General features: G+C 73.2%; 102 protein-coding genes, 1 tRNA gene and 2 pseudogenes (2 of these 105 cut by a window edge). 51 read left to right on the forward strand and 54 right to left on the reverse strand.

The features are described from left to right. Positions 1–281, forward strand: the 3' portion of a protein-coding gene (locus AC07DA_RS12130; protein ID WP_479127089.1) for a pyridoxamine 5'-phosphate oxidase family protein. The gene continues 145 nt to the left of window position 1, outside the view; only the last 281 of its 426 coding nucleotides appear in the window; its start codon lies off the left edge, out of view; it ends in the stop codon at positions 279–281. A 158-nt stretch (positions 282–439) separates the two neighbouring features. Here the strand turns inward: AC07DA_RS12130 and AC07DA_RS12135 are convergent, their stop codons facing one another. Next, the gene (locus tag AC07DA_RS12135; RefSeq protein ID WP_094054633.1) at positions 440–775 is read right to left on the reverse strand and encodes a Rieske (2Fe-2S) protein; all 336 of its coding nucleotides are present in this window, start codon (positions 773–775) and stop codon (positions 440–442) included. 301 nt (positions 776–1,076) lie between these two features. Between AC07DA_RS12135 and AC07DA_RS12140 the strand changes: the two genes are divergently transcribed. Beyond that, a complete protein-coding gene (locus AC07DA_RS12140) occupies positions 1,077–2,096 on the forward strand; it encodes a helix-turn-helix transcriptional regulator (RefSeq protein WP_479127091.1) in 1,020 nt (339 codons plus the stop codon). Beyond that, on the forward strand, positions 2,093–3,079 hold the full coding sequence (locus AC07DA_RS12145) for a helix-turn-helix transcriptional regulator (RefSeq protein ID WP_479127093.1): 987 nt from the start codon (positions 2,093–2,095) through the stop codon (positions 3,077–3,079). The genes AC07DA_RS12140 and AC07DA_RS12145 overlap by 4 nt, the downstream gene beginning before the upstream one ends. On the opposite strand, the gene AC07DA_RS12150 is transcribed toward AC07DA_RS12145, so the two are convergent. Further along, positions 3,042–4,088 (reverse strand): helix-turn-helix transcriptional regulator, encoded by a 1,047-nt coding sequence (locus tag AC07DA_RS12150; RefSeq protein WP_479127320.1) that lies wholly within the window; start codon positions 4,086–4,088, stop codon positions 3,042–3,044. The two genes, AC07DA_RS12145 and AC07DA_RS12150, sit on opposite strands and share 38 nt — an antisense overlap. A 224-nt stretch (positions 4,089–4,312) precedes the next feature. Between AC07DA_RS12150 and AC07DA_RS12155 the strand changes: the two genes are divergently transcribed. Then, positions 4,313–5,518 carry a DUF418 domain-containing protein gene (locus AC07DA_RS12155; protein ID WP_479127095.1) on the forward strand — a complete coding sequence of 402 codons (1,206 nt, stop codon included), beginning with the start codon at positions 4,313–4,315 and terminating at the stop codon, positions 5,516–5,518. A 30-nt stretch (positions 5,519–5,548) separates the two neighbouring features. On the opposite strand, the gene AC07DA_RS12160 is transcribed toward AC07DA_RS12155, so the two are convergent. The 6 genes from AC07DA_RS12160 to AC07DA_RS12185 all read right to left on the reverse strand — a co-directional run bounded on the left by AC07DA_RS12160 (position 5,549) and on the right by AC07DA_RS12185 (position 12,232). After that, positions 5,549–6,658, reverse strand: coding sequence for a sugar ABC transporter substrate-binding protein (locus AC07DA_RS12160; protein ID WP_479127098.1), 1,110 nt, complete (start codon positions 6,656–6,658; stop codon positions 5,549–5,551). A gap of 295 nt (positions 6,659–6,953) precedes the next feature. After that, the gene (locus tag AC07DA_RS12165) at positions 6,954–7,406 is read right to left on the reverse strand and encodes a heat shock protein transcriptional repressor HspR (protein WP_479127100.1); all 453 of its coding nucleotides are present in this window, start codon (positions 7,404–7,406) and stop codon (positions 6,954–6,956) included. Between the two features lie 5 nt (positions 7,407–7,411). Continuing rightward, the gene (dnaJ, locus tag AC07DA_RS12170; protein ID WP_479127102.1) at positions 7,412–8,590 is read right to left on the reverse strand and encodes a molecular chaperone DnaJ; all 1,179 of its coding nucleotides are present in this window, start codon (positions 8,588–8,590) and stop codon (positions 7,412–7,414) included. A 30-nt stretch (positions 8,591–8,620) separates the two neighbouring features. Beyond that, a complete protein-coding gene (gene grpE / locus AC07DA_RS12175; RefSeq protein ID WP_479127104.1) occupies positions 8,621–9,274 on the reverse strand; it encodes a nucleotide exchange factor GrpE in 654 nt (217 codons plus the stop codon). Next, positions 9,271–11,127, reverse strand: coding sequence for a molecular chaperone DnaK (gene dnaK, locus AC07DA_RS12180; RefSeq protein ID WP_479127106.1), 1,857 nt, complete (start codon positions 11,125–11,127; stop codon positions 9,271–9,273). Before dnaK ends, grpE begins: the two co-directional genes overlap by 4 nt. A gap of 94 nt (positions 11,128–11,221) precedes the next feature. Further along, positions 11,222–12,232, reverse strand: a complete 1,011-nt coding sequence (locus AC07DA_RS12185) for an MraY family glycosyltransferase (protein WP_479127108.1) — start codon at positions 12,230–12,232, stop codon at positions 11,222–11,224. A gap of 243 nt (positions 12,233–12,475) precedes the next feature. On the opposite strand from AC07DA_RS12185, the gene AC07DA_RS12190 reads away from it, so the two are divergent. Beyond that, positions 12,476–14,794 carry a (Fe-S)-binding protein gene (locus AC07DA_RS12190; protein WP_479127110.1) on the forward strand — a complete coding sequence of 773 codons (2,319 nt, stop codon included), beginning with the start codon at positions 12,476–12,478 and terminating at the stop codon, positions 14,792–14,794. Between the two features lie 168 nt (positions 14,795–14,962). Further along, complete coding sequence (locus AC07DA_RS12195) at positions 14,963–15,298, forward strand: DUF6233 domain-containing protein (RefSeq protein WP_479127112.1); 336 nt, start codon at positions 14,963–14,965, stop codon at positions 15,296–15,298. Between the two features lie 115 nt (positions 15,299–15,413). Here the strand turns inward: AC07DA_RS12195 and AC07DA_RS12200 are convergent, their stop codons facing one another. Then, positions 15,414–15,623 carry a hypothetical protein gene (locus tag AC07DA_RS12200; protein WP_479127114.1) on the reverse strand — a complete coding sequence of 70 codons (210 nt, stop codon included), beginning with the start codon at positions 15,621–15,623 and terminating at the stop codon, positions 15,414–15,416. 293 nt (positions 15,624–15,916) lie between these two features. On the opposite strand from AC07DA_RS12200, the gene AC07DA_RS12205 reads away from it, so the two are divergent. After that, on the forward strand, positions 15,917–16,951 hold the full coding sequence (locus AC07DA_RS12205) for a Yip1 family protein (protein ID WP_479127116.1): 1,035 nt from the start codon (positions 15,917–15,919) through the stop codon (positions 16,949–16,951). A 69-nt stretch (positions 16,952–17,020) separates the two neighbouring features. On the opposite strand, the gene AC07DA_RS12210 is transcribed toward AC07DA_RS12205, so the two are convergent. Both AC07DA_RS12210 and dcd read right to left on the reverse strand, forming a co-directional pair. Then, positions 17,021–17,518 (reverse strand): phosphoribosyltransferase, encoded by a 498-nt coding sequence (locus AC07DA_RS12210; RefSeq protein WP_479127118.1) that lies wholly within the window; start codon positions 17,516–17,518, stop codon positions 17,021–17,023. Positions 17,519–17,529: 11 nt separating this feature from the next. After that, complete coding sequence (gene dcd / locus AC07DA_RS12215; protein ID WP_309097764.1) at positions 17,530–18,105, reverse strand: dCTP deaminase; 576 nt, start codon at positions 18,103–18,105, stop codon at positions 17,530–17,532. Positions 18,106–18,622: 517 nt separating this feature from the next. On the opposite strand from dcd, the gene AC07DA_RS12220 reads away from it, so the two are divergent. Further along, positions 18,623–18,696 (forward strand) — tRNA-Gly (locus tag AC07DA_RS12220). A 252-nt stretch (positions 18,697–18,948) separates the two neighbouring features. Here AC07DA_RS12220 and AC07DA_RS12225 read toward each other — a convergent pair. Further along, positions 18,949–20,436 carry an esterase/lipase family protein gene (locus AC07DA_RS12225; protein ID WP_479127121.1) on the reverse strand — a complete coding sequence of 496 codons (1,488 nt, stop codon included), beginning with the start codon at positions 20,434–20,436 and terminating at the stop codon, positions 18,949–18,951. 18 nt (positions 20,437–20,454) lie between these two features. Between AC07DA_RS12225 and AC07DA_RS12230 the strand changes: the two genes are divergently transcribed. The 4 genes from AC07DA_RS12230 (at position 20,455) to AC07DA_RS12245 (ending at position 26,697) form a co-directional block, all read left to right on the forward strand. Continuing rightward, positions 20,455–22,566, forward strand: coding sequence for an AAA family ATPase (locus tag AC07DA_RS12230; RefSeq protein ID WP_479127123.1), 2,112 nt, complete (start codon positions 20,455–20,457; stop codon positions 22,564–22,566). Beyond that, positions 22,559–24,850, forward strand: a complete 2,292-nt coding sequence (locus tag AC07DA_RS12235; RefSeq protein ID WP_479127125.1) for a WD40 repeat domain-containing protein — start codon at positions 22,559–22,561, stop codon at positions 24,848–24,850. Before AC07DA_RS12230 ends, AC07DA_RS12235 begins: the two co-directional genes overlap by 8 nt. Positions 24,851–25,134: 284 nt before the next feature. Further along, positions 25,135–25,818, forward strand: a complete 684-nt coding sequence (locus AC07DA_RS12240; protein ID WP_479127127.1) for an RES domain-containing protein — start codon at positions 25,135–25,137, stop codon at positions 25,816–25,818. 489 nt (positions 25,819–26,307) lie between these two features. Further along, the gene (locus AC07DA_RS12245) at positions 26,308–26,697 is read left to right on the forward strand and encodes an XRE family transcriptional regulator (protein ID WP_391204175.1); all 390 of its coding nucleotides are present in this window, start codon (positions 26,308–26,310) and stop codon (positions 26,695–26,697) included. Positions 26,698–27,409: 712 nt separating this feature from the next. Here the strand turns inward: AC07DA_RS12245 and AC07DA_RS12250 are convergent. Next, positions 27,410–27,568: pseudogene (locus tag AC07DA_RS12250) on the reverse strand (tyrosine-type recombinase/integrase); the annotation flags it as partial. Positions 27,569–27,791: 223 nt separating this feature from the next. Here AC07DA_RS12250 and AC07DA_RS12255 point away from each other — a divergent pair. After that, positions 27,792–27,959: a hypothetical protein gene (locus AC07DA_RS12255; protein ID WP_479127332.1), complete on the forward strand. Its 168-nt coding sequence runs from the start codon at positions 27,792–27,794 to the stop codon at positions 27,957–27,959. Between the two features lie 315 nt (positions 27,960–28,274). Here AC07DA_RS12255 and AC07DA_RS12260 read toward each other — a convergent pair whose 3' ends face one another. Then, complete coding sequence (locus tag AC07DA_RS12260) at positions 28,275–28,994, reverse strand: hypothetical protein (RefSeq protein ID WP_479127130.1); 720 nt, start codon at positions 28,992–28,994, stop codon at positions 28,275–28,277. A gap of 192 nt (positions 28,995–29,186) precedes the next feature. Here AC07DA_RS12260 and AC07DA_RS12265 point away from each other — a divergent pair, with 192 nt between their 5' ends. Continuing rightward, a complete protein-coding gene (locus tag AC07DA_RS12265) occupies positions 29,187–30,233 on the forward strand; it encodes a fatty acid desaturase family protein (RefSeq protein ID WP_479127132.1) in 1,047 nt (348 codons plus the stop codon). Between the two features lie 58 nt (positions 30,234–30,291). Here AC07DA_RS12265 and AC07DA_RS12270 read toward each other — a convergent pair whose 3' ends face one another. The 3 genes from AC07DA_RS12270 to AC07DA_RS12280 form a co-directional block, all read right to left on the reverse strand. Beyond that, positions 30,292–30,657 carry an STAS domain-containing protein gene (locus tag AC07DA_RS12270; RefSeq protein ID WP_479127134.1) on the reverse strand — a complete coding sequence of 122 codons (366 nt, stop codon included), beginning with the start codon at positions 30,655–30,657 and terminating at the stop codon, positions 30,292–30,294. Between the two features lie 183 nt (positions 30,658–30,840). After that, complete coding sequence (locus AC07DA_RS12275; RefSeq protein ID WP_479127136.1) at positions 30,841–31,098, reverse strand: hypothetical protein; 258 nt, start codon at positions 31,096–31,098, stop codon at positions 30,841–30,843. Positions 31,099–31,103: 5 nt separating this feature from the next. Next, on the reverse strand, positions 31,104–31,736 hold the full coding sequence (locus AC07DA_RS12280; protein WP_479127138.1) for a DUF5994 family protein: 633 nt from the start codon (positions 31,734–31,736) through the stop codon (positions 31,104–31,106). 742 nt (positions 31,737–32,478) lie between these two features. Between AC07DA_RS12280 and AC07DA_RS12285 the strand changes: the two genes are divergently transcribed. Then, positions 32,479–34,221 (forward strand): SpoIIE family protein phosphatase, encoded by a 1,743-nt coding sequence (locus AC07DA_RS12285; RefSeq protein WP_479127140.1) that lies wholly within the window; start codon positions 32,479–32,481, stop codon positions 34,219–34,221. A gap of 44 nt (positions 34,222–34,265) precedes the next feature. On the opposite strand, the gene AC07DA_RS12290 is transcribed toward AC07DA_RS12285, so the two are convergent. Continuing rightward, positions 34,266–34,778 (reverse strand): hypothetical protein, encoded by a 513-nt coding sequence (locus tag AC07DA_RS12290; protein WP_479127142.1) that lies wholly within the window; start codon positions 34,776–34,778, stop codon positions 34,266–34,268. 913 nt (positions 34,779–35,691) lie between these two features. On the opposite strand from AC07DA_RS12290, the gene AC07DA_RS12295 reads away from it, so the two are divergent. Then, positions 35,692–36,123 carry a DUF5994 family protein gene (locus tag AC07DA_RS12295; protein WP_479127144.1) on the forward strand — a complete coding sequence of 144 codons (432 nt, stop codon included), beginning with the start codon at positions 35,692–35,694 and terminating at the stop codon, positions 36,121–36,123. A gap of 9 nt (positions 36,124–36,132) precedes the next feature. Here AC07DA_RS12295 and AC07DA_RS12300 read toward each other — a convergent pair whose 3' ends face one another. After that, positions 36,133–36,612 (reverse strand): DUF5994 family protein, encoded by a 480-nt coding sequence (locus tag AC07DA_RS12300; protein WP_479127322.1) that lies wholly within the window; start codon positions 36,610–36,612, stop codon positions 36,133–36,135. A gap of 308 nt (positions 36,613–36,920) precedes the next feature. On the opposite strand from AC07DA_RS12300, the gene AC07DA_RS12305 reads away from it, so the two are divergent. Both AC07DA_RS12305 and AC07DA_RS12310 read left to right on the forward strand, forming a co-directional pair. Further along, on the forward strand, positions 36,921–37,265 hold the full coding sequence (locus AC07DA_RS12305) for a hypothetical protein (protein ID WP_479127146.1): 345 nt from the start codon (positions 36,921–36,923) through the stop codon (positions 37,263–37,265). Positions 37,266–37,812: 547 nt separating this feature from the next. Then, complete coding sequence (locus AC07DA_RS12310) at positions 37,813–38,229, forward strand: ATP-binding protein (RefSeq protein ID WP_479127148.1); 417 nt, start codon at positions 37,813–37,815, stop codon at positions 38,227–38,229. A 33-nt stretch (positions 38,230–38,262) separates the two neighbouring features. Here the strand turns inward: AC07DA_RS12310 and AC07DA_RS12315 are convergent, their stop codons facing one another. Then, a complete protein-coding gene (locus AC07DA_RS12315) occupies positions 38,263–39,603 on the reverse strand; it encodes a phosphatase PAP2 family protein (RefSeq protein WP_479127150.1) in 1,341 nt (446 codons plus the stop codon). Between the two features lie 274 nt (positions 39,604–39,877). Between AC07DA_RS12315 and AC07DA_RS12320 the strand changes: the two genes are divergently transcribed. The 5 genes from AC07DA_RS12320 to AC07DA_RS12340 all read left to right on the forward strand — a co-directional run bounded on the left by AC07DA_RS12320 (position 39,878) and on the right by AC07DA_RS12340 (position 45,315). Continuing rightward, positions 39,878–42,940 carry an FG-GAP-like repeat-containing protein gene (locus AC07DA_RS12320; protein WP_479127152.1) on the forward strand — a complete coding sequence of 1,021 codons (3,063 nt, stop codon included), beginning with the start codon at positions 39,878–39,880 and terminating at the stop codon, positions 42,938–42,940. 132 nt (positions 42,941–43,072) lie between these two features. Next, positions 43,073–43,357: a DUF4190 domain-containing protein gene (locus tag AC07DA_RS12325; RefSeq protein ID WP_479127154.1), complete on the forward strand. Its 285-nt coding sequence runs from the start codon at positions 43,073–43,075 to the stop codon at positions 43,355–43,357. A gap of 156 nt (positions 43,358–43,513) precedes the next feature. Continuing rightward, complete coding sequence (locus AC07DA_RS12330; protein ID WP_479127156.1) at positions 43,514–44,005, forward strand: DUF4396 domain-containing protein; 492 nt, start codon at positions 43,514–43,516, stop codon at positions 44,003–44,005. A gap of 85 nt (positions 44,006–44,090) precedes the next feature. After that, positions 44,091–44,543, forward strand: a complete 453-nt coding sequence (locus AC07DA_RS12335; RefSeq protein WP_479127158.1) for a DUF6153 family protein — start codon at positions 44,091–44,093, stop codon at positions 44,541–44,543. A 97-nt stretch (positions 44,544–44,640) separates the two neighbouring features. Next, the gene (locus AC07DA_RS12340; protein WP_479127160.1) at positions 44,641–45,315 is read left to right on the forward strand and encodes a DUF305 domain-containing protein; all 675 of its coding nucleotides are present in this window, start codon (positions 44,641–44,643) and stop codon (positions 45,313–45,315) included. A gap of 60 nt (positions 45,316–45,375) precedes the next feature. On the opposite strand, the gene AC07DA_RS12345 is transcribed toward AC07DA_RS12340, so the two are convergent. The 7 genes and pseudogenes from AC07DA_RS12345 to AC07DA_RS12375 form a co-directional block, all read right to left on the reverse strand. Beyond that, positions 45,376–46,599 (reverse strand): NAD(P)/FAD-dependent oxidoreductase, encoded by a 1,224-nt coding sequence (locus tag AC07DA_RS12345; protein ID WP_479127162.1) that lies wholly within the window; start codon positions 46,597–46,599, stop codon positions 45,376–45,378. Positions 46,600–46,701: 102 nt separating this feature from the next. Next, positions 46,702–47,646, reverse strand: a complete 945-nt coding sequence (locus AC07DA_RS12350; RefSeq protein ID WP_479127164.1) for an RNA polymerase sigma-70 factor — start codon at positions 47,644–47,646, stop codon at positions 46,702–46,704. Between the two features lie 124 nt (positions 47,647–47,770). Next, positions 47,771–48,178, reverse strand: a pseudogene (locus AC07DA_RS12355) (hypothetical protein); the annotation flags it as partial. 132 nt (positions 48,179–48,310) lie between these two features. Further along, positions 48,311–49,519 (reverse strand): cation:proton antiporter, encoded by a 1,209-nt coding sequence (locus AC07DA_RS12360; protein ID WP_479127166.1) that lies wholly within the window; start codon positions 49,517–49,519, stop codon positions 48,311–48,313. Between the two features lie 850 nt (positions 49,520–50,369). Next, complete coding sequence (locus tag AC07DA_RS12365; RefSeq protein WP_479127168.1) at positions 50,370–51,047, reverse strand: response regulator transcription factor; 678 nt, start codon at positions 51,045–51,047, stop codon at positions 50,370–50,372. Then, entirely contained in the window at positions 51,044–52,279 is a 1,236-nt protein-coding gene (locus AC07DA_RS12370; RefSeq protein ID WP_479127170.1) for a sensor histidine kinase, read from the reverse strand. Before AC07DA_RS12370 ends, AC07DA_RS12365 begins: the two co-directional genes overlap by 4 nt. A 105-nt stretch (positions 52,280–52,384) precedes the next feature. Beyond that, entirely contained in the window at positions 52,385–54,592 is a 2,208-nt protein-coding gene (locus AC07DA_RS12375; protein ID WP_479127172.1) for an MMPL family transporter, read from the reverse strand. Positions 54,593–54,945: 353 nt separating this feature from the next. Between AC07DA_RS12375 and AC07DA_RS12380 the strand changes: the two genes are divergently transcribed. After that, a complete protein-coding gene (locus AC07DA_RS12380) occupies positions 54,946–55,149 on the forward strand; it encodes a cold-shock protein (RefSeq protein WP_003991681.1) in 204 nt (67 codons plus the stop codon). Positions 55,150–55,301: 152 nt separating this feature from the next. Further along, entirely contained in the window at positions 55,302–56,753 is a 1,452-nt protein-coding gene (locus tag AC07DA_RS12385; protein ID WP_479127174.1) for a DEAD/DEAH box helicase, read from the forward strand. 246 nt (positions 56,754–56,999) lie between these two features. Here AC07DA_RS12385 and AC07DA_RS12390 read toward each other — a convergent pair whose 3' ends face one another. Continuing rightward, positions 57,000–58,073 (reverse strand): LacI family DNA-binding transcriptional regulator, encoded by a 1,074-nt coding sequence (locus AC07DA_RS12390; protein WP_479127176.1) that lies wholly within the window; start codon positions 58,071–58,073, stop codon positions 57,000–57,002. 312 nt (positions 58,074–58,385) lie between these two features. On the opposite strand from AC07DA_RS12390, the gene AC07DA_RS12395 reads away from it, so the two are divergent. Then, positions 58,386–60,440 (forward strand): RICIN domain-containing protein, encoded by a 2,055-nt coding sequence (locus AC07DA_RS12395; RefSeq protein ID WP_479127178.1) that lies wholly within the window; start codon positions 58,386–58,388, stop codon positions 60,438–60,440. A gap of 128 nt (positions 60,441–60,568) precedes the next feature. Here the strand turns inward: AC07DA_RS12395 and AC07DA_RS12400 are convergent, their stop codons facing one another. Further along, on the reverse strand, positions 60,569–60,913 hold the full coding sequence (locus tag AC07DA_RS12400; RefSeq protein WP_479127324.1) for a YybH family protein: 345 nt from the start codon (positions 60,911–60,913) through the stop codon (positions 60,569–60,571). A gap of 113 nt (positions 60,914–61,026) precedes the next feature. Here AC07DA_RS12400 and AC07DA_RS12405 point away from each other — a divergent pair, with 113 nt between their 5' ends. Then, positions 61,027–61,902: a LysR family transcriptional regulator gene (locus AC07DA_RS12405; protein WP_479127180.1), complete on the forward strand. Its 876-nt coding sequence runs from the start codon at positions 61,027–61,029 to the stop codon at positions 61,900–61,902. 67 nt (positions 61,903–61,969) lie between these two features. Here the strand turns inward: AC07DA_RS12405 and pip are convergent, their stop codons facing one another. Together pip and AC07DA_RS12415 are read right to left on the reverse strand one after the other, a co-directional pair. Then, the gene (gene pip, locus AC07DA_RS12410) at positions 61,970–62,941 is read right to left on the reverse strand and encodes a prolyl aminopeptidase (protein ID WP_479127183.1); all 972 of its coding nucleotides are present in this window, start codon (positions 62,939–62,941) and stop codon (positions 61,970–61,972) included. Between the two features lie 67 nt (positions 62,942–63,008). Continuing rightward, positions 63,009–63,578, reverse strand: coding sequence for a DUF6415 family natural product biosynthesis protein (locus AC07DA_RS12415; RefSeq protein WP_479127185.1), 570 nt, complete (start codon positions 63,576–63,578; stop codon positions 63,009–63,011). Between the two features lie 279 nt (positions 63,579–63,857). Here AC07DA_RS12415 and AC07DA_RS12420 point away from each other — a divergent pair, with 279 nt between their 5' ends. The 8 genes from AC07DA_RS12420 (at position 63,858) to AC07DA_RS12455 (ending at position 70,070) form a co-directional block, all read left to right on the forward strand. Further along, on the forward strand, positions 63,858–64,316 hold the full coding sequence (locus AC07DA_RS12420; protein WP_479127187.1) for a DUF6879 family protein: 459 nt from the start codon (positions 63,858–63,860) through the stop codon (positions 64,314–64,316). A gap of 28 nt (positions 64,317–64,344) precedes the next feature. After that, on the forward strand, positions 64,345–65,199 hold the full coding sequence (locus AC07DA_RS12425) for a helix-turn-helix domain-containing protein (RefSeq protein WP_479127189.1): 855 nt from the start codon (positions 64,345–64,347) through the stop codon (positions 65,197–65,199). A gap of 374 nt (positions 65,200–65,573) precedes the next feature. Beyond that, positions 65,574–67,112, forward strand: a complete 1,539-nt coding sequence (locus AC07DA_RS12430) for an alpha/beta hydrolase (RefSeq protein ID WP_479127326.1) — start codon at positions 65,574–65,576, stop codon at positions 67,110–67,112. 200 nt (positions 67,113–67,312) lie between these two features. Further along, positions 67,313–67,699, forward strand: a complete 387-nt coding sequence (locus AC07DA_RS12435; RefSeq protein ID WP_479127191.1) for a sortase-dependent protein — start codon at positions 67,313–67,315, stop codon at positions 67,697–67,699. Continuing rightward, entirely contained in the window at positions 67,696–68,313 is a 618-nt protein-coding gene (locus AC07DA_RS12440; RefSeq protein WP_479127193.1) for a class F sortase, read from the forward strand. The genes AC07DA_RS12435 and AC07DA_RS12440 overlap by 4 nt, the downstream gene beginning before the upstream one ends. Next, positions 68,310–68,801, forward strand: coding sequence for an RNA polymerase sigma factor (locus AC07DA_RS12445; protein WP_479127195.1), 492 nt, complete (start codon positions 68,310–68,312; stop codon positions 68,799–68,801). Before AC07DA_RS12440 ends, AC07DA_RS12445 begins: the two co-directional genes overlap by 4 nt. Next, positions 68,785–69,357, forward strand: a complete 573-nt coding sequence (locus AC07DA_RS12450) for a hypothetical protein (RefSeq protein WP_479127198.1) — start codon at positions 68,785–68,787, stop codon at positions 69,355–69,357. The genes AC07DA_RS12445 and AC07DA_RS12450 overlap by 17 nt, the downstream gene beginning before the upstream one ends. Before the next feature lie 122 nt (positions 69,358–69,479). Beyond that, positions 69,480–70,070 (forward strand): tellurite resistance TerB family protein, encoded by a 591-nt coding sequence (locus tag AC07DA_RS12455; RefSeq protein ID WP_479127200.1) that lies wholly within the window; start codon positions 69,480–69,482, stop codon positions 70,068–70,070. A 63-nt stretch (positions 70,071–70,133) separates the two neighbouring features. On the opposite strand, the gene AC07DA_RS12460 is transcribed toward AC07DA_RS12455, so the two are convergent. Next, positions 70,134–71,006 carry a serine hydrolase gene (locus AC07DA_RS12460; RefSeq protein WP_479127202.1) on the reverse strand — a complete coding sequence of 291 codons (873 nt, stop codon included), beginning with the start codon at positions 71,004–71,006 and terminating at the stop codon, positions 70,134–70,136. After that, entirely contained in the window at positions 71,003–71,953 is a 951-nt protein-coding gene (locus tag AC07DA_RS12465; RefSeq protein WP_479127205.1) for a LysR family transcriptional regulator, read from the reverse strand. Before AC07DA_RS12465 ends, AC07DA_RS12460 begins: the two co-directional genes overlap by 4 nt. 114 nt (positions 71,954–72,067) lie before the next feature. Here AC07DA_RS12465 and AC07DA_RS12470 point away from each other — a divergent pair, with 114 nt between their 5' ends. From AC07DA_RS12470 to AC07DA_RS12480, 3 genes are read left to right on the forward strand one after another with little or no spacing between them, the layout of a single operon-like run. After that, on the forward strand, positions 72,068–73,711 hold the full coding sequence (locus AC07DA_RS12470; protein WP_479127207.1) for a penicillin-binding transpeptidase domain-containing protein: 1,644 nt from the start codon (positions 72,068–72,070) through the stop codon (positions 73,709–73,711). Positions 73,712–73,754: 43 nt separating this feature from the next. Further along, a complete protein-coding gene (bla, locus tag AC07DA_RS12475) occupies positions 73,755–74,702 on the forward strand; it encodes a class A beta-lactamase (protein ID WP_479127209.1) in 948 nt (315 codons plus the stop codon). Positions 74,703–74,746: 44 nt separating this feature from the next. Beyond that, entirely contained in the window at positions 74,747–75,109 is a 363-nt protein-coding gene (locus AC07DA_RS12480) for a DUF952 domain-containing protein (protein ID WP_479127211.1), read from the forward strand. Positions 75,110–75,145: 36 nt separating this feature from the next. On the opposite strand, the gene AC07DA_RS12485 is transcribed toward AC07DA_RS12480, so the two are convergent. Both AC07DA_RS12485 and AC07DA_RS12490 read right to left on the reverse strand, forming a co-directional pair. Beyond that, on the reverse strand, positions 75,146–76,018 hold the full coding sequence (locus AC07DA_RS12485) for a putative RNA methyltransferase (RefSeq protein ID WP_479127213.1): 873 nt from the start codon (positions 76,016–76,018) through the stop codon (positions 75,146–75,148). Between the two features lie 804 nt (positions 76,019–76,822). Continuing rightward, positions 76,823–77,236 carry a DUF5994 family protein gene (locus AC07DA_RS12490; RefSeq protein WP_479127215.1) on the reverse strand — a complete coding sequence of 138 codons (414 nt, stop codon included), beginning with the start codon at positions 77,234–77,236 and terminating at the stop codon, positions 76,823–76,825. 227 nt (positions 77,237–77,463) lie between these two features. On the opposite strand from AC07DA_RS12490, the gene AC07DA_RS12495 reads away from it, so the two are divergent. Both AC07DA_RS12495 and AC07DA_RS12500 read left to right on the forward strand, forming a co-directional pair. Continuing rightward, positions 77,464–77,838, forward strand: a complete 375-nt coding sequence (locus AC07DA_RS12495; protein WP_479127217.1) for a DUF6479 family protein — start codon at positions 77,464–77,466, stop codon at positions 77,836–77,838. Positions 77,839–77,888: 50 nt separating this feature from the next. Then, positions 77,889–78,374: a hypothetical protein gene (locus AC07DA_RS12500; protein ID WP_479127219.1), complete on the forward strand. Its 486-nt coding sequence runs from the start codon at positions 77,889–77,891 to the stop codon at positions 78,372–78,374. Here AC07DA_RS12500 and AC07DA_RS12505 read toward each other — a convergent pair. Both AC07DA_RS12505 and AC07DA_RS12510 read right to left on the reverse strand, forming a co-directional pair. Beyond that, the gene (locus tag AC07DA_RS12505; protein WP_479127221.1) at positions 78,368–79,111 is read right to left on the reverse strand and encodes an Ig-like domain-containing protein; all 744 of its coding nucleotides are present in this window, start codon (positions 79,109–79,111) and stop codon (positions 78,368–78,370) included. The two genes, AC07DA_RS12500 and AC07DA_RS12505, sit on opposite strands and share 7 nt — an antisense overlap. A gap of 154 nt (positions 79,112–79,265) precedes the next feature. Further along, a complete protein-coding gene (locus AC07DA_RS12510; RefSeq protein ID WP_479127223.1) occupies positions 79,266–80,927 on the reverse strand; it encodes a glycoside hydrolase family 13 protein in 1,662 nt (553 codons plus the stop codon). A gap of 319 nt (positions 80,928–81,246) precedes the next feature. Here AC07DA_RS12510 and AC07DA_RS12515 point away from each other — a divergent pair, with 319 nt between their 5' ends. Further along, positions 81,247–82,188 (forward strand): LAETG motif-containing sortase-dependent surface protein, encoded by a 942-nt coding sequence (locus tag AC07DA_RS12515; RefSeq protein ID WP_479127225.1) that lies wholly within the window; start codon positions 81,247–81,249, stop codon positions 82,186–82,188. 70 nt (positions 82,189–82,258) lie between these two features. Here AC07DA_RS12515 and AC07DA_RS12520 read toward each other — a convergent pair whose 3' ends face one another. Beyond that, on the reverse strand, positions 82,259–83,239 hold the full coding sequence (locus AC07DA_RS12520; RefSeq protein ID WP_479127227.1) for a nucleoside hydrolase: 981 nt from the start codon (positions 83,237–83,239) through the stop codon (positions 82,259–82,261). 80 nt (positions 83,240–83,319) lie between these two features. Beyond that, complete coding sequence (gene thrS, locus AC07DA_RS12525) at positions 83,320–84,540, reverse strand: threonine--tRNA ligase (RefSeq protein WP_479127229.1); 1,221 nt, start codon at positions 84,538–84,540, stop codon at positions 83,320–83,322. 491 nt (positions 84,541–85,031) lie between these two features. Between thrS and AC07DA_RS12530 the strand changes: the two genes are divergently transcribed. Beyond that, entirely contained in the window at positions 85,032–85,820 is a 789-nt protein-coding gene (locus AC07DA_RS12530; RefSeq protein WP_479127231.1) for a hypothetical protein, read from the forward strand. Between the two features lie 44 nt (positions 85,821–85,864). Here AC07DA_RS12530 and AC07DA_RS12535 read toward each other — a convergent pair whose 3' ends face one another. The 4 genes from AC07DA_RS12535 to AC07DA_RS12550 form a co-directional block, all read right to left on the reverse strand. Next, complete coding sequence (locus tag AC07DA_RS12535; protein ID WP_479127233.1) at positions 85,865–86,656, reverse strand: GAF and ANTAR domain-containing protein; 792 nt, start codon at positions 86,654–86,656, stop codon at positions 85,865–85,867. 181 nt (positions 86,657–86,837) lie between these two features. Next, entirely contained in the window at positions 86,838–87,710 is an 873-nt protein-coding gene (locus AC07DA_RS12540; protein ID WP_479127235.1) for a TIGR03943 family putative permease subunit, read from the reverse strand. Beyond that, positions 87,707–88,711, reverse strand: coding sequence for a permease (locus AC07DA_RS12545; RefSeq protein WP_479127237.1), 1,005 nt, complete (start codon positions 88,709–88,711; stop codon positions 87,707–87,709). Before AC07DA_RS12545 ends, AC07DA_RS12540 begins: the two co-directional genes overlap by 4 nt. A gap of 71 nt (positions 88,712–88,782) precedes the next feature. After that, the gene (locus AC07DA_RS12550) at positions 88,783–90,126 is read right to left on the reverse strand and encodes a helix-turn-helix domain-containing protein (RefSeq protein WP_479127239.1); all 1,344 of its coding nucleotides are present in this window, start codon (positions 90,124–90,126) and stop codon (positions 88,783–88,785) included. Between the two features lie 128 nt (positions 90,127–90,254). Here AC07DA_RS12550 and AC07DA_RS12555 point away from each other — a divergent pair, with 128 nt between their 5' ends. Continuing rightward, entirely contained in the window at positions 90,255–90,407 is a 153-nt protein-coding gene (locus tag AC07DA_RS12555) for a hypothetical protein (protein ID WP_479127241.1), read from the forward strand. A gap of 28 nt (positions 90,408–90,435) precedes the next feature. Here the strand turns inward: AC07DA_RS12555 and AC07DA_RS12560 are convergent, their stop codons facing one another. The 8 genes from AC07DA_RS12560 to AC07DA_RS12595 all read right to left on the reverse strand — a co-directional run bounded on the left by AC07DA_RS12560 (position 90,436) and on the right by AC07DA_RS12595 (position 99,090). Continuing rightward, the gene (locus AC07DA_RS12560; RefSeq protein ID WP_479127243.1) at positions 90,436–90,957 is read right to left on the reverse strand and encodes an ATP-binding protein; all 522 of its coding nucleotides are present in this window, start codon (positions 90,955–90,957) and stop codon (positions 90,436–90,438) included. 111 nt (positions 90,958–91,068) lie between these two features. Next, positions 91,069–91,734 carry a GAF and ANTAR domain-containing protein gene (locus tag AC07DA_RS12565; protein ID WP_479127328.1) on the reverse strand — a complete coding sequence of 222 codons (666 nt, stop codon included), beginning with the start codon at positions 91,732–91,734 and terminating at the stop codon, positions 91,069–91,071. 113 nt (positions 91,735–91,847) lie between these two features. After that, entirely contained in the window at positions 91,848–92,033 is a 186-nt protein-coding gene (locus tag AC07DA_RS12570) for a hypothetical protein (protein ID WP_479127245.1), read from the reverse strand. 91 nt (positions 92,034–92,124) lie between these two features. Continuing rightward, a complete protein-coding gene (locus AC07DA_RS12575; RefSeq protein ID WP_479127247.1) occupies positions 92,125–93,594 on the reverse strand; it encodes an extracellular solute-binding protein in 1,470 nt (489 codons plus the stop codon). Then, positions 93,591–96,158: a substrate-binding domain-containing protein gene (locus tag AC07DA_RS12580; RefSeq protein WP_479127249.1), complete on the reverse strand. Its 2,568-nt coding sequence runs from the start codon at positions 96,156–96,158 to the stop codon at positions 93,591–93,593. Before AC07DA_RS12580 ends, AC07DA_RS12575 begins: the two co-directional genes overlap by 4 nt. A gap of 4 nt (positions 96,159–96,162) precedes the next feature. Beyond that, positions 96,163–96,498, reverse strand: coding sequence for a hypothetical protein (locus AC07DA_RS12585; RefSeq protein ID WP_479127251.1), 336 nt, complete (start codon positions 96,496–96,498; stop codon positions 96,163–96,165). Positions 96,499–96,623: 125 nt separating this feature from the next. Further along, positions 96,624–97,685 (reverse strand): serine/threonine-protein kinase, encoded by a 1,062-nt coding sequence (locus AC07DA_RS12590; protein ID WP_479127253.1) that lies wholly within the window; start codon positions 97,683–97,685, stop codon positions 96,624–96,626. Between the two features lie 64 nt (positions 97,686–97,749). Beyond that, a complete protein-coding gene (locus AC07DA_RS12595) occupies positions 97,750–99,090 on the reverse strand; it encodes a PP2C family protein-serine/threonine phosphatase (RefSeq protein WP_479127255.1) in 1,341 nt (446 codons plus the stop codon). Positions 99,091–99,212: 122 nt separating this feature from the next. Here AC07DA_RS12595 and AC07DA_RS12600 point away from each other — a divergent pair, with 122 nt between their 5' ends. Together AC07DA_RS12600 and AC07DA_RS12605 are read left to right on the forward strand one after the other, a co-directional pair. Then, positions 99,213–99,653: a hypothetical protein gene (locus tag AC07DA_RS12600; RefSeq protein WP_479127257.1), complete on the forward strand. Its 441-nt coding sequence runs from the start codon at positions 99,213–99,215 to the stop codon at positions 99,651–99,653. A gap of 289 nt (positions 99,654–99,942) precedes the next feature. Continuing rightward, the gene (locus tag AC07DA_RS12605; RefSeq protein WP_479127259.1) at positions 99,943–100,899 is read left to right on the forward strand and encodes a hypothetical protein; all 957 of its coding nucleotides are present in this window, start codon (positions 99,943–99,945) and stop codon (positions 100,897–100,899) included. Here AC07DA_RS12605 and AC07DA_RS12610 read toward each other — a convergent pair. Then, entirely contained in the window at positions 100,796–102,142 is a 1,347-nt protein-coding gene (locus AC07DA_RS12610; protein ID WP_479127261.1) for an aminotransferase-like domain-containing protein, read from the reverse strand. The two genes, AC07DA_RS12605 and AC07DA_RS12610, sit on opposite strands and share 104 nt — an antisense overlap. A gap of 85 nt (positions 102,143–102,227) precedes the next feature. Here AC07DA_RS12610 and AC07DA_RS12615 point away from each other — a divergent pair, with 85 nt between their 5' ends. Both AC07DA_RS12615 and AC07DA_RS12620 read left to right on the forward strand, forming a co-directional pair. Further along, positions 102,228–103,055 carry an alpha/beta fold hydrolase gene (locus AC07DA_RS12615; RefSeq protein ID WP_479127263.1) on the forward strand — a complete coding sequence of 276 codons (828 nt, stop codon included), beginning with the start codon at positions 102,228–102,230 and terminating at the stop codon, positions 103,053–103,055. 43 nt (positions 103,056–103,098) lie between these two features. Next, positions 103,099–104,100 (forward strand): endonuclease/exonuclease/phosphatase family protein, encoded by a 1,002-nt coding sequence (locus AC07DA_RS12620; protein ID WP_479127265.1) that lies wholly within the window; start codon positions 103,099–103,101, stop codon positions 104,098–104,100. A gap of 74 nt (positions 104,101–104,174) precedes the next feature. On the opposite strand, the gene AC07DA_RS12625 is transcribed toward AC07DA_RS12620, so the two are convergent. After that, entirely contained in the window at positions 104,175–106,253 is a 2,079-nt protein-coding gene (locus tag AC07DA_RS12625) for a PhoX family protein (RefSeq protein ID WP_479127267.1), read from the reverse strand. A 279-nt stretch (positions 106,254–106,532) separates the two neighbouring features. Here AC07DA_RS12625 and AC07DA_RS12630 point away from each other — a divergent pair, with 279 nt between their 5' ends. The 3 genes from AC07DA_RS12630 (at position 106,533) to AC07DA_RS12640 (ending at position 110,711) form a co-directional block, all read left to right on the forward strand. Then, positions 106,533–108,467 (forward strand): VWA domain-containing protein, encoded by a 1,935-nt coding sequence (locus AC07DA_RS12630; protein ID WP_479127269.1) that lies wholly within the window; start codon positions 106,533–106,535, stop codon positions 108,465–108,467. Positions 108,468–108,601: 134 nt separating this feature from the next. After that, positions 108,602–110,218 (forward strand): methionine--tRNA ligase, encoded by a 1,617-nt coding sequence (gene metG / locus AC07DA_RS12635; RefSeq protein ID WP_479127271.1) that lies wholly within the window; start codon positions 108,602–108,604, stop codon positions 110,216–110,218. A 127-nt stretch (positions 110,219–110,345) separates the two neighbouring features. Next, a complete protein-coding gene (locus tag AC07DA_RS12640) occupies positions 110,346–110,711 on the forward strand; it encodes a PH domain-containing protein (protein WP_094058064.1) in 366 nt (121 codons plus the stop codon). Between the two features lie 190 nt (positions 110,712–110,901). Here AC07DA_RS12640 and aspS read toward each other — a convergent pair whose 3' ends face one another. Then, positions 110,902–112,665, reverse strand: coding sequence for an aspartate--tRNA ligase (gene aspS, locus AC07DA_RS12645; RefSeq protein WP_479127274.1), 1,764 nt, complete (start codon positions 112,663–112,665; stop codon positions 110,902–110,904). A gap of 167 nt (positions 112,666–112,832) precedes the next feature. On the opposite strand from aspS, the gene AC07DA_RS12650 reads away from it, so the two are divergent. Next, positions 112,833–113,220: the beginning of a SpoIIE family protein phosphatase gene (locus AC07DA_RS12650; protein ID WP_479127276.1), read on the forward strand. The gene runs 1,751 nt beyond the window's last position; 388 of the gene's 2,139 nt are visible here — the first part of the coding sequence; it begins with the start codon at positions 112,833–112,835; the stop codon falls past the right edge of the window.

Below are 113,220 nucleotides of genomic sequence, written 5' to 3' on the forward strand. Positions count from 1 at the left end.
GCGCCCGGCTCGCCCGGGTGATCACGAACAGGACGAGCGCGAAGGTGCGGCACGTGCTGGCCGCCGGGGAGGACGGGGCCGCGGTCGCCGTCTGCCAGCTGGAGGGGCGGCGCTGGGCGACGCTGGAGGGGCGGGCGTTCGTCCGCACGGAACCGGAACGGGTGGCCGAGGCGGAACGCCGCTACGCGGAGCGCTACGGGCGGACGCCCTCGCCGAACCCGTCGCGCGTGGTCATCGAGATCGAGCTGACGCGCGCGATGGGGCGCGGTTCGGCGAAGTGAAAATCCACACCCGTGATCGACTGGTTCCAGCCACCGGGGACGCGGGCCGATACCGGGAAATGTCCCCAGAAACTGCAGCGGCGTCACCGTGTTCAGGTCACGGTGACGCCGCTGCGGGGGGAAGCACCTGAGCGATCTGTTACGACGGGGGAATCGCGTCAGGCACTGCGGGGGGTGGCAGAGATGGTCCTCGGGACAGGGGAGTCGGCCTCCACCTGCTGGTGGTCCCGTTGGTCCAGGTTCACAAAGATCATTCCGTACCGCACGGCACATCGCACTGGCTGCGGCGCCCCCCGAGGCCGCCGCAGACACCGGTACGCCCGCACGTCTCCGTCCTCGTCCCGCGTGACGACGACCGGCTCACCGAACACGGTCACCATCAGCGAGTCACCGCTGTGGGGGATGGCGGTGACCAGGTCGATGAAGTGCCAGCCGGAGCGGTAGGCGGTGGCCATTTCACGGCGGAAGGAGCGGTCGTCGGGTGGAGTGGTCACGGTCAGCTCCCGGCTTCGTCAGCACCGGGAACCGCGGAGTCTCCCCTGCTGCCGGCGTCAGAATTCACCGCCACCGAAGGCCAGACGCTGTTCGCCCGTACGTCGTCCTTCACATCGGAGAAGCCCCCGAGCACACCCAGGGCCGCGGCGACGGAGAAGGCGGCGACAAGCACCGAGCGAAGCATTCTGCTGCACATAGTCGGCTTCGTCCTCACTTGAAGGTCCCCTTTTCCCCCGTCGAGTACGACGATGGCTCATTCGGGCACGTCATGGCCACACAATCGATGCATCATGTTCCTGCATGTTCAGGACCCTGGGGGGTGGAGATTTGGGATCAAATCAGACTAACGAGACACATCCCCATCCGATTACGGAGTTGTGCGAGGAAGGTGGCCGCCTTTACACCATCGCACTGCGCGCGGGACGTCTGGCGCGCAAGGACGCGGACCCCGCACCCTGCCTGATCGAGCTGGCCCTGCTCCACCCCGATCCCGACGACCCGACCTGGCTCCGTCCGGTCCCTCCCGTGGTAGCCCTCTCGCGGCAGCTCAACCCCCTGGAACAGGAGATCGCGGACCGCAGGCGCCGCGCGATCGACCTCGCGGAGACCTTCCAGCCGTTCATGACGCTCGGCGCCCAGATGGCCACGACCAGCGACTCCATCACCGTCCTGGAGGGCGGCGAGCGCATCAACGCCGCGCTGAACCTGGCCACCTCCCAGTGCCAGAAGGAGATGCTCACCCTGCAGCCCAGCGACCGGGTGTCCGAACGCAGCCTCCTGCAGGGCATGAAGCGCGACAGGCCGCTGATAGAACGCGGTGTGCGGATCCGCACCGTGTACCAGCACACGGCCCGGTACAACCCGGAGCAACTGGCGTACTCCGCCCGCCTCGCCGACGGCAAGGCGGAATACCGCACGATCGACGAACTCGTCGAGCGCCTGATCATCTGCGACGAGACCGTCGCCTTCATCCCCACCCGCGACGACCAGCAGGTCGCCCTGGAACTGCGGCACCCGGGGATCATCCGGTACCTCATCAAGGTCTTCGAGTTCATCTGGAACCGGGCGGTGCCGCTGAGCGAGACCACCCCCTACGAGATCGCGCCGGACGGCATCACGGAGATCCAGTACTCGATAGCCAAGCTCCTGGTCGAAGGCCATGTCGACGAGGCCATCGCCCGCCGCCTGGGCATGAACGTGCGCACCTGCCGGGCCCACATCGCCAAGCTGGCCTCGCTGCTGGGCAGCGGCAGCCGCGCCCAACTGGGCTACCTCATCGCCCAGTCGGGGATCCTGGAGCGGGAGGGAGCGCCCGAGTGAGCGCGCGGCACCGCGAGCACGGCGTCGAGGACCTGTGCACCGCCGGCAGGGAACTGTACGAACAGGCCCTGCGGCACGGGGGGTTGACGGCCGAGGACGGGCGGGCCGCTCCCTGCCTGGTGGACCTCGGCCTGCTCCATCCCGCCGTCGACGACCCGGCCCGGCTGGAACCCCTCGCCCCGGTCGTCGCGCTGCACCGGCTGCTGCGGAGCTCCGGGGAGCGGATCGCGCGGGAGCGGCAGCGCGAGGCGCGGCTGGCCGAGACGTTCGGTTCCCTGATGCGGATCGCCGGACCCCGCTCGGCGGCCGGCGACCCGCCCACGATCCGGCTGCTCACCGGCACGGAGCGGATCAACCAGGCCATCACCGACGCCATGGCCGACGCCCGCGAGGAAGTGATCACCGTCCAGCCCCGCACCGGACTGACCGGCGAACGCGGCCAGGCCGCCGACGCCGCCTCGCTCGGCCGCGACCAGGCCGCGCTGGACCGCGGCTGCCGCATCCGGACCCTGTACCCGCACACGCTGCGCCACTTCCCGACCATCATCGCCCGGTGCGAGCGGCTGGCGGGCGACGTCGAGCTGCGCTCCCTGGACGAGGTCCCCGACCGGCTCATCCTCATCGACCGCGCGGTGGCCTTCGTCCCGGCCGACAAGGACGGCGGACTCGCGCTGGAGATCCGCCACCCGGCCATCGTGGGATACCTGGCCACGGCCTTCGACCGCCTCTGGCGGCTGGCCACGCCCATGTACCCCGAAGCCGCCCCCCAGCCCTCCCGCGACGGCATCACCGCCCGCCAGCACGCCATAGCCACCCTCCTCGTGGAGGGTCACACCGACGCCGTCATCGCCGACCGGCTCGGGATGAACGTCCGCACCGCCCGGGTCCACATCGCCAAACTCGCCGCGACGCTGGGCAGCCGGAGCAGGGCTCAGCTCGGCTACCTCATCGGGCAGTCCGGGATCCTCGACCGGGAGCACTGACCTGCTGCCGTGCGGCCACCGCCCGCGGGGGGCCGTCCAGTCCCGCCTGGGCGATGCGCACGCCCAGCTGCGTACGGCTCGCCGCCCCCAGCGTCTCCGACAGCCGCGCGATGTGCGCCCGGCACGTCCGCACGCTGATCCCCAGCCGTTCCGCGATCACCGCGTCCTGGTGCCCCTCCGCGAGCAGGGCGGCGATCGACTGCTCCCGGTGGGAGATGCCCTCGATGCCGGTGTCGGGCAGCGGGGCCGTCAGCGGGATCGCCAGGCGCCACAGCCGTTCGAAGACCGTGACCAGGTACTCGATCAGCGCCGGGTGCCGCAGCTCCAGCGCCATCGTCCGGTCGGTGTTGGCGGGGATGAACGCCACCGTCCGGTCGAACAGGATCAGCCGGTCGATGACCTCGTCCAGCGTGCGCGCCTCGACCGCGTCGCCCATCAGCTCCAGGTACGTGAGCAACCCCTGCCCGTGCCGGGCGACATGGGTGTACAGGTCCCGCATCCGCACCCCGCGGCCCCGCAGTGCCAGCGCCCGGTGCAGCCCTTCGGAGAGCTCCGCCTCGCGGCGGATGCCGCCCGGCTGCACCGTCAGCACCTCGGTCGTGCACGCCTGCGTCGCCTCGTCCATCGCCGCCTGGATCCGGGCGAGTCCGTCGAGGACGCGGATCGCCGGGCCCTCCGCGGCCGCCGCGGCCGGCTGCACCTGGCGGCCCAGCCCGGCGTACCACTCGACCGCGGCGACCGCCGACCCCACCCGCCGCTGGCTCGCGCTGACCTCGTCGTACATCCCGCGCAGCAGCCGGGTCATGACCTCCTGCGGCGAGGTCGGCACCAGCCAGTCCATGTCGTCCGGGTCCGGGTGCAGCAGGGCGAGCTCCAGCAGGCAGGGCACCGGCTCCGCGTCCCGGCGCGTGACCCGGCCCCGCCGTACGGCCCGGGAATACACGCGATCCCCGGCCTCGCACAGCCGGTCGGCACCGTGAGGATGCTCCTCCGTCCCGTGCCCGGCCATCGCCCGTTCCACCCCCGGTTCCGCCGCCTTCCGCAGCGCCACTATGCGCGGCCCGGACCTGCTCCGCAACACGGCTCCCCCGGCCGGGAGTTCCTTTTTGCGCCGTTCGGTCCGTGAATCCGCGCGCTCCGCCGGCCCGTTGCCCCACGGGAGGTGCCGGGTCCGCGGCCGATGTGCCACCGTGTGATCACGGGCCGGGCCCGCCTGCCCGGCGAGGGGGAGAGATGAACGATGCGGGGGAACCGGCCGGCCCGCGCCGCCTGCCCGCCGTCGACGCGCTGCGGGGCTTCGCCCTGCTGGGCATCCTGGTGGTCAACAGCGCGCAGATGATGAGCCCTTACGAGGCGGAGGGGTTCCGCGACCCGGGCGCGGCGCCCGTGGACCACGTCGCCGTGTGGCTGGTGACGGCGCTGGCGTCGAGCAAGTTCTACCTGCTGTTCTCGTTCCTGTTCGGCTACAGCTTCACCCTGCAGACGGCCTCCGCCGAGCGGAACGGCGGGAACCCCACCGCGCGGTTCCTGCGCCGGTCCCTGGGCCTGGTGCTGCTCGGCCTGGCGCACGCGGTCCTGTTGTACACCGGCGACATCCTCATGGCCTACGGCCTGCTGGGTCTGGTCCTGTGGGGGGCGCGGCGGGCCGCGCCGGCCACGGCCGTGAAGGCCGCCGCCTGGATCCACGGCGTGTTCGGCGCCGTCCTCGTCGGGCTGGGGGCGCTCACCACGGCGGTGGACGAGGTGGAACCGGTGCCGCACGGGGCGATCGCCGAGGCCGTGGCCGCCTACCGCGGCACCGCCGGCACGGTGGTACGGGAGAACCTGGACCGGCTGCCGCTCACCTTCGCCGCCATGCTCCTGATGGCGCCGGGCGTGCTCGCGGCCTTCCTCCTCGGTCTGGCCGCGGGCCGGCGGCGCCTGCTCGCTCCCGGCGGGGTGGGCCGCGCCCGGCTGCGGCGGACCGCGGCCGCCGGACTGGCCGTGGGAGTCCCGGGAGCTGTCTTCTTCGCCTCCGCCGCCCAGGGGCCGCTGGACGACCGCTGGCACCTCCTGGGCGTCGGCGTGGGGACCCTGACGGCCCCGGCCCTGTCGGCCGCGTACGCGTGCCTGCTGCTGCTCCTGCTGGACTCGCCCCGGGCGGACCGCGTGCGGCGGCTCTTCGTCCCGGCGGGCCGCCTCGCGCTGACGAACTACCTCGGGCAGTCCCTGGTCGTGATGTGCCTGGCGACGGCGTACGGCCTGTCCCTGTACGGGCGTCTGGGAGCGGCCGCCGTGCTGCTGCTCGCCCTCGCCGTGTACGCCCTCCAGCTGGCTCTGAGCACGGCGTGGCTGCGGCGTTTCCGGTACGGGCCCGCCGAGTGGCTGCTCCGGGCGCTCACGCTGGCGGAACGCCCGGGGCGGGCCCGCGTCCCGCGAGCGCCCGAACCGGCCGGCTGAGACCGGCGGCCCGGCCGGGACCGGGCCGCGCTAGTCGAGACCCGCCGCCTCGCACGCCGCCTTGTACCTGGCCGTGCAGATGTCCGACAGCTTGTAGATGTCGTCGGCCACGACGGTGTCCTTGATGTTCTCCTTGGTCAGCGCCACCACCGGCACGAGCTGCGCCGGGATGCCCTTGTGGGTGGGGCTGTCGACCTTGTCCCGGGCGAGGGCGGCGAACTGGATGTCCCGGCCCTGCACCTTGGCGACGGCCATCTCCGCGGCGTTCTCCGCCTCCTGCGGGTACGACTTGTAGACGCTCATGTACTGCTCGCCCGCGAGGATCCGCTGCACGGCCGCCAGTTCCGCGTCCTGGCCGGTGATCGGCGGCAGGTCGGTCACGCCCGCGGCCTTGAGGGCCTTGACGATGCCGCCGGCCATGCCGTCGTTGGCCGAGTAGACGGCCTTGATGTCGTCCTTGCCGATCTTCGCGATCGCCTCGGCCATGTTGGCCTCGGCGTTCTCCGGCTTCCAGTCCTTGGTGTCGAAGGACTGCGCGATCGTCACCTTGCCGTTCAGCTCGGACAGCGCCCCGGCCTTGAACTGCTTGGCGTTGGGGTCCGTGGACGAGCCGTTCATCATGACGATCTTGTCGGACAGGCTCGCCTTCTCGCCGATGGCCTCCAGCAGGGAGCGCCCCTGGACCTCGCCGACCAGTTCGTTGTCGAAGGAGATGTACGCGTCGATGGGGCCCTCGGCCAGCCGGTCGTAGGCGATGACCGGGATCCCGGCCTCCTTCGCCTTCTTCACGCCGTCGGCGATGGCGTGCGAGTCGACCGCGTCCAGCAGGATCACGTCGACCCGGTCGTCGATCATCCGCTGCATCTGGTCGGCCTGCTTGTCGGCGCTCGCCTCGGCGTTGGCGTACTCGACGCGGCCCTTGTCGTTGGTGAGGGACTCGACCTTCCGCTTGATGATCGGGTAGTCGAAGTTCTCGTAGCGCGTGTTGGCCTTCTCCGGCAGCAGCAGGCCCACCGTGATGTCGTTGCCCTTGGTCGGGCTCGCGTCGTCACTGCTCCCGGTCGCGTTGAGCACGCCGCAGCCGGCGAGCGAGACGGAGATCGTGGCGGCGGCCACGGATATGGCGATACGACGACGCATGCGGGGGCTCACTTCGCGTGTGATTCGGACGTGGGCACAGCATTGCGGCCCATGTGTCTGAAAAGACAACGCGGACGCGCCCCCCAGCGTCAAGCGGAACCACTTAACGAGATGACAACACCACGCTCCGCAGCAGTTGTGAAGACTCTGCGGAACCGCCTTCAAGTGCCGCACACCACCCGGTCATCGGCGGGGCGGCCGGAAAAACCGCCGCAAGGGACCCAAGGCGCACGAAAAGGGCCGGGAGTCAACTCCCGGCCCTCTCCTGGTGCCTGCCGGCCACACACCGCGCCGGTCAGTCCGACGTCTGCTGCCGCTTCGGCCGCCACACCACCAGCGCGCTGGTCTGCTGCACCTCCTGGTACGGCACCAGGTCCCGGCGGTACGACGCGTGCACCGCCGCCTCGCGCTGGCGCATGGCCGCCGCGGCGCCGTCGAGCGCGTCCTCCAGCTCGGCCACCCGGGCCTGGAGGGCCGCGACCTGGTTCTCCAGTTCGATGATGCGCTTGATTCCGGCCAGGTTGATGCCCTCGTCCTGCGACAACTGCTGCACCTGGCGGAGCAGTTCGATGTCGCGGGCCGAGTAGCGCCGGCCCCGGCCGGCCGTGCGGTCCGGGGACACCAGGCCCAGACGGTCGTACTGGCGCAGGGTCTGCGGGTGCAGGCCGGACAGCTGGGCCGCCACCGAGATGACGTAGACCGGGGTCTCCTCGGTCAGTTCATACGGGTTGCGTCGACGACCGTCCATCTGACTCATGCTCCCTTCGCGGCCTGGAACAGCTCCGCCCGCGGATCCTCACCCGCGGTCGCCTCGCGATACGCCTCGAGTGCGTCACGAGCCTTCCCCGTCAGGTCCTTCGGGACACTCACCTCGACGGTGACCAGGAGGTCCCCGCGGGTGCCGTCCTTGCGGACCGCGCCCTTGCCCCGGGCGCGCATCGTACGGCCGTTCGGCGTGCCCGGGGGCAGCTTCAGCGTGACGGGCGGGCCGCCCAGCGTCGGCACCCGGACCTCGCCGCCGAGGGCCGCCTCGGCGAACGTGACCGGGACGGTGACGGTGAGGTTGTCGTCCTTGCGGCCGAACACCGGGTGGGAGTCGACGTGCACGACGACGTACAGGTCGCCCGCCGGACCGCCGCGCTCGCCCGGCGCGCCCTTGCCGCGCAGCCGGATCCGCTGGCCGTCGCTGACGCCCGCGGGGATGCGCACCTGCATGGTCCGCGAGGACTTGGCCCGGCCGCTGCCCTTGCAGACGTCGCAGGGGGTCTCGGCGATCAGGCCGCGGCCCTTGCAGTCCGGGCAGGGGTCGGTGAGCGAGAAGCCGCCACCGCTGCCCCGGGCGACCTGCCCGGTGCCGACGCAGGTCGGGCACACGCGCGGTGTGCCGTTCTTGTCGCCGGTGCCCGAACAGGCCTTGCAGGGCGACTGCGAGGACATCCGCAGCGGCACGGTCGCGCCCTCGATCGCCTCCGTGAAGCTGAGCGTGACCTCGGACTCGATGTCCTGGCCGCGCCGGGGCTGGGTACGCGTGCCCGGGCCGGCGCCGCCGCGGTTGAACAGGCCCCCGAAGACGTCACCGAGGCCGCCGCCGAAGCCGCCGGCGCCCTGGCCCCCCTGGCCGCCCCCGAAGAGGTCGCCCAGGTCGAAGTTGAAGGAGCCGCCCGCGCCGCCGGGCCCGGGGCGGAAGCCGCCGTTGCCGAAGAGGGCGCGTGCCTCGTCGTACTCCTTGCGCTTCTTGGGGTCACCGAGGATGTCGTTGGCCTCGGAGATCTCCTTGAAGCGCTCCTCGGCCTTGACGTTTCCCTTGTTGGCGTCCGGGTGGTACTCGCGGGCGAGCTTCCGGTACGCCTTCTTGATCTCGGCCTCGGTGGCGTCCTTGGGGACGCCGAGGACCTTGTAGTAGTCCTTCTCGATGAAGTCCTTGGTGCTCATCCTCGACGCCCCTCCTTCCCTTCGTCCACGTCAGCCCTCGTCCGGGCCACCGCTCTCCTTGTCGTCGGCGTCGGCGGACTCCTCCGCCTTGACCGTCTGTGCCCCCGGCTGGGGTTCGGCCACCGCCACCCGCGCGGGGCGGATGGTGCGCTCGCCGATCCGGTACCCGGGCTGCAGAATCGCCACGCAGGTCGTCTCGGTGACGTCCGGCGCGTAGCTGTGCATCAGGGCTTCGTGGATCGTCGGGTCGAAGGGCTCGCCCTCCTTGCCGAACTGCTGCAGGCCCATCTTCGCCGCGGTGCTCTCCAGCGACTCGGCGACGGACTTGAAGCCGCCGACCAGTTCGCCGTGTTCGCGGGCGCGGCCGATGTCGTCGAGCACGGGCAGGAGCTCGGTCAGGAGGTTCGCGATGGCGATCTCCTTGACCGCGATCCGGTCGCGCTCGACCCGGCGGCGGTAATTCTGGTACTCGGCCTGGAGGCGCTGGAGGTCCGCGGTGCGCTCACTGAGCGCGGTGCGCACCTGGTCCAGCTGGGCCACCAGACCGGCGTCCTGGCCCGTGTCCCCGGCCGGGGCCGCCTTCTCCTCGGAGGAGGAGGCGGCCTTCGGCTCGGCGTCGTCGGAGGTGGCGCCGGAAGGGACGTCGGGCTGCTGCTCGTCGAAGCCCGGGGTCTCCTCCGTCACGCGGCACCGTCCTTCCGGTCCTCGTCGACGATCTCGGCGTCGACGACGTCGTCGTCGGCCTTGGCGTCACCGGCACCCGCGCCGGCTCCGGCGGAGGCACCGCCGGCGGCCTGGGCGCCCTGCGCGTCGGCGTACATGGCCTGGCCCAGCTTCTGGGAGACGGCCGCGACCTTCTCCGTGGCGGTGCGGATCTCGGCCGTGTCCTCGCCCTTGAGCTTCTCCTTCAGCTCGCCGACGGCCTGCTCGACCTCGGTCCTGATCTCGCCCGGGACCTTGTCCTCGTTGTCCTTGAGGAACTTCTCGGTCTGGTAGACGAGCTGCTCGCCCTGGTTGCGGGTCTCGGCGGCCTCGCGGCGCTTGTGGTCCTCCTCCGCGTAGCGCTCGGCCTCCTCGCGCATGCGGTCGACCTCGTCCTTCGGCAGCGAGGAGCCGCCGGTGACGGTCATCTTCTGCTCCTTGCCCGTGCCCAGGTCCTTGGCGGTCACGTGCATGATGCCGTTGGCGTCGATGTCGAAGGACACCTCGATCTGCGGGACGCCGCGGGGCGCCGGGGGCAGACCGGTCAGCTCGAACATCCCGAGCTTCTTGTTGTACGCCGCGATCTCGCGCTCGCCCTGGTAGACCTGGATCTGCACGGACGGCTGGTTGTCCTCGGCGGTGGTGAAGATCTCGGACCGCTTGGTCGGGATCGTCGTGTTCCGCTCGATGAGCTTGGTCATGATGCCGCCCTTGGTCTCGATGCCGAGGGACAGCGGGGTGACGTCGAGGAGCAGGACGTCCTTGACCTCGCCCTTGAGGACACCGGCCTGCAGGGCGGCGCCGATGGCGACGACCTCGTCCGGGTTGACGCCCTTGTTGGCGTCCTTGCCGCCGGTCAGCTCCTTGACGAGCTCGGCGACGGCGGGCATGCGGGTCGAGCCGCCGACCAGGACCACGTGGTCGATCTCGCTGATGGAGATGCCGGCGTCCTTGATGACGTTGTGGAACGGCGTCTTGCAGCGCTCCAGCAGGTCCGCGGTCAGCTGCTGGAACTGGGCGCGGGTGAGCTTCTCGTCGAGGTGCAGGGGGCCCTCGGCGGAGGCGGTGATGTAGGGCAGGTTGATCGAGGTCTCGGTGGACGAGGACAGCTCGATCTTCGCCTTCTCGGCGGCCTCGCGCAGACGCTGCAGGGCCATCTTGTCCTTGCCCAGGTCCACGCCGTGGCCGGACTGGAACTGCTGGACCAGGTAGTCGACGATGCGCTGGTCCCAGTCGTCGCCACCGAGGTGGTTGTCACCGTTGGTGGCCTTCACCTCGACGACGCCGTCGCCGATCTCCAGCAGCGAGACGTCGAACGTACCGCCACCGAGGTCGAAGACCAGGATGGTCTGGTCGTCCTTGTCGAGGCCGTACGCCAGGGCGGCCGCGGTCGGCTCGTTGACGATGCGCAGCACGTTCAGGCCGGCGATCTCGCCGGCCTCCTTCGTGGCCTGGCGCTCGGAGTCGTTGAAGTACGCCGGGACGGTGATGACCGCGTCGGTCACCTTCTCGCCCAGGTAGGCCTCGGCGTCCCGCTTCAGCTTCTGCAGCACGAAGGCGCTGATCTGCTGCGGGTTGAAGGGCTTGCCGTCGAGCTCGATCTTCCAGTCCGTGCCCATGTGGCGCTTGACGGACCGGATGGTCCGGTCCACGTTCGTGACCGCCTGGCGCTTGGCGACCTCGCCGACGAGCACCTCACCGTTCTTCGCGAAGGCGACGACGGACGGCGTGGTCCTGGCGCCCTCGGCGTTGGTGATGACGGTGGGCTCGCCGCCCTCCAGAACGCTGACGACGGAGTTAGTCGTGCCCAGGTCGATGCCGACCGCACGTGCCATGGTTGATTCCTCCAGCTGACTTGAGTGGAACGGACTCAAGTGTGCACGACGGCCGTCGGCCGGTCAACAGAGCTGAGTCCGATGGACTCAAGTCTTATCCGCTCCTTACACGCACATGCCCTCTGATCTGCGGTGATACGGAGCGTGGATCGGCGTACACGGGAACACGGACGAGGACGAACACCACCACGAGCGCCCCACCCGCCACCCACCACAGGGCGTTGCCCCCGACCCGTTCGGCGTGCGCGAGTACCCCGACGAGCACGCCCGAGACCGCCGCGAGGCCCAGCAGCAGGGTGACGCCCGGCACGGTCAGCCCCAGCCGTCTGAGCCGGTGCGCGAGGTGGTCGGGCCCGCCGCGGACCACGGGGCGCCCGCCCAGCCGCCGCGCCAGCACCACCAGGACGGCGTCGGCGCTCGCCAGGGCCGTCAGCGCGAACAGCACCCCCGCGCTCTCGCCGAGCCCGAACCCGGCCCGGACGTGCACCAGGCCGAGCGCGATGACGAACCCGGCGGCCATGGAGCCGCAGCTGCCCAGGCCCACGCGCGCGGGGTGCCAGTTGTGCAGCAGGAACCCGGTCAGCGCCGCGGCCAGCACGCTCATCAGCCCGGCGATCCCGTCCATGACGTCGACCGCCGCGCACGCCGCCACGCCGAAGGCGGTCACCACCCCGGCCGTCCCCGCGAGCCCGTCGGCGTGGTCGAGCCCCCGGAAGGCGAGGGTCACCCCCACGGCCCAGACGACGGCGAGCAGCCCGGGCCCCACGCCCGCCTCCCCGTACGGCACGACGCACGCCGCCGCCACGGCCGTACCGGCGGCCAGCACGCGCCGCCGCAGCCGCCACACGTCGTCGGCGAGCCCGAGCAGGGCGACGGCGCCGCCGGCGGCGAGCAGCCCGCCCGTCCCGCTCCCGCCCGCACCCCCCTGCCCGACCCCCACGACCACCCCGGTGACGGCCACGACGGCCACACCGCCGGACAGCGGCACCTCCCGCTGCCGCCGCCGCTCGACCAGGCGCAGCCTGCGGGCGGGGATCCGCAGGACGGCCGCGAGCAGGGCGGTGAGCACGAGGGCGGTGGCGGCGGCAGCGATCCCGTAGAGCACGGATATAAGTTAGGCGTCACTATGACAATTCGGTACGAATAACACGACAGGATCGCGGCCGGATTCCGCACCGCTTCTGAGGCGACCCTCAGCGATTCAGATCACTGCCCACCCGGCTACAGTGCGGCGGAAGATAGGGGTAGTCTCAGACGGACTGCATAAGTTACCGCTTAGTAATTTCGGGGAACCCTCCATCGCGACAGGTCCACCCCGACGAAACCCTCGCAGGCCCGAGGAGCCCCCATGCAACTCGCCGCGATCATCGTGTCGCTGGTACTGACCGTGGTCGGCGTCGCGCTGCTCGCACGCGCGATCGGCCAGTTCGTCCGGTACTTCAAGCTGGGCCAGCCCGTGCCCGCCGGTACCCGGACCGACAACCCCTACCAGCGCAGCGTGACCCTGGTGAAGGAGTTCCTCGGCCACACGCGCATGAACCGGTGGGGCATCGTCGGCATCGCCCACTGGTTCGTCGCGGTCGGCTTCCTGACGCTGCCGCCGACCCTCGCCCAGGCCTTCGGCCAGCTGTTCCAGGCCGACTGGGTGCTGCCGGTCATCGGCACGTTCCTGCCGTTCGAGCTGTACATCGAGTTCATCGGCGTGATGACGGTCCTCGGCATCGCGGTCCTCATCGCGATCCGCCTGCTGAACCTGCCCAACCGGCCCGGCCGCAAGTCCCGCTTCGCGGGCTCCAAGGCCGGCCAGGCCTACTTCGTCGAGTACGTCATCCTCACCATCGGCCTGGCGATCTACGTGCTCCGCGGCCTGGAGGGCGCGCTCCACCACGTCGACCACTACGAGGCCTCCTACTTCGCCTCGTACCCGCTGGTCCTCGCCTTCGACGGCCTGTCGGTCACGACGCTGCAGAACCTGGTCTACCTGGTCGCGATGATCAAGATCGGCACCTCGTTCATCTGGATGATCGTGGTGTCGCTCAACACCAACATGGGCATCGCCTGGCACCGCTTCCTGGCGTTCCCGAACATCTGGTTCAAGCGCGAGTCCAGCGGCGGCACGGCTCTGGGAGCCCTGCAGCCGATGACGTCCGGCGGCAAGCCGATCGACTTCACCGACCCGGGCGACGACGACGTCTTCGGCGTCTCCCAGGTCGAGCAGTTCTCCTGGAAGGGCCTGCTGGACTTCTCCACCTGCACCGAGTGCGGCCGCTGCCAGTCGCAGTGCCCCGCCTGGAACACGGGCAAGCCCCTCTCCCCCAAGCTGCTGATCATGTCGCTGCGCGACCACGCGCACGCCAAGGCGCCGTACCTGCTGGCCGGCGGCGGCAAGACGATGGAGGGCGAGGAGAAGGCGTCCGAGGAGCAGCTGAAGGACGTCCCGGCGTCGGCCCTGGCCGAGGCCGAGCGCCCCCTGGTCGGCACGCTGGAGGACAACGGCGTCATCGACCCGGACGTCCTGTGGTCCTGCACCACCTGCGGCGCGTGCGTCGAGCAGTGCCCGGTGGACATCGAGCACGTCGACCACATCGTCGACATGCGCCGCTACCAGGTCATGATCGAGTCCGCGTTCCCGTCCGAGGCGGGCACGATGCTCAAGAACCTGGAGAAGAAGGGCAACCCCTGGGGCCTGGCGAAGAAGCAGCGCCTGGAGTGGCTCAAGGAGGTCGACTTCGAGGTCCCGGTCGTCGGCAAGGACATCGAGGACCTGTCCGAGGTCGAGTACCTGTACTGGGTCGGCTGCGCGGGCGCCCTGGAGGACCGGGCCAAGAAGACCACGAAGGCCTTCGCGGAACTCCTCCACATCGCGGGCGTCAAGTTCGCGATCATGGGTGGCGACGAGAAGTGCACCGGTGACTCCGCCCGCCGCCTGGGCAACGAGCCCCTCTTCCAGGAGCTCGGCATGGAGAACGTCATGGCGCTGAACATGGCGTTCGGCGAGGAGATGGACGACGACGGCAAGGTGACGCCCGAGTCGGCGAAGCCGAAGTCCGCGAAGAAGATCGTCGCCACCTGCCCGCACTGCCTCAACACGCTCGGCAACGAGTACCCGCAGCTCGGCGGCGACTACGAGGTCATCCACCACACGCAGCTGCTGCAGCACCTGGTGGACGAGGGCAGGCTCATCCCGGTCACGCCGGTCGAGGGCATCATCACGTACCACGACCCGTGCTACCTGGGCCGCCACAACAAGATCTACACGCCCCCGCGCGAGATCATCGCGGCCGTCCCCGGCGTCCGCAACGAGGAGATGCACCGCCACAAGGAGCGGGGCTTCTGCTGCGGCGCGGGCGGCGCCCGGATGTGGATGGAAGAGCGCATCGGCAAGCGCATCAACAACGAGCGCGTCGACGAGGCCCTGTCGGTCAACCCCGACATCGTCTCGACGGCCTGCCCGTTCTGCCTGGTCATGCTCACGGACTCGGTGAACGGCAAGAAGAACGAGGGCAAGGCCAAGGAGTCCATCACGGTCGTCGACGTCGCCCAGCTCCTGCTGGACTCGGTGAAGACGCCGGTCCCGGCGGAGCCCGAGGACACCGACGGCGACGACGAGCCCCCGGCGGGCACGGCGGACTCGGAGAACGCGCCGGAGCCCGAGCCGGTGAAGTAGCCGGCACCCGCGAGCACTCCAGCCGGGTCCGACGCCCCCTGTCCGAGTCATCGGGCGGGGGGTGTCGGCGTTCCTGCCCGTGGGAGCGCAGAGAACGGGGGGCCGGGGACGGCCGTTCTCCCCGCCCGTGCGGTGTGCCGCCGTCGCCCTGAATCTAGAATCGAACGCATGAACGATCCAGAGTCGCGGCTCGCGCTGCTCCGTTTCCTGGAGCGCGTGCAGGAACGCGACCTGGCACGCACCCGTCGGTGGATCGCGGACGAGGAGCGCCGCCAGGCGGAACGGCGGCGCGGGGCCCTGGCCCGGCCGCCCGCGCCCGACTGGCTGATCGAGCGCGGGCTGTCCGGCCAGGAGGCCGTGTACGTGCACGTCGGCGGCTGCTGGAACGCCGGGCAGCGCAGCAGGGGCGTCGACCGGGACCACGCCCGGCGCGCCCTGGCCGACGGCGTCAAGGCCTGCCCGCAGTGCCGGCCCGACACGGCCCTGGGCTTCGTGGACGGGTAGGAGGGTGGGCCGCCCATCCGTCACGCGCCTGCTCGGCGCTCACCCGCACGGGTCTTCCTCGGCGCCCCACGGCACGTCCTGTCAGCGCCTCAGCGCCCCACCCGCACGAACCTGCTCAGCACCCCAGTGCCTCACAGTGCCCCACCCGCACCACCGCGGACGTGGCGCCGCGGAACGACTCCGTCTCCTGAAAGTGCGCCCGGGAGAAGCCGCGCCGCGCGTCCGGCAGGTCCGACGAGAAGGCATGGCCCTCGCCCGACCAGTCGGCCTCCACGGTGCGGAGGTCCCTCCAGCGCTTGCCGTCCCGCGAGTACTGGAGGCGCACCGGTGGCCGGCGTCCAGCCGACCGGGAGGCGCCACCGACCCGGAGGGCGCCCTCGGCGGCCAGGGCCCCGTCCTCGACGGCGGCCCCGCACGGACGTGGGCACCTTGCCCGTCCCGGCACCGGCCCCACCACGACGGCCCCGTACACCCGGAACACGGCCGGTGCCGCGGCGCCCAGGCAGGACGTGCCGTGGCCGCCACCCCGCGAGCCGGGGGGCCACGACGAGGCCCGGCGAAGCCCTACGGCCTGACCCTGACGGCTCACGGACGCCCAAGGACCGCGCCCCTTAAGGGATGTCACAGCTCGGCCGCAAAGCCGGGCCCGGAAGCCCGGGCCCGGCACGCCACCGCCCGGGACCAGGTACGTTCGAAGACGTGGCTGGATTCAGGATCGGACGCGGCCGGAACAACGGCGCTCCTCAGACGCGACCGCACAACCCTCCGTACGGGCAGCAGACGCCGCAGGGGCCGTCGTACGGCTACCCGCCGGCGCCGCAGCCGTACCCGCAGCAGCCGCCGTACGGCAGCGGCGGCGGCCCCACCTGGCCGCAGTCGAACGCCGGCCCCGGCGGCGGCCACGGTGGCGGCCCCGGCGGCGGCTACGGCGGCCAGGGCGAGCCGGAGTACTTCGGCGACGGCGCGTACCCGCCCGGCCCCCAGGGCCCGCACGACCCGTACGCGGCGAACAACCCGGGCCACACCCAGGCCTTCTCGGTCGGCGAGGACCCCTACACCCAGGGCGACACCTACCGCGCCGGCTCGGCCGCCCCGCCCCCCGGCCCGGTCGGCCCGCGCCTGCACTGGAAGGCCCTGCTGAGGGGGATCGTCCTCGCCCCGAACCAGACGTTCCTCCAGATGCGGGACTACACGATGTGGGGCCCGGCCCTGATCGTCACGTTCCTCTACGGCCTGCTCGCGGTCTTCGGCTTCGACGGCGCCCGCGCGGATGCGATAAACGCCACACTGTCGAACGCGGTGCCGATCGTCCTGATCACGGCCGTCGCGATGGTGCTGAGCTCGTTCGTCCTGGGCGTGGTCACCCACACCCTGGCCCGCCAGCTCGGCGGCGACGGCGCCTGGCAGCCCACGGTCGGCCTGTCCATGCTGATCATGTCCCTCACGGACGCGCCCCGGCTGATCTTCGCGATGTTCGCCGGCGGCGACGCGACGTTCGTGCAGATGCTGGGCTGGGCGACCTGGATCGCGGGCGGCGCACTGCTGACCCTGATGGTCAGCCGCTCCCACGACCTGCCCTGGCCGAAGGCGCTCGGCGCCTCGGCGATCCAGCTGATCGCGCTGCTGTCGATCGTGAAGCTGGGCACGGTCTGACACTCCGCCGCACGCAAGGAAGGGGCTCCCCGAGAGGAGCCCCTTTTGCGTAGGCCGTACTCGTACTGCTCAGGCGTCGAGAACCTGCCCGGACCGCCGCACCACGGGCGGTTCGACACTCCACGGGAAGTTGATCCACTCGTCGGTCCGCTTCCACACGTACTCGCACTTCACGAGCGAGTGGGACTTCTCGTAGACGACGGCGCTGCGCACCTCGGCGACGGTGTCGAGGCAGAAGTCGCGCACCAGCTTGAGCGTCTTTCCGGTGTCGGCGACGTCGTCCGTGATCAGCACCTTCTTCTGGGAGAAGTCGATCACGTTCGGGACCGGCGCGAGCATGACGGGCATCTCCAGCGTGGTCCCCACGCCGGTGTAGAACTCCACGTTCACGAGGTGGATGTTCTTGCAGTCGAGGGCGTAGGCGAGGCCGCCGGCCACGAAGACGCCGCCGCGGGCGATGCTGAGCACGATGTCGGGCTCGTAGCCGTCGTCGGCGATCGTCTGCGCGAGCTCGCGCACGGCGACGCCGAACTGCTCGTAGGAAAGGTTCTCGCGCACAGGGCTCATGCTGCTGTCGCTCACACCTGGGTCCGATGGAAGTTGAGGAAGGACCGGGAGGCGGTCGGCCCCCGCTGCCCCTGGTACCGCGATCCGTACCGCTCACTGCCGTACGGGAAGTCGGCCGGCGAGCTGAGCCGGAACATGCACAGCTGCCCGATCTTCATCCCCGGCCACAGCTTGATCGGCAGCGTGGCGAGGTTCGACAGCTCCAGCGTGACGTGCCCGCTGAACCCGGGGTCGATGAACCCGGCGGTGGAATGCGTCACCAGCCCCAGGCGCCCCAGCGAGCTCTTCCCCTCCAGCCGGGAGGCGAGATCGTCGGGCAGCGTGATGACCTCGTACGTGCTCGCCAGCACGAACTCACCGGGGTGCAGGATGAACGGCTCGTCCCCCTCCGGCTCCACGAGCCGGGTCAGATCGGCCTGCTCGATGGCCGGGTCGATGTGGGGGTACCGGTGATTCTCGAACACCCGGAAGTAGCGGTCGAGGCGTACGTCGATGCTCGACGGCTGCACCATCGCGTCGTCATACGGGTCGATGCGTACCCGTCCGGCGTCGATCTCGGCCCGGATGTCCTTGTCTGAGAGAAGCACGCCCCGAGGATACGCAAGGCGCGCGGAGCGACCACAACCGGACGCCACCGCGCGCCTGCGCTGCCTGCCGCTTTCGCTGGGCCGGCTACCGCTTCTGGTAGCTGACGGGCACCACGCTGCGCAGCCGCGCACATCGCGGGCACCGAAGCAGCCGCCCGGGGCCGAGCCGTTCGGCCTGCTGCATCGGGAACGAAGCGGTGCTGAACACGTGCCCATCGGCACAACGGACGACGGTGCGCTCCATCAAGTCCAAGAGTCCCTTCCCCAAGAGCCGCGTCCGGCTGCTGCTTGCCTGACGACAAAAGCCACAGTACGGGATCAAAGGGACGGCTCTCCAGGCGGCACTCCGGTCCCGCCCGGACCCTCCTCGACGCCCACACGGTACGCCCCAACTCCGTTCCCCCGCAGCCGCATCCCATCCCTGAAAACCGCTCAGGCCCCGCGGCGCGAACACCGGGGGCCTGGCATGAGGTAGAGTGGGCGAGCATTCGGACACCGACTCCGGTCGGCGTCTTACGCGGGTGTAGTTTAATGGTAGAACATCAGCTTCCCAAGCTGAGAGCGCGAGTTCGATTCTCGTCACCCGCTCCATGATGAAACCCCAGGTCAGTGGCCTGGGGTTTGTTGGTTGTCTAGTCCAATTTGGGGCGGCGTGCCCTCCGCGTGCCCTTAAGTCGAAGCGAAGCAGCCGCATCTGGGGTCATGCGCCGCGCGCCGTCACTCACTCGTCAGGCGAGCCTGCCCTGGAAGAAGCGGAGAAGGTAACGGACCTGAACGGCCCGGCGGCCCGCAACTGCGGCTGGCTGCCCTTCGGCTAGAGATGGCGCCGCTTGGCTGAGGTCGTCATTCGTCGAGTGCGTCCTCGCCATCGGGTCCTGAGAAGACGAGCTGCGTCACGATGGGCCCGTAGTCGGCTTTGGCAGTTACGCGGTAGAGGCCGGGGCTCGGCAACGTGACTTTGGCACCGAGCTTGTCGTCGTCGGTGGCTTCGAACCGCACAGATGTCTCCCAGTCGGTGTCCGTGGCAGCGACGGTGCATTCGACATGGGCGGGGTCGTCTGTGCCGGTGACGACGCAGTCCCATGGGATACCTGCGGTGGCGTAGTCGGGCAGGTTGAGCCCGATGCCGTCCTCGGCCTGGTCGGGGCCGAGGTGGTCGTCCTCGAGAAGGAAGTCGGCAATGATGCGGCGTGCTTCGCGTCCGTTGGCTACGGCGCCGTGCTGGGCGAAGACGGGGATGGTGCGGCGGGTGAGGGAGGCTGATTCGCGGTGGACGGTGCCGTCTCCCCAGACCTGGTAGCGGAGTGGTGCTCCCTGGGCGTCGCGTCTGACGGTGCCGTCGGTGTCGGTTCGAAAGCAGTATTCGGAGGCGGTGACGAGGCCGTTGATGAGCTTCATCGACTGGACGGTGTTCTGGCGGGTGCCGACGACGGGGCGGTGGTGGGGCAGGGGCTGGCTGTAGAGAGTGGTGAAGAAGTCCTCAGCGGCCTTGGCCAGGACCTTGTCGCCTCCGAGGTCGGCGACATCTGACGGCGTGAGGCGGCGGACGTCGAGAGCGTCTTCCAGGCAGAGGAAGCGGGGCAGAAGCTCGTGGACGGCGGGCATGGTGGCGGCTGCGGCGGCGAGACGGGCATGAGGCAGCGGCAGGGGCCCGCCCTGGCGGGCGTTGAGGATGTTCGCGGCGACTACCGAGCCGAGAAAGGGGGTGCCGAGTGTCATGACTCCGCGGGTGTCGGCGGGCAGGTCGCTGTCGCCGCCGATGGTGAGGGCGGCGTAGGTGACCAGGCCGCCCATGGAGTGGGCGATGAAGACCAGGCGGGCTGGGCGTTCGTCGACGGCTTGTCGGCGGGCGGCGGTGTGGGCGCGGTGGTCGAGCCACCGCTGGAGGTGGTCGCGGGCCTCTTGGGCAAGTCTGCGGGCGTTGACGGCGACGGGCAGACGCCAGTCGTAAGGGAACGTCATGATCGCGTCGCGGTGAGCGACCGTGTTCTCGATGGTGCGCAGAAGTTTGTGGTACGGCTCGATACCGCGAAGGAACGGGCTCCAGGCCGGGGTCTGCAGCAGGCGGGGTGCTTGGACGCGGCTGTAGTCGCCGGCCAGTTCGGCGGGGGTGAGCTGCAGAGGGGTGAGGCCTTTGCGGGTGAGCCAGGCTTTGGTGAGCCAGGCGGGATTGGCTAAGCCCCAGATCACGTTGTCCGTGGTGGTGTCATAGAGCTCGCTGCCCATGATGCCGGGAACGACGACGACTGCATCGTGTGTGACTGCGGGGCTCAGGCCGGGCTCGGTGTGCGGTCCTGGATTTGGCAAGGTTCCCCCCAAGGGCGAGTTCATGGCTGCCACACTAATGACATGCAACACACGGGGGATGAAGTTCTGCGGGACCCTGCTTTAGCAGGCGGAGGCCTGCCGGTACAGCGTGTCCTGCTCACGTTGGCAGTGCGCGACTACGGCGATGATGACGATGCCGAGGCGTTTGCCGAGGGCATCGACCAGCAGCTGGCAGCGGTGCGCGAGTGGTGGCAGACGCCGGGCCCGCCGCCAGCGTTTCGGCAGGTTCCGCCCCCGGAGCTGAAGACTCGGGACGACGTCGAGGACTTCTTACGGGAACAGGACGTCAGGGAGCTGCGCGGTCGCGCGTTGGTGCTGTTCGTCACGGGGCACGGGATCCCTGGCAAGTCGGATACCCACTTTCTGCAGCTACCCGCCTCGGTGGAGCAGCGGCCACTTGCCACGGCGGTGCGGACCTCGGACATCATTGCTGCGGCCCTGGACTCGCATGTCGACAACGTCCTGGTCATCGTCAACACCTGCTTTGCGGGCAGCATGCATGCCGAACTCGCGGCGCTGCAGAAGGACATCCGACGCAGTCGTAGGCACCGTTGCAACCTCGATGTCCTGGTCACATGCGGGCACGACAGCAAGATCCAGGTTCTGCGTTTTCCGACACTGTTACGGGGTGCGCTGCTGCGCTTGCGCCGCAACGCCGGTATCACCACTCCGTATCTGAGCGTCCCGGACTTCATGGCCGAGTACGCCCGCGGAGTGCGAGAGGACGAGGAGCGGACGTTCAAGCTGCAGCGCGTCTTCGACGGCGGCAACTACCAGCCTTCTCCGTGCCTGCCCAATCCCGGCTACGTGCACCTGCCAGAGGTACTCGGTGCGACGCAGCGGCATGAACCGCTGGCGGCGGAGTACTGGCTGGACCGGGCGACGGGACGGACTCAGGAGACCGATCAGGGCTGGTACTTCCGGGGCCGTGAGCCGTTGAACCGGGCGGTTGCCTCGTTCCTCGGCTCGCACTCTCGGCGGGGAGTGTTACTGATCACCGGGTGCGCGGGCAGCGGGAAGTCGGCGGTGCTCGCCAGGGCGGTGACCCTGAGCGATCCGGTGTTCCGGAAAGAGCCCCTGTACAAGACGGCCCAGGACTCGGCTCCGCGCGACACGCTTCCGCCGGAGGGGTCGGTGACTGCCGCGGTGCTCGCCCGCCATCTGGATGCCGCGCAGGTCGCTGCCGACCTGCTGCGTGCTCTGGGAGAGAGACCCGCCGCGGTGTCGGCGACCGGCGACCCGGTGGACGTGTGGTCGCGGCAGATCCAGGACTATGTGCGCTCCTGCAGACAGACCGTGACGATCGTGCTCGACGGCTTGGACGAGGCGGCGGAGCAGGCCCGGATCGTCGGGGACGTACTCGCCCCGCTGGCGCCGTTCTGCCGTCCGTTGGTGCCGGGTCAGCGCCAGGACGAAGACACCTCAGCAGCGCCCGCGGTGCGGTTGCTGATCGGCGTGCGCTCCAGTCGGCCGGACGGAAACAGTCCGGGCGGCGCGGCCGTTGATGAACTGGGCCTGCTGAGGACATTGAGAGACACGTTTCCCGCCGCTTGCGTAGAGCGGACGGACGGCGACAGCAGCAAGGACGACATCGCCGAGTACGTCACAGCGCTGATCGGTGACGCCATGGACGCCGACACCCGCCGGCAGGTGGTGCCCGCGGTCGTCGAAGCCGTCTGGCCCTCGTTCATCGACGCACGGCTTGCTGGAGACCAACTGCGCAGCACCAAAGACCCGATGGAGCTGGCGCTCAGCGAGGGCTGGCACACGAAACTCGAGCGCGGTATCAGGGGCCTGCTGCAGCACGACCTCCAGCAGGTCCAGCAGGTCCAAGGCCTGCCCCCGGAAGTCGCGCTGGCGTTGCTGCAGGCCGCGGCGTACGCCAAGGGGCAGGGAGTGCCCTGGGGGGAAGTCTGGCCGACCATCGCCGGCGTCTTCCTCATGCCGAAGCGGCTGTCGGCCGACGAATGGGACCCGATGATAGAGAAACTTCTCAGCGGGCGGCTCAGCGGCTATCTCGCGCATGCCGTGGAGGACGACCGGCGCGTCTACCGGCCCGCGCACGAGGAGCTGGTCGACGTGCTGCTCGATCCGGATGCAGGTCTGCTGGACTTCGGAGGTCGGGATGCGTGACAGCGCCGACAGCCGACACGCAGCCATCCACCGCGAGATCGCTGCCGCGCTTGCCGGTTTGGTCCCCGCAGATCCGACCATTCCGCCCCATCCTTATCTGCGCCGCCATCTCGCCGAGCACGCCGCAGAAGGAAACGTGCTGGACGACGAACACGTCCCGCCGGCGCTGCTCGCCTGGGAGACCAGCTCCGGGGTACGTCGGCTACTGGCAACGGATGACAACAGGTCGGACAGGCGGCAGTGGCTGCACGCCTGGGCCATGCTGGAGCCGTTCGCACGCCATGCGGATCCGGTGTCCCGTCTGACCAGTCTGCGGCTGTCCCACTACGCTGCGGCCTCGCTGCCGCAAGCCCGAGCACAACTGACGGCGCCGCCGCAGACGTTCAACGCATCGCCGGTGACCCCGTTGTGGAGCCACTACGCCAGCCCGGTGCCGGCCTGGACCGCCATGCCCAGCAACGTGACGTCACTTGCCGCAGTCGAAAGCGCAAACGGCAGGGCCACCGCCATCGCTGCCGGCGACAAGGCCGGAACCCTCCGCATCCTGCGCCTCGACGGCAGCCTGGCCCACGCCCCCATCAAGGTGCACCGGGGGACCGTCAGTCAGCTGATGCCGCTCAGAGGCGGCCTGATCATCACCGCGGGCACGGACGGCTGCGTCGCCGCCGTGGACGCGGTCCACGGCCAGCTCATCCGCAAGGTCATCGTGTGCCGGGAGCACACCTGGGTCAGCTCCCTCACCGCCTACCAGCCCACCGGACAACTGCCGCTCCTGCTTGCCGCGTTCAGCGACGGCCATCTCGTGGCCTTCGACCCGGGGCGCTTCCAGACCCACGACCTCGCGCTGCCCGAGCTCCAGGACTCCTCAGCAGTCATGTGCAGCGTCCAGATGCCTGACGGGCACGCATGTCTGCTCTTCACCCGGCGCGATACCGTGAACTGCTTCGACGGCCACACCGTCTCCCTGCACTCCCGCCACCCGGCCCGCGTCCGTGCCCTGTTGCCCATGCCCCGAGCAGGCCAGTACGCCGTGGCCGACGAAGACGGCCAAGTGTCCCTGTACGACCTGACGGCCACCGCAGTCGACGCGGCACCCATCGCCACCGCGCGCCACGCCGCCCCCGTGACGAACCTGCTCGTCACCTCTCTCGACCAGGAGCCGGCCCTTGTCTCGGCAGCAGGCGACGGCACACTGCGCCTCTGGCAGATCCCGAGTCTGAAACCCATCGAGGGATCCTTGCCCGCGCACACGGCGCCGGTCACCGCGATGACCCACTTGGACGGCGCCGGCCAGAATCGTCTCTTCACAGCGGGCGCAGACCGCATCGTGCGCAGTTGGCCGGTCGACCGCCAGACCTTCGCACTGGCGCCGAAAGCTTGGAATCACATCACCGCGAGCGCCTTGTCGCCTGCTCCGACACGTCTTCTTGCCGCAGCCCGGGCGTCCCGGATCGTAGTCTGGGATCTTGCGACCAACAGGCATCGAACCCTTCTGAAGGGCCGCAAGGCGACTGCCCTGGCCTGGCCCCGCCAGCACGGTCGTCTGCTGCTGGCTGCCGCTCTGAGGGACAACAGCATCGTCTGTGCTGACCTCGTCACCAAGCGGCAGACCGGGCCGGTGCTGCGCGGCCATTTCCTGCCGATCAATGCGCTGGTGGCACTGTCGGCTGCCCGGGGCGAACTGCTGGCCAGTGGGAGCGCTGACGGCCGTGTCTGCGTGTGGGACCTGCAGACAGGAGACATGCTCGAAGACTTCGGCCACCACAAGCTCAGCGTGCGCTGTCTGGCCACCCACCAATCCGGGGGCAGGGCCCTTCTCGCATCCGGCGGCAGCGACGGCGCCGTCCGCGTGTGGGATGTGGACGGCCTCAGACAGGTCGGGCGAACGATCAGGTGCGATCAGGACATCATCAATGATCTCGCGTTCGTCTCCTGGCACGACGGGGGACTGCTCATCGCCAGTGCCGGTCAGGACGGCACCTTGAAACTGTGGGACGTCGAAACAGGCCGGCCCGCCGACGAGCTCACCCTCAACGACGGCGAGCTCGGAGCTGTCACAGCTCTTCGCCTGCCGCAGGAGAGAACTGCCCTCGCGGTGGCGGGCAAGACGAGCATCCACCTCTGGGACGCAACAGCCGATCGGCACCTGCTCCGCATCGTGACGGGTGCGCCCCTGCGCACCTTGAAGACGGTGCCGGATCCCGATGGTGCGGCGTCCTCGATACTGCTCGCTTCCGGCGAAGCGGGGACCATGGCCTTCCGCCTCCACCATGATCAGCTGTGAGGTCGTGCGCCGCCCATTGCACCAACGCACCGCCTGTGCGCCGCCCACCATCCTGGCCGGCAGCGGACACGCGGCTCGCACAACGAGAGAATCTTCAGCCACGTCGGTCAGGCACCCATCCCCTGATCACCCCTGTCAGAGCGGCACGAGTGAGGATCCATGACAGTTGCGTTATCTGGCCCGCCCCCGGCACCCGATGCTGCAGTGCGCCCTTCGGCGGACGCAGTGCAGCAGAAAGGGAGACAAGCCGGCAGCCAAGCCGGCGAGCAGGAGGGGCACCAGAAATGACCATCCCGCCCGTAACTCTGACCGCCGCCCCGCCCGAGGGAGTATGGCGTCTTGGCTGGGCCCACAATCCCGTCGAATACAACCGCGTGGAACCGGACACTTTCGACGGCTCAGCAGCCGGCCGGTACAGCCTGTACTCCTACAGCACGCTCTACTGTGCCTCCACCCCGGCAGGATGCTACGCAGAAGCCCTGGCCCCCTATCGCATCGGCCCCAAGATCCGCGAGCTGATGGGCAACGCCGGAGACAACAAACCGCACCTGATGGCCATGGGGCACATCCCCTCCAGCTGGCGGGAGGAGCGCATCCTGGTGCGCCTCATCCCCACCGACCGGACGCAGTTCCTCGACATCGAGACGGATGAAACCCGGGCGGTCCTCGCATCGGACCTCAAGGAAGAGCTCAGCGCCGTCGGTGTCACCGGACAACTGACCGACGACGACCTGCACGGCCCGAACCGGCGGATCACACGCCAGATCGCCGCGTGGGCCGTCGCCCAGCGCAACGCAGACGGCCACCACCTCGTCCAGGGGATCACCTTCCGCTCCGGCTACGGCGGACGGCGCTGCTGGGCCATACTCCGCGACACCGAACTCACCGAGGTGGAACGCTGCGCCATCCGGGTGGAGGACGTCGCCCTGCAAGAGGTGGCCGGCGAGTACGGACTCACCGTCAGGTGAGCAGACTGCGTCGCTTGGCCGTACGTACCGTCGCCCGATCAGGTCGTCACGTGCGTCCGGCGTCACACTTCTGCAACTTGATGCACCGTCACAAAGGCCCAGCTCACGGCATCCCACAGGCGGCAACTGGTGGAATTTAAGAGTGTTTTTAGGGCGGAAAACCGTAGAGTAAGCCCACCCTAAACGGGTACGCTTTCGTCAACGCCACTGAGGAGTAAGCATGTTGACCGACATCACCTTCATAGCGCGCCACTTACCCAGCAGCACACGGCGGTGCGGACAAGGCACCACGAGCGAGTCCCTCATCGTCAGCGTCTCCTCCAGGCCGAGGTGGTGTGCTGCCTCCAGCAGCCAACCGGATACCGGCGACCGCGGCACTGCTCATCACAGCCGCTGCGGCTTCCAGTCGAGCCCCACCACCCCCGCAGCCTTCGCGCACTGAGCGCCGATCCTTTGCCGCCTCACCGCCGGCGAGGAAACGAGGAGATCATGCAGACTCAGCAAGAGACCACCGCAGAAGCCGAGGCCCGCGCACACCGCGACACAGCCGGACAGCCCATCGCCGAGATCGCCCGCTTCCTGCAGGAGACTTTCAGTCAGCGAGTTGCCGCACTCATCGCAGGCGTAGACGACGCGCGGCAGGTCGGCCGGTGGGCAAGGGGACAGAACGCCCCGCGCTTCGACTCCGAGTTCCGCCTCCGCACCGCCTACCAGGTCTTCACCTACATCGCCAGCTGCGAAAACCAGCACACCGCCCGAGCATGGATGATGGGGATGAACCCTCAACTCGAGGACGACTCACCCATCGAAGCCATCGCCGACGAACGCTTCAAGGACGTGATGGCCGCCGCCCGCTCCTTCCGCCGCGGCGACCTGTAGGAGCACATAGAACCCCTCGTGCTCGTCCTGCAGCTCAGACTTTGAGGCCTCATAAGGCGCGAGTCTGGTGTCCACGCGTCGTGCGCCCTGGCAGGATGCGCGGAGGCAGGCTGCCGGGGCGCGGCCCGGCGGCTTCGTCGCGTTTCTGCGTCTCCTGTCCGGCGATGGTGCGCGCTCATGGGCATGGTTGTCGTCCATCTGCACGAGCGAGGCTGGCGCCGGCGGTTCAGCGACCAGTGCCGATGCTTGGACCCCGAACATCCCGGGATGTTCGACCGCAGCTGAACCATCCTCTGTGTGCTCCTGCAACGACGCCATCCCGACGAGGGCCGGTGCCAGAAGCCAATTCCCCATCAGCCACCGAGGAAGATGCTCCCCGTACCCCCGTTCCCCCGTGCCCCCGAGTCGACGGCGTGCCCATAGCGTGCCCTTAAGACCGGACAACCACGGTCAACAACGGTCCGATCTTGCACTCTCGCAGGCCAGCAAAAAGCACATAAGCCCAGGTCAGAAGGCATCCGGCTACTCAAGCGCCGTCGCTTCCCAAGCTGAGAGCGCGAGTTCGATTCTCGTCACCCGCTCCATACGAAACCCCCAGGTCAGAGACCCGGGGGTTCTTTGTTGTCCAGACCGGTGAGCCGGTAGCGCTCCACAACCGCACCATTGGCTCTCAGCAGCCTCCTCGCTGTGGTGAGGAGTCGTCCGTGTGGCACTTCGCACGCTCGGCGCGCCCCAGATCGTCGAGCCCGGTAGCCACCTCCCGCTGCCGCTCCTCGTCGGAGTGCTGACAGATCAGCGCGGCCCTCTCGGAGGAGTGCCCGGCACGGACCATCGTGTCCTTGAGGGTGGCGGCGGAGCGGGTCGGCAGGGTGTCCAGCGAGCAGCTGCGGGTGGCGACCCAGCGGCTTGAGTGAGACGTGCCGACGCTGGGCCGTCTCTGGGCCGTCCGAGGGCCGCTCAGTGGTAATCAGGTACGACTACTGACGACACTCGTAGCGGGCGTCTTCGGAACGAAGAGGTCGTGGCGCCATGTTCGGCCGCTGCGCTTCCGCGCCTACGACCTACGATCCAACGCCCAGGAGGCACTGTTCCGGGTGCAGACGCTCACCGATGACGAGACGCTGAGCCGGGCCGCGGAGGACATGCTGGCAGACGTCACGGCGTTGGCCAAGACAGCCAGCAGAACCGAACTCGACGATGCCAGGGTGCGGACACGTGACGGCATCAGCCGACTGGTCAGAGCGACCAAGCTACACCTCTGAGGGGCGGTGGACGCGCCGGTTCGCGGAGCCTCACGCCGACACTGACCGCACCACAAGCGCACCAGGACGAGCGGGGAACAGCGGGGAATCACGGTGGAAGCGGCTGAGCCCGCAGAGGCTGCGGACCGGCCGCTGGTGCCACCAGTTCACCCGCCGCGAGAAGCTCCGGCAGGAACGGCTCGATGCCTGCTCCGCCTACGCCGGCGCGTTGGTCAACTACCGCCGCTGCCTCGTCACATCAGCCGACTTCTCGGAGCAGCCAAGTGCCAGCTCTGTGGCCCAGAGGGCCTCGGTGTCCGCAGCTCGCCGAGTTCCTCAGCCCGTCCGGTGATCTCGCGCTGTTCCGCCGTCGAGTGCGTCACTGATCTCCCGCAGACGGCCCTCCGGCAGGGCGAAGGCGTTGCCGGGGTTTCGGTAAGAGTGGCCACCGTCGTTGATGCGGACGCCGTCTGCCGTGGTCCAGTGGGCGGGAGCCCACTGGCCCTGGTTCGCAAGGAGCAGGCGCGCCACTTCGACGGGATCTTCGATCGAGGTGAGCGCGGTGAGCGCGGTCGTGAGGGAAGCCGTCGCGTCGTCGGGAAGGTGCGCGTCGCCGAGTGTCGGGAAGAGCAGCAGGAGACGGGAGTCGGGGTCGTCGACGCCCTCCCTCGCCGGCTGTCGGGCAACGGACAGCAGCTCCGGCCAGGCCATGCCGGGCCCCATGAAGTGACCGTCGTCCACGGCGAGCGTCTCCGCTGCGGTCCACGCCGGGTGATGTATCAGGTAGTCCACTCCGTGCTCGTCCACGATGTTGCGGTAGACGACATGGATGGTGTGCCCGGAGGACATGGGCACGCTGAACACCGGCCAGTGGCTCTCGGCGGACAACACGCGGAAGAGCTCCATGGCCGCGTCCCAGTCCGCACCGAACGCGGCTCGCTGCGCTTGCTCACCGCGCAGGCAGCTGCCGAGGTGGACAGGCCAGAACAACGGATCGTCCAGGTAAGCCGTGCCCGGGACCAGAGGTCCGTCTTCGTATCCGGGGATCTTCAGCATCGGAGGATGATGACAGGCCCGCGCCTGGGGGCTCCCCTGCGGTGTGAGACCCGGCCCGCAGGGAACCCCCATGGAGAGGAGGGCCTGCGCGGCCGTCGGCCGGCGAAGCAGTCAGCGCAACCCCGTCCGCGGTCCGTCTCAACGGTGCCCCGGGGCGGCGCCATCTTCCCTCCCGGAGAGAGTGTCACCATCATGACCAGCAACACCACGGTCCGCCCCCCGCCCGCACAGGCGTCCGGCAGTGACTTCGCCCGACTGTCCAGAAAGATCGCCGAAGCCGGGCTGATGGAGCGCCGTCCCGGCTACTACGCCCTGCGGATCACGGTCGTGACCGGGTTGTACGCCGGCGGCTGGGCGGCCGTCGCGCTTCTCGGCGACAGTTGGTGGACCCTGGTGGTCGCCGCTTTCCTGGCCGTCGTGTTCGGCCAGGTCGCCCTGCTCGCGCACGACGCGGCCCACCGCCAGGTGTTCCGCCGGCGCCGGGCCAGCGAGGCGTCCGGACGGATGGCCGGTGCCGGTGTCGGCATGAGCTATGGCTGGTGGCAGGACAAGCACACTCGCCACCACGCCAACCCCAACCACGAGGAACTCGACCCCGATCTCGATCCCGACCTGCTGGTCTGGTCGCAGGACCAGGCCCGGGCCGCCAAGGGGCTGCCCCGCCTGATCGGCCGCTGGCAGGCGTTCCTGTTCTTCCCGCTCCTCACGCTGGAGGGCTTCAACCTCCACGTGTCGAGCGTGAAGGCGCTGGCCAATCGCTCACTCAAGCACCGGGGGCTCGACGGGGCGCTGCTGTTCGGGCACTTCGCCGTCTACCTGACCGTCCTGTTCTGGCTGCTGCCGCCCGGTATGGCGTTCGCCTTCCTCGCCGTCCACCAGTGCCTGTTCGGCGTCTACCTCGGTTCCCTCTTCGCGCCCAACCACAAGGGCATGCCGATCCTGAAGGGCGAGGACCGCCCGGACTTCCTGCGCCGCCAGGTGCTCACCTCGCGCAACGTCAGCGGCGGGCTGCTCACCGACATCGCCCTGGGCGGGCTGAACCACCAGATCGAGCACCACCTGTTCCCCAGCATGCCCAGCCCCAACCTGCGCAAGGCCCGGGCCATCGTGCGGCGCTACTGCGAGGAGCTGGGGGTGGACTACGTGGAGACCGGGCTGATCACCTCCTACCGGCTGGCCCTCACCAGTCTCCATCAGGCGGGAGCACCGCTCCGTAACGGCGTCCGGGTCTCCTCGTAGGGGCTCCGCCGCGCGGTGTCCGGGGCGGCTTCGCGGCTCCGCCCCGGCCCTGGCGTGCTCACCCGCCCGCGGGGGTGGTGACCCGAGGTGGCCGGGGGCGGTCCGCGTGCATCTCGTGGAGCACGGAGCCCGAGCCGGTGATCTCGATGATGCGGGTGAGGATCGGCGGCGAGTGGTGCAGTCGCAGGGTCGCTCCGTCCTCGGTGGCCAGCCATGACGCCGTGAGGAGGACGTTGAGTCCGCTGACGTCGCAGAAGGTGACGGCCGTGAGGTCGACGTCGGCGGTGCGGATGCCGTCGCGCAGGCATGCGGCGAGTGCGGTGAGCACGAGGGGGGCGGTGGTCCGGTCGATCTCGCCGGCGAGGGTGACCCGCGCGCGGGTGGCCTGGTCGTGCCGGTGGACGTTCAGTCGCGGAAGGGGCATGGCTCCTCGGTTCGACGTGCGCAGGGGACGTCGGGGAGTGCGGCGTGGTGAGTGCCGGGTGAGCCGTGCGGTCCGGGTCCGGCCCTCGGGCCATGCCGCTGGTCCGCCGGTCCGCCGGCCGCCTGCCGCCGGTCCGCGTCGTGCGGTGGCGGTGGCGGTGAAGCGGCCGGCCGGGAGTGAGTGTCAGCGGGGGCTCTGCCGTCGGCCGGGGCTACGGGGTCCGTCGTCGTGACGGTCACGGCCGCCTGCGGTGTCGCTCGCCGCGTCCAGGCCGTGGGACTTTCGCGGAGCCGACGGGGCCGGGCCCGGGGCAGGCAACCCGGAGCGGCCGTAGTGGAAGGCGGCGGCGCGATCACCGTGCTGGGCGTTGAGCAGGCGGATGAGGACTGTCCCGAAGGCGATCAGCGCCAGGATCACCAGCACGGTCACGAGGGTCTGCACGGTCCTCACCTCCCCGTCGGAGGAGGCGCCGGGAGAGCGGTGACGTCCGCGATCCCGGGACGTGCGGCCGGAGCGCGGGCCTCGTGGCCGCCTTCGGAGTCCCAGACCGCTGCCACGGCCCGGTCCGTCTCGGACGCTCTCCGTTCCCCGCCCCGGCCGGTCACGGGCACCGTCCCCAGGCGGGCTGCCTCCGCCATCAGCCGGCTCGCGGTCGACGTGCCGAGGGGGTCGCTCGCGGCGGCCATCAGCCAGGCGGCCTCGGCGGGAGGTGTCTGCGGCGGGATGACCAGGAGGTTCCAGCGGCCCGCCCGGTACGAGAGCAACAGCAGCTCGTGCGGGTCCTGTTGGTCGAGGAACCAGCCCACCTTCACCGTGTGCCCGGCGACGGGCGCCTTGCGCGGCACCACGGGCCAGTGGGTGGGATTCACCGTGACGCGGGTGATCCGGCCCCACAGCGGGTCCAGTACGGCTGCCAGGGCGGGGAGTTCGGCTGCGAGATCGCGGGAGTGGGGCCACCACGCGCCGTCCAGCAGGGCCGGTGCGGGACCGACGGGAGCCAGGGCCAGGCGGGGAGGGGACGAGGGGAACGAGCGGTCATCGGCTTCGGCTGCCGGCGGAGGGGAAACGGTCGCAGTCATGACGCAGACCCTGCCCCGGACCGGCCGAGACCGGCCCGGTGTATTCGATCGCCGAAAACGACACGAGCCTGGAAGCCGGTGCGCGGAATGCCCTCGGTGCTTCGAGCCTACTCCTCGGAAGGGCCGGGCGGGCCGGACGGACCCGGCGAACCTGTGCAGTCGGCGCAGCAGCGGCCCCGTGCGTCCCGGCCCGATCCCTCGCCCCAGAGGCGACAGCGGGCGAGGAGCCGTGCGGCCGACGGTACGGTCCGCTCATGTCCCCCGGGGAGCAGGGCCCCGTTCGCGTGACCTGCCCCGTGCGTTCTCCGCCCCGGCGGACGTGCTCGATCCGCTGTGGGAGCGGCTCGTCCGGGGTGCGGTCGAACCCCTGCCACTGGCAGAGCATCCCGTCCGCGGTCGTCGTCAACGGCTGTGCGGTGCGGGCCGGTTGGTTCGCTTCCGGGCCGGGCACGCGCGGGATCACGGTGCTTTCCCGCTCCGCGGGCCGCTGAACCTCCTCGTGATTCCTCCGGATACCAATTCCCCTCGACCGCCCGGCTGACGGCCACCGTGAGCGCGGACACCGCCCCGTCCACGGCCGCGCGTTGGTGACCTGGCCCTTGCGAAGCCGCGCCCGCGGTGCTCGTGTCGCCCGTGCGGGCGGGCGTCTCGCGGGGGACCATCGGGGTGTCGAAGTGTCGGCTCACTCACAGCCGACGCGTCCGCGGTCTCCGAGGGGAGGCCGCCACGACGGGAGGGCGGCGTGGTGGAGGATGCGGTGCCCGGTTCGGGAGGGCAGGGGCGGTCGTGGCCTGCTGCCGGGCCGGAGTTCTGGCGGCAGGTCGTCGAGCAGCTGAGCACGGCCCTGATGGTGGTGGACCCGGCCGGACGGATCCTCGACGTCAACCCGGCCGCCGAACGGCTGCTGGGCCGGGACGCCGCCACGGTGCGCGGGCAGGACGCGCACGAGTTGCTGCACCGGGAGACGGACGGCGGCACGCTTCTGCGCGAGCAGTGTCCGCTGCTCCGGGCGCTGGTCGAGGGAACCGCCTCCCGCGGGGAGGGCGACAGGTACCGGCGCGGTGACGGCCGTCTGGTCACGATCTCCTGGTCCGCTTCCCCCCTGACGGACGGTGGCTCCATCCAGGGCATGGCCGTGCTGTTCAGCGACGTCACCGGCGACCGCAGCGCGCGCCGGGAACGTGCGGCCTACACGAGTGCTCTGGAGGACCTCAACGAGCGGCTGACGCTGGTCGCGGAGATCACCGACGTACTGGGCCAGACCCTGGAGACCGACGAGGCCCTGGCCCGGCTGGGCCGCCTGCTGGTGCCCCGCCTCGCCGACTGGGCGGCGGTGGACCTCCGGACCGGTGGCGGGGAGGTCCACCGGGTGGCCGTGACCGGGCCCGTGGGCCGGGACACCGGGCTGGAGGGCGGGCGCGAACGCCTTCCGGAGAGCGGGGAGGCCGACCGCTCCCCTCTCGTCCAGGTACTGCGCGGAGGTGATCCCGTGCTCCAGAACGAGCGGGACGGGGCACAGACGGCAGCGCCGCCCCGTTCCCCCCTGGCCGCCCTTCACCGCGACTTCCTGCGGACGGTGCACGCGACGTCCACCCTCACGGTGCCGCTGGGTGCCAGGCAGCGGATCACCGGCGCCCTGACGCTGGTGCGCACGGACCCGGCCCACCCGTTCGACGCCGAGAACCTGGAAGTGGTGAGCGACATCGGCCGCCGGGTCGGCCTGGTGATCGACAACGCCCGCCGCTTCGGACGCCAGCGGGCCGTCGCCGAGGCGATGCAGCGCAACCTGCTGGCCCCGCTCCCCCAGCCCGGCCGTCTGCGGCTGGCCGCGCGCTACCAGCCCGCCCCGGCGGGGTCCCAGGTGGGCGGCGACTGGTACGACGCCTTCGAACGGAAGGACGGCACGCTCGCCCTGGTCATCGGCGACGTCGTGGGCCACGACCTGATCGCGGCGGCCGGGATGGCCCAACTGCACGGCATCCTGCGCTCTTTGGCCTGGGACCACAGCGGCCCGCCCGGCGCCGTCGTCGACCGCCTCGACGATGCCATGCCGGCCATCACCACCGTCCCGATGGCCACCCTCGTCCTCGCCCTGCTGGAGGGCGGCCCGCACACGGGTCCGTGGACGCTGCGGTGGACCAGCGCGGGGCATCCGCCGCCCCTGCTGCTGACCCGGGACGGCCAGGCGCGCTACCTCGAAGCCGGGCAGGGACTGCTCCTCGGCACTCCTCCGGGCACCGGCGGCGGCAGCCGGCCGAACGCCACGCAGAGCCTGCCGCCGGGGTCCACCCTGCTCCTCTACACCGACGGTCTGATCGAGATCCCCGGCAGCGATCTGGACACGGGCCTGGCCCTCCTGCGCCGTCACGCCCTGGCCCTCGCCGACGCTCCGCTGGACTCCCTGTGCGACGGCCTGCTGGCCCGGATGCCGCCCGGCAGCACCGACGATGTGGCCCTGCTCGCCCTGCGTCTGCCGATGCCGTGACGGACGACGGGTGATCGCCGCGATGGCAGGCGGGCGACGGGCGCTCAGGGCCCGAGGAGCAGCAGCCGCGACGGGCTGCGCGCGAACGCGTACGTCCGGGGCGCGTCGCCTTCGACGCACCGCCACCCCCAGGACCGCAGCACCTCGGTGGCCCTGCCGTCGGAGCGGCTGACCAGCATGACGCCGAGTGCGGCACCGTGGTCGGTGAGCAGCCGCTTCTGCAGGCGCCGGGCGAGGTTCCAGGGGCGGCCCTGGTTCTCTCTGCGCACGCGAGGCGGAACGAGGATCACGGAGATGACGAAGAGGCGTCCGGAGGCGGCGGTGCGGAGCAGGCTCCCGGGGAGGTGCCCGTCGAAGCCCTCCCACCAGGGCCCGTCGCCGCGTACGGGGAAGCCGTAGGCGCACCCGGTCAGCTCTGTCGACTCCGCGATCACGAGTTCGAATCCCGGGCGCCGGAGGTCCGCCGCCAGTCGTCGCAGGAAGGCGGTGCGGGCCTGGTTCCACGCCCGGGGGCCGCCACCCGACGTCTGCGCGTACAGGTCGCCCAGCTCCCCCATGCGGTCCTCGATCTGCCCCCGGGTCAGCTCACGGACGCGTTCGCCCGCGCGTGGCGACGAGCCTCGCTCCGGCCTTGGGCGGCGCTGCCTCGGTGTGCCCGGCCGGTCCGGTCGGGCGGGCCCCCCGAGGACTTCGCTGGTGGTCGGCGGAACCGGGACGTTCACGGTCATGGGGCCAGTCCTGCCCCGGGCGCGGGCGGGCCCGGCCCGGTGTCGTCGGTCGCCGAGGGCGGCACCGGTGTCGGAGCCGGTGCGCGAGGAGCTCCCGGTGTCTCCACCGTACTCCCGGCCGCGCGAGCCCCGCGGTGGACGACGGGGGCGGACGGGACCCGCGGCGGGGAGCGGAACGGGCGGGCTTTCGCCGCCGCCGGCCGGGGCCGCACGGGGCGACGGAGTACGGTGGGCGTACTGAGGGCATGTCGCACACCGGCTTCCGCGCCGGTCTCGTCCTCGGCGCGACACACTCGACGGAAGGCCCGCCGCACCGCGAGGTCTCCCGAGACAGGTCGGCACGATGTCCTCGGTCCCCGAGCCCGTCACCGTTCCCCGTCGGCGCGCCTCGGCGCCGACGCCCTCCTCTCGCCGGTCCCCCTCGTCACTGCCGCCTCCGCCCGGGCGGAGGAGCGGCGCCGCGCGGGACCTTCGTGCCGTCGGCCCGCGGCCGGGCCCCGATCCGTGCGGGACCGTTCTGCTGTTCTTCACCACCGGCGCCGTCGCCCCCTGGCGCGGCGGATCCGCGCGCCCGGCCGACTGACCGGCGGGGCGCGACCGCGCCGACGCCATCCCGGCCGTGTCCCCCGTTCCCCCCGGTTCCCCGTTCCCGCCGATTCCCCGTTCCCGCCGACCGGTTCAGCGGCCGGGGACCGCCGTGCCCGACCCGGACCAGACGCTTCTCCGGCCCCAAGGACTCGTCGTGACCAGCACCGCACCACCGTCCCCGCCCCCTTCACCCCACCTCCGGCTGCGCCTCGCACCCGACAGTCCGCTGCCGCGCCGGCTCGACGGTGTGTGGTGGCCCCGCTCCTACGACCTGATGGCGGAGCTGCCGCAGTTGCTCGCCGGGCTGCCGCGCGCCTGGGGTCGCATCACCGGCGTCACGGTGACCGGAGCGGCCTGGTCGGCGGCACCGGGCCGGACGCTCGTGCGCGACGACAAGGTCGTACGCCTGCGCACGGCCGCCGCGCGGCATGCCGGGAACACCGTGATCCTGCTGGCCCCCGGTCACGGCCGCTGGGACCTTCTGGTCGTGCCGCCGGAGACCACCGAGAAGGACGCCGAGCCGCTCATGACCACCGGGCTGAGCGCCCGCGCCCCTGACGGAAAGTGGGTTCGCCGGTCGCGGTGAGGGCGCCCCTCACCGGGCGGCGCTGCCTGGTCCGGTGTCGATGAGGATCTGTTCCGCCCCGGTGAGGTTGCCGGTCCGGACCGCTTGGGCCATGGCGGCGTGCGCGGCCTCGGGTGTCGCGTCCGGCGGGACCACCAGCAACGAGAGGATGTCCTCGTCCGCCCTGGTGATCAGGACGGTGTCGTCACCGACCGCGAACGAGTCGATGTGCACCACACGGTCGTCGACGACGATCCGCGTCGGGAGCCCTTCCCAGGCCACGGCGTCCAGCCCCACGCGGACGACGGGACCGAGGCGTGCGGTGAGGGCCTTGACCAGGGCGGGCAGCTCGGCACCGATGTCCCGGGACCGCGGCCACCACGCCCCGTCGAGGACGCCCTCGCGCGACTCGGTCGTCTCCAGCCGGAGCAGTGCGCTCCCCGGCCGCACGCCGGGCGGACCCGCACTCGGCACCGGGCGCGTTCCCGGGGGTGTGTCGGAGTCGTCCATGATGAGCCGCCCGTCTTCGAGGTTCGGCGTGTCCGGGGAGCCGGGGAGGGGACCGGAGGGTGCCCTCACCACGTTACTCCGCGTGGCGGGTGGGGGCCGGGAGCCGGCGGATCCCGGCGGGTGGCCCCCGCACCGGGGCGGTGCCACGTTGACACGGATCATCGCCGGACGTTGACTGACGGCAGGGCGCAGGGCCGTGAAGGGCAGGGCCGGCCGGGTTCTCCGGCAGCCTGAAGCAGGGCCGCCGAGAAGACCGAGCGCGTCTTCGGGCGGCGACCCCCATCTCGACGGGAACGGTGCACACGACGATGTACGACCAGACACGCGCCCAGCAGCCGGCCGACCGGCCCCGGGGCCCCGCCGGACGCCGCGCCCACGGACCGGAACCGCTGCTTGCGTCCGGCGAACGGGACAGGATCGCCCAGCGCCTCGGACATGCCGTCAACACCTTCGCCGACAGCCCGGGCGAGGCCCTGGCGGAGGCCGAGAGCGCTTTCGACGAAGCGACCGCGGCACTGGTCGACGCCTTGGCGGAACGGCGGCGCGTCCTGCGCGCGGCCTGGCAGGACCAGGACACCGAGACCCGGTCCGCCGAACTCCGGGTCGCCCTGCGGGAATACCGGGAGATCACCGCGCGGCTGTTGCGCGCGTGAGCGGCGCGGCGCCGCGGCCGTGTGCGCCTTCCGACGGCCGCCGCCGCTCGTCCGATTCACGGCGGCGGCCGTCCGAGGCTCCCCGCGCGGCCGATTCCCCCTGCTCGGCTGCGCGGTCGGGAGCCGTGTGCCCCGCATCGGACCGTGCGACGGCACGCGGGAGGTGACCGTGCCGGTCTCGCGACGAGGGGAAGCGGGACGAGGCGAGCAGGGAGCCGCCCGCGACGGGCGACGAAGCCTGCTGCTCGCGAAGGTTGCGAATCGGTCCTTGCCCGGGGCTCGGGCACAGACAGCCCTCGGGCTGCCGAACGGCGTGCGTTCCGACCGGAACCTGTGCACGGCGGACTGCCGCAAGACTAGGCGCACTTGCTGCGGGTGAGAACCCTTCGGCGGAAGTGGGCCGGACACCGCCTCACCCGTTCCCGGTTGGTGATCACGGCCCCGGGGCATCACGAGGGGGCAGGCCCGGCCGGACAGGACGTTCCGCGGCCGGGCGAGCGGTCACGGCCATGGTGGTCGGGTGACCCAGGAGGGGAAGTGATCCGCCATGCGTACGCATCGGCGTACCCATCGGCGTTCCGCACGAGTCGAGTACCACCTGCCCGACGAGGTCCAGTCGGCGCGCAGGGCAAGGAGGTTGACCGCGCAGTTCCTGGCCCGGCCGGCCCCGGGGGCCGGGGGGCTCGACGCCGAGCACATCGGTGACGCGACCCTCGTCGTCTCGGAGCTGGTCACCAACGCCACGCGGCACGGTGGCGGTTGCCGCTTGAGTCTGCACGTGTCCGAGACCCAGGTGACCGTCGAGGTCTACGACGGCAGCCCCGGCCGACCCGACGTACGGCCGCTGACGACGTGGAGTGAGAGCGGGCGGGGCCTGGCCATGGTGCGGTGCCTGGCACAGCGCCTCGACATCGCCCGGGTCGCCGGGGGAGGCAACAGAGTGCGCGCGGTGCTGGCTTTGTGACCGGTCCGGGCGGCCGGGGCGCCCCGGCGGCGTTCAGACCGGCTCGGGCTGGGGTTCCGGGCGCGGGGCCGGGACGGTTGCCGGGTCCCAGCGTCTCGTCGTCCGTATGTAGCCGTAGACCACCGAGGTCATCGCCAGGATCAGCAGGGGGCCCGACACCTCCGGGTACCGGGCCATCTGCGTCGGCAGGTAGCGGTACGAGAGCAGGAGCGCGAGGAAGACCGCGGTGCCGTAGGCGACCAGGCGGATGCCGGAGCGGTCCCAGCCGCGGTCCGCGGAGCGTACGGCCGCCTCGACCGTGAGGGCGAAGACCACGCCCGCGATGAGGTCCACGCCGTAGTGGTAGCCGAAGCCCAGGGTCGCGGTGAGGGTGGCGATCAGCCAGAACGTGCCGGCGTGGCGGAGCAGGCGCGGGGCCCCGCGGGTGTGGAGGTAGATGGCGAGGGCCCATGCCGTGTGCAGGCTGGGCATGCAGTTGCGCGGGGTGATGCCGTCGTAGGTCATCGGCAGGGGCGCGGTGAGCGGGGGCGGGGTGTGGGGCCACAGGTCGGCCACCGCCCATTCCACGCCGCCGGTGCCCGAGGCGCCGGGGCCGTAGGCGAAGACCGGGCCGACGACGGGGAAGAGCATGTAGACGCCCGGGCCGAGGAGGCCGATCAGCAGGAACGTGCGCACCAGGTGGTGGCGGGGGAAGCGGCGCTCGGTCGCGACGTCGCGCAGTTGGTAGCAGGCGACGACGACCGCGGCCACCGCCAGCTGGGCGTACACGAGCTGGGTGACGTACGGGCCGATCGGGGCGGTGGCCTGGAGCATCCGGCCCACCAGCCAGGACGGGTCGCCCAGCGCGTGGTCGGCGGTGGCCACGTACTGGTCCAGGACCGTCGGGCGGGTCTTGGACGTGATGAACAGCCAGGTGTCGCCGGTCTTGCGGGCGGCCACCAGCAGCAGGCCCAGGCCCACGCCCTTCAGGAGCAGGACGCGTTCGGGGCCGGTGCGGCGGGTGAGCGCGAGGACGGCGGTGCCCAGCATCACCCAGAGCGCGCCCGTGCCGAAGGAGACGCCCTCGGGTATCTCGGCGCCGGCCGCCCAGCGCACCAGCAGCAGGACGGCGTCGATGCCGAGCGCCGCGCCGGCCGCGAGGAACCGCTGCCGCCAGGTGAGCACGACCATCATCAGGGCCAGGCCGCCGTAGAGCGGGCCCGACTTGGGGGCGAGGACGAGGGCGGACACCTGGGTGGTGAGCGGGCCCGGTTCGCCGTAGTGGCGGGAGGCGATCTCCAGGGCGACGAGGAAGGCGAACGCCACGGCGCCCGCCGCGGTCCACAGCGTCGCGCGCCGGTGGTGCCACGCGACCAACGAAGTCCTGCCGCTCATCCGCGAAGACACCCGCGATGCTCCAGTTTTTGATCCCTTGATGAGATCGAACATGCTATCGGAGTGCGGCCGCCGGGTGGCCGGAACGGCGGGAACGGCGGCGAGGACGCTCGCCGCCGTTCCGTTGTCGATCATGAACGGGACAACTGCTACGATCCGGCCACTCACCTGGGGGGGTGTCCGGAACGCCACTGCGGCCGCGGGAGCACGACGCGCGGCGCGGCGGCGCGCGCACGCCTGCCCCGCCCCGCCTGCATCCCCGAAGAGGTCCTGCATGGGCAGACGCGCGCTCGTTCGAGGCGCCACCGCCGTCGCCGTTTCCGTCACGCTCGCCGTCGGTCTCGGCTCGCTGAGCGCCGGCAGCGCGCACGGTGAGACGGTCGCCGCAGAGGTGGTCGTGCCGGCCACCACGGCCGCCGTCCCGTGGACGAGCCTGCTCAGCGCCGGGCCCTCGGGGTTCCTCCGCTACGAGCAGGGCCGCGGTCACCTCTGGACCGGCTACGACGGCGCCGACACGGTCGTCGACCCGTCCGGCTGGGACTCGTACGGCACCACCGCGTCCGGCGCGGGCTCGGACGTCGTCGCCCGCTACGACCCGCCGGCCAGGACCGTGACACTGCGTGACATGACCTCCGGCGAGGTCCGCACGGTCGCCCTGCCCGAGGGGCACGCGTACTTCAGCACCCTCGGCTCGACGGTCGTGACGACGACCGGGAAGCCGGGCACGGACGTCGTGGTGCATCTGCTGGACCTCCGGGACGACGGCTCGGTGGCCGACCGGACGGTGACGGGCCTGCCCGCCGGCAGCCACCTGTGGCACTCGGACCTGAGCGACGCGGACGGACAGATCGTGCGGTACCGCACGGGCGACGACGAGTTCACCGCCTGGCTCGACGTGGCGAGCGGGCGGCTGACGACGCTGCCGTACGAGGTGAAGGCGTGGTACTCCCTCGTCGCGTTCGGCTCCACCCACCTGGTGTGGTGGCACAACGGCACCCTGTTCACCGCCTCGCGCCAGGATCTGACCGCCGCGCCGCGGACCATGCCGCTGCCCGACGTCGCGCAGGTGCTGGGCCTGGTCGGCGACAGCGTCGTCGTGTCCCGGTACGACGCGTCCCTGGGCCGTTCGAACGAGCACCTCCCCGTCTTCCGGGTCGACGCCGTGCCGCTCGACGGCTCCGCGTCCCGGACGATCCTGGCCCGTACCTCGCGGCAGGCCATGCCGACCCCGGACGGCGGGCTGCTGGTGCCCGGCGGCGCCCACCCGGACCAGTGGGGCGTCTCCCTCGTCGAGCCGGCCGCGGGCGGCGGGGTCACCGTCCGCCGGGTCGCGGACGCGAACCCGAAGCGGGTCGCCCACACGGTGTCCCGGCTGACCCTCGCCCAGGGGCGGCTGACCACCGTGGAGGAGGACCCCGCCGGGGAATGGACGTATCTGCACACGCGGGACGCCGGTCCGGCCGGCTCTCCGGCGGTGGGGGCGCGCACCAACCGCGGCCGTCTCGACCTGCTGCACTACGGGGAGGGCGGTCCGCGCCTGTTCGACACCGGGGACGGCCGGACGGTCGTCTCCGGCTACGGCAGGCAGGCCGCCGCGCAGCCGCGCGTCCTCGGGCCCGCCCAGTCGATGCCCGGCACCCGGATCGACAGCTCCCGCGTCTACCAGACCGCGACCGCCGCCCATGGCCGGTTCGCCGCCCTGATCGGGCCGCCGGACAGCGCCGGGGTGGCGGAGACCCGGGTCGTCGACCTCGACTCGGGGCGCACGGTGTACACGACGACGGAGCGCGTGCTGGCGCTGTGGGGCACCACGGCGTGGGTGTCGTACGGCAGCAGCACCGTGATCCCGGTCGACCTGCTGACCGGGCGCGAGGGCGAGGGGGTGTCGTTCGGGCGGGGGTGCCTGCTGGAGAACTTCCAGGCGGTCGGGCACCGGCTGCTGTGGCACTGCGTGCTCAACTCGGAGGGCATGGGGGTCTACGACACCGTCACCCGGCAGAAGACGACGCTCGTGTCCGGCGGCTTCTGGGGACAGGCGCGGCTCGGTGACGGCTTCGTCGCGATGTCCGACGAGGGGCGCCTGAAGGTGATCGACGTGCGCGGCGAGACGCCCGTGGCGCACACCGCCGGACAGTTCGAGGCCAACACCCGCCACTTGTGGGACGTCGACCCGTACACCGGCGTGATCGCGCAGCTGCGCTCCGACAACTCGGTCCGGCTGACCCCCAGCGGTGTTCCCGTCTCACCGCTCGTGCAGCGGGACGCCACCGTCGCCGCCTCGGCGGACGTCAAGGGCGGTGCCGCGCCGTGGAGCCCGAAGTGGTGGCTGAACAAGCCGGCCGCCTCCTGGAAGCTGGTGATCGGCACCCGGACCGGTGCGGCCGTGCGCACCCTCACCGGCGGTCAGGCACGCGGTGTGGTGGCGCCGGCGTGGAACGGCAAGGACGGGGCCGGCCGGCTGGTGCCCAACGGCGCCTACACCTGGGCGCTGACCCTTACCCCCGCCGACGGGCAGGGCGCGGCGCTGACCAGGTCGGGCACGGTGAAGGTCACCGGCGCGGCGGCGGCCTGGCGCGACTTCGTGGGAGCGGACGGCTCCGGCGAGCTGCTGACGCTGAACGGCTCGGGCGGGCTGACGTACCAGTACGGCACCGGGACCGGGGTGTTCACCGGGAAGACCACCGGCTCGGGGTGGCCGACGACCGTGAAGGCGGTGCCGTTCGGCGACCTGAACGGCGACCGGTGCAACGACGTGCTGGTGCGGTTCGGCAGCGGGGCGCTGCGCGCCTACCGGCCGGGCTGCGGCAAGGCGGTGACCCCCTCGACCGCGTACACCTCGCTGGGGACGTCCGGCTGGACCCAGTACGACGTGCTGACCTCGCCGGGCGACGTCAGCGGTGACGGGCGTGCGGACCTGGTCGCGCGTCACGCCGCGACCGGGGACGTCTACCTGTACAAGGCGACGAGCACGGGCAAGCTCGCCACCCGGGTGAAGATCGCGTCCAAGTGGACGGGCTACAAGAAGGTCCTGGGCGCCGGCGACCTCAACGGCGACGGCCACGGCGACCTGCTCGCCCAGGACAAGTCGAACGAGCTGTGGCGCTACGACGGCACGGGCACGGGCGGTTTCAAGGCCCGGGTGAAGGTGTTCACCGACTGGGGCGCCTCCTACAACGCGGTCGTGGGCGTCGGGGACATCACCGGTGACGGCCGGGCCGACCTGGTCTCCCGCGACACCTCCGGCACCGCCTGGCGCAACAACGGCGACGGCAAGGGCTCCTTCGGCGGCCGTACGAAGATCGCCACCGGGTGGCAGGGGTACAAGGGGCTGTTCTGACGGCAGCATCCGCCCCGGTCTCTCGCACCGGGTGACATGGGAACGCGACAAGGGGGCATTCGGACAATCGAGCCGAACGTGAGGCCACGAACGGCTCGTTCGGTCCGTGTCATCGACAACTGGGAGTTTCCCATGACGAGTTACGGCAGTTCCCCTGCCGCGTCCTCCGGATCGCGCACCAACGGCATGGCGATCGCGAGCCTGTGCTGCGGCATCGTCGGGCTGTTCATCCTGAACATCATCCTGGGCCCGTTGGCCATCGTCTTCGGTGTCGTCGCACGCCGCCAGGCGGCCGGGAACGGTGCCGGGATGGCCAAGGCCGGCATCATCCTCGGCGTGGTCGCCGTGGTGCTGTGGCTCGTGATGCTGGCGGTCGCCTCCAGCAACGGCGGGTTCAGCTGGTACGTGGGCGGTTAGCGCCCCCTGGCGTACGACGGCGCGGGAAGCGCGTGCGGGTGGGCACCGGCAGGTCAGGGCCGGTGCCCACCCGCAGTGCTGTCCGGCCCCTCCTCCTTTCGCGGCGCCGCCCCACAGGGGTGGCCACATACCCCCCAGGGGTATATGGTGGGGGTCATGGACCACACCGCTCACGACTCGGCACATCACGCGTCGCCCCACGACGCCCGTGCGGGCGCCTCCTGGGGCACGGCGGTCAAGGCGACCCTGCACTGCCTCACCGGCTGCGCCATCGGCGAGATCCTCGGCATGGTGATCGGGACCGCGCTGCTCTGGGGCAACGTGCCCACCATGGCGCTGGCGATCACGCTGGCCTTCCTGTTCGGCTATTCCTTCACCCTGTTCGCGGTGGTGCGGGCCGGGCTGGGCCTCAAGGCCGCGATCAAGGTGGCCCTGGCCGCCGACACGGTCTCGATCGCCGTGATGGAGCTCGTCGACAACGCGATCATCGCCCTCACGCCGGGCGCCATGGACGCCCACCTGTCCGACGGGCTGTTCTGGTCGGCCCTGCTCGGCGGCTTCGCGGTCGCCTTCCTGGTCACCACGCCGGTCAACAAGTGGATGATCGGGCGGGGCAAAGGACACGCCGTGGTGCACGCCCACCACTGACCGGCCCCCACCCCCGGCCCCCGGCCCACGAGATACGGGCCGGGGGTATATTGCCCGTGTCGTCCACGACGGAGGTCCAGTCACCGTGGCCGCGAGCCGGTACGCACGAACAGCGGGTGCCCTGGGGCACCTGCTGCTCGTCGTGGTGCTCGCGCTCGGCGTGTTCGTCATGCACACCGTGGGCCACCCCACCGAGGCACACGGCTCCGGGGCGGGATCGGCGTCGCACGGGCCGGCCGCTCCGGCCCAGCCGGCCGTGGGGGAACAGCCCGCCGCGCACGGCTCGGAGGACCTCCCGCACGCCGCTCCCGCGGGACACGCGGCCTCCACCGACCAGCCCGCCGGCGCCGGGGACATGGCCTCCCTGTGCGTGGCCGTCCTGCTCGCCGCATGGGTGCTCACCGCCCTCGCGCGGGCGGCACGGGCCCGTGCTCCCGACCGGCCGGCGCGGCCGCGCCCCCGGATCGGCGCGGTGCCCCGCCCCGACCCTCCGCCCCCCGGTCCCGATCCCATCCGGCTGTCGGTCCTCCGGCTGTAGGCCGAGACACCCTCGCGGGTGCGCTCCTCGCGCTCCCGCCGTCTCGCACGCCCGAAAACAGTCCGAAGACCAGACGACACCGAGGTGAAAGACCACCATGACCGCCTTCACGCGCGCCCGCCGCGCCCCCGCCCGACGTTCCGCGGCGGCCGGCCTCCTCGCGGCGGGAGCCCTGCTGCTGTCCGCCTGCGGCACCGGCGACGACACGAACGGAACCCACCACGGCGGCACCCGCCCGTCCGCCACCGCCGATGCGGGACCGGGCGCCGGATCCGGCGCCCCGGCCGGATCGTTCAACGACGCCGACGTCCGGTTCGCGCAGCTGATGATCCCGCACCACGAGCAGGCCCTGGAGATGTCCCGGCTGGCCGACGGCCGGGCCTCCGACGCGGAGATCAAGGACCTCGCCCGGAGGATCGAGCAGGCCCAGGACCCCGAGATCAAGGCGATGAAGGGCTGGCTCACGGCCTGGAACCGGCCCACCGCCGCGCCGTCCCCGACGGGCGCGGGCCACGGCGGCCACGGCGGCGGTCACGGTGGTGACGGCATGCTGAGCGCGGCCGACATGACCGAGCTCGAGGCGCTGAAGGGCGAGGCGTTCGACAAGGCGTTCGCCCGGATGATGATCGACCACCACGAGGGCGCGATCACCATGGCCGAGGACGAGCAGCGGGACGGCGAGAACCCCGACGCCAGGAAGACGGCGGAGGCCATCGTCAAGGGCCAGTCCGCCGAGGTCCGGCAGCTGCGGGACATCCTCGACCGGCTCTGACCGGCCGTTCCAGGGCCGGGCCCCGGGCCACCGGCCCGGGGCCCGGCCCCCGTCGTGCCGTCAGGCCGCCGTCCCCACCGGCGGGTTCGCGGGGGCTGCGCGGACGACGCGCCGGCGGCGGGCCGGTCCCAGGACCGGGTGGGCGACACCCCAGGCCGCGCCCTTGCAGACCAGTTCCTTGTAGAGGGCGGCGAGCCGGCCGGTCAGGGCCGCGTCGACGGCCCGGTCGTCGGCGGTGACGTACTGGATGAGGCCCTGCCTGCGCCCCAGCGAGACGCACTGGTTGAAGTACCTGATCGGCACGTTGGGGAGCTTTCCGCCGGTCAGACGGGCCGCGATGGCGTCGGCGGCCTGCCAGGCCATGGGCACGCCCGAGGCGCAGGACATGCGCAGCGGCTTCCCGCCGGGCCCTGTCGCCAGGGCCGCGTCGCCGATCGCGTACACGTCCGGGTGGGAGACCGAGCGCATGGTCCGGTCGACGACGATCCGGCCCGTGCCGGTGACCTCCAGGGCGGTGGCCCGGGCGATCGGGTGGACGGCGAAGCCCGTGGTCCACACGGTGACCGCGGCCGGGACGCGGGTGCCGCCGGCGGTGGTGAGGTGGTCGGGCGCGACGGAGGTGACCTCGGCGTGCTCGTGGACGGTGATGCCGAGCTCGTCGGTCACCTTCCGCAGGTGCCGGCGACCCCGGGGCGACAGCCAGTCGCCGAGACCGCCGCTCGCGGCGAGGGCGACGTCGAGGTCCGGGCGGGCCTCGGCGATCTCGGTCGCGGCCTCCAGGCCGGTGAGACCGCCGCCGACCACGACGACGGGCTCCCCGGCACCGAGGCGGGCCAGGCGCTCGCGCAGCCGGAGCGCTCCGGAGCGGCTCGCGATCTCGTGGGCGTGCTCGGCGGCACCGGGCACGCCCCGGTCGTCCCAGCCGCTGCCGAGCGCGTACACGAGCGTGTCGTACTCCAGCTCCTCCCGCCGCGGCTCCCCGGGCCGCGGTCCCCCGGGGCCGGGCGCGGGCGCGGTGACGGTGACGGTCCTGCGGTCGACGTCGACGGCGGTGACCTCCGCCAGCTTCAGCACGACGCCGGTGCCCCGGAACATCGCGCCGAAGGGCCGGGGCCTCAGCTCCTGCCCGACGGCGAGCTGGTGCATGCGGACACGCTCGACGAAGTCGGGCTCGGCGTTGACGAGGGTGAGGGCGACGTCGTCGCGGTGCAGTCGCCTGGCGAGGCGGCCGGCGGCGACGGCGCCGGTGTATCCGGCGCCGAGGACGATGATGCGGTGCTGCATTTCCTGGCTCCTGTCGTCTGCGGATTCACCCCTTGAACCGGGTGGTCCGCCGTTTCCTGACAGAAGCGGGGTGTGAAGCGGGTCACACCGTGACGGGGCGGGTCAGAAGAGCGTGGCCAGGGGTTCGCCGTGGTCGGCGGCCGCCCACCGCCGGGTGGCGCGCTCCAGCTTGTCGGGGTTGACCTGGCTGCGCAGCGCGGCGATGCCGTCGGGGGTGATCTCCAGGCTCATGACGCCGAAGACCCGGCCGTCGACGACCACCACGAGGCCGGGCCGCCCGTTGACGGCCGCGGCGTGGAGCGCGGCCGTACCGCCGACCACGGCGCGCTGGGCCTTGCCCGGCTTGAACAGGCCGCGCAGGAACTTCGCCACCGCGACGGCGCCCTCGAACGCCCTGGCGCGGGCCGGGACCTTGCCGCCGCCGTCGCCGACCGCCACGGCGTCCTGGGTGAGCAACCGGACCAGCGGTTCGGTCCGGCCGCTGGTGGCGGCGGCGAGGAACTCGTCGATGACCCGCCGCGCGGTGGCCTCGTCGACCTCCGCGCGGGCCTTGCCGGCGGCGACGTGCCGCTTGGCGCGGTGGAGGATCTGCTGGCTGGCGGCCTCACTGACGTCGAGGATCCCGGCGATCTCCCGGTGCGGGTAGCCGAAGGCCTCGCGCAGCACGTACACCGCCCGCTCGTTGGGGGTCAGGCGCTCCAGCAGGGTGAGGACGGCGTAGGAGACGGATTCGCGCTGTTCGACGGTGTCGGCTGGGCCGAGCATCGGGTCGCCGTCGAGCAGCGGCTCGGGGAGCCACTGGCCCACGTAGGTCTCGCGGCGGGCCCGCGCGGAGGCGAGCTGGTTGAGGCACAGGTTGGTGAGGACCTTGGTCAGCCAGGCCTCGGGGACCTCCACGCGCTCGGGGTCGGCGGCCTGCCAGCGCAGGAACGTCTCCTGCACGACGTCCTCGGCCTCGCTCGCCGAACCGAGGAGCCGGTAGGCCATGGCTTCCAGGCGGGGCCTGAAGGCTTCGAACCGGTCCACGTCCTGCGCGGTCAGGGGCATGGCCCGGATCCTAACGCCCGCCGTGCCCGCCCGCCGACCGGCCGCGATACCGCCCGGTGCCGTGGGTGCCGTGGGTGCCGTGGGTGCTGTGGGTGCCGTGGGTGCCGTCGGGCCGGGTGCGGTCGGGCCCGGTGCCGCCCGGGGCGAGGCGGCGGTAGGCGGCGCGGGCGTGGGCGACGCGGGACAGGGCGGTGCCGACGAGGGCGGCCCCGAGCAGGCAGGCGAGCCAGGTGGTGTCGCGGTGGCCGGCCCAGGTGAGGGTGCCCATGGGCGGGATGGCGAAGGCGTTGAGGAACAGCCAGCACAGCACGGCCGTGCCGGGGGCCGCCGTGAAGCGGGCGCACAGCCCCAGCACGGCGGCGAGCAACGACAGCGCGGCCAGGAACAGTCCGGGCCGGCCGTGTCCGACCACGCCGTTGAGGACCGCCACGAGCACCAGCGCGCCGCCGAAGGCCCCGGCCCACACCAGCGGCGTGGCCACGGGCCGCGGGACGGGTCTGACTCCGGTGCTCAGGGGCATCCACTCGATCATGCGGGCGGTTCCTTCCGCTTCCTTGCAGGGGGATTGTGCCCCCGCTCTGGTACCGCCGGGCGCGGCCGGGGGATGTGACGTCTTTGTCCGGGCGTCATCCGGCCGTTCCCGGCGTGCGGCGCCCCGGTCCGCTCACCCACCGGCGGGCGCGGCGCTCTCCAGGGTCTCCGCCGCGGGGGCGGAGGCGGTGCCGCGGCGGTCCAGGCGCCGGGCGAGGGGCTCGGTCCAGCGGGCGGCCAGCGGGCCGACGACGACCAGGATCAGGACGTAGGCGGTGGCGAGCGGGCCGATCCGCGGTTCGGCGCCGACGGCGAGCCCGGCGATGACGATGGAGAACTCGCCGCGCGCGACCAGGGTGCCGCCCGCGCGCCAGCGGCCCGGGGGCGAGATCCCGGCGCGGCGGGCGGCCCAGTACCCGGTGGCGATCTTCGTGAGGGTGGTGACGGCGGCGAGGGCGAGCGCGGGCACCAGTACGGGCGGGATGTCGGCCGGATCGGTGTGCAGCCCGAAGAAGACGAAGAACACGGCGGCGAACAGGTCCCGCAGCGGGGTGAGGAGGCTGCTCGCGCCCTCGGCGACCTCGCCCGACAGCGCGATGCCGACCAGGAAGGCGCCGACGGCGGCGGAGACCTGCAACTGCTGGGCGATCCCGGCCACCAGGAGGGTCAGGCCGAGCACGGCCAGCAGGAGCATCTCGGCGCTGTCCGAGGAGACGGCGCGGCTGACGAGGCGGCCGTGCCGCAGCGCCACGTACAGCACGGCGCCCACGGTGCCGAGGGAGACGAGCAGGGTGAGGGCACCGCCCGCCAGGCTCACCCCGGCGAGCAGGGCGGTGAGGATGGGCAGGTAGACCGCCATGGCCAGGTCCTCCAGGACCAGCACGCCGAGCACGACGGGTGTCTCGCGGTTGCCGAGCCGGCGCAGGTCGCCCAGCACCTTGGCGATGACTCCGGACGAGGAGATCCAGGTGACACCGGCCAGGGCGACGGCGGCCACCGGCCCCCAGCCGAGCAGCAGCGCCATCGCGGCCCCCGGCAGGGCGTTGAGGACGAGGTCCACGGCTCCGGAGGGGTACTGGGTCTTGAGGGTGGTGACGAGTTCGGAGGCGCTGTACTCGAGGCCGAGCAGGAGCAGCAGGAGGATGACGCCGATCTCGGCACCGGTGGCGACGAAGTCCTCGCTGGCCCGCAGCGGCAGGATGCCGCCCTGGCCGAAGGCGAGTCCGGCGAGCAGGTAGAGGGGTATGGGCGAGAAGCCCACCCGTCCGGCGAGGCGTCCCAGCAGCCCCAGCGCGAGGATGATCGCACCGAGTTCTATGAGCATGGCGGTGGTGTCGTGCACGGGCGTCTGACCTCCGGTGTTCGGGTCTGCGGCGTCTGTGCCTTTGCGGGTGCCGACGGGCGGGCGCGGGTGCGCCGGCCCGTCGTGAGGTGCGGGCGGGTGGGCGGTGTCCGGACGGGCCGGCTGCCCGCGGGCGGGGATGCGGTGCGTGGCGCTGTGCGGCGCGGCGGCCCGGGGGGCCGCCGGACGGGCGCGGCGGGCGGGGCGGCCGCGGCGGGCGGACCGGGACGGCTCCGGGGGCGGGCCCCTGGGACGGCTCCCGGGACGGTTCGGCGGGTGACGCGCGGGACCCTCGCCGCACGGGACCTCGCTGTGCGGGACCCCCGCTACGGGCGGGGCCGCCGCACCGGCGGACCGGGCCGCCGGGAGGGGACCCGGGCCGGGCGGTGGTGCCGCGTGTCACCGGCCCCGGCGGGAGTGAGCCCGCTCCGGGACGACCGCCGCGGCGGGGAGGAACCGCTCAGACGGCGGTGCGGCCGGTATCAGGAACGCCGTCACGGGCGGCGTTGCGCACGCGTACGCGCACCACTCGACCCATGTCACGCCCCCCTCACGCCGGCCCGGAAACGGGCGGCCACCGTCCTGCGACCGAGCACGCCCACGCTCAACAGAGCGTAAGGACTCGGTAAAGGAGTTTAGCGCACACCGGTCGACGATCTTCGCAAACGCGTTCGTTCCGCTGCGGTCAGCCGGTCCCCGACGGGCCGGTGCAGAAGGTGATCGCGCGCCGGGGCCCCGGCGCGCAGGGCGGGGGCCGACGCCGCCAGGTCGGGCGCCGTGCGCCGCCGACGCGGGCAGGGTGTCGGCGATGCTCCGGTACGGCCGTTCACGGCACGCGGTGGACGGCTCCTCACGCCGGGGGCGTCGCGCGGACCAGGCCCGTCTGGTAGGCGATGACGACGAGCTGGGCCCGGTCGCGGGCGCCGAGCTTGGTCATGGCCCGGTGGATGTGGGTGCGCACGGTCAGCGGGCTGAGCACGAGGTCCTCGGCGATCTCGGTGTTGGAGCGGCCCTCCGCCGCCAGGGCCATCACCTCGCGCTCGCGGACCGTGAGGTCGGCGAGGCGCTCGGGCGGGGCCGCATCGGCGCCGGGGGCCGGCGCCATGAGGAAACGGCTGATGAGGGAGCGGGTGGCGCCGGGTGACAGCAGGGCCTCGCCGGAGGCCACCGTGCGCAGGCCGGCCAGCAGGGTGTCGGCGGTGACGTCCTTGCCGAGGAAGCCGCTGGCCCCGGCCCGCAGGGCCTGCGCCACGTAGTCCTCGGTCTCGAACGTGGTCAGGATCAGCACGCGGGTGGCGGACAGCTCCGGGTCGGCGCACAGCGTGGAGGTGGCGGCCAGTCCGTCGGTGCCGGGCATGCGGATGTCCATCAGGACGATGTCGGGGCGGTGGGCCCGGGTGAGCTCCACCGCCTCCTTGCCGTCGGAGGCCTCGGCGACGACCTCCATGTCCGCGCAGGAGTCGATGAGGATGCGGAAGGTGGCCCGCAGGAGGGCCTGGTCGTCGGCGAGCAGCACCCTGATGCTCATGTGGTGGTTCCTTCCGGGAGGTGGGCGGCGGGCTGCAGCGGCAGTGCGGTGGTGACCTCGAAGCCGCCCTGGGGGCGGGGCCCGGCGCACAGGTCGCCGCCGATGGAGCGGGCCCGTTCGCGCATGCCCACCACGCCGAAACCACGGCCCCGGGCGGCCTCCGGCTTGCTGGGGCCGTCGTTGGTGACGGTGATCAGCAGCCGGGAGCCCGTGTAGGAGAGCCGTACGTGCGCGGCCTCGGCGGCGGCGTGCTTGGTGACGTTGGTCAGGGCCTCCTGCACGATCCGGTACGCGGTGAGGTCGACGCCCGGCGACAGCGGCTGCGGCTCGCCCTCGGTGCTGACGGCGACCTCCAGACCCGCCGACTCGCACGCCGAGACCAGCTCGGGCAGCCGGGCCAGCCCGGGGGAGGGCTCCAGCGGGCCCGTGCCGCCGGCGTCGTCGTTGTCGCGCAGCAGGCCGAGCGCGGCCTTGAGCTCGCGCAGCGCGGCGGAGGTGGTGCCGGTCAGGTCGGTCAGGATCTTGCGGCTCTGCTCGGGGCTGGTGAGGGCGAGGTGGGCGGCCGTGCCGGCCTGGGCGTTGGCGAGGGCCATGTGGTGGGCCACCACGTCGTGCAGCTCCCGGGCGATGCGCACACGCTCCTCGGTGACCCGCAGCCGGGCCTCCTCCTCCCGGGTCCGCTCGGCGTGCTCGGCTCGGGCCTGTACGGCGTGCAGGTAGGCGCGCCGCATCCGGGTCATGTTCCCCGCGGCCAGGGGCAGCAGCAGCCAGAAGAACGGGCCGATCGTCCGCAGCAGCAGCGACAGGTGGTCCATGGAGTCGGCGAACACGGCCGCGACGGTCACCGCCAGCATGGTGACGAGGCCGTAGACGCGGAGGGTCTTGCGCGGGGAGACGGTGGCCAGCCAGTACAGCGCCGCCATGATCGGCGCCAGCAGCAGCGGGGTGAGCAGGTAGCCCTTCGCGACCGCCGCCACCGTGCAGGCGGTGTTGACCAGGACGACGGTGCGCGGGTAGGCGCGGTGCTTGAGCAGGAAGAGGCAGCCCACGCCCATGAGGACGACGCCGGTCTTGTCCTGGACCGGTGAGGTCGCGCTGGGCAGGGACAGGGAGGTGCCGTAGGTCGCGCAGGCCATCAGCGCCAGGGCCGTCGCCAGGTCGACGAGGAAGGGGCGGCGGTGGGCGAACTCCTCCAGGCGGTCCGCGTAGCGCCGTTCCGGGCCGGTGGTCATGGGGTCTCCGGTGGGTGGACTGTCACCATCGTGGTCGATTCGGGGCGGGGACGCCCGAGGGGCCGCCCGTGGCCTGCTCCACGGGCGGCCCCTGGACGGGACGCGTCAGGTGCGCGCCGGCTCCAGGTCCGGGGCGCTGTCCGGGGCGGGTGCTCCGCCCGGCCGGGTGAGGGCCTCCCCCTCCACGTCGACGCGGGGCAGCAGCCGGTCCAGCCACTTCGGCAGCCACCAGGCCTTGTCGCCGAGCAGGGCGAGCACGGCCGGCACGATCGCCATCCGGACGACGAACGCGTCGAACAGGACGGCCGTGGCGAGCCCGAAGCCGATCATCTTGATCATGGAGTCGCTCTCGCCGATGAACCCGGCGAACACCGCGATCATGATCAGGGCGGCGGCGACCACCACCCGGGCGCTGTGCCGGAAGCCGGACACGACCGCCCGCTCGGACGTCTCGCCGTGGACGTACGCCTCCCGCATCCGCGAGACGAGGAACACCTCGTAGTCCATGGCCAGGCCGAAGACGATGCCCACCAGGAAGATCGGCATCAGGCTCATGATCGGGCCGGTCTGCTCCACGCCGAACAGCTCCGCCCCGTGCCCCTCCTGGAAGACCACCACGACCGCGCCGAGGGACGCCAGCACCGACAGCAGGAAGCCGAGGGCCGCCTTCAGCGGGACGAGCAGCGACCGGAAGACCACCAGCAGCAGCACGATCGCCAGGCCGACCACCACGACCAGGTACGGCACCAGCGCGGCCTGCACCTTCTCCGCGATGTCGATGTTCATCGCGGTGGTGCCGGTGACCTCGTAGGTCGCGCCGGTGTCCTTCTCGACGCCGGGCCGCTCGCCCCGGATCGTCGTCACCAGGTTCTTGGTCTTCTCGTCGGTCGGCGCGGTCGACGGCACCACCGAGAAGACGGCGGTGTCGCCGGCCTCGTTGAAGCGGGCCGGGGAGACGGACACCACGCCCTTCGTGGCGCCGATCTCCTCGGCGACCGTGGCGGCGGCGGCCTTGGGATCGGCGGCGCCGCCGGCGTCCACGACGATGGTCAGCGGCCCGTTGAAGCCCGGCCCGAAGCCCTCGGCGAGCGCGTCGTAGGCCCGGCGTTCGGTGGTGGAGGTGGGCTTGGCCTCGTCGCCGGGCATGCCCAGCTGCAGGCCCGTCACGGGCACGGCCAGGGCGCCCAGGCCCAGCACGCCGAGGAGGAGCACGGGCAGGGGGCGGCGCAGGACGTACCGGGCCCAGCGGGTGCCGCCGTTGGTGTCGGTGCCCGCCTGGACCTGGCCGCTCCGGCGGGCCTTGCGGCTCAGTACGGCGTCCGGCCAGAAGCCGAGGAACGCCGGCACGAGGGTCAGCGCGATCAGCACGGCGACGACGACCGCGCCCGCCGCGGCGAGCCCCATCTTGGTGAGCATCGGGATGCCGACGACGGCGAGCCCGGCCAGCGCGATGACGACGGTGAGACCGGCGAAGACGACCGCCGACCCGGCGGTGCCGACGGCCAGCCCGGTCGCCTCCTGCGGCGTGCGCCCCATGGCGCGTTCCTCGCGGTAGCGGGAGACGACGAACAGGGCGTAGTCGATGCCGACGGCCAGGCCCAGCATCATCGCCAGGGTGCCGGTGGTGGTGGACAGGCCGAGCGCGCTGGCCAGGGCGAGGATCGTGGCCATGCTCACACCGACGCCGATGACGGCCGTCAGCAGCGGGAGTCCGGCGGCGGCCAGCGAGCCGAACGTGACGAGCAGCACCAGGGCGGCGATCGCGACGCCGATCACCTCGGCCGCGCCGCCCGGCCCGCCCTCCTCGGCGAGCGCGGTGCCGCCGGCCTCCACGGTCAGCCCGGACTCCCGGGCCTGGTCGATCGTCCGCTCCAGGTGGGCGCGGCTGGCGTCGGTGAGGTCGGCCGCGCCGACCTCGTAGGTGACGGTCGCGAAGGCGGTGGAGCCGTCCCGGCTGACGGTCTTCGCCCGGAACGGGTCGACGGCGCCCGCGACCTGCGTCCCGTCGCCCAGCACGCCGACGGCCTTCTCTATCGCCTCCTTGTTCTGCGCGGCGGTCACCTTCTGGCCGTCCGGCGCGATGAACACCACCCGGGCGGTCGCGCCGTCGGCCGCGGTTCCGGGGAAGCGCTCCTCCATCAGGTCGAACGCCTTCTGGGACTCGATGCCGGGCATCGAGAACTCCTCGTCGACGGCGCCCGGCGCCTTGAGGGCGCCCAGGCCCACGGCGGCCAGCACGGCCGCCCAGACCAGGGCGACGTACCAGCGTCGCCGGAAGGCCAAGCGGCCCACTCGGTACAGGAAAGTTGCCACGGCAGGAGGTCTCCACATCTGGGTGTCGATCGTCCGCCCAGCCTGTCCGCCCGGGGGGCCTCCCGTCGTCGTGCGGCTGCCGACAATCCGGGGTACTCGCCACGCAGTAGAACCGGCACCCGGGTCCGCCTCGGGTACGAGATTTCCCGGGCCTTCCTCCGCCCCCTGTGCTACCGTCGTTGTTGTTGCAGTTTTGGTTCCCAGAGACTTCGAGTGCTCTATCGACCTTTTGTCGACGCGAGCACTCTTTTTTGTTTCCGAAAATTTTCGGATCTCTCCACAGGGTGATCATTTCGGCGACTACGGGTCCGCAAGGTGCGGGCCCTGAGTACTGCCCCTCAAGGGAGATTCATATGGCTACCGGCACCGTGAAGTGGTTCAACTCGGAAAAGGGCTTCGGCTTCATCGAGCAGGAGGGCGGCGGTCCCGACGTGTTCGCCCACTACTCGAACATCGCCACCTCTGGCTTCCGTGAGCTCCAGGAAGGCCAGAAGGTGACCTTCGACGTCACGCAGGGCCAGAAGGGCCCGCAGGCCGAGAACATCGTTCCCGCCTGACGCGCACGCGTCTGCCCTGACCGGGGCCCGCACCCCTCGCGGTGCGGGCCTCGGCTCGTTTTCATCCGTTCCGGCTCGCTCTTGCGAATCCTGCGGCCCTCCGGTGCCGTCTGCGCATTCCCCGATACGTGCCGCATCGAGGAAGGTTCCCCATGGACCGCACGGCCCGCAGGACCAGCAACGGCTCCCCCCGCTCCCGCAACGGCGGGTTCCGCTCCCGCAAGGCGGGCGGACAGAACACCGCCGCCCGCCCGGCGAACGGCGGCCACGGCGCCCGCCGCCCCGCCCCGGCCCGGGAGTTCGCGCCGCCCGTCACCGTCACCCCGGCGCTGCCCGCCGTCGAGGCGTTCGCCGATCTCGACCTGCCGCCGCGGCTGCTCGCCGCGCTGGGCGCGGAAGGGCTGACCGAGCCGTTCCCCATCCAGGCGGCCACCCTGCCCAACTCGCTGGCCGGCCGGGACGTCCTGGGCCGCGGCCGCACCGGCTCGGGCAAGACGCTCGCCTTCGGGCTCGCCCTGCTGGCCCGCCTCGACGGGCAGCGGGCCGAGCCCCGGCAGCCCCTGGCGCTCGTGCTGGTGCCCACGCGCGAGCTGGCCCAGCAGGTCACCGACGCCCTCACCCCGTTCGCCAAGGCGCTGCGGCTGCGGCTCGCGACGGTGGTCGGCGGACTGCCGATCGGCCGCCAGGCGAACGCCCTGCGCGCCGGCGCCGAGGTCGTCGTCGCGACGCCCGGCCGGCTCAAGGACCTCCTGGACCGCGGCGACTGCCGGCTGGACCGGGTCGGCGTCACCGTGCTCGACGAGGCCGACCAGATGACCGACATGGGCTTCATGCCGCAGGTGACCGCGCTGCTCGACCAGGTGCGCCCCGGGGGCCAGCGGATGCTGTTCTCCGCCACCCTGGACCGCAACGTGGACCGGCTGGTGCGGGCGTACCTGCACGACCCGGTGGTGCACTCGGTCGATCCGTCCGCGGGTGCCGTCACCACGATGGAGCACCACCTGCTGCACGTGGAGGACGACGACAAGCACGCCACCACGACCCGGATCGCGGCCCGCGACGGACGCGTGATCATGTTCCTGGACACCAAGCACGCCGCCGACCGGCTGGCGAAGAAGCTGCTGGCGGTCGGGGTGCGCGCGATGGCGCTGCACGGCGGCAAGTCGCAGTCCCAGCGCACCCGGACCCTGGCCCGGTTCAAGGACGGCGACGTCACGGTCCTGGTGGCCACGAACGTCGCCGCGCGCGGCATCCACGTGGACAACCTCGACCTGGTCGTCAACGTGGATCCGCCCGCCGACCACAAGGACTACCTGCACCGGGGCGGCCGCACCGCGCGCGCGGGCGAGTCCGGCACCGTCGTCACGCTGGTCCTGCCGCACCAGCGGCGCGAGATGTCCCGGCTGATGTCCGACGCCGGCATCACCCCGCGGATCACCCGGGTGGGCCCGGACGAGGCGGAGCTGAGCCGCATCACGGGTGCGCAGGAACCCTCGGGCGTACCCGTCGTCCTCACCCCGCCGCCCGCCGCCAACCGCCCCGCCTCCTCGGGTTCGGCCCCGGCCGGCCGACGGGGCAGGCCGCCCCGGGCCCGCCGCCGCTGACCTCTGGTGTCGTGCGGTGAACCCGTCAGGGGGACGGGCCCGCTGTCGGCCTGACCACCGCCGTGGGGCACACCGGCCCGTTCCCTGCCGTCCGGCCGCCCCCTCGTGGGCGGCCGGTTCCCGGGCGCTTGCCCGGAAGGCCGGGCCTCGGCCCGGCGGCAGGTAGCTCGACGCCCCCCGCTGCCGGGGCCCGCGCACAGGCCCCGGTGATCCGCGGGCCGCTGCGGCTCGGGTCCTCGGCCGTGGTCAGGAGGGTGCGCCAGGCGCCTTCGGCCCGGGTGTGCGGGCCGTGCCGGTGGCCCGCGCGCTCGGGCCGCCCCTGGGCGCCGTGCTCTGGCGCACCACCAGCCGCGTGGGCACCAGCGTCGTGCCGTGCCCGCCCCCGGCGGATCCGCCGCTGCCGGCGTCCCCTTCGCGCATCTTGCCCAGCACCCCCTCCACGCACAGCCGCCCCACCGCGGCGAAGTCCTGGTGGATGGTCGTCAGGGGCGGGAGGAAGGACGCCGACTCGGGGATGTCGTCGAAGCCGACGACGCTGATGTCGTCGGGGACGCGGCGGCCCCGCTCGTGCAGGGCGCGCAGCAGGCCCAGGGCCATCTGGTCGTTGGCCGCGAAGACGGCCGTGCAGCCGGGCTCGTCGGCCAGCAGGAGGCCGGCGCGGTAGCCGGACTCCGCCGACCAGTCGCCGCGCACCGGGGGCGGCGCCGTGCGGCCCGCCTCGGTGAGCGTCGCACGCCAGGCGTTGGCGCGGCGCTGCGCGGCGAAGGAGTCCTCCGGGCCCGCCAGGTGCCACACCGTCTCGTGGCCGAGGTCGAGCAGGTGGCGTACGGCGTCCCGGGCGCCGCCCGCCTGGTCGGTGTCGACGACGGTGTAGCGGTCGCCCGCGTCCGAGTCGGCCACCACGACCTGCACCCCGGGGGGCAGGGAGACCGTGGCCGCGTCGAGCAGGTGGATCTCCATGATGACGATCACGGCGTCCACGGCCAGTTCGCCCAGCCGGGAGAACGCGCCGTTCACCTCGTCCTGGGTGGGGACGGCCACCGGCAGCAGCGTGACGGCGTAGCCGTGTCCGGCCGCGGAGGTGGCGATGGCCTCCAGGGTGCGGATGTTGCCCATGGTGGAGAGGGAGAACGTGATCACCCCGAGGGTGCGGAACTCACCGCGGCGCAGGGCCCGGGCCGCGCTGTTGGGCCGGTAGCCCAGTTCGCGCATGGCGGCCAGGACCTCGCGGCGGGTGTCCTCGGTGACCCCGGCGAAGCCGTTCGAGACGCGGGAGACCGTCTGGGAGGAGACCCCGGCCAGCCGCGCCACGTCGGCCATGGACGCGCCCCGCCGGGGGCGGACCGCGCGCCTTCTCGTCCGGCTCGTGCCCCTCGACTCGCTCTCGCCGTCCACGGCGCCCACCCGCCCCTCGCTCTCCGCGCCGCCTCCCGGCGCCGGCCCCGGTCCGGAACGACTCCTTGACCCCTGAGATTCGGACAGTGTAGACATCCCGCCAGCGGATGTTTACGTAAACATAGCGAGCACGAAGCGTACGAGAAGGCGACACAACCGGACCAGTCGCACCAACCTGGGCCCCGATCTCTGCGCCCGCCGGGACGCGCGGCGCGCAGAAGAGTTGGAGTACTCGAGATGGCACACCGCACCCGCAAGAGAAGGCTCCTCGGGGCCATCGGCGTCACCGCCGTGGCGACCGGAACCCTCCTGGCCACGACGACCCTGCCGGCCGCCCACGCCGAACCGGCGGCGGCCGGCCGGGCCGCCGCCGCTGTCACCGTGCGGCCGGACCCCTCCTACGCGGGCGAGAGGTTCGAGGGCTGGGGCACCAGCCTGGTCTGGTTCGCCAACGCCACCGGCGACTACCCGCCGGCGATCCGCGAGAAGCTGTACCGGCTCCTCTTCGGCGACGAGGGCCTCGCGCTGAACATCGCCCGCTACAACATCGGCGGCGGCAACGCCCCGGACGTCAAGGACTACCTGCGCGCGGGCGGCGCGGTCGAGGGCTGGTGGAAGGCCCCGGCGGGCACCACCCGCGAGGACGTCGACTGGTGGGACGCCGAGGACCCGGCCGACTGGAACAAGAACGCGGACAAGACGCAGCGCTGGTGGGTCGACCGCATCAAGAAGGACATCACCCACTGGGAGGCCTTCAGCAACTCCCCGCCCTGGTTCATGACCGAGAGCGGCTACGTCTCCGGCAACTTCGACGCGGGCAAGGACCAGCTGAAGCCCGAGTCCGTCGAGGACTTCGCCAAGTACCTGGTGGGCGCCACCGAGCGGCTGGAGAAGGCGCACGGCATCAAGGTCGACACCCTCGACCCCTTCAACGAGCCGAACACCAACTACTGGGGCACCAAGCTCGGCCCGGACGGCGAGCCGACCGGCGGCCGCCAGGAGGGCGCCCACATGGGCCCCGAGCTCCAGCAGAAGGTGCTGCGCGCGCTCGCCCCGGTGCTGAGGAAGTCCACGTCGGACGCGGAGATATCCGCGATGGACGAGACCAACCCGGGTACGTTCGCCACCAACTGGAACTCCTACCCCCAGGACGTGCGCGACCTGGTCGGCCAGATGAACGTCCACACCTACGGCACCGGCCAGCGCACCACGGTCCGCGACCTGGCGAAGGCCGCCGGCAAGCCGCTGTGGATGAGCGAGGTCGAGGGCGACTGGGGCGACGGCCAGAGCTTCACCGACATGCGGCCCGGCCTCGGCCTCGCCCAGCGCATCGTCGACGACCTGCGCGAACTGGAGCCGAAGGCCTGGGTGTTCTGGCAGCCCGTCGAGGACTACGACAACATGAAGCCCGGCGGGGAGTCGGCGAAGGGCGGCAACTGGGGCGAGATCCAGCTCCCGTTCAGCTGCACCGCCAAGGACACCCTGGAGACCTGCCCGGTCCACACGAACACCAAGTTCGACACGGCCCGCAACTTCACGCACTTCATCAAGCCCGGCGACCGGCTGATCAAGACGAACGACACGTCCAGCACCGCGGCGGTCTCCCGCAAGGGCGACGCGGCGACCGTCGTCCACGTCAACAGCGCCACCGAGGCACGCGAGGTCACGCTCGACCTGTCGAAGTTCGGCCGGGTCTCCTCACGCGCCACCGTCACCCCGGTGGTGACCAGCGCCGACGGCAAGCTGGGCAGGCAGCGCCCCGTCCGCGTCACGGGCGAGCGGGCCACTGTCCCCGTGCCCGCCCAGTCGGTGACGTCCTTCCTCGTCAAGGGCGTCTCGGGCGTCGCGAAGGACGCGGCGGAACTGCGCAAGGGCCACACCTACCGCCTCACCGGCGTGCAGAGCGGCAAGGACCTCACGATCGCCGGCAACGGCACGGGGCTGGTCATCCGCGGCGCCTCCGCCGACCCGGCGGGCCGCCAGTGGACGGTGGAGCAGATCCGCGGCACCGGCAACCACCGGCGTTACGTCCTCACCGAGGCCACGTCGGACAAGCGCCTCGCCGTGCGCGGCGGTGCCCTGGTCGCCGAGCCGGACACGGGCCGCCGGGACAGGGCCGCGGAGTGGATCGCCTCCACGACCGGCGACGGCACGTGGACCCTCGTCAACGCGGCCACGGGTCAACTCCCGGACGTCTCGGGCCAGTCGACGAGCGAGAACGCGCCCGTGGGCGTCTGGCAGCCCAACTCGGGGGCGAACCAGCGCTGGCGGGTGACGGAGGTGACGCAGTAGCCACCGCGTCAGCCGGTGCGGCCGGGCTCGCCGGCACCGAGGTGCCTGACGAGCCCGGCCGGCTCCCCGCGCTCCCCCTGCCCCCGCCGCACGGCGGGGGCTTTCCCGTACCGGCCCGGCGGCCGCTCTCACCCGGCGGGCGGACGGAACTCCGGCTGGTCCAGCACGCGCAGCCAGCTGCCGTCCGGCTGGCGGCGGGCCACCTGGGCCCGGGCCCCGGCGCCGTCCCCCGGCGGGGTCGCGGTGAGGGCGAGATCGCCGCTGACCAGGGTCGGCAGGGGCGTCTCCGGCTCGAAGCGGGGCCGGCCGGCCAGCACCTCCTCCCACAGGGCGCGGATCGCCTCCCGCCCGACCGTCCGCTCCCCGGGCGGGTAGGCCAGCACCGCGTCCTCCTCGTAGAGCGCGGCGACCCCGGCCGCGTCACCGGCGTTGGAGCGTTCGACGAAGAGGCGGGTGAGGTCCTCGGGGCGCATGGCCTTCTCGTGCACGGGTCTCTCCTCGGGTGGGCTCTCCTGCCCCTCCAGCCTCCGTGGCCCCCGTCCAGAAGTCCAACAGCTGGTTCTGCTGAAAACTAGAATATCCAGTCATGGAGCTGAGGCAGCTGGAGTACTTCGTCGCCGTCGCCGAGGAGCGGAACTTCACGCGGGCCGCCGAGCGGGTGCACATCAGCCAGTCCGGGGTCAGCGCCCAGATCCGCCGGCTGGAACGGGAGCTCGGCGCCGAGCTGTTCGACCGCTCGGCGCGTGCCGTCACCCTCACCCCGGCGGGACGGGCCGCGCTCGATCACGCCCGTGCGGCGCTCGCCGCGGCCGGAGCGGTCGGGCAGGCGGTGGGCGAGGTCAACGGCCTGATCCGGGGACGGCTCGTGGTCGGCATGGTCACCGGCTGCACGGTGACGCCCCTGTTCGAGACGCTGGCCGCGTTCCACCGGGCCCACCCGGGTGTGGGGATCTCCCTGCTGGAGGACACCTCCGACCGGCTGGTCGAGGCGGTGCGCGCCGGTGACGTGGACGTGGCGCTCGTCGGCGTCGCGGAGCCCCCCGAAGGGCTCGACGCGCTGACGGTCGTCAGCGAGCGGCTCGTGGTGGCGGTTCCGCCGGGCCACCCCCTGGCGGACCGGCGGCGCGTCACGCTGCGCGACGTCACCGCCCACCCGGTCGTGTGCATGCCCCCGGGCACGGGCCTGCGCACCGTCCTCGACCGCGCCTGCGCCGCGCGGGACCTGCGCCCGGCCGTCGCCCTGCAGGCCAGCGCTCCGGACGCGATCACGGACCTGGCCGCCCGGGGACTCGGCGTCGCGGTCCTGAGCGCCTCGATGACGCGGGGCGCGGACGACCGCCTCGTCACCCGCACGATCACCGACGTCACCGCACCGGCACTGCTGGCGCTGGTGTGGCGGGAGGCGCAGGGGCCCGCGGTGCGGGAGTTCCTTCGGGTGGGGCGGGGGGTGTTCGGGGGGTGAGGCCACCGCTGCCCGGGCCGCTCCCCGACCTGTCGCCGCCCGCAGCAGCCGGTCTCCTGGGCAGCGGCTACCGTCCGCACAGCGGGCGGAACCGGTCCGTCGCCCCCACGACCGCCCCCGTCGAGGTGCTCCCGGACAGCCCGTGCCCCTCGTCTCCGATCAGCACGAGCTCCGCGTCCGGCCACACCTGCGCCAGCCGCCACGCCACGTCCGGCGGTCCGCTGATGTCCAGACGGCCGTGGATCAGCACACCGGGGGTGCCGGCGAGCTTCCCCGCGTCGCGCAGCAGCGCCCCGTCCTCCAGGAAGGCGGCGTGCCGCCAGTAGTGCGTGACGAGGCGGGCGAACCGGAACCGGAAGCGGGGGTCCTCGAAGCGCGGGTCGGGCCGGTGCCCCGGGTGGGTGGAGACGTGCACGTCCTCCCAGCGGCACCACTCCCGCGCGGCCCGCTCCCGCACGGCCGGATCGGGATCCGCGAGCAGCCGGGCGTACGCGTCGGCCAGATTCCCCTCACGCTCCCCCTCCGGCACGGCGTCCCGGAACCGGGCCCACTCCTCGGGGAAGATGCGCCCCATGTGCCGCGTGACCCACTCCACCTCGCGGCGCGTGGTGTTGGTGACGCTGAAGAGCACCAGCTCGGAGACCCGCCCGGGGTGCTGCTGCGCGTAGGCCAGCGCGAGAGTGACGCCCCAGGAGCCGCCCAGGACCAGCCACTCGTCGATGCCGAGGTGACGGCGCAGCAGTTCAATGTCGGCGATCAGGTGCTGGGTGGTGTTGGCGGCGAGCGAGGTCTTCGGATCCGCCGCGTCGGGCGTGCTGCGCCCGCACCCGCGCTGGTCGAACAGCACGACGCGGTACGCCGCCGGGTCGAACAGGCGCCGCCAGGACGGCCCCGCCCCGGACCCGGGACCGCCGTGCAGCACGAGGGCGGGCTTGCCGGCGGGGTTTCCGCAGGTCTCCCAGTAGAGGAGGTTGCCGTCACCGACGTCGAGCATGCCGTGGGCGTACGGCTCGACGGAGGCGGGATGAAGCGCGGGCATGTCGGACGTCCCTTCCTGCCCCGTGGGCCGGACGGGGCACCTGTACGGGCTATCACGACGAGGTCGGTCACCGCTCACCCAGACGGGCCGCGGAGAGACGGGCCCTTGCCTGCCGGTATGCCGCGTACAGCCGGTCGTGCTCGGCGCAGGGCAGTGCGGCGTTAGCTCCTTCGTCGTCCACGGCCCGGCAGGTCAGACAGGTCACACAGTGGTCACCGAGGCGGCGAGCCGCCGTCTGCTCCGGTGTCTCGCCGGTCGTGACCAGAATGCCGAGGATGTCGTGGTACTCGCACAGGGCACCCAGCACCCGGGCGAGCTTCCGGGCGTACCTGGCGCCGTCGCCCGGTGCGGCGAGGCCCAGTTCGGGAGCACGGAGCTTCCCGCGCGCCTCGGTGACGCAGGCCAGGGCGCCGTAGGCGGTGACGTTCGTCGCGGGCAACCGCTCGGCGATCTGCTGCACCGCGGGCGCCAACTGCTCGATGTAGGCGCGCAGCTCGGCGACGCATGCGGCCAACTGGGCGGTGGCCGGCGGCAGGGCGTCGGGGCCGGAATCGGGGCACAGCATCCGCTGCGCGGCCGCTCGCATCGTCGTGAGGTCCGGCGGGACTTCGGCGGAGGCCGGGGCCGTGGCGTTCATGATGCCGACGCTAGGTGTGACGGGGTGGGGCCGCACCAGCGATGTGCACATGTGTGCACCAAGTGTCATACCTTCGGCTGATGGTGGTCCCGACCTCTTGACCGACCGCCCGGCGAGCGTGAGCGTGATGCACAGTCCTGCACATCACCGTGGGGGAGGCAGCCGTGCCGCTCTTGTTCATCGGTATCGACCCGAACACCGGGGATCACGAATCACCCACTGTCTGGGTCGATTGCTGACCTGCTCGCCGGTGCCCGACGGTCCGCTGTCCACCTGGAGATGCGCGACACGTACGCCGTGGACTACGAGTCCGAGCCGTTCGCCGCCTGGCGCCGCGGCATCCGGCACGATCCCGCCGACCGCGCCTCGTGGTGGCGTCCCTGGCTCAGCCTGGTGGAGGAGACGGTGGCGCGCGGAGTGGTGATCCGCCGGGCGCGGATCGTGTCGGAACCGGTCAGCGACTACACCCGGTTCCTGCACAGCCTCACCTTCACCAACGTCGCAGCCGGTGAACTCGTACGCTGGCTGCCCCGGCGCCGGGCCTCCGACCTGGCGCTGCCCGGCAACGATTTCTGGCTCTTCGACGACCGCACGGTCTACTGGAACCACTTCACCGGCGACGGGGTGTCCGCAGGAGGTGAGGTCTGCTCGGAGCCGGCGGCCGCGAAACTGTGCGCCGAGGCATTCGAAGCCGTGTGGGCACGTGCCGTCCCACACGACCAGTACGAGATCCAGTGACCCGGCACCCACCGCGACAGGCCCGTTCATGCCTCACTCCCCCTCCTCGTCCGCCCAGGCCGCACGCGAGGTGGTCGCACAGCGACTGCGCGACCTGCGCAGGGCCGCGGGGCTGACGGTCAGTGAGCTGGCCGCCCGGTGCGCATGGCACCACGCGAAGACCTCACGGATCGAGAACGCGCGTACGGCGCCCACGGCCACGGACATCCGCAAGTGGTGCGCGGCCTGCGGGGTCGCCGACCAGGCGGAGGGCCTGATCACCCAGTCCCTCCACGCCGAGTCCCTGTACACGGAGTGGCGCACTCAGGTACGCGCCGGTCTGAAGGCGTTGCAGAACAGCGAACCCAGGCTCTTCCAGGACACGAAGCTCTTCCGCGTCTACTCCTCGACGCTGGTGCCGGGCCTGCTCCAGACGGAAGGGTACGCGACCGGAGTCCTCGGGATCAGCGCACGCTTCCGGGACGTGCCGGTCGACGACAGCGCCGCGGCGGCGCGCTCCCGCGTGGAGCGGTCCCGTGTGCTTCACGAACCGGGGCACCGCTTCGTGTTCGTGGTAGAAGAGGACGCCCTGCGGCACCGGATCTGCGACGCCGAGGGCATGGCCGCCCAACTGGGTCATCTGCTCACCGTGGGAGCCCTGCCCCAGGTGTCCCTCGGCATCATCCCCATGTCGGCACCCACCCGGGCACAGTGGCCGCGCGAGACCTTCCACGTCTACGACGACCGGATGGTGTCCGTCGAACTCGTCTCGGCCCGGGTGCGCATCACCCAGCCTGCCGAGATCGCCCTGTACCTGCGCGCGTTCGAACAGCTCCGCGGGGACGCCGTGTACGGGGCGGCTGCCCGGGCCCTGATCACGGCGGCGATCGACGCCCTGCGCTGACACGGTGTACGCCCCGACGTCCCGCTCGGGAACGGACCGGCCGGATTCCCGGTCTCCACACGTGAACACCCGCGCAACTACCGCCGGGCAATGCAAAGATCACGTCCCAGTACGTCGACAATCCGACCGCGGCCGGTGCCTGCCGCCCGACCTGGCCGGAAACTGCCACCGACCGACCAGTCCGATCGACGACCGACCAACCGACCGAGCGCCGGGCCAACGCCCCGCGCCCGAGGGGGAAACACTCAGTGAGAACAACAGAACACGGTGAACGCCGGGCCGGGGCGCCGACGCGCAGACGTCTGACCCGGCTGCGCGTCGCCCTCGCCGCCGCCCTCGCCCTGGCCGTCTCCGGTGCCGCCGCACCCCAGGTGATGGCCGCCCAGCCCGCCACCGCGACCGGCCCGCAGCCGACCGTGCCCACCCTCGCCTGGGCCGACTGCCAGGGCGGGTTCGAGTGCGCGAACGCGGAGGTGCCGCTGGACTACCGCGACCCGCAGGGCAGAACCATCACCCTGGCGGTCGTCCGCAAGAAGGCCGCGGACCAGGGCGCGAAGAAGGGCACCCTCTTCCTCCAGCCCGGCGGCCCCGGCAACTCCGGCGTCGACTTCGTGCGCAACAACTACGCCGGCCTGCCGGCCTCCCTGCGCGACAACTTCGACGTCTTCGGCTACGACGTCCGCGGTGTCGGCCGGAGTTCGCAGGTGGTGTGCTGGGACGACCCGACGTACACGCAGGCCGTCACCGCCGCCAAGGGCGCCCCCGGCCCGGACGCCTACGAACCCGCCGTGCGCCAGGCCGCCTCGTTCGTGCAGGGCTGCCAGGACAACGCGGGCGACGTCCTGCCGTACGTCGGGACCGGGTACGTCGCCCGGGACATCGACCTGCTGCGGCAGGCGCTCGGGGAGGAGCAACTGACGTACTACGGGCGGTCGTTCGGCAGCTACATCGGGACCGTCTACGCCGCCATGTTCCCCGAGCGGGTACGCGCCCTGGTGCTCGACGGCGCCTACGACCCGGAGCACTACGCGAAGCGGCCGTACGCCTACGACCGGCCCCAGTACCTGGCGCTGGACGGCGCCATGGGCCGGTTCCTCGACTGGTGCAAGGCCGACCAGGCCACGTGCGGGTTCGGGGACGGCGACCCCCGGGCCGCGTTCGAGAAGCTCAAGGCCGACCTGGACGCCAGCCCCGTGCCGACCGCCAACGGCGGGCAGGCCAACGGGTACACCCTCGTCTACCGCCTGATGTTCAACATCAACGAGGGCAAGGTCATCTGGCCCTCCCTCGGCCAGGCCCTGCGCAAGGCGCAGCAGCGCGACAACACCTCGTTCCTGCTGCGGCCCCCGTCCCCGGCCAGCTACGACTTCCTCAACCCGAACGTGGCCGTCGAGTGCGTCGACAAGGACTACCCGCGTGATCCGGCCCTGCTGAAGCGGCAGGTGACCCGGAACGCCGAACTGGCGCCGCTGCTCGGCCCGGCGATGGCGTACGGCCCGCCGACCTACGACCACCAGCACGCCACGGCCTGCGCGCAGTGGACCGGCGAGAAGCCCAGCCGCTACGGCGGTTCCTTCCGGGCGAAGGGCTCCGCGCCGATCCTGGTCCTCGGCACCACCGGCGACCCGGACACCCCGTACCAGGACGCGGTGGCCCTGTCCCGGAAGCTCGACAACGGCCGGCTGCTGACCTTCCGGGCCGAGGGGCACACCGCCTTCGGCCGCAGCGCCTGCGCGACGGACGCCGTGACCGGTTACCTCGTCGGCCTCAAGGTCCCGGCGCGCGGCACGACCTGCGCGGACGAGACCCAGCCGCCGTCCGCCACGCCGAAGAAGGCCCCCGCGGGCACGACCCTCGGTGAGCTGCGCAACGGCGTGAACGAGCGGCTCGACCGCCTGGGCACCCTGCGCTGACCCGTCCCGCCCCGCCCGGACCCCGGACGCCCCGTACCGCACGGGGGGTCCGGGGCCCGGTGCTTCCCGGGGCGCATCGCGCTTCCCGGGACCACCACGAGTCCCAGGCACTGCCGTGACTTTGCCATCTCTTTACAACGCGCTCCGTTCCCGCCTCGTCTCTCCGCACGACCTGTTCACCGACCTGGGAGTGCGACTCCATGCGCCGAACCGTCCTCAGCCTGCTGGCCCTCGCGGGCACCGCCGTACTGATGGGCACGGGGCCCGCGTTCGCGGACGGGGCGACGACCCCGAGCCCCGTGCCGTCGACCACCCGGCCGACCACCCACCCGGATGCGACCGACGCGCCCAAGCCGGCTCCTCCCGCCGAACGCACCCGCCCGGCCCCGCGCGCCGAACCGACCCGGGCACCGGCGCGGGACCAGGTGTCCGTCGTGCCCAGCGGCGCTCCCGACACCGGTGTGACGACGGGATCCGCGGGCTCCGGCACCGACGGCACGGCGATCGGCGCGGGCGCCGCCGCGGTGCTCCTCGTGGGGGGCGGCACGGTCGTCGCCGTGCGCCGCCGCCGGGCGAGCGGGGCATGACGGCGTTCTCCAGGCGCGCGTTCACGGCCGGGGCCCTGGCCTCCGTGCTGACGGCCTGCGGTGGTGGTCCGGCGGCGCGGCCGCGCGCCGCCGGGAACCCGCCGTCGCCGGAGGGGAGCGGGGGGCCGCGCACCGGGAGCCGTCCGGTCCCGGTGCGGCTGCTGGTCCCGGCGATCGGCGTCGACACCCCGGTCATCCCGCTGGGCCTGGCCGCGGACGGCACCGTGCAGGTACCGCCCGTCGAGGCGCACGACCGGGCGGGCTGGTACCGGCACTCGCCGCCCCCGGGCCGGACCGGGCCGTCGGTGCTCCTCGGCCACGTCACGGTCGGGCGGTACGGCGACGGGGTCTTCCGCCACCTGGCCCGGCTGCGCCGCGGCGACCGGATCGAGGCGCGCCTGGAGAACGGCACGGCGGCGCGGTTCGCCGTCACCGCCGTACGGACCGTCCCGAAGCGGGACTTCCCGGTGGACGACGTCTACGGGAACGTGGACCGCCCGGAGTTGCGGCTGGTCACCTGCGGCGGAGCGCGTACCGGCGACGGATACGCGGACAACGTGATCGTGTTCGCCGTGCGCGACGGCGCCGAGTCCCCCACCCCTGGAGAGCGTTGAAACGGTCCCGCGAGAAGGCCGCGTCCGAGCTGTTCGCCGCCCTCTACCCGCGTCTCGCCGGCTGGTGCCGCCGGCTCGTCGACGACGACGAGACGGCCCACGAGATCGCCTCGGAGGCGTTCACCCGGCTGTGGGCCCGCTGGACGTCCGTCGAGGAGCCGCGCGGCTTCCTCTACGTCACCGCGGCCAACCTCGTCCGGGACCACTGGCGCAAGCTGGAACGCGAGCGCCGGGCCCTGCACCGCGTCACCTCGGAGGCCGCCGTACGCCCCCACACCGAGCAGGCCGATCCGTCGGTGCGGCTGCTGGTCCAGGCGCTGCCGGAACGGCTGCGCGTCCCGATCCTCCTCCACTACTACGCTGACATGCCGGTCCGGGAGGTGTCCGCCCTGACCGGGCGCAAGGAAGGAACCGTCAAGGCCGACCTGCACGCGGCCCGGGAACTGCTCCGCGTCCATCTGAGGAGAAGCCTTGACCACACGCCTTGACGACGCCCCGGGCGAGCCGGAGTCCGGCCCCGACGACCCGCTCGCCGTGATCCTTCGGCCGTCCGCACCCGACTACCTGGGCGCGCCGCCCGGCCAGTTCGAGGCGGTCCGCCGCCGGGCTGCCCGCCGGCGCCTGGTGCGCACCGCGGCCGGAGCGGGCCTGTGCTGCGCGGTGGCCGCCCTCGTCCTCCTGCCGCTGCGCCTCACGGCGCCCGGGGAGCCCGCCGCCCCGGCCGTGCCGATGGCGCCGCCGCCCGCGGCCCCGGCACCCGTCACTCCGGCTCCCCCGTCGCCCTCCGCGCCGGACTCCGCCGCGGACCCCTCGGAGCGCTCCCGGACACCCGCTCCCGGTACCGGGAGCCCCCGTACCGAGGCTCCCCGCGCCGAGGATTCCCGTCCCACCAGCCCCCGCACCGCGGCCACCCGTTCCGCCACGCGCGACGACGGCGCCGGTTCCGCGCCGGATTCCCCCTCGGCCGCGCCGACCTCGGTCCGGCCGGTGCCCTCCTCGGCCCGCGCGGGCACGGCCGGGGAGCCGGCCACCGACCGCCGGTAGCCGTGGGGGCCGGCTGCTGCCGCCGGGTTTGCGGAACCTTTGCCCGTGGGCCGGGCGTTGGGAGGGTGTGCGCGCGTGAGCGGGTGCGCCCTTTGACGCTGACGAATACCGAGGTGACGGCAATGGCAGTGTGGGACCGGCTCAAGGACCAGGCCAAGGCCCTGCAGCAGGGACAGGCCGGGCGCGGCACGCCCGGCGGGCACGGCACGGCGGGTGGCCACGGCACGCCCGGCGGCCACGGCACGCCCGGCGGGGCGAGGTCCGGCGGGGGCGGCAAGGCCCAGCTGATCGGCCTGTTCAAGTCGCAGCTGGGTTCGCTGAAGAACGAGTTGAAGAGCGGCGCCTACCGGGACGCGAGCATGGCCGTGTGCGCCCTGGTCGCGGCGGCCGACGGGCAGGTGGACCCCTCGGAGCGCCAGCAGGTCGAGTCGATGATCCTCGGCAACGACGTGCTGCAGAACTTCCCGCCGGAGCAGCTGCGCCAGCGCTTCAACAAGCACGTGGACCAGCTGACGCACAACTTCCAGCACGGCAAGGCGGAGGCGCTGCAGGAGATCGCCAAGGCCGCCAAGAAGCCCACCGAGGCGCGGGCCGTGATCCAGACCGGCATGGTCATCGCCGGTGCCGACGGCCACTTCTCCCAGGCCGAGGCCCAGGTCCTGCGCGAGGCCTGCGCGGCGCTGGGGGTGTCCCCGGCCGAGTTCCAGCTCTGAGCGCCCGCGCCGGGTCGTCCGCGCGTCCGCGTCGGGTCCCCGCCGTGGGCCCCGGCGGGTCCGTCAGCGCGCCCGCAGGGCGTCCACGGCCAGGCGGGCCGTCGTGCCGATGACGGCGTCGGCGGCGGGAAGCAGCGCGGAGGTGCGGGCCGTGCGGGTGAAGACGGCGACGGCGTAGCGGCCCCCGTCGGGGTACTCGACGACGCCGACCTCGTTGCGCACGGTCGGCAGGCTGCCCGTCTTGCCGGCGACGTGCACGTCGTCGAAGGGGAAGCCGGAAGCCAGCCGGTGCGGCCACACCTGGAGTCCCAGGACCCGCCGGATGGCCGCGCCGTGCTCCGGCGGGCACGCCTCGTCGCGCCAGACGGCGGCGAGCAGGCGGGTCATGTCGCGCGGGGTGCTGCGGTTGGTGCGGGCCGGGTCGAGCGCGCGGAGCCGGGTGACGACGTGCGGGTCGGCCAGCGCCCCGGCGCCGCCGGGACCGGCGTCCTCCCTGATGGTGGCGAGGAGTTCGCCGAAGGTGTGGACGGCGTAGGTGTGCGTGAGCCCGAGACGGGCCGTGGCGTGGTTGACGGCGTCGAGGCCGACGCGCGCCAGCAGCAGGTCGGCGGCGGCGTTGTCGCTGACGGACATCATCAGGTAGGCGAGGTCCCGCAGGGACAGCCGGGCCCCGTCGAGCATCGCGGCGAGCCCCGTCGGCCCGGTGGTGCGGCCCTGCGGCGGGCACTCGATCTGCTCGGTGAGGTCCAGCAGCCCTTCCACCGCCCGCTGGTGGAGCGCGACGAGCAGGCACAGCTTGTGGACGCTGGCGGTGCACACCGGCTGGTCGGCACCGGCGTCGAGCTGCGCGCCGGAGTCGATGTCGACGGCGTGCAGCCGGCCGGTGACCCCGGCGTCGGCGAAGGCCGCGTGGATGCGGGCGAGGACGTCGGTCACAGCCAGTACTCCGAGGCCGGGCGCAGGTGGAGCGGGCGGGAGGGCAGGTCGGGGGTGGCGCCGGCGGTGCCGCGCAGCGCCTGCACCGCGGCCTCGGCGAACGCGCCGACGGCGGCGTCGCCCCGGCCGCCGGGCCAGGCGACGGAGTGCCGCAGGGCGAGCGGGGCGCCGGTGAGGGGACGCCACACGACGCCGCTGTCCGCTTCCGGGGGCGCTGGTCGCTCCCCGTGGCCGTGCGCGTCACGCGGGCTGAGCGCGACCGCCCGGGCCGACAGCACCAGGCCGCGCACGAAGCTGGCGCCCTGGGCGTGGCGTACGGCGGGCGGGGTGTAGCCGTTGCGGGCGCAGGTGGTGAGCAGGTCGTCGTAGACGGCGGGGGCGGCCGCGCGGGGGAAGAGGATCAGGTCGTGGCCGGTGAGGGAGGCGAGCGGGACCTCGTCGAGCCCGGCCTCCACCGCGTCGCCGGGCAGCAGCACGCCCAGCTCGCGGCGGAGCACCGGGCCCAGCTCAAGGCCGGAGACGTCACAGGGGTGGTGGATGAGCCCGACGTCCAGCTCGTGCGCGGCGAACCGCTCCAGCTGCTGGGCGGTGGACAGTTCGTGCAGCTCCAGTTGCAGGCCTGCGGCGGTCTCGGCGAACGCCGTGAGCAGCGCGGCGACCGTCTCGCCGGAGACGTCCGGGGGCAGGGCGGCCCGCAGCAGCCCGGTCTCGCCGTCGCGGATGCGGCGCGCGGTGGCCAGCAGCGCCTCGGAACGGGCGAGCACCTCACGCGCCTCGGCCAGCAGCAGCGTCCCCGCCTCGGTGATGGTCACCTGCCGGCTGGTGCGTTCGAAGAGCCGGACGCCGAGGTGCCTCTCCAGCCGCTGGATGCGCTGCGACAGCGGCGGCTGGGCCATGCCCAACCGGGCGGCGGCACGGCCGAAGTGTGACTCTTCTGCAACAGCCACGAAGCACTCCAGGTGCCGCACCAGGTCCACGAGCAGGGAGCATATCGAAGGGATATCGGTCCGACACCGATACCGGTCTTGGACAGGATGCCGGGCCGCTGCTGTCCTCGGCACATGGACACTCACACCCACCACACGGGCGTCACCACCGGCACACCCGGACCGCGCCGCAGGGCCCTGCGGGCGGCCGTGGCCGGGGCCGTGGTGCTCGCCGCCCTCGCGGGCGGGGCGTACGCGGCCGGTCTCGGGCCCTTCGAGCGGGACGCCGGGCCCGACCCGGAGGCCGGGAAACAGGCCCGCGCGTTCCTCGCCGACTGGGCCGCCGGCCGCGTGCCGGCGGCGGCGGGCCGGACGACCAGCCCCGGGACGGCGCGGCGGGTGCTGGACAGTTTCACCACCGGGCTCGACATCGACGACCCGAGGCTCACGGCCGGGACGGCCAGCGAGACGGGGGACGGCACGGTCACCGTCCCCTTCACCGCCCGGATGCCCGTCACCGGCCTGGGCACCTGGACCTACGAGTCGAAGCTGCCGCTGCGCGAGCAGGGCGACGGCACCTGGAAGGTGGACTGGACGCTGTCCCTCGTCCACCCGCGGCTGAGCGACACGGAGAAGTTCCGCCTGGAGCGCGAGGAGACCGAACCCCCGGAGGTCGAGGACCGGGAGGGGACCACCCTGTCCGCCGCCGACCACCCCTCCCTGGCGCCGCTGATGACCCGGCTCGCCGGGGGCGGCGGCACGGACACCGGCGCGCGCGGCGCGATCCGCCTGGTCGACCGGGCCACCGGGAAGGTGGAGCGCACCGAGGCCACCTTCGGCGCGAGGACGGCCCGGGCGGACCAGGGACCGGTCCGGACGACCCTCGACGCCGACTGGCAGTCCGCCGCGGAGCGGGCCCTCGCCGAGCACGCCGACGGCAGGAACGCCGCCCTGGTCGCGCTGCGCATCGACGACGGAGAGGTCCTGGCCGTGGCCAACTCCCCGGCGCCCGGCTTCAACCGCGCGCTGTCCGGCACCTACGCGCCCGGCTCCACATGGAAGATCGTCACCAGCAGCGCGCTGCTGCTGAAGGGCGCCGTCGCTCCGGACGACGTGGTGGACTGCCCGAAGTACCTGACCGTGGGCAAGCGGTTCCAGAACGTGGAACTGTCCGCGCATCCGGGCGCGACCTTCCGCAAGGACTTCACGGAGTCGTGCAACACCGCGTTCATCAGCCTGCGCGACCGGCTGGACGACGGGGAGCTCGGCGAGGTGGCCCGCAGGTACTTCGGCGTCGGCCAGGAGTGGCACGTCGGGGCGCCCACGTTCGACGGCTCGGTGCCGGTGCCGAAGGACGAGACGGAGAAGGCCGCCTCGATGATCGGGCAGGGCCGGGTGCAGGCCAATCCGCTGATCATGGCGTCCGTGACGGCGACGGCCGTGTCCGGCACGTTCCACCAGCCCTCGCTGACCGCCGGCACCGAGGACACCACCGAGACGACCCCGCTGCCGGAGGGCGTGGTCACACAGCTGCGCGCGATGCTGCGGGCCACCGTCACCGACGGCACCGCGAAGGTCCTCGCCGGCCTGCCCGGCGAGATCGGCGCGAAGACCGGCACCGCCGAGGTCTCCGACGACCAGGACAACAACGGCTGGCTCGTCGCCCACCGGGGCAACGTGGCCGTCGCCTGCGTCGTCGAGGAGGGCGTCACCGGCGGCGGATCGGCCGGACCGGTCGTCCGAAGCCTGCTGGCAGCGGTGCCCGGCGACGCGGAATGAGGCCGCGGGCCCGGGGAACCGCCCGAGTGAGGAGAACATCCGTATGACCCACGACCGGTCCGTGTCCACCCGCCGTTCCTTCCTGGCCGCCGCCACCCTGCTGCCCCTCCCCCTCGCCGGATGCGGCGGCGGTCGGCCCGCCGGCCGCACCGGCGGGGAGGCGACCGCCACCCGGTCCGCCGCGCCGCCGAGCCGGCCGCCGGTGCGCCGCGCCCGGCTGGCGGACCTGGAGCGCGCGTACGGCGCCCGGGTCGGCGTCTACGCGCTCGCCACCGGCACCGGGGCCACGGTCGCGCACCGCGCCGGGGAACGCTTCGCGTTCTGCTCGGTCTTCAAGGCCCTGGCCGCCGCGGCGGTCCTGCACCACCGCTCCCCGCACGACCTGGACCGGCGCGTCACCTACACCCGGGCCGACCTGCGCTCCACCACACCGGTCACCGGCCGGCACCTGGCGACGGGCATGACCCTGCGCCAGCTCTGCGACGCCGCCGTCCGCTTCAGTGACGGCGCGGCCGGCAACCTGCTGATGCGCGAGATCGGCGGCCCGGACGCACTCACCGCCTACCTGCGCGGACTCGGCGACAGGACCAGCCGCATGGACCACTACGAGCCCGAACTGCACGACGTCCCGCCGGGCGACCCCAGCGACACCACCACACCCGAGGCGGTCGCCACCGACTTCCGCACGCTGCTGCTGGGCAGCGCCCTGCCCGCCCGCGACCGCGCGCTGCTCCTGGACTGGCTCACCCGCAACGCGACCCCCGTGGGCGCCCGCCGCATCCGGGCCGGACTGCCGAGCGGCTGGCGGGTCGCCGACAAGACCGGCACGGGCCACTACGGCCGGGCCAACGACGTCGCGGTCGTGCGCCCGCCCCGCTCCGAGCCGCTGGTCCTCGCCGTGATGACCGACCGCCCGGGCTACGGCGCCGAGCCGTCGGACGCCCTGATCGCCGAGGCGACCCGGCGGACCGTCGCCGCCCTCGGCCTGTGAAGCGGAGCGGGCCATACGGGAAACGGAGCGGCTATAACGGGGCCATGATCTATCACGTCGTACCGAGCACCGTCTGGAACAGCGAACCCGGCCGGCCGTACGCCCCCGCCTCCCTCGCCGAGGAGGGCTTCGTGCACTGCTCCCCGGACGAGGCGACCACGCTGGCCGTCGTCAACGCCTTCTACCGGGACGCGCCCCGGCCCCTGCTGGTGCTCGCGCTCGACGAGACGCGGCTGACCGCCAGGGTGGAATGGGAGGCGGCGGCCCCCGCTCCGCCGCCCGGGGTCCGCGGGGACACGCTGTTCCCGCACGTCTTCGGCCCGCTCGACCGGGAGGCCGTCGACCACGTCCTCCAGGTCCGGTGGGACGGTGCGGGCCGGGCCTCGGGGCTGGGGACGGCGGGCTGACCCGGTGACCGTGCGGGAGCACCTCGCCCGCACGGGTCACCGGACGGACCCGCGGGGCCGGTACACCGACAGCGCGAACGACGCGGTCACCCGCACCGGCGTGCCCAACCGGTCCGCCCTGCCCCGCAGTTCGGCCGCGTCGAGGTGGCGGGCGGCCGGGCTCATGGCCGCCAGGGCGGTGGCGTCCCCGGCCGTCAGGGCCAGGGCGAACTCCAGCGGCTCGGTGCGATCGAGCCGGAAGGCGGCCGACAGGGTCCGGCGCAGGCGTTCCTCCTTCCTGGGGTCGACCGCCAGCAGCCCGAGGGGCTCGCGCAGTTCACGCAGGTGCCGTCCCGTGGGCGTGACGACGAGCAGGGCGCCGTCCGGGCGCAGGACCCGGTGGAACTCGGGGCCGTTGCGGGGCGCGAAGACGTTCAGCACGAGGTGGGCGCAGCCGGTGCGCACGGGCCAGGGCCGCCAGACGTCCCAGCCCGCGGCCTCCGCGCGGGGATGGGCCCGGGCCGTGGCGCGCAGGGCGGCGGCGGAGGTGTCCAGGCCGACGCCCAGGGCCCCGGGCAGGACGTCCAGGACGGCGGCCAGGTAGTGGCCGGTGCCCGCTCCGGCGTCCAGCACGGTGGCGTCGGCCGGTGCCAGACCGGCGGCGAGGCCGGCGATGGCCCGGGCGAGCGGGTCGTAGTGCCCGGCGCGCAGGAACGCCGCGCGGCTGCGGACCATGCCGGCGGAGTCGGCGCTCGCGGCGGGGCGCCCACCTGTCAGCAGGCTCACGTAGCCGTGGCGGGCGATGTCGAAGGTGTGGCGCCCGGCGCAGCGCAGGGCGCCGTCGGCGCGGGTGAGGCGGGAGGGGCACAGGGGGCAGGTCAGGACGGTCAGCAGCCGGTCGGACGGCAGGCGGGAGGGACCCGAAGGCATGGCGGTGCTCCTGGACGACGCGGCGCGGTGCGGGCCGGGCCGCGTGCGGGCGGTGGGCTGGGTCGCCGGCGCGCCCGTGGGCGGGCGCGCCGAGGACGGCGACGTGACCGGTTCACGTCGCCGTCCTCACCGCGGCGTCAGAGGAAGCAGTGCGGCAGTGCGTTGCATGCCAGAGCCATACGCCGAGGCTACCCGCGGAACGTCACGACGAGCCGTCCGTGCGGGGCGGACGGCCAGCGCGGGGCACCGGCGCGAGGCGCAGGGGAGCCGTTCGTGCCGGACCGGAACCGGTCCGGGCTGCCGGAGTCGGGGGTGATGGCCGCCCGCGCCGGTGGCGGCCAGGCTGCCGCCGTCGAGGCCGGTCGACGTGCCGCCCGTGGCGGAGGTGCCGCCCGTGGAGGTGCCGTCACCGCCGGCCTCGCTCGATCCGAATCGAACAAGATCGGTGGGACAGCTGATCAACCCTGGGACTGCCGGTCGACCGGGAACGGTCTCTTCCCGCCACCCCCGGTACGCCGGGTCGCGCCGGTGAGACGGGAGCGATGCGCAGGCCCGCACCGGCGGGCGGGAAGGCCGGACCGGGCTCCCGAGCGGCACACGCGGGGACGCGACGGCCCGGCCGGCCTTCCTCTGGCCGCAATCTGCCACCCGGCGTCCCGCGGCGCCTCCCGGACGGGCCGAACGGGGACCCGGGGGGCGAGCCGCGATGACGCGCCGCGCTCCCGTCCGCATCCCGGTGCCGGAGACGAGGGCGCTCCCGCCCCGGACCCGGCGGGCTTCCAGGTCCCGGTGAGCGCGCACCGCTCACGCGCCCCGCGCGACGGCCCCCTCCATCAGCCGGTCCGCCTCGGCCTCCGCCGTCCCCGGCGGCACCACCAGCAGGTCCCAGCGGCCGCGGCCGGGGGCGAGCAGGCAGACGGTGTCGGAGGCGGTGGGCGTGTCCCTGCGGCCCACGTGGACGGCCTGGCCCGCGACGTCCACCCGCTCGGGGCATTCGAGCCAGACGTCCCCATGGACGAGGACGCTGCTGATCCGGCCCCAGGCACGCGGCAGCCCGGCGAGCAGCCCGGGCAGTTCCGCGGCCAGGTCGTACGAGCGGGGCCACCACGCCCCGTCGATCCTGCGGGCCGTACGGCGCTCGCGCGGCTGGTCGGCGAGCCTCAGCCGGGCCCCGGACGGGGCGGGGACGTGGGGCGGTGGGGAGGAGGCGGACGTCATGGGGGCTCCTGCTGCGGACGGGGAGGCGGTCAGGAGGCCGTTCGGCCACCGCTGTGCGACCTACCCCGGTTCCTCCACCGTACCCCGCGGGCCGGGGCCGGAGCCGGGATCGCCCGCGGGAGGCGGAAGGTCACCGTGAGGTCGCCGCCGCCGGGGTGGGGGCTGCCCGGCCGGGCCATCCGGACATTCCGGGCGCTTTACACCAAAGTGTCGGCGATAATCGGAGCATGACTACGGCAACGTACGAAGTGCTGGCGGCGTCGTCAGACCACGCGGTCGCCGTGACCATCGCCTTCATCGCCGGTCTGGTCGTGGCCTGCGCGCTGATCTGGGCCGTGCGCGTCGGGATGCGGGTGATGGACAAAGACACCCACCACCCCGACCCGGCGGAACAGCCGCACATGCCGGAGACCGGGCCCGTGCGCGAGATGCGGGAGATGCGCGAACCCGACGACGTGCCGGTGATGGCCCGCGACGGGCGCCGGCTCCTGCCGCACGAGCTGCACCGCGCGAGCACCAGGACCGGCAAGGACCAGAAACCGCGGCGCTGGTCGCCCGGCTCCAGCGGGTCGTTCGGCGGCGGCGGCCTCGGACGTACGTGATGCCGTGAGCCGTACGGCCCGCGGGCCGTACGGCTCCCTTGGGAGGCGCGATGGCTGCCCGACACCGCATGCGCCGGGCGACGGCCGGGGCCGCCCCGGCGCTCGCCCTGGCCTGCGTGCTCGCCGGCTGCGGCGGCGACGGCCCCGCCGACAGCGCGCGCGAGGCCCGGTCGGCGGTCGGGTCGATCGCCTCGCAGGCCACCGGGGCCGTGGAGTCGGCCGCCGCGGAGGCCGAACGCCGGCTCGGCGACATCCAGGACGGCGTCGACGCCGAGGGCGACGTCGAGGCCGGCCGGCCCGTGACCGGCTCCGACGGACGGGTCCGCAGCGAGGTCACCGTCCGCAACACCGACGACACGGCCCGGTCCTTCGCCGTCCGGGTCGACTTCGAGGACTCCGGCGGACGGCTGGTCGACACGGTCATCGTCACGGTCGGCCACGTGCAGGCCGGGCAGTCCGCGACGGCCACCGCCCGCAGCACCCACGCCCTGTCCGGCGACGTCCGGGCGGAGGTGGCGCGGGCGGTGCGCTACTGACCTCCCGCGGCGGTCTGCGCCACCGCGATGTCGATCTGCTCGCTCATCGCGCTCACCCCGTTCAGGGTGGCGACCGCCTGGAGGCGATTGGCACCCGCCGGCAGGGCCGGGCCCGGCGTGCACGACCAGGTGCCGTCGGAGCCGGCCGTGGCCGCGCAGGCCTCCCGCTCGTCCTTGTCGCGGACGGTGACACGGGCGCCGGGGTGGGCCGTGCCGGAGATCTCCGGCCTGGGGGCCAGCGGGACGCCGGACAGCGGGCGGGCCAGCGTCGGCCCGGCGAGCCCCACGGTCACGGAGCACCGGCCGGTGGCCCGCAGCGCCCCGCGTCCGTCGGTGACGCGCAGGGCGCAGTCGCGCAGCCGGGTGCCGGGCACGGCGTCCGCGGGGACCGCCAGCACGAAGGGGAACGTACGGTCCGGCCGGTACTGCGGGGCCGTGCCGCCGGTGAGCGTGTACGACCCGCTGCGCCCGTCGGCGGCCACCGATCCCCGCCGGCCGGACGCGCCGAGCGGCGCGCCCGTGACCCGCGTGCCGCGGGGCGCGACCAGCGTCAGGATGGCTCCCGGCCCCGCGTCCGGGACGCCCGCCACCTCGACGACGCCCTCCCGGCCCGGGGTGATGACGGCCGCCCCCCACAGCCGTTCGCCGTCACGGGCCGCCGCCGGGGGGCCGCACGTCGCGAGCACCCCCGCGACGACGGCCCCCACCACGGTCGCTGATCCGATGCACCTGTTCATCGCGGGCGGGGCTCCCTGTCCGGACACGGCCTGCCGAAGACACTCCGCCGACGATCCTCGCGCCCGCCCGGGCGGACGGCACCCGGTGCTGGTCCGGGCGGGTGGCCCCCGCGCCCCGGAAGGGGCGCGGGGCACCGCCCGGCCGGCGGGACCGCTACCGCCCGAGCCACACCGTCGTGTCGGGCCCGAGCCGGCCGTCCTCCAGCGGCGCGCTGCTCAGCAGCACCTCACCGGCCGGCAGATCGACCGCCGTCGCGGACAGGTTCGTCACACAGCGCCAGCCCTCGCAGCGGTCGAACTGCAGGACACCGTCCGGGGCGTCCGCCGCCCAGGTCAGCTCCTCGCCGTCGAGCAGCTTGCGGCGCAGCCGCAGTGCCGTGCGGTACAGCTCCAGGGTCGAGCCCTCGACCCCGTCCTGCGCCTCCACGGCGTACGCGGCGAAGCCGGACGGCTGGGGCAGCCAGGCCCCGCCCGGGCCGAAGCCGTACGACGGTCCGGCCGTCGTCCAGGGCAGCGGCACCCGGCAGCCGTCCCGGCCCTTGCGGACGTGGCCGGTCTGCTCCCAGATCGGGTCCTGCAGCACCTCGGTGGGCAGGTCGGCGACCTCGGGCAGACCCAGTTCCTCGCCCTGGTAGAGGTACGCCGAGCCGGGCAGTGCCAGCATCAGCAGGGTGGCCGCCCGGGCCCGGCGCAGCCCGGCCGCCTCGTCGACGGCCGGGGCACGCCCGCCGGAGAGCAGCCAGGCGTTGAGGTCGGTGTCCGGCGGCAGCATCAGGCGGGAGGCGTGGCGGATGACGTCGTGGTTGGACAGCACCCAGGTGGCCGAGGCGCCGGCGGCCCGGGCGGTGGCCAGCGAGTCGGTGATGACCTGCCGCAGCTCCCCGGCGTCCCAGCGGGTCTGCAGGTACTCGAAGTTGAAGGCCTGGCCCAGTTCGTCGGGGCGGGCGTACAGGGCGCGCCGGGCGCCGGGGACCCAGGCCTCGGCGACGGCCATGCGGGGCGGGCGGTAGGCGTCGAGGATCTTGCGCCAGTCGCGGTAGACCTCGTGCACCTCGTCCCGGTCGTAGAAGGGGTGCGTGCCGGGCGGCAGCGCGGTGAGGGCCTCCTCGCGGCTCAGCTCGGGCCGGCCGAGGTCGCGCAGCGGTTCGCTCAGGTCCTTGACGAGGGCGTGGGCGACGTCGACCCGGAAGCCGTCGACGCCGCGGTCGGACCAGAAGCGCAGGGTGGCGCGGTAGTCGGCGCGGACCTCCTGGTTCTCCCAGTTGAGGTCGGGCTGTTCGGGGGCGAACAGGTGCAGGTACCACTGCCCGTCGGGCACCCGCTGCCAGGCGCTGCCGCCGAAGACGGACTGCCAGTCGGTGGGCGGGAGTTCACCGTGCTCGCCGCGGCCGTCCCGGAAGACGTACCGGTCGCGGGCGGCCGACCCGGGCCCGGAGCTCAGGGCCTCCTGGAACCACGGGTGCCGGTGCGAGGAGTGGTTGGGCACGATGTCGACGATGACCTTCAGGCCGAGGCGGTGGGCCTCGGCGACCAGCGCGTCGAAGTCGTCCAGGGTGCCCAGGCGCGGGTCGACGCCCCGGGGGTCGGCGACGTCGTAGCCGCCGTCGGCGAGCTCGGAGGGGTAGAACGGGCTCATCCACAGGGCGTCCACGCCCAGCGCGGAGAGGTGGGTGAGGCGGCGGGTGATGCCGCGCAGGTCGCCGAGTCCGTCACCGTCTGCGTCGGCGAAGCTGCGGGGGTAGACCTGGTAGACGACGGCCTGCCGCCACCAGTCGGGGTCGCGGGACGACAGGTCGAGGGTGGAGCGATCGGTCACGCGGTCTCCTTAGCAGGGCATACGGGCGACAGCATTAAATCTGTCCAGAATGCCGGAAAAAGGAACCATCATGTTGGTCGGAGTGATCCATTCCCACTGTGGCGGAAGTGTGATGGAGGGGTAACTTCCTTTGCGTTCCCGCAGGTTGACAGGGTGCTGCGACGCCGCCACCATGGGGGCTCACTGAGGCGCATGTGACCAATGAGCCCAGTGTTTCTCAGACCACTCACCCCCGGTGCGGCCCCGGCAGCCGTGCGCCGCGCGCTGCCCGCATGCCGCCACCCGGGTTCCGGCACTCGCCAAGAAACGGGATACCCCTATGTCCATAGCGAGACGTGTCACCGCGCGCCGCCTGCTGGGAACGGGCGCCGCGGCCCTCGCCCTGTGCGCCGCCTCCGCCACCACCGCGCTCGCGCACGGTACGCCCGGCGGCGACGGCTGGTCGTCCGGCGGCAGCTACCGGCCCGGGACGGGCGCGGGCACGGAGACGGGGACCGACCGCTGCCAGTTCTCGCTCGACGGCACCACCTTCCAGGACTCGGTCAAGGTCGACGACCAGAACCTGAAGCCGACCGAGGACGGCAAGGTGCACATCAAGGTGCGCACCGCCGGTGACGCGGCCACCTGCACCGCCTCCCTCGCCTCCTACCTGGCGCACGGCCCGACCTTCGCGACCTCCGGCGAGCAGGTGTTCGTCGACTTCGACACGGTGACGGTCAAGCCGGGCGGCACCGACTCGCTCGACATCGCCATCCCCGACAAGGGCTGCTTCGGGCAGATCGACCTCTACCGGGGCGCGGTGAAGTTCGACGGGGAGCTCGACGCGAAGGACGGCTTCGAGCACGGCGAGCTGCCCAAGGGCCCGGACCGCCCGGTCATCAAGGACAAGCTGATCGCGGCCTGGAACGGCGGCACCAAGGACTGCACGACGCCGCCGCCCGCGGAGGAGGAGCCGCCCGCCTCCACCCCGCCCGCGACCCCGTCGGAGCCGGCCGAGGGCACCACCCCGCCGGCGTCGCCGTCGGAGCCGTCGGAGCCCTCCGCCCCGCCGTCCGGCGACACGGACACCCCCACCCCGAGCGCCTCCGAGTCGACGCCCGCCGCCCCCAAGCCGAACGGCGGTGGCGGCGACCTCGCCGAGACCGGCGCCGACGGCAGCACCGGCCCGATCGCGCTCGGCGCCGCGGCGCTGCTCGCGGGCGGCGCGGCCCTCGTCCTGACCACCCGCCGCCGGGCGAAGCGGAACGCCTCGGGCGCCTGATCCGAAGGCGGTGACGCCCCCGCGCCGTCGTCCGGCGGCGACGGCGCGGGGGCGTTCCGCGTGCGCGGTGCTAGAGCCCTCCCTCGACGGTCGCCAGGTACAGCTCCACGTAGCGCTCCACGTCCACGTCCAGCCCCACGTCCACCAGGGGCTGTTCGCGGGTTCCCTCGTGCAGTTCGGACTCGCCCGGGCGGGGGCGGCGGTCCACGATCGTCATGCCGCGCGTGGGGCCGGGCGCGAGGGCGACGTCGACGGGCAGGCGGTGGGTCGTCAGGCCCTCCGGGTCGGCGACCGCGCAGACCGCCCCCGCGTCGCCGAGGCCACCGGCCGTCTCGGACGGGTCGTCCGGGCGGCTGCCGGGATGCGCCGGGCGGTGCGCGAGCAGCTCACCGGCCAGCCGGGCCCCCGGCTCCGCGCTCGCGCGCAGGCGCCGCACCCGCGCCGCCGGGACGACGACCCGGGTGAACACGTCCAGCCCGTACATGGTGATCGGAACCCCGGCGGTGAGCAGGATCGCGGCCGCCTCCGGGTCGTGCCAGACGTTGAACTCCGCGACGGGCGTGGCGTTCCCGGCCGCCGCCGCGCCGCCCATGAACACGATCCGCTCGATGTTGCGCACCACCTCCGGGTGGGTGCGCAGCAGCAGCGCGATGTTGGTGAGGGGCGCGGTGGGCACCAGCGTCACCGGGCGCGGGGAGGCGAGGATCTCGCGCCGCAGCAGCGTCACCGCGTCCACACCGGCCGGTGCGCGGGCCGGTTCCGGCAGCCCCAGGTCGCCCATGCCGTCGTCGCCGTGCACGTGCCGCGCCGAGCGGGGCGCCTCGATCAGCGGCCGCTCGGCGCCCCGGGCGACGGGGATGTCGGGGGCGCCCGCCTGCTCCAGCACGGTCAGCGTGTTGCGGACCACCCCGTCGACGTCGGTGTTCCCGGCCACGCAGGTGATCGCGCGCACGTCGAGCGCCGGGTGCCGCACGGCGAACAGCAGGGCGAGGGCGTCGTCGACACCGGTGTCGCAGTCGATGATCACCGGGATGCGCTGTCCGTCCGTCACGGCGAGGGCTCCTTCCACCGGTTCCACGCGGGGCTTGCCCCAGCGACCTTACGGCCTGCCCCGGCAGCGGCCGCCGTGCCCTACGCCGGTTCCCACAGGGCGGTGCCGCGGGCCGCCACCCGGGCGCCGACGCGGTCCAGCAGCTCCGCGGCGGGCAGCGGGTCCGGCCGGCGGCCGTCCCGCAGCCGCACCGCCACCAGGCCGGCGGCGGCCTCCCGCGGGCCGATGACCGCCTGGTACGGCACCGGCCGGACCGCGCGGACCCGGGCCGCCAGGGTGCCCCGGCCGGGGTCGGCGACCTCGGCGCGCAGGCCCCGCTCCCGCGCGCGGCGGACCAGGTCGTGTGCCGGCTCGGCCTGTTCGTCACCGACCGGCAGGACGGCCAGCTGCACCGGCGCCAGCCAGGCCGGGAAAGCGCCGCCGTGGGCCTCGACGAGGTGGGCGACCGCGCGTTCCACGCTGCCGATGACGCTGCGGTGCACCATGACCGGGCGGTGCCCGCCGCCGTCGGGGCCGGTGTAGCGCAGGTCGAAGCGTTCGGGCTGGTGGAGGTCGATCTGGACGGTGGACAGGGTGGCCTCCCGGCCCGCCGGGTCGGTGATCTGCACGTCGATCTTGGGTCCGTAGAAGGCGGCCTCGCCCTCGGCGGCCTCGTAGGGGGTGCCGGAGCCGTCCAGGACCTCCCTCAGCAAGGCGGTGGCCCGCCGCCACAGCTCCGGGTCGGCCACGTACTTGCCGCCCTCGCCGGGCAGCGAGAGGCGGTACCGGGACGCCCGGATGCCCAGGTCCGCGTAGGCGCGGCCGATGAGCTCCAGTGCGGACCGGGCCTCCGCCACGGCCTGCTCCAGGGTGCAGAAGATGTGGGCGTCATTGAGGGTGATGGCCCGCACCCGGGTCAGCCCGCCCAGCACCCCGGACGGCTCCGAGCGGTACATGGCGCCCAACTCGGCCATTCGCAAGGGCAGTTCGCGGTAGCTGCGGGTGCGGGAGCGGTAGATCAACGCGTGGTGGGGACAGAGACTGGGGCGCAGCAGGACCTGTTCGGCGCCCAGCCGCATCGGCGGGAACATGTCCTCGCCGTAGTGGTCCCAGTGGCCGGAGATCTCGTACAGCTCGCGTTTGCCGAGGACGGGCGAGTACACGTGGCGGTAGCCCGCCCGCCGTTCCGCCTCGCGGATGTACTCCTCCAGGGTGTGCCGCACGATCGCGCCGTCGGGCAGCCAGTACGGCAGTCCCGCGCCCATCAGCGGATCGGTGTCGAACAGCTCCAGTTCACGGCCGAGTCGGCGGTGGTCGTGCATGGTGGCTCCTCCGGATGCGGGGGTCCGGGGACGAGCACCGCGCGACGAAGCCCCGGGGCACTCGCCCCGGGGCTTCGGACGTCTACGTCAGCGGTCAGCGCGCCGGGACACTCTCCGGCGTCGTCGTGACGGACGGGAACGGCTGAACGCGCTGCATGGGGGTGACCGTAGCAGGGGGGCCGGAGGCGGGGCGAAGCCTTTTCGCGCCCGCGAGCAGACCGGGCGGGGCCGCGCGCGGGCGCGGGACGTGTTGTGGACCTCCCCCGGCGACTCCCCTGCCCCGGTCGCTCTCTTCGGCGTGCCCGGTCGCTCCCTGCGGCGTGCGCGTGGATAGGGCATGGCGCGTGCGGGCTCTCCGCGACACGCTCCCGCGTCCGCCGCCGCTCACCCGGACGGCCCGTCGCGCTGGTGGGGCGGCGGTCGTGGTGGTGGCGTATAGCGAAAGGACCCGGTCCCGGTCGGTCCCGGCCCGCCCACCAGGAGGTACTGCGATGTCCCACCCTCCGGCCGCCGCCCGCGCGCTCCTCGTCCCCTCGCTCGCCCTGGCCGCCCTGGTGGGCGCGGCCGGGTGTGCCGTGCGGGACGAGCCGCGGCCCCGGTGGTTCTCGGCGTCCGCCTCCGCGTCCCCCGCCTCGCCCGCCGCCGAGCAGTCCGCCGGTCCCGAGGGCGGCCTCACCGAGGCGCAGGCCCGGGCGGCGCTGATCACCGAGACGGACCTCGGGGAGCCCTGGGGCCCGACGCGGGGCGCGCGGACCTGGCGGGACGGGCGGCTGAAGGCGACCACCGAGGACCCCGAGTGCCGGCGGCTGCTGGACGTCCTCTACACCGAGGAACTGTTCGGCGCCCCCAGGGGCCCCGGCGCGACGGCCGCGTTCGACGCCGCCGACACCGACGCCCAGCTGCGCTACCGGGTCACCGCGCATCCCCCGGCCGACGTCGACCGCACCCTGGACTGGCTGAAGTCGCTGCCGGGCAGGTGCGGCCAGTTCACCGCCTCGGCCACGCGCGGCGCAGTCCAGGGCGTCCAGGTCGGCGACCTGCCGCTGCCGTCGGCGGGGGACGCCCGCCAGGCCCTGCGGATCACGCTGGCCGGGGAGACCGAGGAGGGGGAGCTGACCTACCTGACCATGGACATCGCCGGGGTGCGCGTCGGCGCGGAGGCGATCGTCGTCACCCACGGCGGGCTCGACGAGGTGGACGCCGAGGTCACGCGGGAGGCCGTGCGGCTCGGGGCGCAGCGTCTGGCGGAGCTCACCCGGCGGGGCCGGGCACAGATCTGACCACCGGGCCCGCCCGCCGCGCGGGACGGTCCGGTCCCGGCTCGTCAGTCCCGGTCGAAGCGCCTGCGGTGGGCGATCACGTCGCGGGCCACGTCCAGGGCGGTGCGCCCGCGCGCGAACGCGTCGCCCCGCAGCCGCGCGAGCGCGTCGTCGGCGGCGACGCCGAGCTGCGCCATGATCATGCCGACGGCCTGGTAGACCTGGTCGTGGTCGGAGGCCAGTCCGCTCAGCCAGGGCTCCCCGTCCTGCGTCCCGGGTTCGTCCCCGCGCGGCAGCGCCATCAGGGCGACGGTCATGACACCGGCCACGAGCCGGGCCACGTACAGCTGCCGGTCGGTGAGTCCGCCGGGGGTGTCGCGGTACAGGTCGAGGGTGCCGACGCACACCGCGTCGCTGCCGAGCGGCACCGCGTACACCGCGCGGATCCCGGCCGCGGTGGCCTGCTGGGCGAAGACCGGCCAGCGTCCGGCGTCGTGGCCGCCCGCCAGGTCGCAGGCGAGCACGGGCGCCCCGTCCGCCAGCGCGCTCTGGCAGGGGCCGTCGCCCAGGGTCGCCTGGATGTGCGCCAGACGCGCGGCCTGCGCACTGCTCGCGCTCAGCTGTACGGGCATCCCCTCGCTGCGCAGCGACACGCTGGCGCCGGTCACCGGCAGCAGTTCGACGGCCACCTCGCACAACCGCCGGGGCACCTCACCCGGCTCGGCGCCGCGCACGCCCCTGGCGATCACATCGGCGGCCCGGACCCCGTCGAGATCCAGGTCGCCGCCCCCCGAGCCGTCGGCACCCGGCTCGTCACCGGGTGCGCCGTGGGGGTCGTCCCTGGGCCGCACGGCCACCACCGCCTCCTTCGATCACCGCGGCCTGCACCTCGACCGGTCCTGCGGGGGCCCGCGCGCTCCGCCCGCCGGGACGGCGACCGGCCGCGAGCGCCCTGGCGTCAGGCCGGAAGTGCTGCCCCGACTACCCGCGGCGGACGGGCCGAAACCCGGGAGGACGCCGTCACCGGCGGGACCGGCCTCAGCGCTCCTCGTAGGGGTTGTCCGGCGGCGGCACGCGCCGTACGGACGCGGCGTCCACGACCGGTGGCCAGGCGGCGTCCGAGCCGAGGGCGCCCTCGGGGTGCCAGGTGCCGGTGACCGTGACCCAGGTGTCGACGGCCGGGGCGTGCGCGCCGCGCACCTCGGCCCGGGCGGCGCTCGCGTCGGCGGCGCAGCAGGAGACGAGGAGGCGGGTGACGTACCAGGTGCCGTCGGGGTCGCGGGTGACGAAGCCGGTGAGCCGGACCGTGCGCCCCCGCAGGGAGCGGCCGCTGTCGTAGACCGCCCGGGAGCCGAACTCCCCGAGGGTGAGGTCGAGCGGGTCCCCGTCCGGCAGTGCCGGGAAGGTGCCGACGCCCCGCGCCGCCCGCTGGGCCGCCTCCCGCTCGGCGCTGTAGGAACCGAGCGCGGGCGGCGGGAAGAGCAGCAGGGCGAGGGCGGGGAGGGTGAGCAGCCAGGCGACCCGGGGGCCGTGCCGGTGGTCGTGGCCGTGGCCGTCACCGTGGCCGTGGTCGTCACCGTGGCCGTGGCTGTCGCCGTCGCCGTGATCGGGATCTCCGCCGGAGCCGTACGTCCCGTCGTCGTCGTGTTCCCCGCCGTGGTCGCGTTCGCCGCCGTGGCCGTGATCACCGCCCGGGCCGTGCTCCGGCTCCCGCGGGCGCGGTCGCTGTCCGGCCGTCCGTGCCGACACCCCCGCCGCCACCCCGAGCAGCACCAGCACCACCCCCGACACGACCAGGCTGGATCGCAGCCCCGGCTGGACGTAGCGCAGGTACAGCTCGCTGAAGAGGGACACCCGCAGCACGGCCGCCCCCACGAGGGCGAGCAGCACCGCCGGTCCGTAGCGCCTCACAGCAGCCACCACCCCGCCAGGACGCTGCTGCCCACCGCCACCACCCAGGTCGCGGCCGAGAAGCGCACCGCGAAGGACCGGCCGAAGGTGCCCGCCTGCAGCGCGATCAGCTTCAGGTCGACCATCGGCCCGACCACCATGAACGCCAGCCGCGCGGTGGGCGAGAAGCCGCTCAGCGACGCCGCCACGAACGCGTCGGCCTCGCTGCACACGCACAGCGCGACCGCCAGCAGCGCGAGCAGCAGCACCGACAGCCAGGGCGACCCGGTGAAGACCTCCAGCAGGGAGCGCGGCACGACGACGGCGAACGTCGCCGCGGCCGCCGCCCCCACCACGAGGAAGCCGCCCGCGTGCAGGAAGTCGTGCTGGAGGCCCGCGACGAAGCCGCGCACGCCGCCGGTCTCCCGGCCGCCGTTGCGCTGCGGCAGCCGCAGCCACTCCTCCTTCCCGAACCGCGCCCACAGCCAGCCCATCACCACGGCCGTGCCCAGGGAGGCGACCAGCCGGGCGAGGACCATCGCGGGCTGCCCGGGGAAGGCAATCGAGGTGGCCACCAGGACGACGGGGTTGATCGCGGGCGCCGACAGCAGGAAGGCCAGCGCGGCGGCGGGGGCGACGCCCCGCCGCATCAGGCTCCCGGCCACCGGTACGGACGCACACTCGCAGCCGGGCAGCACCACTCCGGCCGCCCCCGCCACCGGCACGGCGAGCGCCTCGCGGCGGGGCAGCAGCCGGGTGAGGACCCGCTGCGGCACGAACGCCCCGATCGCGGCCGACACCACCGTGCCCAGCAGCAGGAAGGGCACGCCCTGGACGGTGATCGCCGTGAAGACCGTCCACCAGGCCGCGACCGGCGGGGTGTACAGGTCGAGCGCGACCATCGGCCCCAGCACCGACACCACCGTCACGACGGCGATCAGCGCGGCGCCCCCGAGGACGGCGTGCACCAGGGCCCGCAGGCCCAGCCGTATGCCGTCGGCCACCGTCCGTTGGTTCTCCACGCGCCCCGCCCCGGTCGTTCACGTTCCCGCCAGGAGGCTAACCCGTCCGGCTGTGCGGGGGCCGTGTCCGCTCACAGCGGGGGCTGTGCGGGGGCGGGTCCGAGGGTGGTCGTGCCGGGCGCCGTGCGGTGTCCGAGGCCCGTCCGGTAGGCGTCCAGGGCCGCCTCCACCCGCCCGGTGCGCCGCAGCAGGTCGCCCAGCAGCCGGCACAGGTCCGCCAGGTCGCCTGCGGCCCCGGCCCGCTCCAGCAGGCTCAGGGCGCGCACGTAGTGCTCCTCGGCGTCCTCGGTGCGGCGGGCGTCCTCGGCGATGATGCCGAGCAGCCGGTGCGCCGCGGCGGCGTGGACGGCGCCGCGCTCGGGGGACAGGTGCCCGAGGACGTCGTGCAGCAGGGCCGCGGCCTCGTCGGACCTGCCGCGCTTGTGCAGCACGTCGGCCAGCTCCACGGCGACCTGGCTGCTGTAGAGGGCGGCGCGCTTGGCCGACAGCATGCCGAGGGCCTCCCGCAGCTCCGCCTCCGCCCGTTCCAGCTGCCCGTCCTGGGCGTAGACGTAGCCGCGCATCCAGTGGCAGTTGGCGAGTTCGGTGCGGATCTGCAGGGCCCGGTACAGCTCGGCCGCCTTGGCCAGCGAGGCGTCGGCCTCGGCGAGACGGCCCTCGGCGACCAGGGTCCGGGCGACCGAGCGGTGCATCCGGGCGACCAGGGCCGGGTCGCCGGACCGCGGGGCGAGCGCCAGCGCGAGCTCGGCCGCCTGGGCGGCCCGGGCGTGCGCGCCCATGTCCATGTACGGGCCGATGGCGCTGGCGTAGAGCAGCAGCAGGGCGTCGGGGTCGTGCAGGCCACCGCGGTTGAGTTCGTCGAGGGCGCTCTCCAGCAGGTAGACGGCGTACCGCAGCTCGCCGGCCAGGTAGTGGGCGACGGCCCGGCCGCGCAGGGCGGGGACGCGGGCGGGCAGCGGGGCGTCGGCCAGGCAGGCCTCGGCCCGCTCGAAGTACTCCCGGCCGGGTACCAGCTCCCCGGTCTCCAGGGCGCACTCGCCGAGTCCGAGCAGGGCGGCGGACTGCTCGGCGGCCAGGCCGTGCGTCTCGGCCTCGGCGAGCAGCTCGGCGTACTGCCCGGCCGCGGCCTCCGTCTCGCCGACGGCGAGGGTCCGCTGGGCCTCGGTCAGCCGCAGCCGCAGCTCGGTCACGAGCCGCGCCGAACGCCCGGTGGCGAGCTCGTCGAAGGCGACGCCGAGCCGGCCGGCGAGGTGCCGCAGGGCGTCGTCGGAGGGCCGCACCCGGCCCGACTCCAGGGTCGAGATGTAGGCGGGGGTGTACGCCGGTTCCGCCAACTGCCGCTGGGTCAGTCCGCGTTCGACGCGCAACCGCTGCACCCGGCGGCCGATGGTCCCCGGATCGTCACGTTCCCCCACGCCAACTCCCCCTGCGCCTCTTGCCGTTCGGCCTGGACAGCCCCTAGGTTAAACGGAGTGTTAAGCCGCATTGTCGAAGACGCTTAATACGCTGCCGCCGTAGTCGCCGCCCCAGTTGCGAGGTCGCCGTGCTCGAACGCACACGCACCGCCGAGCGGTACGCCCGAGGCTTCGCCGCCGCCCTGGTCGCGATGGCGACCCTGCTGCTGGCGGCCAACGCCGGACCGGCCGGTGCGGAGCAGCCGCAGCACGGCCGGCAGACCGTCGCCGACGCCCGCTGAGGCGGGCCGCCACCGGCCGCGGGGCCCGTCACGGGCCGGGCGGCGCGTCGACGAGGGATGCGGACAGCACGCTCCGGCCCGGGACGGCCGGGGTCTCGCACGGGGGCAGGCGCAGGTACGCGGTGATCTGCTTCCCGACACCGCGTGGCGCGACGGCGACCCGGTGGCTGACCTGGTGCACCAGGCGCAGTCCGTGGCCGCCGAAGCGGCGCGGGTCGGCCGTCTGGGGTTCGGGCAGGCCGTGGGAGGTGTCCCACACCGTGATGGCCAGGTGGTCACCGGAGAGCCGCAGGGCCATCCCGCAGGGTCCTGGAGCGTGCTTGAGGGCGTTGGTGACCAGCTCGCTGATCGCGAGTTCCGCGTCCTGGACGGTCGGGACCGGCACGCGGGTGCGGCCGGTGCGTGCGGCGTGGGCGAGGACGGCGTGCAGGGCACGGCGCGCGTCGGCGGAACGCGCCGTGCCCTCGGCCCAGGCCACGCCGTAGTGCAGCGTGGCGTGCTTGCCTGGGTCCTGCTCATCTGCCGCCTGATTCCTAAGCGGGATGGCCATGCGGACTCTTTCGTCGTGGGCGCCGTTCGGCGGCTTTCCGCGATGCGTCTACCCGGCCGCCGGACGGGCACACAAGGGCGGCACGCGGATACCGCCGCGACCGGCGGCGGCTCAGTCGGGCCCGGTGTGCTCGGCGCGGACCTTTCGGGCGACGTCGCGGAGTTTGATGTTGTGGTGCTGGGAGATGCGGCGCAGCACGTCGAAGGCGTCGTCCTCGCTCATTTGGTGGCGCTCCATGAGCATGCCCATGGCCTCGCCGATGGCGTGGCGGGTGTCCAGGGCGTGTTCCAGCTGGTCGATGGTGCGGGCGCCGGCCAGGGCCACGGCGGCGTGCGAGGCCAGCAGCCAGGCGGCCGTCTCGATGTCCTCGCCGAACGTGCCCGGCCGGCGGGCGTAGAGGTTCAGCGCGCCGAAGTCCTCGTCGTCGGCGTAGAGCAGCACCCCGGTCATGCTGCCGATCCCGAGCTCCCGGGCTCCCGCCGCGTAGCGCTCCCAGGTGGGCTGGGGACGGGTCAGGTCGGCGATCCGGTACACGCGCTCACCGTCCTTGCGGCGGGCGAGGTCGAAACAGGGGCCCTCGCGCAGCTCGCCCTGCAGGCGGTCGGACTCGCGGACCATGTCCCCGCAGGCGGCCAGGGTCACGGCCCGGCCCCTGCGCACGGCGAGGATCCCGGCCGCGTCGCACCCGTCGACCAGCCGGACCGCCGACGCCGCGATCTCGTCCAGGGTGTCCTGGACGGAGTCCTGGGCCAGCAGGTCCCGGGCGAGCAGTGCCATCCGCTCGGCGTACTCACGCCACTCCACCGCCACCACCGCCTCGTCCCGGTTGCGGCCACAGTACCTCCGCGGCCTCCCGGGAACGGGCCGGGCGGGCCCCGGCCCGCGGCGGGTCAGTCCGTGCGGTGACCTGCGGGGCAGACGGCGCTGTCCGGCGCGATCCAGGACCGGCAGTAGGGGCAGGAGCGGACCTGGCTCAGGGAGGTCAGGGACTGCTGCACCGCCCCCGCCACCGTCCGTTTCACCCGGCACGACACGACGGTCAGTCTCCTCTGCAGGAGGCCGGCGACACCGGGCACGCCACGTCCTTTCCTCGGGCGGGCACGTCCCGCACACCACTCACGCTCGATCGCGTGTTCCCGCGTTCGCGCCGCTCACACCGGGAGGTGTTCAGTGGGGCAGGAGCCTCCTCAGTGCCTCGTCGAGCTTCTCCGCCACCTCCGCGGCCCCCGGCCGCCCCGGCCCGTACAGGGCGTCCAGCTCGGTGATGAGGGTCTGGGTGACGGCCCCGTACAAGGGCGTGCGCGGGCGCTGGACGGCGTCGCGCAGGGCGGGGTACAGGATGTCCCGCGAGTAGCTGACGCCGTTGGTGAAGCGGTCGGGCGCCTTGAGCTCGGCGCTCTCGCCGGTGGGGGACGGGGAGGGGGCCGCGGTGTACGCGGAGGCGTGCCGGCACGCGGGGAAGCCCGCGGGATCCCCGTAGGCGGAGGTGCGGGTCGCCGCGAACCCGGCGCGCAGCAGGCAGCGCTCGCTGTCCGGGTCGGTCAGGAACGCGATCAGCTCGGCGGCCTTCGCGGCCCGCTGCTCGGACGTCGACGAGGTGACGGCCAGGTTCTGCCCGCCGAGCACCGCCTTGCCGGGCAGCCGGGCCACACCGAGGTCCCCGCCGAACCTCTCGTACAGCACCGGATAGGCGTACGGCCAGTGCCGCAGGAAGGTCGTGCGGCCCTCCGCGAAGGCGCTGAGCGACTCGGCCTCACGCGACTCGGAGGCGTCGGCGAGCGTGTACGGCGGCGCGGTGCGCTCCCGCAGTTCGGTCACCCCGGCGGTCAGCTGCGCCGCGTCGGCGGTGTACCGGCCCTCCTCGTCGGTGAGCGCGAAGTCCGGGACGGCCGAGGCGAAGGCCTCGACCGCGTTGACCGTGCGGCCCTCGTAGGCGGCGAGCTGGGTGGTCCAGCCGTCCTCGTAGTGCCGCGGCTTGGTGCGGTCGTTGACGGCGTCGATCAGGTCCCGCAGCTGGCCCCAGGTCAGTCCGCCGCTCAGGTCGGTCCGGGAGGCACCGGCCTCGCGCAGGTGGTCCTTGCGGTAGTACAGCAGGCCCACGTCGCTGTTGAAGGGGACCGCGTACCGCTCCCCGTCCCAGAACGACGTCGCGTCGACGGAGGGGATGATGTCCCCGGGCTGCTTCACCGCCGCACCGGTCAGCGGGCGGATCAGGCCGGCGGCGGCGAACTCCGGGATCCACGTCACGTCCAGGTTGACCACGTCGTACTCGGCGCTGCCGGACTGGAGCGCGCCGAGCAGCTGGCTGCGCTGCTGGTCGGCGGAGCCGGGCAGTTCGACCAGGCGGGCCCGGTAGCCGTGCTCGCCCTCCCGGGCGTTCCAGGCGTCGATGAGCTGCTGGCGGATGCCGTTCTTGCCGGTGACGTCCTGGCCGCTGGCGACGACGATCCGGGGCGGGCCGGCTCCCGGCGGCTCCTCCCGCGCGTCGTCGCCGGTGCAGGAGGCGAGCGCGAGCACCGACAGCAGACAGAGGACGGCGGCCGTCAGGCGGCGGGCCGTGCCGCCACCGCGCGGGCCCCTGCGCGGGCCCCTGCGCGGACCTGTCCGGGGGCCTCCGTGTGGGCGGGCGGCCGTCATCCCTCCCCCCTTCCGGTGCGGGCGACCTCGTCGCGCAGGGCCGGCACCAGGTCGTCACCGGCGTCCAGGCAGCGGCCCCGGCCCGCCTCGGCGATCCGGGTGGCGGGGCGGTCCTGGTCGCAGCCCGAGCTGTTCAACGACGCCATGGCCACCCGGACGCCCGCGCCGGCGGCCCGTTCGAGCACGTCCCGGAGGGCCCGGCCGGCCAGCCGGTTGTCATCCTCGCCGTCGGTCAGGTACACGATCAGCTGGGGCCGTTCGTCGCGGGCGCCGCGCTCCGCCATGAACTCCAGGGCGTCCAGCAGGGCGGCGGCCGGGTCGGCCTCGGCGTCCCGCCACCGGCCGCGGCCGAGGGCCCGTTCGGCTTCGGCCCTCGCGTGCGTGCCGAAGCGCAGCAGCGGGGTGTGCGTACGGTCGCCGAGGCCGTGCACCGCCCACACCCCGTACTCGTCCTCCCCGCCGAGCCCCGGCAGGGTCTGCTTCAGGATGCCGGGGCCGCCGCTGTCGCCGTCCCACCGGCCGGTCATCGAGCCGGAGCTGTCGAGGAGGTACAGGACCCGGCCGGGAGCGTGCGCGTTGGCGTAGCGCTCCAGCGCCCGGTCCATGTCCGCGGGCCGGGCCGGTTCCGGGGGACGGACCGACGCGGTCAGGCCACCGGAGGCGGGCTGCGCCCCGAGCAGGGGGCGCTCGCCGGCCGCGGAGCGGAAGCCGTGCTCGCCGAGGACGGCCAGCCCTTCCTTCCCGGTCAGCCAGGCGCGGAAGCGGTCCACCGCGTCGTCCCGCGCCTCGGCGTCCCGGTCGCCGTCCTCCCAGCGCACCCGCACGAACGCCGGCTCCAGGCCGGGCACGTCGTCGGGGTAGGCGGCCACGCGCGGGGCGCGGGTGGCCGGGTGACAGCCGATGCCGCTCCTCAGCAGGAACTCCGGCACCAGCGCCGCGCTGCGCTCGTCCACGGCGTCGTCCTCGGGCAGCGCGCACAGCAGCCGCACGGCCGACGGCTCGGGCAGCTCGGCCCGGGTGACGCCCTGCTCGGCGCCGCGCGCGCCGGCCTCCGCGCTCTGCAGGCCCATCGTCGCCAGCAGGGCCGCGTCGGTGAACTCCGGGTCCGGGCGGCGCAGTTCCACCCCGTCGTGGGCGCGCTCCAGGTCGGTGACGAGCTCGGTCAGCGATCGGCCGGTGCGTTCGAGGCCCTCGCCCAGGGCCTGCGGCACGGCCAGCACGACCGGTGAGTAGGCGATCGGCCCGCCCGCCGGCTCCAGCCGGGCGAAGACGCGTTCCTCCCGCGCCGCGGCCCGGTTGACCCGGTCGACGTCGGCACGGGTGGCGGGGATCCACACGTCCGGCTGCGGTCCGATGTCCCGCTGCGGGTTGTCGTCCTCGCGCGGCTGCTGCCAGGCGTCGGTCCGCTCGCCCAGCGCGGTCACCACGTCGGCGGCGCCCGCGCTGTTGACGGTGACGCCGCTGCGCCGGCAGCCGTCACCGGTGGTGTTGGCGGCCGAGGTGACGTAGGCGTCGGCGGCCGCCCGCATCGCCGGTTCCAGGTCGGGATCGGTGAGCAGGCGCAGCTCCCGGGAGGGGGCGCAGGGGCCGGAGTCGCCGATCAGCACGGAGAGGCCGTAGCCCCCGGTGCCGGTGGCGACGAGGGCCAGCAGCAGGGTCGGCAGGGTCCGGCCGAGCCGGTGGACGACGGGCCCGAGGCGCCTGCCCGGCCGGGGCCGGTCCGGGGGGCGGACCGCGGGGCCGGGTCCCGGCGGTGGCGGGGCGGGCGGCGGAAGGGGGGCCGGGACGGGGGGCGCGACCGGCGCGGCGGCCAGAAGGACATCCGCGTCGGGGTTCCACGGCGGGGCCAGCGCCTGCGGCTTCTGCCGGTCGTTGTCCTCCGCCTCGTACCCGGCCTCGGCCATCCGCTGCTTCACCGCGGGGTAGAGCTTGGACAGCCACACCTCCCCGCCGCCGTCGAGGGCGCGCGCCAGCTCGCGGGTGAACGGCGTCGCGACGTCCGCGTCCCCGCCCAGGATGCAGCGATTGGGCTGCACGCTCATGAGCAGGAGGATCTTCTCCTTGCTCTCCTGCGGGGCCTCGAAGCGGTGCCAGATCGCCGCCGCGTTGCCCGCGTAGCAGCAGTCCAGGATCACCAGCACCTTCTCGGCGCGGCTCTCCGGGGCGCAGAGCTCGCCCAGCACCCCCGCGAAGCTCACCGCGCCGGGCAGTTCCCCGCCCGCGACCACCCGCGCGGTGCGCATCTGCAGGTGCAGCCTGTGCGTGGAGGTGTCCGTGACGACGGCGTGCCCGGCGAAGTAGAGCAGCAGCAGGCCCTCGGTCTCGCGGACGGCGCGGCGCAGTTCGCCCGTGAAGTCGTCCGGGGCCGGTGAGGCCAGCACCCTGATCTCGCCCGGGCGGAACACCCCGCCCCGGTGCAGCGCGTCCTCCAGGGTCCTGCGGTTGTGGCGCACGGCGGGGAGCTGGCCCGACACGCCCTGCGGGTCCGGTGTGGTGTGGTCGTACTCGGACACGCCGACCAGCAGCGCCCTGTTCCGTCTGCCGCGCGGGTCGAAGCGGCTCACCGGGCTACTCCCCGTCGGGGCCCAGCGGGCGTATCTCCGTGTCGGGTTCGCCGCCCTGGAGCCTGCGGCGGTTGTTCTTCCAGGTCTTCACGGCCCGGTTGGTGTACTCGGTCAGCGCCACGACCGTCGCCACGTCGCCGAGCAGTTGGAGCACGAGTTCGATGTCGGGCCCCAGGCGGCCCTTCTGCCCGTCCGTCCTCGTCCGTTCCTCGATGCGCAGGTGCTCGCCGGAGATCAGCTCCTCCAGCGGCTCGTCCCGCTCGAGCCACGCCCGCAGGGCTCTGACATCGTCCGCGGTCGCGCCGTCACCGAGCCGGACGCGTACGCCTAAGACAGCCACTTGGTCCCCCTCTGTCATGCTCCACATCATGACACCGGGTCAGGCCCCGGCGGCAGACCCGTGACGTGACCCGGGCACGTGACTGCACGCCCCCTTCACGCCAGGCGCACACGGCGCACGCGTGCTCAGCCCTGCGTCTGCAACTGACGCAACTGGCGCCGCACATGGTCCAGCGCCCCCTCGCGCCGGCCCGGCACCCGGCTGCGCAACGCGGCGAGCGCCGTGCCCAGTTCACGGGCGCCGGCCGGCTCGCGGACCTGGCCCCACTGGTGGTGGGCCCGGTCCACGGCGGCCTCCACGGCGGGGGAGTCAGCGGCCTGTCCGGCGTTCAGCCGGGCGGTGGCCACCGCCAGCCAGGTGCGGCAGCTGCGCGCCGCGTCCCCGGCGAACATCGCCAGGTCGGCCCGTACCTCGGCCCAGTGCAGGGCCTCCTCGGAGGCCGGGCCGTGGGCGGCGACGGCTCCCTGCTCGTACCGGGCGGCGAGCGCGTCCGCCTCGGCGTGCCGGCCGGACTGCACGGCGGCCGTGATGGCGGCGTGCGGGTCCCCCGCCGACGGGCCGGGCGTGCTCAGCACCAGGTCCGCTCCCGCGCTCTCCGGCGCGATCCGTGCCAGCGCCTGCTGGTGCAACTGCTCGGCGGGCGGCCGGAATCCGCTGCGCAGGATCGTGGCGACGGCCTTCATGTACGCGGGCGCGGCGACCGTGCGCCGGGACGGGGGCGGGGCGATGCGGCCGTGGACGGCGTTGCCGCGGCCCGCGTCCAGCGGGGTGCCGCGCAGCAGTTCCCAGGCCTCGGCGTCGGCGTGCAGGTCGAGCAGCAGGGTGGTGGCCCCGGCCGGCCTGAGCCGCAGTTCCTCCCGGAACCAGTGCCAGGGGAAGGCCGTGTAGCGGGCGGTGGAGGGGGTGGTGCGGGCGAGCGCCAGGTGGGGCAGGCGCTGGCGGCGGTCGAGGTGGAGCTGCCCGGTGACGTAGACGGTGAGCGGGCCGGGGGCCGCGGCGGCGGCGCGGAGCCGGGTGAGGACGGCCTGCGGCTCCAGCGGATCGGCGAGTTCGACGACGTTCGCGGTGTCCGTGCCGGACAGCACGGCGGGCGGCACGGCGGCCAGGACGGGGAGCACGGAGGCGGCGTCGACCAGGCGCCCCCGGCCCACCGGCGAGGCCGCCAGCAGCAGCACGGTACCGGGCATCGTCCCTCCCCCTGCGTCGATCAGTACGGCAGCACCGTAACCGCTGCGGCTGCAAAGGGGGGTCTCAGGACCGCAAACGCCCGCCTTCGGGTGCTTCGCCCCCAGCGGTCGCGCTGCCGGTGCCCGGGACGGACTCCGGGGTGGGACCGGTCCTGCCCGGGACGGACTCCGGGGTGGGACCGGTCCGGCGGCGGACGGCGAAGACCGTGGTGTCGTCGGCGAGGCGCCCGGCGCAGTGGCGCAGGGTGCCGTCCCGCACGAGGGCGGCCAGCCGGACCGGTCCGGCCGCGCCCGGGTCCTCGGCGACGGCCCGGGCCACCTCGCGGGCGAGCCCGTAGAACGCCCCGGTGCCGTCCCGGGCCTCCGTCACGCCGTCCGTCACCAGCAGCAGCGTCTCGTCGGCGGCCACCCGCACCCGCCGGACCTCGGGCGGCACCGGCGCGAGGTCCCCGAAGCCCAGGGGGAGCCCGGGAGCGGCCGGCAGGGCACGCACCCCGCACGGCCCGACCGCGAGCGGCGGCTCGTGCCCGAACACCAGCACGTCCACCGCCTCCGGTGCGTCGTCGGGGAAGCCGAGCAGGACGGCCGTGGCGAACCGGTCGCCGTCGGAGCGGCCCAGGGCGACCGTGTGCGCGCGGTGCCGGATCATCCGCGTCTCCAGCCGCCCGGCGACGACCGTCAGGTCGGCCTCGTGGTAGGCGGCCTCGCGGAACGTGCCGAGCAGCGCGGCCGCCGCCTCCACCGCGCCGAGGCCCTTGCCCTGCACGTCCCCGACCAGGACGCGGGTGCCGTGCGGGCCGGGCTGGATGTCGTAGAAGTCGCCGCCGACGCGGGCCTCGGCGTCGGCGGTGAGGTAGACGCCGGCGTGGTCGAGACCGCCCCAGCCCGGCGGCAGCGGGCGCAGCACCGTGCGGCGGATGGTCTCGGTGACGTCGCCCATGCGCAGCACGCGCTGCTCCTCGCGCACCCGGACGACACAGGCCAGGGTGGCGAGGATGCCGCCGAGCGCCACGAGGACGAAGTCGGCGAGCCCGGCCTGGTACTCGTGCGGCCAGGCACCGTCCACGACGACGTACGTCGCCAGCGACGCGAGTGCGAACAGGGCCGTGCCCCACACGCCGCAGATCGCGGCGGCGATACCGGGTACCAGCACGATCCAGGAGATCATGCGAAAGTCGCCGGTGGTGTGGTAGTCCGCCACGGCGATGGCCACGAGCAGCACCAGGGGCGGCAGCCAGGCCACGCGGTGCCCGCGCAGCCGCAGCAGCTCCTGCCGCCGCACGGCATCGCGGGTGCCGGCGTACCCGTCGCCGAGCCCTGTGTACCCGTCGCCGGCCCGGGCGGGTCCGTCGCCGGCCCCGGGGTACGGGTCGAGCGGGCCGTGGCCCCCGCGGTGGCGCCTCACCGCCCCAGCGAAACACGGGGCCGCACGGCCCGCATCCGCGTCGGGGCGGTCCGCCGACTTGCCCGTGGTCCTTTGCCGGTGTGCCCTGGAAGCCAGGGGCAGGGACGGAGAGGAGAGCTCTCATGGCTCATGCGGCACCCGCCTCACGCCGGATGGAGACATCGCGGCGCAGGCCCGACGTGTTCAGCGCCCGGACCCACGCGGCCGCCGCGGTGGCGCTGCCCGTCGTGCTCGGGCTGGTCTACGGCTTCTGGGCCGCGGCCAACCGGCGGCACGGCGGGCCCATCACGGGCTGGAACCTGCTGTTCGGCTTCCTCACCGCGCTGGTCTTCGCGGTGGTGTTCGCCGCCGTGTGGCGGCTGGCCCCGCGGCTGCGCCGCGAACTGCACGCCGCGGCCTGGTTCGCCTTCACGGGCTGCGCGGTCGGTTTCCTCGTCAACCAGTCCGGCGAGTCCGTGCTGAAGTGCGCCGGGCTGGGGCTGGCGGTCGGGGTGGGCGTCCTGCTGACGCTGTTCTACCGCTCCTACTCCCGCGAGGACGCGGAGGGCCACCGGCTGAGGTGAGAGGCCGGTCCAGGCCGGGCCGGGTCGGTCCAGGCCGGGCCGGGTCGGTCCAGGCCGGGCCGGGTCGGGCCGGGCCGGGTCAGGTCGGGCCGACCCGATCCGGACCGGCGTGATCGGCTCCCTTCTTCCCGCACCGAGGTGCCACCCGTTCGGGTGAGGCCTCCACCGGGGCGCCGAACGCCCGGCTCCGGGCGCTCACCACGGGTGGACCGCCCGTCCGGCGTGGCGCGGGCGCCCGAATGCCCTCTCCCCGCTCGCGCCCGGAGCCCGCCGCGCCTTGCCTGGAAGGGTGCCCGAGCCGGACCGGGCGCCCGCACCCGCGACGGCGCCCCCACGCGCGCGGAACGCCCTGTCGGCCGTTCTGCTCACCCTCGCGTGCCTGCTCGTGCCGTTCGCCGCGCTGGCCTCCTGGGCGGCGCACGGGCTGACCGACACCGGCCGCTACGTCCGGACGATGGCGCCGCTCGCCGCCGACCCGGACCTGCGGAGCGCGGCCGCCGACGCCCTCGGGGACGGCGTCCTGCGCGCGGCCGGACCCGAACTGCGCGGCACGGCCGCCGGGCCCTTCGTGCGGGAGGCGGCCCGCTCGTTCACCCGGACCGAGGCGTTCGCCACGGCCTGGGACGCCGCGAACCGGGCCGTCCACACCGCCGTCCTGCGCGCCCTGCGCGCCGATCCGCCGGCCACCGCCCCGGTCACCGTCGACCTCGCGCCCGTCGTCGACCGGGTCAAACACCGACTGACCGAAGACCACGTGCCGTTCGCCCACCGCATCCCGGTCACGCACACCCGCGTCCCGGTGCTTCCGGCCGGTGACGTGGACCGACTGCGCAAGGGGTACCGGGTGCTGGACGCCGTCGCCTTCTGGCTGCCGCTCGCCGCGGCCTGCTCCGCCGTCGCCGGGATCGCCGTCGCCGCGTGCCGCCGCCGCGCGGTCACCGCCCTCGGTCTCGGCACGGCCCTGGGCGGGGCGCTGCTCGTCCTCGCCGTGGCGCTCGGCCGCCGCCTCACCCTCGCCGACCTGCCCGACGCCCTGCGGGGCCCGGCCGCGGGCGCGGTCTACGACGCCCTGACGGCCACCCTGCGCACGGTGGCCTGGCTGCTGTGCGGCCTCGGCCTCGCGGTGGCGCTCGGCGGGTGGCTCACCGGCCGCTACGGTCCCCGGCTCGCCGCGCGGCGACGCGCGCGAGGGTCCGCAGGGCCCGCCGCAGATCCGGTTCCGGAGCCGACGCGAGCCCGAGCCTGACCGCGTCCGGCGTGTGCCCGGGGGCCACCGCGAACGCGGGCCCGGGCGTGACGGCGATGCCGTGCGCCGCGGCGGCGGCCGTGAAGGTGTCGGCACGCCACGGCGCGGGCAGCTCCCACCAGGCGAAGTAGGCGTGCGGGTCGGACCGCACGGCGAATCCCGCGAGTTCCTCGGTGAGGATCCGCTGCCGCCGCCGCGCGTCGGCCCGCTTGGCCGCCACCAGCCGCGCCACCGTCCCCTCGGCGGCCCACCGCACGGCCGCCTCCAGCGCGAACCGCCCCGCGCTCCAGCCGCCCGAGCGCACCGCCTGGGCCACGGCGCCCACCCGGTGCGGCGGCACGACGAGGAAACCGGCGGTGAGCCCGGGAGCGACCCGCTTGGAGAGCCCGTCGACGACATGGGTGAGCGCCGGGGCGTGGGCGGCGAGGGGGGCACCGGGCTCGTGCAGGAACGACCAGACGCGGTCCTCCACGACCGGCAGGCTGAGGTCGTGCACCAGCCCGGCGAGTTCCAGCAGCCGGGTGCCGCTCGTCGTCACGGAGGTCGGGTTGTGCAGGGTGGGCTGCACGTACAGGGCGGACAGCGGTGCCGTGCGGTGCGCGGCGGCGACGGCCTCCGGCAGCAGCCCCGCCGGGTCACCTGCGAGCGGCACGAGCGTGATCCCGAGCCGTGCCGCGATCTCCTTGACCAGCGGATACGTCAGCTGCTCCACCCCGACCCGGCCTCCCGGCCGGACCAGGGAGGCCAGCACGGCGGCGATGGCCTGGCGGGCGTTGCCGGTGAACAGCAGTCGCTCGGGGCCGGGTCGCCAGACCGGCCCGGCGAGCAGGCCGGCGGCGGCCTCCCGGGCCCGCGGGGTGCCGGTGGCGGCGGCCGGCAGCAGCGCCTCGGCCAGTACGTCGGGGCGCAGCAGCGGCGCGAGCACGGGCGCGAGCAGCTCCGACTGGCCGGGAGCGGAAGGGTAGTTGACTTCGAGGTTCACCGGTCCCGGGGACTCGCCGGTCTCGACGAGCGCCCGCCCGGCCGGTCCGTCCGGGGCGGCCCGGACGAAGGTGCCGCGCCCGACCTCGCCGACGACCAGTCCGCGCCGCACGAGTTCGCCGTACACGCGCCCGGCCGTCGACGGGGCGATCCCCCGCCTGCGTGCGAACACCCGCTGCGGCGGCAGCCGTTGGCCGGGCTTGAGCCGCCCGCCGGCGATGTCGTCGGCTATCCGGTCCGCGATGCGCCGGTAGTCACCCATCGGTCGCCCTCCCCCTCGCTCCCGGATTGCACCGAGAGCAAAGATCCTATTGCACCGAGTAGTTGGGCCTGCCTAGGGTCGGTCCATGGCACCCTTCCTCGCATACGAGGACAAAGGCCCCGCATCCCCACGGCAGCCCCTTGTCCCCCCGACTCCCCTGGTCCTCGTCCACGGACACCCCTTCGACCGCACGATGTGGGCCCCGCAGCTGCGGACGTTCGCGGCGGCCCGCCGCGTCGTCGCCCCCGACCTGCGCGGCTACGGCGCCTCCCCGACGGTCCCGGCCCTCACGGACTTCTCCGGGTTCGCCCGCGACATCGAGGCGCTGCTGGACGAGCTGGGGCTGGACTCCTGCGTCCTGGCCGGCCTGTCCATGGGCGGCCAGATCGTCCTGGACTGCTACCGCCTGTTCCCCGAGCGCGTGCGGGGCCTGGTCCTCGCCGACACCTTCGCCGCCCCGGAGACCTGCGAGGGCGTCTTTGCCCGCGACGCCATGGCGGACCGCCTCCTCGCCGAGGGACTGCGCGGCTACGCCGACGAGGTCCTGGACCGGATGGTCGCGCCGTACGCGTCCGCCGAGGTCAAGGCCCACGTCCACGGCATGATGACGGCCACCTCCCCGGAGGGCGCCGCCGCGGCCCTGCGCGCCCGCGCCCGGCGCCCCGACTACCGGCCCCTGCTGCCGCGCGTCCGCGTCCCGGCCCTGGTCGTCGTGGGAGCCGACGACACCTACACGCCCGTCTCCGACGCCCGCGCGCTGCACGCCGCCCTGCCCGACGCCGCGCTGCACGTCGTCGAGGGCGCCGCCCACCTGCCGAACCTGGAACGCCCCGAGGCGTTCGGCACGGCACTTAAAGCGTTCCTGGCCCGCGTCGACGAACGGCAACCATCCTCCGCCCCACCCCGTCTTTGAGGGAGGATTCGGGCATCCTCCCCCGCGAACGGAAGGCCGGGCCTTGGACACCGCCGCTGCCGAGTGGACCGCCGTCGACGACGGGCCGCAGCACCGCCCGCCCGGGCGGCGCCTGGCCGCTTGGTGCGCCGGCCTGCTGTGCGCGGCGGTGAGCGTGGTCGTCGGCTTCCGGGCCGCCGACAGCGACGGCGTCACCCCCGTCACGCAGTTCCTCGCGTTCCTGCCCTGGCTGCTCGTCCCCACCGCCCTGGCGCTGCTGCTCGCGCTGCTGTCCCGCTGGTGGACCGGCACGCTCTGGGGGGTCCTCCTGCTCGGCCTGCTGGCCTGGTACACCGATCCGTACGGCACCACCGACGGCCCCGCGGGCCGCCCGGTCGCCGTCCTGCGCGTGCTGACCTCCAACGTCGAGTTCGGCCAGGGCACCGGCTCCCTGGTCGCGGCCGTCCGCCGCGAGGAGCCGGACGTCGTCTTCGTCCAGGAGTGCGACCACGCCTGCGACGCCCGGCTGAAGACCGACCTGGCGCGGGACCTCCCGCACCGCCGGGCCGTCGAGGGGGGTGGCTCCGAGGGTTCCGTCATCCTCAGCCGCTTCCCGCTGAAGGCCGCGGCCGGCGTCCGCGCCACGATGGGCATGCCCGGGGCGGTCGCCGACGTGGACGGACACGCCGTCCGGCTCCAGCTCGCCCACCCGATGCCCCCGCTGCCCGGCCAGGTCGACCTCTGGCGGCGGGAGCTGGGCGCCCTGCGCGAGTCGGCCGCGGCCGACCGCGGCACCCCGCTGATCCTGGCCGGGGACTTCAACGCCTCCCAGGACCACGCCGCCTTCCGCCGCATCCTCGACACGGGGCTGCGCGACGCCTCCCGTCTGGACGGGGCCGACCGCACGGTCACCTGGCCTGCCCTGACGGCCCCCACCTTCGGCGCGCAGATCGACCACGTGCTGCTCTCACGGGACTTCGCGGCCGACCGCACCCGGATCCTGGACCTGGCGGGCACGGACCACCGCGCGGTGGTCACGGACCTGACGCTGCACGCGCCCCGGTGACGGGGAAGACAGGGAAAAGGGGACGCCCCACGGACGCCCCCCTCCCGTCTGGCGCTCTGCGCGCGGTGGCCGGCTCAGACGCCGATGTCGCAGCCGTCGGCACGCCACACGGACACGACGGCCGGACGGACGTACGTACCGGGCCCGTCGGGCCAGGTGCTGGCGGGCTTCTCCACGGACGCGCCGTCGATCTCGCCCGGGTGCTGCACGGCGACGAGGACGCGCCGCTCCTGGATGATCGGGCCGCAGGTCTCGGCGCCCTTGGGCACGGTCAGGAACTGCTTGAGCTCGCCGCGCCGCTCGCCCCGGGTCGCCACGCCGAACAGGCCGTCGTGCGAGCCCAGCTGGGCACCGTCCGTGGAGATCCACAGGTTGCCGTACGGGTCGAAGGCGACGTTGTCCGGGCAGGAGATGGGGCTGACGCCGTCCTTCGGGAAGCCCGCGAAGTAGGTCGCCGGGTCGTCCGGGTCGCCGGCGACGAGGAACAGCGACCAGGCGAACGTCGTGCTCTCCGGCCGGTTCCAGCGCTCGGTGAGCTCCAGGACGTGCCCGTGCTTGTTGGCGTGGCGCGGATTGGCCTCGTCCGCCTTGGGGTTGGCGCCGACGCCCCGGTTGGAGTTGTTGGTCAGGGCGACGTACACCTTGCCGGTGACCGGGTTGGGCTCGATGTCCTCGGGCCGGTCCATCTTCGTGGCGCCGACCTTGTCGCCCGCGAGCCGCGTGAAGACGAACACCTCCTCCGCGCTCATCCCCTCGACGTGCGAGACGGCGCCCTTGGCGGTGGCCGTGGCCAGCGGGATCCACTGGCCGCTGCCGTCGAACTCGCCGTCCTCCGGCAGCTTGCCGGTGCCGTCGATCTCGATGGCCGGGGAGTCGCCGGTGAGCTTGGCGACGTACAGGGTGCCCTCGTCGAGCAGGGAGAGGTTGTGCTCGCGCACGGCGCGCGAGGTGCCGTGCTTCATCCGCTTGCTGCCGACGAACTTGTAGAAGTAGTCGAACCGCTCGTCGTCACCGGAGTACACGACGGGACGGCCGTCGTGCGTGAGCCGCACGGTCGCGGCCTCGTGCTTGAACCGCCCCAGAGCGGTGTGCTTGCGGGGCGTGGAGGACGGGTCGTACGGGTCGAACTCGACGACGTAGCCGAACCGGTGCACCTCGTTGGGCTCCTGGGCGACGTCGAACCGCTTGTCGAACCGCTCCCACTTGCGCTCGGTCGCCCCGGTCCCGATGCCGTACCGCTTGTCCGTCGGCCGGCTGCTGTTGGCGAAGTACTGGTTGAAGTTCTCCTCGCCGTGCAGGGTCGTGCCCCAGGGGGTGACACCGCCGGAGCAGTTGTTGAGGGTGCCGAGCACCTTGGTGCCGCTCGGGTCGGCGGAGGTCTTCACGAGGCCGGAACCGGCGACGGGTCCGGTCAGCCGGAACTCGGTGGTGGCGGTGACGCGCCGGTTGAGCTGGTGCCGGGAGACGGCGGTGAGCCTGCCGCTCCTGCGGTCCTCCTCCACGACGACGGCGGACAGCCCGTGCGCGGCCCAGGCGATCTCGACCTGCTCGCGGGTCGGGTTGGCGGCGTCGTACCCGCGGAACATGAGCACCTCGTCGGTGTACTCGTGGTTCGCGACGAGCAGCTGCCGGCCGCGCTCGCCCGGCAGCGGAAGGAGCGCGAGGAAGTCGCAGTTGTACCCGAACTGCCCGGCCTGCGCCTTGGCGCTCTGCTTCTCCGGGTCGAAGGCGGGGGCACCCCGCAGGATCGGCTCGCCCCACCGGATGACGACGTTCTGCCGGTAGCCGTCCGGCACGGTCACGGCGTCGGCGGTGTTGGGCGCGACGGGCGCGAAGCGCAGGCCCCGGGCGCCCTTCGTCCTGCTCCGGGCGGCCTCCCGGGCGGCGTCGGCCGGGACGGCACCGGCCTGCGGGGCCCGCGCGACACCCACGGCTCCCGCGCCCGCGGCGGCCACGGTCACCACGGCCGCGGCGCGCATCATCGAACGGCGGCTGAGGGCCCCGGCGATCACGTCGCCGACGTACTCGTTGGAGCTGGTGTTGGGCACCTCGTGGAAGCAGGCGTCACCACACCGGAAACGACAGGTCATGGCGGACCGGCCGCCAGGGTGCGAATCGGACGGCGTTCCGATCAACGGCAGCAGCTTTCGCACTTTGCTCTCTCCTTGGATGCCCTTGGTGTCAGCGCGACCGTAGGTGCACATATGTGCGGGAGCCGGGCGCCCCGATGAACAACGAGTGAACCCGTGGCTGCCGTACGGGGGGTGTGCTCCTTAAGCCGGGCGACACCCGGGCGGACCGGATGCCCCCTTGACAGCGAGAATCCCGCGTAGCAGACCCTGCCCAAGATCACCCAAGAGGGCCGCTAACCTTACGTGTCCGTCCTGGCCAGGGATTGACGGGCTTCAACTCACGCGAAGGGTTGCGCGCACATGGGCATTCTCACTCGGTTGCGGAACGCGTTCGGACGGTCCCGCAAGTCACGGACCGCCGAGGCGGAGGGTGCGGCGCCCACGACGGAGGCACCGGCCGAGCCCACCACCCCGGAAGCCGCCGAGCCCCGGGTCCCGTCCCCCTCCCCGGAACCCGACCCGGCCCCCACGGCGACCGTCCCCGAACCCCGCCTGTCGTCCCGCGACGAACACGACCTGGTGTCGCTGGCGTTCGACAACGTGACGGTGCCGCGTCCGACGCGATCGGACGAGGAGCCGTCGTCTGCGACGCAGAAGCCGGCGGAGACCCCGGAACGGGAACCGGTCGCCGCGACGCCGGAGCCGGTGGAGGAGCCCAAGCCGGTCACCGAGCCGGAGCCGGCGGAGGCCCGCAAGCCGGCCGCGGACCGGGAGGCCATCGAGGAACCGGCGGCCGTTGAGCCGGAGCGGGAGCGGGTGCCGGAGCCGGTCGAGGAAGCGGTAGTTGCCGAGCCGGAGGTTGCCGAGGAGCCGAAGGCCGCGGAAGCGGAACCCGTCGAGGAGCCGGCTGCCGCGAAGCCGGACACCGCCGACGAGCCCGCCCCTGCGGAACCGGTGGCTGCCGAGGACCCGGTGGTCGCGGAGAAGCCCGGGGCCACGGACACCGGGCCGCAGCCCGAGCCCGCGGAGGCGCCGCCGGCCGCCGAGGACCCGGAGGCCGACGAGCAGGAGAAGCCGCAGGCGGAACCGGAGGCGAAGGAACCGGAGGCGGAGGCGAAGGAACCGGAGGCGGAGCCGAAGGCCGAGGCGAAGGCCGAGGCGCCGGACACGGAGTCAGACGAGCCGAAGGCCGAGGCCCAGGCGGTGGCGCCGGCCCCGGAGCCGGAAGCCGAAGCCGAGCCGCAGGCCGGGGCCGAGCCGCAGGCCGGGAACGCCGCGGACCCGGAGCCGGAAGCCGAAGCCGAGCCGCAGGCCGGGAACGCCGCGGAGCCGGAGCCGGAAGCCGAAGCCGAGCCGCAGGCCGGGAAGGCCGCGGAGCCGGAGCCGGAGGCGACGCTGGAACCGGCGGCCGAGGCCGAGCAGGCCCCCGCGCCCGCCCCCGCATCCGAAGACGCACCGGCACCCGCCGAGGACGACACCCCCGCCCCCGAGCCCGCGGCCGCCGACGGCGACGAAGCCCCACAGGGGCCACCCGCGGCCGACGACGAGAGCCGCACGGGTGGTGCGGGTGGGAACGACACGGCCGAAGGCGAAGCCGAGGCCGAGCCCCACGCCCCCGCTCCCGCCCCCGCCCTCACCCTCGCCCAGCTCAAGTCCCGGGCCCCCGGCCTGGCCACCGCCTACCGCGCCGCGGCCACCACCCTCAAGGCGCACGACCTCACCGGCACCCGCGCCAAGGTCTACCTCGTCCTGGACCGCTCCGCCTCCATGCGCCCGTACTACAAGGACGGCAGCGCCCAGGCCCTCGCCGAGCAGACCCTCGCCCTCGCCGCCCACCTCGACCCCGAGGCCACCGTCCCCGTCGTCTTCTTCTCCACCGAACTCGACGGCACCGGCGAGATCACCCTCACCGACCACGAGAACAAGATCGACACCCTGCACGCCTCCCTCGGCCGCATGGGCCGCACCAGCTACCACGCCGCGGTGGAGGCGGTCCTCGCCCACCACGACAAGGCGACCGCGGACACCCCCGGCACCCCGGCCCTGGTGATCTTCCAGACCGACGGCGCCCCCGACGCCAAGACGCCCGCCACCCAGGCCCTCACCGAAGCCGCGAAGACCCACCCCACCGTCTTCTTCTCCTTCGTCGCCTTCGGCGACCCGGAGAACAAGGCCTTCGACTACCTCCGCAAGCTCAAGACCCCCAACACCTCGCACTTCCTCGCCGGCGAGACCCCCCGCGAGCTCACGGACAAGGAGCTCTACGAGGGCGTACTCGCGAACTGGCGCCCGTAGACGTCTCCCGGCAAAACCCGCAGAACCAGCAGAACCCGCGAACCCTCCGGGGGGGTGGACGGCGCACACCACAGGCCGTCCACCCCCCGAAACGCGTGTGAGTCGATCTTCAGCCGCCCAGTAGGATTTCGACCATGGCGGCCACTGGATCCGAGAAGCAGGGGGCGAAGGCGTACTACGTCTCGACCCCCATCTACTACGTCAACGACGCTCCTCACCTGGGCCACGCCTACACGACCGTCGCAGGCGACGTGCTCACGCGCTGGCACCGTCAGCGCGGCGAGAAGGTGTGGTACCTCACCGGCACGGACGAGCACGGTCAGAAGATCATGCGCACGGCCGAGGCCAACGGGGTCACCCCCCAGGCGTGGGCCGACACACTCGTCACCGAAGCGTGGAAGCCCCTCTGGGAACACCTGGAGATCGCCAACGACGACTTCATCCGCACCACGCAGAAGCGGCACACCGACCGGGTCCAGGAGTTCGTCCAGGACCTGTACGACAAGGGCGAGATCTACAAGGGCGGCTACGAGGGCCCGTACTGCGTCGGCTGCGAGGAGTACAAGCTCCCCGGCGAGCTGCTCGACGGCGAGGGCGAGTACGCGGGCCAGAAGCTCTGCCCGATCCACAAGAAGCCGGTCGAGATCCTCAGCGAGGAGAACTACTTCTTCAAGCTGAGCGAGTACGGCGAGAAGCTGCTGGCCCACTACGAGGCGAACCCCGGCTTCATCCAGCCCGAGTCCGCGCGCAACGAGGTCGTGAACTTCGTCCGCCAGGGCCTGCAGGACCTCTCCATCTCCCGCTCGACCTTCGACTGGGGCATCCCGATCCCCTGGGACGACAAGCACGTGATCTACGTGTGGGTCGACGCCCTGCTGAACTACGCCACGGCGGTCGGCTACAACGAGAACCAGGCGAAGTTCGAGGAGACCTTCCCCGCCGACGTCCACCTGGTCGGCAAGGACATCCTCCGCTTCCACGCGGTGATCTGGCCCGCGATGCTGATGGCGCAGGGCCTCCCGCTCCCCGGCAGGATCGCGGCCAACGGCTGGCTGATGGTCGGCGGCGAGAAGATGTCGAAGTCGAACCTGACCGGCATCAAGCCGCAGGACCTGACCACGCACTTCGGCGTGGACGCCTACCGCTGGTACTTCCTGCGCGCGATCGCCTTCGGCCAGGACGGCTCCTTCTCCTGGGAGGACTTCTCCGCCCGGTACACGAGCGAGCTGGCCAACGACTACGGCAACCTCGCCTCCCGCGTCGCGGCGATGGTCGGCAAGTACTTCGGCGGCGAACTGCCGGCGTCGGCGGCCGACGGCGAGGCGGAGGAGGCCATCCACGCCGGCCTGGCCAGGGCCGTCTCGGAGGCGGACCGCCGCATCGGTGACGACCTGGACTTCCAGGGCGGGATCCTGGCGGTCTTCGACTTCGTCAAGCAGGTCAACGGCTACATCACCGAGCAGGAGCCCTGGAAGGTCGCCAAGGACACGTCCGACGAGGGCCGGGCCCGCCTGGCGACGATCCTCTACACGGCCGCGGAGTCCCTGCGCGCCGTCGCGGTCCTCCTCAACCCGGTCATGCCCGAGACGTCCCAGAAGCTGTGGGACTCCCTCGGCGCGGAGGCCTCCCTCGGGGCGCTGGCGGACCAGCGGATCCAGGAGGCCGGCGACTGGGGCAGGCTCCCCGCCGGCACGACCGTCACCAAGGGCGCGGTCCTCTTCCCGCGCCTGGAGGAGAAGCCGACGGCGTAACAGCCGTAACACCCGCGCTACAGCACGGGCCCGGGGAGGACGAGAGTCTTCTCCCGGGCCCGTCGCTTTGCGAAGATCGCGTGAGGAGCGGCGACGGACCGCCGCCACACACACGGGGGGACCACCCATGGCACTGTTCGGCAACGCCCACACCGTCGACCCCGCCTCCGCCCAGCAGGACTACGCCCGTCTGCTCGGCCACGGCGAGCAGGTCCACGCCGCGTTCCTGCTGATCCGCGACACGATCCTCTTCACCGACCGCCGCCTGATCCTCGTCGACAAGCAGGGCATCACCGGCAAGAAGGTCGAGTACCACTCCGTGCCCTACCGCAGCATCACCCACTTCGCGGTGGAAACGGCGGGCACCTTCGACCTCGACGCGGAACTCAAGATCTGGATCTCCGGCACCCCCACCCCCCTCCAGAAGACCTTCACCAAGGGCGTCGACATCTACGAGGTCCAGGCCATCCTGACCCAGTTCGTGGCACGGTAGCCCTGCGTACGACAGGACGTCGCTGGGGAACACTCCGGTCCAGGAGACGTGGAGAGAGCTGGAGACGGTGGTCGCCGCTCACTTCCCGGGCAGGGGATTCTGGGCGTGCGAGGAGTGACGCGCGGGTGCCGGGTACGGCAGTGGCCCGGAACCGACGTCGGTTCCGGGCCACTCACGTCGCTGCTACGCCCTACTTCGGCTGCGGCTTGCGCACCGACAGGTGCAGTTCCTTCAGCCGTGCCTCCTCCAGCTCCGTCGGCGCGCCCATCATCAGGTCCTGGGCGTTGCCGTTGAGCGGGAAGGCGATGGTCTCGCGGATGTTGGGCTCGTCCGCGAGGAGCATCACGATGCGGTCGACGCCGGGGGCGATGCCGCCGTGCGGCGGGGCGCCGAAGCGGAAGGCGCGCAGCATGCCGGCGAACTTCTCCTCGACGGTCTCCCGGTCGTACCCGGCGATCTCGAAGGCCTTGAGCATGATCTCCGGCTCGTGGTTCCGGATCGCGCCGGAGGACAGCTCGACGCCGTTGCAGACGATGTCGTACTGCCAGCCCAGGATGTCCAGCGGGTCCTGGGTCTGAAGGGCCTCCAGACCGCCCTGCGGCATGGAGAACGGGTTGTGCGAGAAGTCGATCGCGCCGGTCTCCTCGTCCTTCTCGTACATCGGGAAGTCGACGATCCAGCAGAACCGGAAGACGCCCTCCTCGAAGTGGCCGGCGCGCCTGGCCGCCTCGACCCGGACCGCGCCCATGATCTTGGAGACCTCGTCGAACTCGCCCGCGCCGAAGAAGACCGCGTGGCCGGCGGCCAGCGAGAGCCGCTTGGTGAGCTCCGCGACGTTGTCCTCGGTGAGGAACTTCGCGATCGGGCCGGACAGCGACCCGTCCTCGCCGACGCGGACCCAGGCCAGGCCCTTGGCGCCCTGGGAGACGGCGAAGTCACCGAGCTGGTCGAAGAACTTGCGCGGCTGGGCGGAGACGTCCGGCACCGGCAGGGCACGCACGTGCTTGCCGGCGAAGGCCTTGAACTCGGAGCCCTCGAAGATGTCGGTGATGTCGACGAGTTCGAGCTGGGCCCGCAGGTCGGGCTTGTCGGAGCCGTACTTGAGCATCGCCTCGCGGAACGGGATGCGCGGGAACGGGGACGTCACGTGACGGCCGTTGCCGAACTCCTCGAACAGCTCGGTCATCAGCTTCTCGATCGGCTGGAAGACGTCCTCCTGCTCGACGAAGCTCATCTCGACGTCGAGCTGGTAGAACTCGCCCGGCGAGCGGTCGGCGCGGGCGTCCTCGTCGCGGAAGCAGGGCGCGATCTGGAAGTAACGGTCGAAGCCCGAGATCATCAGCAGCTGCTTGAACTGCTGGGGCGCCTGCGGGAGGGCGTAGAACCTGCCCGGGTGCAGACGGGACGGGACGACGAAGTCCCGGGCGCCCTCGGGGGAGGTGGCGCTCAGGATCGGGGTCGCCATCTCGTTGAAGCCCAGCGCCGTCATCTTCCGGCGGATCGCCGAGATGACCTGGGTGCGCAGCATGATGTTGCGGTGCATGCGCTCGCGGCGCAGGTCGAGGAAGCGGTACTCCAGGCGCCGCTCCTCGTTGACGCCGTCCTCGGTGTTGATCGTGAACGGCAGCGGGGCGGCCGCGCCGAGCAGCTCGACCTCGCCGACCTCGACCTCGACCTCGCCGGTCGGCAGGTCGGGGTTGACGTTCTCGGCACCGCGGGAGACGACCTTGCCGTCGACGCGGACCGTCGACTCCTTGGAGAGCTTGTCGAGGGCCTCGTAGGCGGGGGTGCCGGGCCGGGCCACGAGCTGCGTGATGCCGTAGTGATCGCGCAGATCGATGAAGAGGATGCCGCCCAGGTCGCGCCGATTGTGCAGCCAGCCACTCAGCCGGACGTCGGTGCCGACGTCAGAGGAGCGGAGCTCGCCGCAGGTGTGGGACCTGTACCGATGCATCGTCGTTCATCCAGTCTTCGCTGATCGGGGTCTGTGTTTCACGTGAAACTGGTCCCCAGCGTACCGGGCAGGCGAAGATCGACTCTCCCGAGTTCCGCGCGGGTGACGATCGAGCGCCCTTCCGCTCTCGGTGGCAGTGTTCGAGCGCGTCTTCTTAAAGTGGGGCAATGCGCACTGGCGAGCCCCTGCCCGCCGTGGGGGAGGCCCTCGCCGCCCTCGCGACCGGCCTGTGGCACTGGGACACCGCCACCGGGCTGGTCACGGTCGATGCCGAGGCGGCACGGCTGCTCGGCCTGCCCGCCGAGCAGGTCAGCCTCACGGAGGCCCAGACCCGGGCCCGGTTGCACCCGGTCGACTGGAACGAGATCACCGGTGTGGTCCAGCTGGCCGTCGCCGAGGGGACCCTCGCCGAGGTGCGCATCCGGATCATGGACGAGCAGGGGCAGGTGATCCGGGTCGTCCGCAGCCGCTCCAAGCCGACCTTCGACCGGGCGCGGAAGGCCTACCGGCTGATCGGGACGCTCCAGGAGGTCACCGAGCCGACGCCGGGCACCC

It is taken from the genome of Streptomyces sp. NPDC044921, from assembly GCF_056432865.1.

Bases quoted from the DNA above. Each gene is read 5' to 3' on its own strand.
- AC07DA_RS12370 (WP_479127170.1), bottom strand. From the start codon at position 52,279: ATGACCACCGGCCCGGAACGGCGCTACGCGGACCGCCTGGAGGAGTTC.
- aspS (WP_479127274.1), bottom strand. From the start codon at position 112,665: ATGCATCGGTACAGGTCCCACACCTGCGGCGAGCTCCGCTCCTCTGAC.
- metG (WP_479127271.1), top strand. From the start codon at position 108,602: ATGGCGGCCACTGGATCCGAGAAGCAGGGGGCGAAGGCGTACTACGTC.
- AC07DA_RS12485 (WP_479127213.1), bottom strand. From the start codon at position 76,018: ATGCCTTCGGGTCCCTCCCGCCTGCCGTCCGACCGGCTGCTGACCGTC.
- AC07DA_RS12480 (WP_479127211.1), top strand. From the start codon at position 74,747: ATGATCTATCACGTCGTACCGAGCACCGTCTGGAACAGCGAACCCGGC.
- AC07DA_RS12280 (WP_479127138.1), bottom strand. From the start codon at position 31,736: ATGACTGCGACCGTTTCCCCTCCGCCGGCAGCCGAAGCCGATGACCGC.
- AC07DA_RS12165 (WP_479127100.1), bottom strand. From the start codon at position 7,406: ATGGACGGTCGTCGACGCAACCCGTATGAACTGACCGAGGAGACCCCG.
- AC07DA_RS12565 (WP_479127328.1), bottom strand. From the start codon at position 91,734: ATGGCACTGCTCGCCCGGGACCTGCTGGCCCAGGACTCCGTCCAGGAC.
- AC07DA_RS12425 (WP_479127189.1), top strand. From the start codon at position 64,345: ATGCCTCACTCCCCCTCCTCGTCCGCCCAGGCCGCACGCGAGGTGGTC.
- AC07DA_RS12495 (WP_479127217.1), top strand. From the start codon at position 77,464: ATGACTACGGCAACGTACGAAGTGCTGGCGGCGTCGTCAGACCACGCG.
- AC07DA_RS12600 (WP_479127257.1), top strand. From the start codon at position 99,213: ATGGCTCATGCGGCACCCGCCTCACGCCGGATGGAGACATCGCGGCGC.
- AC07DA_RS12235 (WP_479127125.1), top strand. From the start codon at position 22,559: ATGCGTGACAGCGCCGACAGCCGACACGCAGCCATCCACCGCGAGATC.
- AC07DA_RS12210 (WP_479127118.1), bottom strand. From the start codon at position 17,518: ATGAGCCCTGTGCGCGAGAACCTTTCCTACGAGCAGTTCGGCGTCGCC.
- AC07DA_RS12345 (WP_479127162.1), bottom strand. From the start codon at position 46,599: ATGCAGCACCGCATCATCGTCCTCGGCGCCGGATACACCGGCGCCGTC.
- AC07DA_RS12400 (WP_479127324.1), bottom strand. From the start codon at position 60,913: ATGCGCCCCGAGGACCTCACCCGCCTCTTCGTCGAACGCTCCAACGCC.
- dnaK (WP_479127106.1), bottom strand. From the start codon at position 11,127: ATGGCACGTGCGGTCGGCATCGACCTGGGCACGACTAACTCCGTCGTC.
- AC07DA_RS12430 (WP_479127326.1), top strand. From the start codon at position 65,574: ATGGCCGCCCAGCCCGCCACCGCGACCGGCCCGCAGCCGACCGTGCCC.
- AC07DA_RS12590 (WP_479127253.1), bottom strand. From the start codon at position 97,685: ATGCCCGGTACCGTGCTGCTGCTGGCGGCCTCGCCGGTGGGCCGGGGG.
- thrS (WP_479127229.1), bottom strand. From the start codon at position 84,540: ATGCACGACCACCGCCGACTCGGCCGTGAACTGGAGCTGTTCGACACC.
- AC07DA_RS12265 (WP_479127132.1), top strand. From the start codon at position 29,187: ATGACCAGCAACACCACGGTCCGCCCCCCGCCCGCACAGGCGTCCGGC.
- AC07DA_RS12405 (WP_479127180.1), top strand. From the start codon at position 61,027: ATGGAGCTGAGGCAGCTGGAGTACTTCGTCGCCGTCGCCGAGGAGCGG.
- AC07DA_RS12325 (WP_479127154.1), top strand. From the start codon at position 43,073: ATGACGAGTTACGGCAGTTCCCCTGCCGCGTCCTCCGGATCGCGCACC.
- AC07DA_RS12140 (WP_479127091.1), top strand. From the start codon at position 1,077: ATGTTCAGGACCCTGGGGGGTGGAGATTTGGGATCAAATCAGACTAAC.
- AC07DA_RS12365 (WP_479127168.1), bottom strand. From the start codon at position 51,047: ATGAGCATCAGGGTGCTGCTCGCCGACGACCAGGCCCTCCTGCGGGCC.
- AC07DA_RS12260 (WP_479127130.1), bottom strand. From the start codon at position 28,994: ATGCTGAAGATCCCCGGATACGAAGACGGACCTCTGGTCCCGGGCACG.
- AC07DA_RS12380 (WP_003991681.1), top strand. From the start codon at position 54,946: ATGGCTACCGGCACCGTGAAGTGGTTCAACTCGGAAAAGGGCTTCGGC.
- AC07DA_RS12385 (WP_479127174.1), top strand. From the start codon at position 55,302: ATGGACCGCACGGCCCGCAGGACCAGCAACGGCTCCCCCCGCTCCCGC.
- pip (WP_479127183.1), bottom strand. From the start codon at position 62,941: ATGCCCGCGCTTCATCCCGCCTCCGTCGAGCCGTACGCCCACGGCATG.
- AC07DA_RS12420 (WP_479127187.1), top strand. From the start codon at position 63,858: ATGCGCGACACGTACGCCGTGGACTACGAGTCCGAGCCGTTCGCCGCC.
- AC07DA_RS12630 (WP_479127269.1), top strand. From the start codon at position 106,533: ATGGGCATTCTCACTCGGTTGCGGAACGCGTTCGGACGGTCCCGCAAG.
- AC07DA_RS12230 (WP_479127123.1), top strand. From the start codon at position 20,455: ATGCAACACACGGGGGATGAAGTTCTGCGGGACCCTGCTTTAGCAGGC.
- AC07DA_RS12505 (WP_479127221.1), bottom strand. From the start codon at position 79,111: ATGAACAGGTGCATCGGATCAGCGACCGTGGTGGGGGCCGTCGTCGCG.
- AC07DA_RS12155 (WP_479127095.1), top strand. From the start codon at position 4,313: ATGAACGATGCGGGGGAACCGGCCGGCCCGCGCCGCCTGCCCGCCGTC.
- dnaJ (WP_479127102.1), bottom strand. From the start codon at position 8,590: ATGAGCACCAAGGACTTCATCGAGAAGGACTACTACAAGGTCCTCGGC.
- AC07DA_RS12205 (WP_479127116.1), top strand. From the start codon at position 15,917: ATGTCACAGCTCGGCCGCAAAGCCGGGCCCGGAAGCCCGGGCCCGGCA.
- AC07DA_RS12190 (WP_479127110.1), top strand. From the start codon at position 12,476: ATGCAACTCGCCGCGATCATCGTGTCGCTGGTACTGACCGTGGTCGGC.
- AC07DA_RS12245 (WP_391204175.1), top strand. From the start codon at position 26,308: ATGCAGACTCAGCAAGAGACCACCGCAGAAGCCGAGGCCCGCGCACAC.
- AC07DA_RS12575 (WP_479127247.1), bottom strand. From the start codon at position 93,594: ATGACGGCCGCCCGCCCACACGGAGGCCCCCGGACAGGTCCGCGCAGG.
- AC07DA_RS12530 (WP_479127231.1), top strand. From the start codon at position 85,032: ATGTCCCACCCTCCGGCCGCCGCCCGCGCGCTCCTCGTCCCCTCGCTC.
- AC07DA_RS12470 (WP_479127207.1), top strand. From the start codon at position 72,068: ATGGACACTCACACCCACCACACGGGCGTCACCACCGGCACACCCGGA.
- AC07DA_RS12290 (WP_479127142.1), bottom strand. From the start codon at position 34,778: ATGGGGGAGCTGGGCGACCTGTACGCGCAGACGTCGGGTGGCGGCCCC.
- AC07DA_RS12390 (WP_479127176.1), bottom strand. From the start codon at position 58,073: ATGGCCGACGTGGCGCGGCTGGCCGGGGTCTCCTCCCAGACGGTCTCC.
- AC07DA_RS12560 (WP_479127243.1), bottom strand. From the start codon at position 90,957: ATGGCCATCCCGCTTAGGAATCAGGCGGCAGATGAGCAGGACCCAGGC.
- AC07DA_RS12395 (WP_479127178.1), top strand. From the start codon at position 58,386: ATGGCACACCGCACCCGCAAGAGAAGGCTCCTCGGGGCCATCGGCGTC.
- AC07DA_RS12240 (WP_479127127.1), top strand. From the start codon at position 25,135: ATGACCATCCCGCCCGTAACTCTGACCGCCGCCCCGCCCGAGGGAGTA.
- AC07DA_RS12320 (WP_479127152.1), top strand. From the start codon at position 39,878: ATGGGCAGACGCGCGCTCGTTCGAGGCGCCACCGCCGTCGCCGTTTCC.
- AC07DA_RS12150 (WP_479127320.1), bottom strand. From the start codon at position 4,088: ATGGCCGGGCACGGGACGGAGGAGCATCCTCACGGTGCCGACCGGCTG.
- AC07DA_RS12435 (WP_479127191.1), top strand. From the start codon at position 67,313: ATGCGCCGAACCGTCCTCAGCCTGCTGGCCCTCGCGGGCACCGCCGTA.
- AC07DA_RS12500 (WP_479127219.1), top strand. From the start codon at position 77,889: ATGGCTGCCCGACACCGCATGCGCCGGGCGACGGCCGGGGCCGCCCCG.
- bla (WP_479127209.1), top strand. From the start codon at position 73,755: ATGACCCACGACCGGTCCGTGTCCACCCGCCGTTCCTTCCTGGCCGCC.
- AC07DA_RS12305 (WP_479127146.1), top strand. From the start codon at position 36,921: ATGTACGACCAGACACGCGCCCAGCAGCCGGCCGACCGGCCCCGGGGC.
- AC07DA_RS12270 (WP_479127134.1), bottom strand. From the start codon at position 30,657: ATGCCCCTTCCGCGACTGAACGTCCACCGGCACGACCAGGCCACCCGC.
- AC07DA_RS12415 (WP_479127185.1), bottom strand. From the start codon at position 63,578: ATGAACGCCACGGCCCCGGCCTCCGCCGAAGTCCCGCCGGACCTCACG.
- AC07DA_RS12340 (WP_479127160.1), top strand. From the start codon at position 44,641: ATGACCGCCTTCACGCGCGCCCGCCGCGCCCCCGCCCGACGTTCCGCG.
- AC07DA_RS12490 (WP_479127215.1), bottom strand. From the start codon at position 77,236: ATGACGTCCGCCTCCTCCCCACCGCCCCACGTCCCCGCCCCGTCCGGG.
- AC07DA_RS12440 (WP_479127193.1), top strand. From the start codon at position 67,696: ATGACGGCGTTCTCCAGGCGCGCGTTCACGGCCGGGGCCCTGGCCTCC.
- AC07DA_RS12610 (WP_479127261.1), bottom strand. From the start codon at position 102,142: ATGGGTGACTACCGGCGCATCGCGGACCGGATAGCCGACGACATCGCC.
- AC07DA_RS12330 (WP_479127156.1), top strand. From the start codon at position 43,514: ATGGACCACACCGCTCACGACTCGGCACATCACGCGTCGCCCCACGAC.
- AC07DA_RS12515 (WP_479127225.1), top strand. From the start codon at position 81,247: ATGTCCATAGCGAGACGTGTCACCGCGCGCCGCCTGCTGGGAACGGGC.
- AC07DA_RS12160 (WP_479127098.1), bottom strand. From the start codon at position 6,658: ATGCGTCGTCGTATCGCCATATCCGTGGCCGCCGCCACGATCTCCGTC.
- AC07DA_RS12310 (WP_479127148.1), top strand. From the start codon at position 37,813: ATGCGTACGCATCGGCGTACCCATCGGCGTTCCGCACGAGTCGAGTAC.
- AC07DA_RS12350 (WP_479127164.1), bottom strand. From the start codon at position 47,646: ATGCCCCTGACCGCGCAGGACGTGGACCGGTTCGAAGCCTTCAGGCCC.
- AC07DA_RS12195 (WP_479127112.1), top strand. From the start codon at position 14,963: ATGAACGATCCAGAGTCGCGGCTCGCGCTGCTCCGTTTCCTGGAGCGC.
- AC07DA_RS12225 (WP_479127121.1), bottom strand. From the start codon at position 20,436: ATGAACTCGCCCTTGGGGGGAACCTTGCCAAATCCAGGACCGCACACC.
- AC07DA_RS12315 (WP_479127150.1), bottom strand. From the start codon at position 39,603: ATGAGCGGCAGGACTTCGTTGGTCGCGTGGCACCACCGGCGCGCGACG.
- AC07DA_RS12640 (WP_094058064.1), top strand. From the start codon at position 110,346: ATGGCACTGTTCGGCAACGCCCACACCGTCGACCCCGCCTCCGCCCAG.
- AC07DA_RS12455 (WP_479127200.1), top strand. From the start codon at position 69,480: ATGGCAGTGTGGGACCGGCTCAAGGACCAGGCCAAGGCCCTGCAGCAG.
- AC07DA_RS12300 (WP_479127322.1), bottom strand. From the start codon at position 36,612: ATGGACGACTCCGACACACCCCCGGGAACGCGCCCGGTGCCGAGTGCG.
- AC07DA_RS12615 (WP_479127263.1), top strand. From the start codon at position 102,228: ATGGCACCCTTCCTCGCATACGAGGACAAAGGCCCCGCATCCCCACGG.